The following is an 84,883-nucleotide window of genomic DNA, read 5'->3' on the forward strand; positions in this document are numbered from 1 at the left end:
CCTTGGTCCATTATCTTGGTTTAACCGCGGCGAAACGCCTTTACCTAGCTTGGGTGGGCTTGGCTTACTTCGAGATTTTTCTGTTAACCTTGGTCGGCTGGCTACCTTTGACCTGCTGGGCGATGGTGGCTTTGCTGCCGCTGGTTTGGCAAAAAGCACGGGCCTTCGTCAACCATCCCGTTAAGGAAGAAACCTTTATTTTGGCAATTCAGAATCTGACGCTAACGATGTTAGGGCTGGCCCTGACCATCTTCATTGGCCTATATATCTAAACAAAAAGCACTCCATGCGGAGTGCTTTTTTATTTATCGAGAGCCATGTAGATGAGGGATTCGTATTGTTTGAAGCGACCATCGACTTCGAGAGGCTGGTCGGCAATCTTGTAGTGATTAGCCTTAATGATTTCGATGTCTTGCTTATGCTTGGTTTGGTTATGAATGACAAGTTGATACTGTCCGGCGGGCATTTTAGCTTCGGTTCGGAAAATATCATCGTTCTTGCGAGGAATTAATGGATAGCTCTTCTTCGTGGCTTCATTGTAAAGGGAGGCCTGCAGAGGGGAGTTGTAATAGACTTGGGTGGTGAAATAACCGACGCGGCGGTGGAAGTAAATGCCCTGCTTAATCGTGCTACCGGCTGCAATTGTATCGGGTTTAGCGCCGTACTGGGTCGATAGCTGGCTTCGTTGGGCGGCAATCACAAAGGAACGCGGTTCTCGCTGCGCAATCACTGCTGCAGTAGTGATTATGCCGGCGATTCCGGTTAGACTAAGGGCAACAAAGAGAGTGCGCCTTAGCCAGGTTTGTTCAATCTGCCAAGTCGTTTTTTTCTCTGGTAGAAGGGCCAAGATGAACCAGATTAGGGGCAAAATTAATTGACCATAGCGATTCTCAACTTCCCAAAGCGAGACATGAAAGGCGAGGTAGCCCAAGGCAGTTGTGATGATAAGCAGCGTTAATTGGTCGCGACGACGGTGACGATTGGGTCGCCAAACCAGCAAGCGCAGGCCCAAGAGGACAAAAAGCGCCATGTTGGCAAGGTAGTAAATCATCGACTGTAAGGCGTCATAGAAGCGGCCGTGCTGCTGGTACCAGTGCGGTGCCTGGCGGAAACCACCGTTGTACCAATTCTGGATGTCGCGGACATCGAGCAAAACGGCCAATTTAACCGCCCAGAGATTGGCCAAACGACTGGGACCGTAGCTCTTGATTCGGCGACCGATTTCCTGTAGATCATACCTTTGCCGTTCGGCCCGCGAGCTTAAACTAGCATCCTTATGAACATCCTTGCCGGCATACATGCCAGCTTCTTTTTCGTTGTAGCCCATCAAAATCCAGTGACTGGCCGGAAATTCATAGCTGTCGTGTTTCTGGTAGTGACTGGCTTGATAAATTGCGCTGGTCGTTGGCACCGCCAGGCCAATCCCAAGGATAATGAAGGCTAAGGGCACTGCCAAATTCCGGAAAAAGTGTTTTTGCCGAATGGCGAGGACGGCAAGAACAATCAGAAAAGCCGGTACAATCACAATGATGTTGGCCTTGATTAAGAAGGCTAAGAGCGAAACGACAATTAATCCGATAGCCCGACTGATTTTAAGCGCACGGGAACCGCTACCCCAGAAATAGACCATCCGGAAAATCAATAGTAAAAAGAGCATGCTGGGCAAATCCGTATAAAAGACTTGCAGGTAGTAGCTGTAAGCAAAAGGGGTCAGCATGAAAAAGGCCGCCGCGCCCAGAAGAAAGGTGGGGCGCTTGCTGATTTGCCAAACGGTGCGCAGCATCAAGGCAATAAAGCCATCCAAAATCAACATGGATAGGAGGTGAATGGCCGTGTTATTCGTTAAATGCAGAAAGTTGGTCACTTTCAGCCAGCCAAATAATAGATAGGTAATCGGCACATTGTTAGGGTAGCGCCAAAAATAAGTGGTGTTCCAGGAGAAATCACCCGCCACCATTTGATCAGCTTGGGAAAGCACCCGGTAGGGGTCGTGATAGACCGTCACCTTCATGAAGTGAATAACCAGAATTTGTCCAACCACCATCAGGGCAAAGAGCAGGTAAACCCAGCGTTTAGCCGTGCTTGGCTTGAGATTGCTTAATGTTTTTTTCAATAAAAAAAGCAGCACAAGGCCGACTAAGGCAGCACTGGTCAATAGCGCGCCATTTGGAATCTTGCTGTTGAAAAGGACGCCAGCCAGCAGGCTAATGCCTAAAATTAGCGCTAAAATGGAGTGTTTGTGTGCTTTTTGCATGATTCTGGGTACCCAAATTCTCTAGTAAATAGCTATATTTTAGCATAGTCCGCCAGTGCATAGAAAAAAGCCCTGGCGGGCTTTTACTTAAACTGAGCGAGATTTTCAAGGCTTTGAACGGGGTAACCCTTCTTTTCAAGCTTTGCGACCAGCTTTTTTAGATCAGGGCTGTCGATGGTTAGCGGCAGCGTGAACATAACGGTGATGGGATCCTTGGGCTCGGTCTGCAAAGTTACGACCGACTCGATGTTGGTGAAGCGGGTAATGATTTTAGACATTTTTTCCAAGTCGCCACGGGTCTGCTGAGAGAGCAGAGCAATCGCTACGCCGCCTTCTTCCAGCGACCAGGATTGGGCTAAGACGTCCATCAAGGCATCGTGGGTGAAAATTCCGTAGAAATGGTGGTTTTCATCCAGAACAGCGATAAAGGGCAAGTCCCGAATAGCAAAGAAAACGTCGTAGAACTGACTATTGGTAAAGATGAACTTGGTCGAGTTACGCATGATAGCAGTAACTGGCAAGGACATGTCACCACCTTTGGCCATTTGTTCAAAGATGTGTTGGCGATAAACGTTTCCACGGAAAAGTTGGCCGGATTCGTCCAACACAGGGAAGGAACGCGTGTGGGCGTTTTCGGGTTGGGAAAGAAGGTCGTAGACTTCTTGAATAGTAGTGTTTTCGCTGACCGTTTGGAGTTGGTCCTTTGGAATTGTTAACGACTTTGGAAACATAGAATCCTCTAATTAATTTTTCATAAAAGTTTAAATACACAATTATCATAACATATAAAGGGCCCTTGGGCGCGTGTTATAATAGAGCTTACACAGATGACACGAGGAGTGGAAGAATGAAGTTTATTTTTGGCTTAGGAAATATTGGTGTGAAGTACGATCAGACCCGCCACAACATTGGTTTTATGGCGATTGATCACTATGCAGCCGCCCATGGAGCGACTTTTAGTCCTACCAAACTTTTTGCTTCCGCAGCCAAGTGCCAAATCGAAGGCGAAACCGTTTTCTTGGTCAAGCCAACAACTTACATGAATGATTCAGGCCAGTCAGTACGCGCTTTCTTGGACTTTTATGGCGCTAAAGTGGAAGATGTTTTAATTTTGGTCGATGACATGGACATGCCCTTTGGAAAATTGCGCTTCCGGGCCAAGGGGTCTGCCGGTGGGCACAACGGCTTGAAGAGTATCATCGCCCACACCGGTTCGTCCGAATTTTTGCGCCTCAAATTTGGCGTCGGGCATCCGGAACATGAGCGCCAAGCCGTCATCGATTACGTGCTCGGTAAGTTTTCAAAAGCTGATATGGAAATCTTGAATCCAATTTTGGACCGCACGGTCGATGCCCTCGATGATTGGGTGGCCGGTGCTAGTGCGGGTGATCTTAGCAACAAGTACAACGGGTAAATTCTTTGTCATTTCTCAAATTTATACAAAAAACTCAGGCAATTAACAAACTAGCTGAGGGTCAGTCCGCTGACAGTAAGCAATTACTTTTGGGCGTCAATGGGACGGCCAAGACGGCGGCACTAGCTGCCCTCTACCAAGAGGGTCAAAAGGACATGCTGCTTTTGACCGACACCCAGGCTCACTTGGATGATTTGGTCGCTGATTTAACGCAGTTACTTGGGGACCAGGTCTTGGCCTTTCCTTCCGAAGAATCGCTGGCGACTGAGCTGGCGGTCTCTTCAGCAGATTTTCGTTTGCAACGTTTGCAGACCTTGGCCAACTTGAGTCAACCAGGACGCCACTTGGTCGTCACCAATGTGGCCGGTTTTAGCCGCTTACTACCCGATAAAGCTGATTTTCAAGCGGCTAAATTGGATTTGGCGGTGGGGCAAAGCTACGATTTTGACCGATTGAAGGAAACCCTGCTAACGATGGGCTACCGCCCCAGCAAGCTTGTGCAGGCGCCGGGTGAATTTGCGCAGCGTGGATCGATTTTTGATGTTTATTCACCTCTGCAAGATCAGGCCATCCGCTTGGACTTTTTTGATGATGAATTGGATCAAATCAAATACTTTGATCCTGCTAGCCAAAACTCCCAGGAAAAGGTTGATGCTGTGGAAATTTCGCCGGCCACTGATTTAGTTTTGTCGCCTGAACAGTATGCGGCTGGTCGCTTGGCGGTCGAAACCGCCTTTTCGGATTATCGTAAGGGCCTTGATGGCGTTGATAAGAAGCATGCTACGGAAGGTTTTGCGGCAACCCAGCAGATTTTAAAGGAAGGGCAACGCTCTGCCACCATTCTTCCTTACATTAATTACTTTTATCCACAGACCCAGCGTCTCGTGGATTATTTGGCACCTGATAGCACAATCGTCTTTGACGAATGGGCTCGCCTGGAAGAATTTTATGCCGGTCAAGCGGAACGCAATCAGGATTGGTTGGCCAAGCAGTTGGAAAGTTATCAGTTGCTGCCCAAGATTAATTTGCCGGAAGGCCCAGCGGCGGTGATGGCCAACTACAAGCGGCCGGAACTCTATTTGGCGAACTTCCAGCGTGGCTTGAACAAACTGCGCTTTACGCAAATTGAAGAAGTAACGACCCGGCCGGCCAACCAGTATTTCGGGCAATTACAGGCCTTAAAAAATGATTTGCAATATGCTCAAGAAATCGGCAACACGGTCGTACTATTAATTGGCGAGGCCCAACGAGCTGAGAATTTCCGTGATTCGCTTGCCGAGTTGAACTTACCGATTGTTGCGGGTGATAATTTGCAGCCCAACAAGGTCCAGATTACGGTGGCTTCCTTGTCGGCTGGTTTTGAATGGCCCCAGGAGCATTTGACGGTTTATTCTGAGCAGGAGCTCTTTACCCATGCTCGGAAACCAGTTGCGCGGGCCCACAAGAACATGGCCAACGCCGAACGAATCAAGTCCTACAACGAACTACAGGTCGGCGATTACGTCGTCCACGTGAACCATGGAATTGGCCGTTACGAAGGCTTGCAAACCTTGGAAGTCGATGGGGGCAAGCAGGATTACTTAACGATTGCTTACCAAAAGAACGCTAAGATTTTCTTGCCGGTTACCCAGCTAAACTTAATTCAAAAGTACATCGGCGCCTCCGATGCCGGCAAAGCCCCCAAGCTTAACAAGCTGGGCGGAACCGAATGGCAAAAAACAAAGCGCCAGGTTGCCAGCAAGATTGAAGACATGGCCGATGACCTTTTGGAGCTATATGCCGAACGTGAAGCCCAGCAGGGCTACGCCTTTCCACCCGATGATCGCGAACAGTTAAAGTTTGATACGGCCTTTCCCTATCCTGAAACGCCGGACCAGGTCCGCAGTATCGAAGAAATTAAGGCGGACATGCAAAAAATTCGGCCGATGGACCGACTCTTGGTCGGGGATGTTGGCTTCGGTAAGACCGAAGTTGCCTTACGTGCCGTCTTCAAGGCCGCCCATGCTGGTAAGCAGGTCGCCTTCTTGGCGCCTACCACTATTTTGGTTCAGCAACACTATGAAACGATGATGGCGCGTTTTGCCGATTTCCCTGAAATCCGAATTGGTTTGCTATCGCGTTTCCAAACGGCTGCACAGAATAAAGAAACCATCCGTAAATTGAAAGATCACGAGCTCGACATTGTGGTCGGTACTCACCGTCTCTTGTCTAAGGACGTGGCCTTTGCGGACTTAGGTCTTTTGATTATCGATGAAGAACAGCGCTTTGGGGTCAAGCACAAGGAGCGCTTGAAGCAGTTACGGGCTTCGGTTGATGTCTTGACCCTAACGGCCACCCCAATTCCACGAACCCTGAACATGGCTATGGTGGGGGCCCGGGACCTTTCCGTCATCGAGACACCACCGGCCAACCGTTTCCCTATCCAAACCTACGTGGTGGAGCAGGATTGGACTCTGGTGCGTGATGCCATTGAAAAGGAATTAGCTCGTAACGGACAGGTCTTTTACTTGCACAACCGTGTGGCGGATTTGGACCGAATTGCGGCCCAAATCGAAGACATTGTGCCATCGGCCCGTGTTGCCGTCATTCACGGCCAAATGAGTGAAATCCAGTTGGAAGGCATTTTGTACGATTTCTTGAACCACCAGTACGATGTCCTGGTCACGACGACAATCATTGAAACGGGCGTCGATATTCCCAACGCCAACACTCTAATTGTTGAAAACGCCGACCACATGGGGCTTTCGCAACTGTATCAGCTCCGCGGCCGCGTTGGTCGTTCTGCCCGTTTGGCTTATGCTTACTTCACCTATCCCTTCACGCGCACGCCGAGTGAGGAGGGCCAAAAGCGGTTGGAAGCCATTCGTGACTTCACGGAATTGGGATCTGGTTTCCGAATCGCCATGCGCGACCTATCGATTCGTGGTGCCGGTGACCTACTCGGAAAACAGCAGCACGGCTTTATCGATTCTGTCGGTTATGACATGTATACCCAGATGTTGAAGGAAGCCGTTGCTAAGAAACAGGGGAAGGGGCATACCGAAGAAAAGACGGTTGAAAGCGATGCCGAACTGATCTTAGGTGTCCTAGCCTTTTTGCCGGATGATTATGTTTCCGACAATGCCCAAAAGATTGAACTCTACACGCGGATTCGTCAGGCCCACAGCGATGAAGACTTCGAACAAATCGAAGAAAACATGCTCGACCGCTTTGGCGAAATGCCGGATGAAGTCGCTCGCTTACTCCTGGTTGGCCGAATTAAGTCCTTGGCTGATCAAGCCCAAGTAACACAACTGCGCCGCCAGAAGAACATTTTGACGGTTCGCTTCACTGATTCCGCTACCGAAAAGTTGTCCGGTGTTAAGATTTTTGAGGCGTTAAAGGATGTACCGCTTAAGGCCTCCGTTTCGGGTAAGACCGGCCAGCTAGAAGTCAGTTTGACGATTGATTTGAAGGGCGAGAGTTCCGTTTGGCTGAACATTTTACGTAATTTCCTACTTGCCGTTATTGAAGAAGAAAATAAAGAGGACTAACAATGCGTCTCGATAAATTTTTAAAGATTTCCCGCTTGGTTAGGCGCCGTACGATCGCCAAAGAAATTGCTGACCAAGGACGAATTGAAATTAATAACAAGGTTGCCAAGTCTTCCGCAAATGTTGGAACTGGCGACTTAATTACCATTCATTTTGGTAACAAAACCATTACTGTTAAAGTCTTGAAGCTTGCGGAACTCGTTAAAAAGGATGAAGCAGGCGAAATGTACGAATTGGTTAAGGAAGAATACGAACGTGATTTTCGCTGACAATTCGTATAAATCCGTCTAGAATTTTGTTGCATGCATATTAAAAATGTGACAGAATGATTACAAGAGGAGTTGTCCGGATATGTCAAGCTACGGCCGCATACAATCGAATATTACGCCGTTAAACGCGAAGATTGCGCACCAGATTGAAGCGAGTGCTAATCAGCGCGACCGGGCGGCTGCACATTACCGTAAGGCGCATGCACGCCGTAAAAAGCGGATTATGTGGATTGGCTTGTTGGTGACCATGATCTTCCTGGCCCAGCTCTTGATTGGCCAGGTGAACTTGCACGCCGCCAACAAGTCACTGACGACCAGCGAGCAAAAGTTGGAATCCGCTAAGTCCACGAACAAGGATTTGAAGAAGAACGTGTCTCAGTTAAACGATCCGTCCTATCTCCAACAAATCCTACGTGAAAAGTATGGTTATACTCGTCAGGGTGAGATTATTTACAACCTACCTGATTACTCGAGTGATAAGTAAAACAAACAAAAGCATCCTGATGGATGCTTTTTTGTATAATGAAAACAATGTCAAAGATTCAAGCAGCTTTAGCGGCCATCAACTGGCCCGACAATTTAATTTTGGCCGTTTCCGGCGGCGTTGACTCGACCGTGCTTTTGCATGCTTTTAAGCAATTCCGGCCGCAACAAGCCCTGACAGTTGCTCACGTTAATTACCATTTGCGACCGGAAAGTGACGGCGATGCGGCCTTTGTAGAGGAACTTGCACAGCAGCATGGTTATCCCTTTGTGCAAAAGGATTGTCATTTAACGGGAACTGGGATTGAGGAAAAAGCCCGCGATCTGCGCTATGCTTTTTTTCATGAATTAGCGCAGCAGTACCGTTCTGCTGGCATTGTTTTGGCCCATCAAGCTGATGATCAGGCCGAAACAATTTTGCTAAAGTTGATTCGTGGCGGCGACCTGGCAAGCATGACGGGAATGGCCCAGCAGGATGGCCTTTTATACCGGCCTTTTCTGGGGATAAGTCGTGCAGAAATTGCTACTTATGCCCAGGAGGAGGGGCTTGCTTGGCGAGAAGATTGGACCAATCACGATCCGGAATATACTGCCCGTAACCGTGTACGTCTGCAAATCTTACCCGCTTTAGACGAATTGAATTCCCGGACTAGCCAACATTTAAATCAATTTGGCCAAGAGCTCGATCATAAATTAGATTTGTTAAAGCAACAAGCCGAGCTATACTTGCCACAATTCCAAACCGACTATCAGCAAGTACCCGAAGCCTGGTGGCCAGAAGTAAGCCGCTTATTGATTCAAAAGGCTGGCCTTTACAAGATAAAAAAAGAGCAGTTAAACCAAATTTCTGACCTTCTCCATAACCGCCAAAAAGCACAAGGAGAAATCGATTTGGGCCAAGCTTGGCGCTTTGTTAAAAATTACCACCAAGTTGGCATAAAAAACGCGAAAAACTTTGCAAAAAGGGCAGAGGAAAGACCGTCAATTGTGTTAGAATTAGACCAATGGCAATTTTTTGCTAACAACTGGGTTAAGTGGACGCAAAAGCCACCGGAGCCGGGGTTTGACACCCTTGCTTTGCCCAGCTCCAATGACTTCAAAGGACTGCGCCTCCGTTATGGGCGTCCACAAGATCGGCTGAATTTGAAGCAGGGACATAAGTCCTTAAGACGTCTTTGGATTGACGAGAAGTTTTCCAATGATGCACGACGAAGTACCTGGGTTTTAGCAAATTCTTGCACGGACGACTTGCTAGCGGTGCGCCTTTCTGAGAAGCGTTGGCGTTTTAACCAAAATTTTACGACTGACTCTATTACCAAGCCGAGTTGGTTAGTCTGGCGAATTGAGGAAAAACCAAGTGAATAACGACATCGAAGAAATATTGTTTGATCGCGACAGTATTCATCAAGCAGCTCAACGTTTGGGCAAGCAAATTACCGAAGACTACGCTGGTAAGCGGCCTTTGGTACTCTCTGTTTTGAAGGGGGCTTACCTCTGGACGGGGGATGTAATTCGTGAAATTGAGCTTTACGTTAATCTGGAATTCATTAAGATTTCCAGCTATCACGGCGGTGTTTCCTCTTCCAATGAGATCGAATTGGTGACCGATATCCGTACGGATGTTGCTGGCCGAGACGTTATTATCTTGGAAGACATCGTTGATACGGGGCAGTCATTACGTTTCTTGAAGGATCTCTTGGCTGACCGTGGTGCCAATTCAATTCGCGTTGCAACTCTCCTTGATAAGAAGGGCGGTCGCAAGATTGAAATTGATGCTGATTACGTTGGCTTTGACGTCCGCAACGAGTTTGTGGTTGGTTACGGTCTGGATTACAAGGACCTCTACCGGAACTTGCCATACGTCGGCATTTTGAAAAAGAGTATTTACACGAAAGATTAATTTCTAAGATTTAGAATTGAGGAAGACGGATGAAAAATAATAACAGCGGCTTTTTCCGAAGCAGCTTCTTGTACGTCATTATTTTCCTTGCCATCATTGCTGGGTTGTACACCCTGTTCAACGGTGGTAAAAGCACAACGAAGACTATTTCAACTAGTCAGTTTGTTAAGCAGTTGAATGATAAGGACATCAAGTCCTTTACCATGCAACCGGGAAATGATGTTTACACCATTTCAGGTACTTACAAGTCAAATAGTAAGGCAAGCAAGAGCTCGAACAGTAGCAACCAAAGTTTGTCTTCACTTCTGCAAAGTAGCCAGAACCAGTCAACAGATCGTTTCACGACGACTGTGATGCCAAATGATCCTTTCTTAAACGACATTAACAGTGCCGCTAAGAAGACTAAGACTGATATGACGACTAAGCCAGCTGCCAATTCTGGTTACTGGATTAGCATGATTGTTTCAATCGTGCCCGTTATTTTGATTTTCGGTGTCTTCTACATCATGATGCGTCAGTCATCTGGTCGTGGTGGCCAAGGTGGCGGCATGATGGGAATGGGTCAGTCAAAGGTTAAGCCTTCTGATCCTAAGGATAACAAGACCCGCTTCAACAACGTTGCTGGTGCCGATGAAGAAAAGGAAGAATTGGTCGAAATTGTCGAATTCTTGAAGAACCCGAAGAAGTTCTTATCATTGGGTGCCCGCATTCCAAAGGGTGTCTTGCTCGAGGGACCTCCGGGAACTGGTAAGACTTTGCTTGCCAAGGCCGTTGCCGGTGAAGCTTCCGTACCATTCTTCTCGATGTCAGGTTCTGACTTCGTTGAAATGTTTGTTGGTGTCGGTGCTTCCCGTGTTCGTGATTTGTTCGAACAGGCCAAGAAGACTGCGCCAGCCATCATCTTCATTGATGAAATTGATGCCGTTGGACGTCGTCGTGGTTCTGGTATCGGTGGTGGAAACGATGAACGTGAACAGACTTTGAACCAAATCCTGATTGAAATGGATGGTTTCGAAGGTTCTGAAGGGGTTATTATTTTGGCCTCAACCAACCGTTCTGACGTTTTGGATCCGGCCTTGCTTCGTTCTGGTCGTTTCGACCGTAAGATTATGGTTGGTGCACCGGACGTTAAGGGTCGTGAAGCGATTTTGAAGGTCCACGCTAAGAACAAGCCATTGGCACCGGATGTTGATTTGAAGGCCATTGCCCAGCAAACCCCTGGTTATGTTGGTGCTGACCTTGAAAACCTCTTGAACGAATCAGCCTTGCTGGCCGCTCGTCGTAACAAGAAGCAGATTGATTCTGCTGATTTGGACGAAGCCGAAGATCGTATCTTCCAAGGACCTGCCAAGACGAACCGGACCATGTCAAAGACGGAACGCGAAACAACGGCTTATCACGAAGCTGGTCACGCCCTTGTTGGTTTGGTCCGCTCCGATGCTTCTGTTGTTCGTAAGGTTACGATTGTGCCGCGTGGACGTATCGGTGGTTATGCCCTGATGACGCCAAAGGCGGATCGTTACAACGTCCGCTATTCCGAAGCCAAGGAACAACTGGCTGGTTTGATGGGTGGGCGTGCAGCTGAATTGGCTGTCTTCCACGAAGCGTCATCTGGTGCTGCTAACGATTTCCAGCAAGCAACCGGTTTGGCCCGTCAAATGGTGACGGCTTACGGTATGTCAGACAAGTTGGGTATGGTTCAACTCGAAGGAAATGCTTCGGTTGGCTATAGCGAACAAGCTGGTAACCAAAGCTACTCCGATGAAACGGCTAACTTGATTGATCAAGAAGTTCGTCGCTTCACTAAGGAAGCCTTTGATGATGCTACTGAAATCATCAACGAACATCGTGATAAGTTGCAGGCCATTGCCGAAGCCTTGTTGAAGGTTGAGACTTTGGACGAAAAGCAAATCAAGGATATCTACGAAACAGGTACCTTCACTCCTAAGGGTCAAAATGATGACGATGAGGGAGCTAAGACTTTTGAACAAACCAAGGCGGAATTAGACGCCCGTGAATCAGAAGCAGAGAAACGAGTTAAGGCCGGTGATGCAGATCCCGACAAGCCATTAGACGACGCAAATGACGACGAAGACGAGTCAGTCGATGATGGTTCAAGCTCAAACACTCCAACTGATGATTAAGATATGTAAGTAAAAAGTTGGCTCCGGCCAGCTTTTTATTTTTCAATAAAAGGAGAACTATGTCAGATCAATTAATTAAAACAATTACCAAAGACAAGGCCTTCCGTGCCTTTGCTATTGATGGTACCCACTTAGTTCAGGAAGCAGCCGAAGCGCATGATACGTCACGGATTGCTTCTGTTATTTTGGGACGAGCACTGCTGGCCACTGAACTATTTGCGCAGGCTTCCTTGAAGGGGGAGGAACGCGTCAACATCAAGTTAGCTGGCCGGGGACCCATCGGCAATGTGGTCACGGAAGCTGATACCAAGGGCTCGGTCCGAGGTTACGTCACCAATCCTCAGCTAGAGCCAATTGTGAACGACCAAAATCAGCTAAACATCGCCGGTGCCGTCGGCAGAAACGGCACCATGCAAGTCACCAAGTTCGCACCCTATTCACAGCCTTACATTGGCCAAAGTCAGCTAGTTTCCGGTGAAATCGGTGATGACTTCACCTATTACATGGCCCAGTCGGATCAAATTCCAACGGTGATTGGCGTTGGTGTCGAAATGGATAAGGACGACAAGGTCAAAAACGCCGGTGGTTTCCTAATTCAAGCCTTACCAGGTGTCACGGATGCCCAATTGGATAAACTTGAAGCTGATTTGAAGAAGCGAACACCTCTACCAGAGTTACTGGATCAGTCAGTCGGTGCAGTGGGTATCCTGGCCGATATCTTTGGTGATGATAATTTGGACATGTTGATGACCATGCAAGTTGGTTTGGCAGCCGAACCACCAAAGGAATCCTATGCTAAGATGCTGGCGACCTTGCCTTCCCATGAAGTCAAAGCCATGATTGATGAAGATGGTGGTGCTGAAGTGGTGGGTAAATTCTCAGGCAAGCGGCATTACTTTGACCGAGTTGAACTGTCTTCAATTTTGAAGGATATTCAAGATCGTGAAGCACGAGAAAAAGCCGAAAAAAAGCATGATTAAGGCTTTTTAGCTTTGTTGACCATGTCTGAATTTGTTATGATAGGTATGGTTAAATATGCAGATAAAGGCATCGGAAAGGAATTAATACATGGCTGAAGAACGAGCCCTCAATGATCAGATGGTTGCCCGTCGCCAGAAGCTTAAGGCTTTGGTTGATGACTTGCACCTCGATCCATTCGGTAAGCGCTTTGATCGTACGGCAAAGGCTGCTGATTTACATGAAAAATATGATGGAATGACTGGAGAAGAATTGGCTGCTAAGCCAATCGAAGTCGTCATTGCTGGTCGCATGGTTGCCAAGCGTGGTGCCGGTAAGGTTATTTTCGCGGACATTCGCGATGTTTCCGGTAAGATTCAGGTCTATGCCCGTCGCGATGATTTAGGCGACAATTACCCAATTATTAAGCGTGCTGATCTTGGTGATTTCCTGGGTATTAAGGGAACCATGATGAAGACCGATGCAGGTGAATTGACCATTTTGGTTTCTCACTTGACTCACTTGACTAAGGCTTTGCGCCCAATGCCAGATAAGTTCCACGGTATTTCGGATGTTGAAACTCGCTACCGTAAGCGTTACTTGGACTTGATTGCCAATGAAGACTCATTCCGCAAGTTCCAGCAACGTTCACACATCATCTCAGCCATCCGCCGCTACATGGATGGTCAAGATTTCTTGGAAGTGGAAACGCCAATCTTGCAAACGCAGGCTGGTGGAGCAGCGGCCCGTCCATTCGTTACCCACCACAATGCCTTGGACATCGACATGTACATGCGTATCGCCACTGAGCTTTACTTGAAGCGCTTGGTTGTAGGTGGTATGGAGCGTGTTTATGAAATCGGTCGTATCTTCCGTAACGAAGGAATGGACCCTAAGCACAATCCTGAATTTACTTCTTTGGAATCCTATGCAGCATACTGGGACTTCACTGACGTAATGAAGGAAACTGAAGGAATCTTCCGTGCCGGTGCAAAGGCCGTTTCAGACGACCTTAAGATTACCTATCAAGGGACTGAAATCGATTTGAACAAGCCTTTCAACCGTGCCCACATGGTTGATTTGATTAAGGATCGTACTGGTGTTGATTTCTGGCCTGAAATGTCAGTTGAAGAAGCTCGTAAGTTGGCTGACGAACACCACGTTAAGTATGAAAAGTACTGGAAGGTTGGCCACATCATCAACGCCTTCTTTGAAGAATTCGTTGAAGATACCTTGGAGCAACCAACCTTTGTCTACGGACATCCTGTTGAAGTATCACCATTGGCCAAGAAGAATGCGGATGATCCACGCTTTACGGACCGTTTCGAACTCTTTATCAAGGGTTCTGAATTTGCCAATGCCTTTACTGAATTGAACGATCCAATCGATCAACGTCAACGTTTTGAAGCGCAAGCGGCAGAACGTGACAACGGTAATGACGAAGCGGAAAACATTGATGAAGACTTCGTCGAGGCCCTGGAATACGGTATGCCACCTACGGGTGGATTGGGAATCGGAATCGATCGTTTGATTATGCTTTTGACTGATTCTGCAACCATTCGTGACGTGGTTTTGTTCCCAACAATGCGTCCTGAATAATTCTAATAAAAAGTCGATTTCTATTGACAAAATGCTTGTTTATTCGCTATACTGTTTTAGTTGAGTAAACAACATTATTCCGACTTAGCTCAGTTGGTAGAGCACACGACTGTTAATCGTGTTGTCGTCGGTTCGAGCCCGACAGTCGGAGCTAGTAAGCAGCCAGATGGCTGCTTTTTTCTTGGATTTTTTTCTAATTTATCAGCTTAGTTCGTTGACAGTTCTGAATAGCCATGGCATAATGTAATAGTTGTTTTAAAGCAATGCATTATTCCGACTTAGCTCAGTTGGTAGAGCACACGACTGTTAATCGTGTTGTCGCCGGTTCGAGCCCGGCAGTCGGAGTATTTGCCGACGTAGCTCAGTTGGTAGAGCACGGGTATCGTAAACCTGGGGTCGGAGGTTCGATTCCTCTCGTCGGCACTGAGTAAAAAGCACACCATGTTGGTGTGCTTTTTTGTTATAGTAGACCCAATCAAAAGGAGGTCACGATGACAACAATCTATGATTTCAAAGAAAAAGAAATGAACGGTGGCGACATCGATTTGAAGGATTACCAGGGCAAGGTGCTCTTAATCGTTAATACGGCCTCAAAGTGTGGCCTGGCACCACAACTTGAAGGCTTAGAAGCGCTTTACAAGCAATATAAGGACGATGGGCTCGTGGTTCTAGGTTTGCCTTCTAACCAGTTTAAACAAGAACTGGCGGACGGTCAGGACGCTTCAGAGTATTGCCAGATCCATTATGGTGTTACTTTTCCCATGACGGAGCGTGTGCAGGTCAATGGCGATGATGAAGATCCACTTTTCACCTATCTGAAGGCTGAATCTGGCCATGGCCGCATCAAGTGGAATTACACTAAGTTTTTGATTGGCCGCGACGGACAGCTTATTCACCGTTATGCGCCGACCACAAAGCCTGAAAAAATTGAACCTGCCATTAAAGAAGCTTTGCAGGCATAAGAAAAGCAGCCAACATGGCTGCTTTTTTAATGCCAATTTTTAATGTAGTCAGCGATGATTTGGTACTGGCTTTCCAAGGCAAAATGGCCCGCATCCAGCAAATGAATCTCTGCTTTCGGTAGGTCGCGTTTGAAGGCCTCGGCGCCCGGATAGACGAAGGAAGGATCGTTCTTACCCCAAAGCGCCAATAATTTGGGTTCTTCTTGGCGGAGGTATTTTTGGAAAGTTGGATAGAGCGCCACATTGTTCTGATAATCGAAAATTAAGTCCGACTGCACTTCAGCATAGTTGGCATTCTGCGAATAAAAAATATCGAGGGAATAACCGTCAGGGGCGACGCTTCCAGGCCGTTCGCCATTGAGATACTGATTCTTAATTGTATCGGGAGCAAAAGCGCTTTGAAAAGCTTGCCGCTGTGCTTGGGTCGGATTATGCCAATATTTTGCCCGTTCTTGCCATTTGGCTCCCAAGCCCTCCTGATAGATGTTACCATTTTGACTAATGATTCCCAGGACTGACTCAGGCTGGCGCAGGGCCAAACGAAAGCCGATGGGCGCACCGTAATCAAAGACGTAGAGGTAGTATCGCTTGATTAACAGCTGTTCGATAAGCGCTTCGACAATGTCCGTTAAGTGTTCGAAGCTGTACTTGAATTCCTTATGATTTGGCTTTGCAGACTGACCGAAACCAGGATAGTCGGGGGCAAGCAAATGAAAGTCGTTTTCGAGTAAGGGCATCAAATTGCGGAAGTAAAAGCTGGAAGAAGGAAAGCCATGGAGCAACACTAAGGTTGGTTTTTTAGGGTTTCCAGCCTCACGATAGAAGATTTTTTGTTTTTCAATTTCAGTGTAATGGTAAGTGATCATGAGAAAGTCCTTTCTTTAAGAATAAATCAGACCAAGCAAAAAAGCACTCCGAAGAGTGCTTTCAAGTTGATTTTAGATCTTTGAACGCTTACCGAAGTAGTAGAGGCCACCACCGATAATAACGTAGGCAGCAAGGACTGTGATAGGCATTGCCGTGGCGTGACCATCGAAGAAGACGATGTTACGTAGCAAAGTACCAGTTGCACCAGGTGGAAGGAGTTGTCCGAAGGCACCCCAACCAGAAGGCAACATTTCAGGTGCTGAAGATAGTCCGGAAAGAGGGTTTCCAAGTAGAATCAACATCACTGCGGCGATACCAAGTCCAGCATTACCAATGACTTCCAAAAGTCCGAGAACGAAGAAACCAGTGGCAGCAATACCAAGCATGGCACATAGGGAAGTAATGAAGTAGTTGCCGTCGAAGGTACCTACAACGAACTGGATAACGGCAACCAAGCCAAGTCCACCGATTACGGCGAAGGCAAGGATGGCAGCTAACTTTTCGCGCTTGCCCTTAACCATGTTGGCGATGGCAACTGCACCAATCCAACCACCCAAGGCGATTGGTAGGGCACCGGCTGCAAGACCAGCTCCCTTAGGGTCAGCCTTAGGGAAGGACTTCAAATCAACAATCTTGGCCTGCTTAGCATCGATAGCGTTTAGCTTAGCCTGCATCATCTTAATGGTCTGGACATCCTGTGCCTTTTCCATCATTGGTGCGATTTGAGCCTTAGCAGCGGCCTTTTGTTGCGTAACCATTCCTTGACCGATTTGAGTCAAAGCTTGTGCAACAGCAGTTGAAGCTGCTGAAGCTTCATAAATGGTAACGTCACCAGTCTTTGAAAGGGCAATGGCACCGTATATCTTACGATCAGTGACGTCATCCTTCATGCTGTTGTTGTGCTTGTAATGAGTAACCTTGAAGCCCTTATCTTCAAGAGGCTTAGCCAACTTATCATAAGTGGCTTTGTCTTCGGTTACGACACCGATTGGGACGTTATGAACGCCCGAATTAACGGCTGGAAGTGAGAAGGCAGTCATCATGATTCCCAAGATAACTGTCAAACCAACAACCAGCGTCAAAATGAATTTGTATGATGATTTCATTTCTCTGCTCCTTTATTTTTAACAAGTCTTATTTTAAAGGGCATAGAAAAGTAAACAACCATCAATATCCGATAAGTGTTGGGTATTTACATGTTCAGTAAGTTTTTGAAAATTCCGGGCGCGATTTGACCAACAATTTCTGAAAATTCTTCTGGTGTTTCTTTAAAATTACGTTGCATCCAGGTCACCATGAGATTAATGACGGTACTTCCGGTCATGGCGTTGACGTACTCTGCTGGAATCGTAATTCGTTGATCAAGTTGGTTGTTTTGAAATTCTTTTTGAGCACGATTCGTTAGACGAAAACCGAATTTACCATCTGATTTTGGACCGATAAAGAGTTGAAAGATATCGCGTCGCTGATAAAGTCCTTCGCATAAGCCAATGATTCGTTGTCGAATGACACTGGCATTTTGGAGATTTTCGTAACTGAGCTTGGGCAGGTCGGATAGCACTTCTTCAATCGTCGCCAACTGCATCTTCTCCATCAAATCTTCTTTATCGATGTAATGGGCGTAGAAAGTTGAACGGTTGATTTCTGCTGCTTTAACAATTTGGCTAACGGTAATGTGATCAAAACCAACCGTTTTGACAAGCTTCAAGAATTCATTTTGAATGCGGGCATCACTTTGTTGATATCGGGCGTCTGTTTTCATATTAAGAACGCTTTCTTCAAATTTTTTAATATAGTAATTAAGGCTTTTATTCACTTATACCCTTAGAATGATAAAATCTATTTAAGCTTAGATTACAGAATGTTAACTAATTGTTGCAAAAGTGTGACAAATAAGACAAAGTAATGTATAATACATGTATAAGCGTTACGTAGGAAGGGGATGAACTTATGTTCTTCAAAGGTTTCATGGATTGGTATAATGGTTCAGGTACCCACATCTAAACCGTTTTACGAATGTTTATTTGAGGAGTTGGTTGGGTTTCTAACCAGCTTTTCTTATTATTACAGTAATATTACTTTTGTAAAATAAAGAGCTTGAACGGATAACGTTCAAGCTCTTTTTCATTTCTTAAAGTCATTAGCGAAGAGACCCATCATGTAAGAATCGTGATACTTGCCTTCAGCAAAATAATGTTGTTTGAGGCAGCCTTCCTCTTGGAAGCCAATCTTCTTATAAATATGAACGGCGGCTGCATTGTCCACGTCAACAATCAAGTAAATCTTGTGAAGGTTTAGGACGGAGAAGGCGTATTCTAGGCCAGCCAGCATGCCTTTTTGTGCCAAGCCTTGGCCCTGAAAATCAGGATGAATGATAATTTGAATTTCAGCGTGGCGATGAATCGTGTTAATGTCCATCAATTCGACCACACCGGCAAATTGGTCGTCGACTTCAATCACGAAGCGACGTTCGGCTTGGTCAAGGACGTGGCGGTCGTACAAAATACTGAGTTCGTCAAATGACGTATAGGGTTCTTCGAACCATAGCGCCATCACGGAACGGGAGTTACGTTGCTGATAAATGTGGGGAAGATCCTTTTTCTCCAGTGGTCGGATATTCATAGATACCTGCTTTCGTAGATTGGAACTATGATAACACAAAAGGCGACATCCGCAGATGTCGCCCTTGAGATTGCCCCTGCTGGATTCGAACCAGCGCATAACGGCACCAGAAGCCGTCGCCTTACCGCTTGGCCAAGGGGCAATTACTTGAATTATATTACCGAATTTTGGCCGCTTTTGCAAGGGTAAATTCAACTTTTCTATCCGACGATAACTTGATTTTATTTGATAAAAGGGACTAGGCCAATTATAATAGGCCATAGAGGCCAGTATTAGTAGACCCCATATAATTAGACTTGAATCAATAAGTGGAGGAGGTTGCTATGGGTATACCACGTTACATTGAAATCCATAATGAAATACGTGAACGAATTGCTGCGGGTGAATGGCAGACGAATAACCGTTTGCCGGCAGAACGTGATTTGGCCGAGACCTTTCATGTTTCCCGTATGACCTTGCGTCAGGCCATCCAAACCTTGGTTGATGAAGGAATTTTGGAACGTAAAGTTGGTTCCGGAACCTATGTTGCCGAGAAGAAGGTTTCTGAACGTGCACTGGGCGTGACCAGCTTTACGGAACTGATGAAACAGGCGGGCAGAACACCGCAGTCAATTACCGTTTCTTATAAAATTACGATGCCATCAGCGTCCGAAATGGGTCGGCTAAAGCTTAAGGCAGACGACGAAGTGCTTGTCATGGAGCGTTTGCGGTTAGGTGATGATGAACCCATTTTGCTCGAGCAGACGACTTTGCCCGTAAAGTTAGTCAATAACTTTACCCGTTCGGAGCTAACGGATTCACTCTATGCCACCCTGATTAAGGCGGGCATTCAGCCCGGTCACGCTGAGCAAACGGTGACGGCTTCATTGGCCACCGAACGCCAGGCCGACTTCTTGCAGATTAAGCGTGGGGACGCCATTCTTTCGGTTCGTCAGGTCTCTTATGATCAAAATGACCAGCCTTTTGAATACGTCCGTTCTTACTACGTTGGCGATCGTTTTGAATTTAAATTAATGCGTTAAAAAAGCCGCTCAGCTGAGCGGCTTTTTATTATCCATTGGCGATGGTAAAACGTTCTTGGTGGTATTGAGGCTTCTTTAATTCCTTCAAGATGGCCAAAACCAAGGTACTAGTCGACGTCAAGGCCGGCTTACCATCTTTGGTAATCAATTCATCCTTGCCAATCACAGGCTTTTCACTGGCGGGGCCGGTGTGGTAATCCAATGAAGGGGAGATACCAAGCCAGTTGACGTTTTTAACAGTGCGCAAGAATTCCAATTCTGCCAACTGGTTTTCAGGGATTGCTAACCAAGGCTTGTTGTTTGGATCAGCTGCAATATCATCGACGACCAGGTGTTTGTCCTTGCCAGTCACAAGGGAACCAGCGCCTAAAACAAAGACTAGACGGGGCTTTTCGCTGTCACGTAGTTGGGCAACCAAATGCGTGGCCAAGTCAACGTGCAGATAAGCCTTTTCGGGTGCTGTTGCAAAAGCATCGATAACGGCGTCGTACTGCTGCAATTGTTCACGCGTTAAGGTAAAGGCGTCTTGGGCCAAGGTGTCAATGTCCTTGAAGTACTTCTTCAAGTCGTCCAAATGTTCTTGGGAAGGGCTGTTGGCAGTAATTTCGTCACCTTGAGCTAAGGCTTCGCGAACAAAGGTTGAACCGGTCATACCAGTGGCGCCAATAACTAAAATTTTCATGAATAAATCCTTTCTTCAATAAAAAGCCCCGAAGGGCTTTTTTTACTTATGATTGTAACGCTTTGCCAACCAATCACCAACAACTTGCACAATCAAAACGAAGACAAGTACGAGGAAAGTGGCGACCAAAGTTGTGTCGGTTGCGAAACGATTGTAACCATAGGCGATGGCCATGTTACCAAGACCTCCGGCACCGATGGCACCGGCCATGGCAGTTAATCCAATTAATGAAATCAAAGTAACCGTGGAAACACGGATGATTTCTGAGCGGCCTTCACGGAAGTAAACACCGAAGACGATGTCCCAAAATGAAGCTCCGACTGCTTGGGCAGCTTCAACGATACCACCATCCACTTCAGTCAAAGCCACTTGGATTTGACGAGCGTAGAAGGGGAAAACACCTAGTGAAAGTGGCACGAGGGCGGCAGTGGTACCGATTTGCGTACCCACAATCAGCTTGGTAAAGGGCGCAATGAAGGCCAGCAAGATAATGAAAGGTACGGCACGAAAGATTGAAACAATCTTGTCGGTAATCCAGTACAAAGTACGGTTAGGCGTGATACCGCGGGGGCTAGTCACCACAAGGGCGATTCCAAAGATCAAACCCAGGATACCACCGAAGAAGGCGGACCAGAAGGTCATGAAAATCGTTTGGGTAATGGCTGTCCACCAACCAGTGTCACCAGTCCAACCTTGATAAATAACGTTGGGAAAAGTTTGATTAATCCATGTACTCATAGGGCTTTCGCTCCTTTCAAAATCTCGACGCCGACACCTTGCTGAACAAGGTCAGCAATGGCATCCTGCAAGTTACCAGCAGGACCAGACAAGACAACCAAGAGGGAACCAACTTCGTTTCCTTGAAGGACTTCGATGTTTCCATACAAGATGTTGGCCTGTACTTGATACTCACGGTAAATGCTTGCAATCAAAGCCTTGTTGGTACTCTTACCCGTGTAATCCAAGCGGGCAAAGATTTCGTTTGGCAACAATTGCTGTACGAACGGCTGCTCGGAAATGACCTTGATGGTCTGGTTCAGGTTGGTGGTCGTTTCGATAAATTCCTGGGTCAACGTTTCCTTTGGGTTGGCGAAGATATCGAGCAAAGAACCGCGTTCGATAATCTGACCATCTTGCATAACGGCGACCTTGTTGGCGATGGCCTTCACGGCTTCCATTTCATGGGTAATCAAGAGAATGGTCAAACCGTATTCCTGGTTCAACTTCTTCAAAAGCTCCAAAATCTGGTTGGTTGTTTTAGGATCCAAGGCAGAAGTGGCTTCATCTGAAATCAAAATCTTAGGATCGTTGGCCAAGGCACGGGCGATGGCGACACGCTGCTTTTGTCCACCGGAAAGTTGACTTGGATACTGCTCAGCACGGTCAGATAATTCAACCAAGGCAAGCAATTCCTTAACCTTTGCGTCACGTTCCTTTTCCTTAAGAGGGGAATGTTCCAAAGCAAAGGCAACGTTTTCAGCAACGGTACGTTCGTTCAAAAGATTGAAATGCTGGAAAATCATTCCAATCTTGCGGCGTTCCTGGCGCAATTGACCCTTGCCAATACGCTTTGTGCTGCCTTCACCCTTGTTAAAGAAAGTCTTGCCGTCTACCACAACAGAACCCTTGGTTGGTTCCTGCAACAAATTGATGGTACGAACTAAAGTTGACTTTCCGGCTCCAGAGTATCCTACGATTCCGTAAACATCGCCAGCATTAACATCCAAGGAAACGTCTTGGACGGCATTAATGGTGCGCTGCTTTTGGACGAAGGAAACATCAATATTTTTTAGTGAAATAATTGTTTCGCTCATGACTTTTACCTTTCTATAGAAGAGAGTTTATTTCTTGTAATCCCAAACGGTGATTTCAGCACCCTTGTAGTATTTGTTAACCAGTTCCTTGGTCTTTTCAGTTTGAAGGGCCTTAACCACCTTCTTGTAGTTCTCGTTATCCTTGTCCTTTTTGTTAGCGGCAATGAAGTTAAAGAACTGGGTGGTGTCCTTGTTCAAACCTTCAACGTAGATGGCTGAGTTGAAATCAATCTTGGCTGACTTGGCGAAGTTGGTGTTGATGACCGCACCAGCGAAAGAAGCATCTGACAAGGAAGTTGGGGTCTGGGAAGCATCAACGGGCTTGATAACCAAGTTCTTAGGGTTGTCCGTAATATCCTTAGTCGTGGCCTTGTTGGTGTCCTTCAACTTGATCAAACCAGCTGCGGCAAGCAGGTGAAGGGCACGGTTTTCGTTGGTCACATCGTTTGGAATAGCGATTTGGTCACCGTCCGAGAAGTCGTCCTTGTTTTGGTACTTGTTGGAGTACAGACGTAATGGCGTCGTCCAAGTGTCACCAATCGAAACGATGTCGCCGTGGTTGGCCTTGTTCCAGTTTTCCAAGAATGGGTAGTTTTGGAAGGCGTTCAAATCGATGTCGTGGTTGGCCAGAGCCTTGTTAGGCTGTGAATAATCGTTGAACTTGACCGTCTTAAGGGTAATTCCATACTTTTCCTTAGCGGTTTTGATGGTCTGGGCCCAAATTTGATCTTCATTCTTATCACCGGCCATGACACCGATGGTCACCGTCTTGTTGTTAGACTGTGGGTGATTGAAGAAAGAAAAATAGGCAGCGACAATCATGACGAGGGCGAAGATACCCAAATTAATTTTACTTTTGCGACTCATAAGTCTCTCCTTTGTTTTTTGGCAACAAAAAAAGTCGCTCCCAACCCTAAATTAAGGATACAGAAGCGACAATCGCGTTACCATTCTGAGGTTTTTATCCCTGATTGCTCAGAAACTGCTCACTAACCATCGGGCCACGGGAGATGATCCTAGCCGAATGGTGTGCCGGGTAACGACGGCCAATTCGTCAACTGCTAACGGTAAACCGAATCACAGCTGCCAATCACAGATCATTTTCATCTTCGCCCTCACGAAAGCTTGCACCAACCACTTTCTCTCTCAGCTTTGCTTGAAGATTACTTTTCTGCTCAACTTGTTTAATATTTGACTCTATCCTACAAGGCAAGAAAGCGTCTGTCAAGAGAAATATGATTTTTTAATGAGTAAATGATCGCTTATTGAGGACTTCTTCTGTTAGAATTGGGAAACGTTACTATCTGGGGGAAAGCACTTTGAGAAAAAAAGAATATTTAATTGGAATCTTCGGCATTTTGCTCATCGGAGCGAATTTGCGTCTACCAATTACGATGGTACCGCCATTTTTGCCGGAAATTGACCATCTCTTTGGCTTAGCAACGAGTGTCAATGGCTTGTTGACGACGATTCCTTTGTTGATGTTTGCCTTGCTGTCACCACTAGTGGCTTCCTGGGGTGTTCGCCTTGGCAATGTTAAAGTCTTGTTTTATGCCCTAATCATTTTGGCTCTGGGGAGTTTTCTTCGTTCGATTCCAAATGTCTGGGCCCTCTTTATTGGGACCATCACCGTTGGAATTGGGATTTCGGGCGGCAATGTCCTTTTGCCCAGTATCATTCAAGAATACTTTGCTAATAAAGCAACCCTGATAACGGGCCTATACCTCACAACCATGAGTGTTTTTGCTGCTATCGGGACGGGTGGGATTGTGCCCCTCTTTCAAAAGACCGGTTATAGTGCTGCAATCCTGGTGCTATCTTCTTTTAGTTTGTTCGCTTTACTTTTGTGGACCCGCTTTTCGATCAAACTGCCTGCAAAGGAAGTCGAAAAGACGATTAGTCGGCAGACTGCGCAAAAATATTCGGTTAAGGGCGCCAAGTTGACTTGGTTGGTTACGCTTTATTTTGGGATTCAGTCACTCTTAGCCTATTCCCTAATTGCTTGGTTACCGAGCTACTGGGTACATGTCCGTTTCTCAACTACGCTAGCGGGCTTGCTGATGACCTTCTTCGTCTTGGTGGGCATTCCGATGACGATGTTAATTCCTTTCGTAGCGCGAACGAAGCAGGGGACTCTTGCGCTGACGATTGTGATTGGCTTGGGGATGATGCTTGGAACGCTTAGTCTAATTATTTCATCGCAAAATTTTGGACTCAACCTCTTTTGTGCCATTTTGCTGGGGATGACAACGGTTTCAGCCTTTAGCTTGAGTATTGTCTTTTTTCAGCAGAAAACATCCTCCTATGAACAAACCGCTGAACTGTCTGGAACGGCCCAGTCAATCGGCTATTTGTTGGCGGGGACAGGGCCGTTGCTTTCCGGTATTCTGGTTGACCATTTCCATTCCTGGCCGCTTGTCTTTGCTATATATGTTGGCTTGGCCTGCCTGCTACTTCTCGTGGGAATCGTAATCGCTTTTAGCAAACCCATTAAGGGCTGATTTAAAATATTAATTGTCCGATTTAAAAAAAGCTGATACAATAATTGCAACAAGTTAATTTCTGAGGGAGTAACTGACGAAATGTTCGTGGCCAAATCGTCAAAGCAAAACAGCAATGTTTTATATCGCGCTTGGGCGCCGGTTTGGCATTAAACAGTGAGACTCATATAAGGGCTATTTTCTGCGCTTATATGGGTCTTTTTCTTTTCAGAAATTACTAAAAATAAAGGAGAATATACATTGGAACAACCTTTCTATAAGCAAAGCAGCCAGGAAGTCCTTGCCAATTTGACGACGACGCGTGAAGCTGGTTTGAGTCAGGCCCAAGTCCAAGATCGTCTTGAAACCAACGGTCCCAACCAGTTGCAAGCGGCTAAGACTTCATCAATCTGGCAAAAATTTGTCGACCAGTTTAAGGACTTGATGATTGCCATCTTGTTGGTCGCCGCTGTGGTGGCCGCCTTTACTGGCGAATTGACGGATGCCATCTTTATTTTGGCCATCGTGATTATCAACGCCGTCTTCGGTGTTTTCCAAGAAACTCGTGCAGAGGGTGCCATTCAGGCCCTTCAAGAGATGTCGACGCCCAACGCCAATGTCATGCGTGATGGCCGTGACCAAGAGGTTTCGGCCCCTGACTTAGTGGTCGGTGACATTGTTTATTTGGAAGCCGGTGATGTTGTGCCCGCTGATTTGCGTTTACTCGAATCAGCATCTTTGCAAATTGAAGAATCTTCTTTGACCGGTGAATCGGTACCGGTTCAAAAACAAGATGCCGCCTTGCCTGACGAAGACCTGCCACTTGGCGACCGCTCCAACTTGGCCTTCATGAACACCAACGTGACCTATGGTCGTGGCGTCGGGGTCGTGGTGGCCACCGGAATGGATACAGAGATTGGTCATATCGCCGGCGCTTTGGCGAATACGGCTGAAACCAAGACGCCATTGCAGGAAAACTTGGCACAACTGGGTCGTATTTTGACCTACTTGATTCTTGGCATCGCCGCCTTGACCTTCGTGGTCGGCATGATCCGCCATCAAGAATCCTTCTTGAACATGCTTTTGACTTCGATTTCCTTGGCCGTTGCCGCCATCCCCGAAGGTTTGCCCGCCATCGTTACCATTACCTTGGCCTTGGGAACCACGCGAATGGCTGCCCGCCACGCCTTGGTGCGTAAGTTGCCCGCAGTGGAAACCCTCGGTTCAACGGACATCATTGGTTCCGATAAGACCGGTACTTTGACCCAAAATAAGATGACCGTCGAAAAGATGGTAGTTAATGGGCAAGTCGAAGACGTCGCCAACACCAGTGAATTAACTGGTACAGCCGCTCGTTTGGCCGACATCATGGCCCTAAACAACGATACGAAGCGCACCGATGAAGGTTTGGTTGGCGACCCAACCGAAACGGCTTTGATTGCCTTTAACGAAAATCACGGTCGTAACTTGGATGAACTTTTCGCTAAGATGCCTCGTCAAGACGAAATTCCTTTCGATTCTGAACGTAAGTTGATGGCCACTTTGAACCCGGCACCACAGGGTTATCTTGTGACGGTCAAGGGAGCACCCGACGAATTGTTGAAGCGGGTCACCCAGATTGAAATGAATGGCGAAGTTCGGCCCTTGGACGATGAAATGCGTCAGCGCCTACTCCAAATTAACGGTGATTTGGCGCGCCAAGCACTACGTGTTTTGGCCTTCGCCTACAAGTTGGTTGACAAAAAGCCTGCTGAAATGACCAGTGAAAAGGTCGAAACTGATTTGATCTTTGCCGGTTTTGTCGGCATGATTGACCCAGAACGTCCCGAAGTTGCCCAAGCGGTTGCCGAAGCCAAGTCCGCCGGTATTCGCCCAATCATGATTACGGGTGACCACCGGGATACGGCTGCTGCCATCGCCCAACGTCTAGGAATTTTGGATAAAAATGATTTGGACACGGCCGTTATTTCCGGTTCTGATTTGGATGCCATGTCAGAAGAAGAATTTGCCGACCGGGTTACGCAGTATTCCGTCTATGCCCGTGTGGCACCAGAACACAAGGTTAAAATTGTCAAGGCTTGGCAGGACCGCGGTAAGGTCGTTGCCATGACTGGCGACGGCGTTAATGATGCCCCTGCCTTGAAAACTGCCGATATTGGAATTGCCATGGGAATCACCGGAACAGAAGTTTCCAAGGGAGCTTCTGACATGGTCTTGGCCGATGATAATTTCGCGACGATTGTCCATGCTGTTGAAGAAGGGCGTAAGGTCTTCCGTAACATCCAGAAGTCCTTGCAGTACTTGCTCGCTTCAAACTTGGCCGAAGTGATTTCAATTTTTGTCATGACCTTGCTCGGTTGGAACATTTTGGCACCGGTTATGATTCTTTGGATTAACTTGGTAACGGATACCTTGCCAGCGATTGCGCTGGGTGTTGAACCGGCTGAAAAGGGCATTATGCAACAAAAGCCCCGTGGCCGTACCGCATCCTTCCTTTCTGGTGGTGTTGGGCCTGCTATCATCTGGCAGGGAATCCTGCAGGCTGTGATTGTCCTTTCCGTTTACGGCTTTGCGCTAGCCTTTCCAGATCACCATGGGGAAGAGTTGGTTCACGCGGATGCCTTGACCATGGCCTTTATGACCCTTGGTTTGATGCAGATGTTTAACGCCATTAACGTGAAGTCCGTCTATGGCTCCATGTTGAACCGTCAGGCTTTTGCTAACAAACTCTTTAACTGGGGCTTGCTGGTTTCCTTGATTGCGATGGCCGCCGTTGTAGTAATCAAGCCATTGAACCCAATCTTCCACGTTTCCAACTTGGATCCATATCAGTGGTTCGTGGTTCTGGTAGCTGGAATTTCTGTTATTGTCATCGTGGAACTGGTAAAATTGGTGCAACGAGTAATTTTTCATAAAGGATAATAGCGATGCCTAAATTTAACCCTAAGCAACTACAACACTATGTACAATCACTACAAGCGGTCTTGCAATCAACGCAGGACCAGGCCAACCACGTTTCACCTTACTTCGTGAAGTTGGATGACGCCCGCCAAGAAAAGAAGCTTTCCGAAATGGATTCCGTTGAATTCAAGGAAATTAAGGCTGAATTCGATGACGCAGTGACTTGCTACGAAGACAACGCCAAGAAGTTGGCGGCTTTGCAAGCACCCGTGCGCTGGCTAGGCGCTCACAAGTCATTGGTTAAGAACTATGACGAATACGCTAAGGCCACCAAGATGATGGCCGATGCCTTGGATGCTGATAAGCAAACGATTGATGAAGAACACTTCACTCAGTCAGAAAATGATCAAGAACTCTACATGGGCAAGGTGCAAGCCAACGTAACCAAGATTTTTGGTTCGGCCATGTAAAAAGAAAAGCAACTTTCTTAGGAAAGTTGCTTTTTTATTGCTGTCAAAACTTTTTGGCTATAGCGGCCTGCATTAACTTTGTCGGCCAAGGGCTGTAAATTGGTTTGCCAGTCCTGATATTGCTGGACGGTCACGTCCGCAACGCGCTTTAGCTGGCTTAAATCATCGATGGTTAAACCAATGCCCTGGGATTTAATCACTTGCCCAAGATAGGATTGGGACCAGGCGATTAGGGGCAGGCCAGCTTTGAGGTAGAGCGAAGCCTTGTGAGGTGCATTCCAGCGGGTATAGCTTTGATACTTTTTATCATCAAAGTCGTTATCCCAAAGGAGGCCGAAGCCGCTCTTGAATTCAAAGGCGATTTCGTCCGGAGCATAGTTTCCCCGCCAAGTGATATCGGCTGGAAAATCAAAATCCCGCCACTTCTTGGGTTTGCTACCAAAGAGGGTGATTTCAGGGCCAGCATATTCTTGCAGCCAGGGTGACTTTTGGAAGGTGCCGGCGAAGTTGATCTTCTTACTATACTCAGCTCCCGCTGGGACGGGGCCAAGGTAGTCAAAGAGTCCTTGCACCACGAAGGGCTTGTCGATGCCATGTTCACGGAGTTTATTTGCCATTGCTGGGGAATGAACGACGATTAAGTCGTAGTGCTTAAGTAAGGCGAATTCCCAGGGATTTTCTTTCTTTAAACGTAGTGGTTCTAAATCATGAATGAGGAGGGCCTTTTTCACGCCGACCTGTGAAAGTGACTGACTAAAGCCTTCTTCAAAGGCCTGGCTCATATAGCTGGGAAATTGGTGCAGGACAATGTCACCGGCAGAAAGGTTCTTGGTCCAGGTCCGGATTTTTTCCTGGCGGACTCCTTGGCCAAATCTTTGGTCATTGTAGCGTTCTAATGGTAAAATTTTCCAGTTAGATGCTGCCGCGATTTTTGCATAGTCATCCTTGGCTTTCAAGGCACCGGCGGGCATCCAGGGTTCAATTGTTTGCGTGATATAGGCTGTCATGGGCTTAATTATAGCAAAGCTAACATTTAAAAACGGGGGAGATAGACTGATGGAAAAGGACGCAGATAGTTGGTTAAAACAGGCACAAAGTTACCAACCGGAGCTTTTAACTAATTTAAAAAAATATTTGGCCATTCCTTCCGTATATGATCCAAAAACTGTTACGGAGAAAACCCCATTGGGGAAAGGCATTGACCAGGCCCTGACATTTTTGGAAGATTTGGCGCGCCAAGATGGTTTTCGGGTACGCCGCTGTGCAAAAGGAATGGTTTCGGTCATTTCTTTTGGCCCCGAAGATGCTAAAGAAACGATTGGTGTTCTAGTTCACGCCGACGTTGTTCCTGCCGGTTCTGGTTGGACCGTCACGGGGGCCTTCGAGCCCAAGGAAATCAACGGCCGCTTATACGGTCGCGGTGCCCACGATATGAAGGCGGATGTCATGGCCTCTTATTACGCCATTCGCCAATTAGCGGATGATGGCTTGCAGCCCAACCGCCGAATTGATTTGATTGTTGGTGGGGATGAAGAAAGTCAGTGGCGCGATATGCGGGCCTATTTGGCGGAAAACGAAGCGCCTACAATGGCCTTTTCACCAGACGGCGCTTTTCCGGTTGTTCCCGGTGAGCTGGGCGTTGTCACGATGCAACTCCACGTTCCGGCTGCTAAAAATCAAGGGTCTTGGCGGCTTTTGTCTTTTGATGCAGGTATTCGCGATAACGTTGTTCCAGGTCAGGCACTAGCTAAGCTACAAGTTGCTAATGATGAAGAGGCAACCTTAGAAGCAGCTTACCAGGCCTATCTCAGCCAGTATGTTGCCATCAATGGAACCATGCAAAAAGATGGGAATGTTGTGACCTTGAAGTTGAATGGTATCGCCGCTCACGGCGCCTACCCTGACCAGGGGATGAATGCCGCGACCTTCCTGGCACATTTTCTAATGAACTATGCTTTTGATACGGAGAGCCAAAAGTTTCTACAACTAATCGGCGACCGCCTGCATGAGAATTTTGAAGCGCAAAATCTTGGCATCGATTACCGTGATCCCATCATGGGCGGCCTGGTACTTAATCTTTCTCAAGTGCACTATCAAGAAGAAAAAGGTGGCGACATTAACTTGCGTTTCCGCTTCCCAAAGGGAATTGAAATTAGCAGCGTTGCTAAGGATTTGCAGGATAACTTGGGCGAGTATGATGCCAAGGTAAGTTATGACCCTGATAAGGTTAGCCCGGCGCACTTTGTTCCTCTCGATGATGAAATTGTTAAAACATTGGGACAGGTATATGCCGACCATACCAATAGTGAAAAAACGTACAAAATTGCGTCAGGTGGTTCCTACGCTCGAATCATCAAGCGCGGGGTTGCATTTGGTGGCCAGTTCCCCGATGCACCCATGAATAGCCACCAGCCCAACGAGTTTGTCATTGTTGCTAACATTCCCCGGGCCCAGGCAATCTTTGCCGATGCGCTAGCCCGCTTGGCAATGCTCTAGACCACTCGTGTCATAAAAGCTGACACAATTTCTTCGCTAACTTGACAGACTGCTATATTGAAAGCATGAAGAAGATATTGAAAATGCTAACCCTCGCAGTGGCCGCTTTTTCTTTGGGTACTTTTGCCCAGAAAGCAGATGCCGCTAGCGAACCCCACTACGTGATTACGACCGATGGAACTTATCCACCCTTCGATTTTGCGAATCAAGACAATCAGTACGTGGGAATTGATCAAGACATTTTGAAGGCAATTGCCAAGGCAGAAGGTTTTACTTACACTTTGAAGCCAATGTCCTTTAATGCGGCCACGCAGTCGGTTTCATCCGACCAAGCCGATGGTGTCATTGCCGGAATGTCCATTACGCCAGAACGTAAGGCGGTTTTTGATTTTGGAACGCCTTATTACCGTTCGGGAATTGCCTGGGCAGTTGCCAAGGGCTCCAAGATTAAGTCTTTGGAAGACTTGCGTGGCAAGACCGTGGCGATTAAAACCGGAACTTCTGGTGCAGACTACGCCCTTTCCATTCAAAAGAAGTACGGCTTTAAGGTAACCTACTTCAATGACTCCGAAACGCTTTACCGAGACGTGATTAACGGTAATTCGGTTGCCACTTTCGGTGATCTGCCCGTTTTGCTTTACTCCATTAAAAATGGGACGGAACTGAAAGTCATGAACGCTAAGAACCCATATCAGGCTGGTGAATATGGTTTCGCCGTCAAGAAGGGGTCAAATGCTGCCTTGCTGGCCGCCTTTAACCGTGGTTTCGCTAAAATCAAGGCCGACGGTACTTACCAAAAGATTATCGACAAGTATTTGAATGCTTCTGCAAGCGAATTTACTGGTAACCAGAATTCAACTTGGAACATTTTGAAGGCGAACCGCGCTGCCTTCCTAGATGGCCTAAAGGAAACCATCATCTTGACGGTGATTGGTATTATCTTGGCTGGTCTCTGGGGTTTAATCCTCGGTGTGATGGGCGTTAGCCAGTGGCGTTTGTTCCGCTGGATTTCGTCAACTATTATCTATACTTTCCGTGGTTTGCCAATGATGGTTTTGGCCTTCTTTATCTACATCGGTTTGCCTGGTGTGATTGGAGCAAAGATTCCGGCACTGATTGCTGGAATCGTGACCTTGGTACTTAACGAAGGGGCCTATATCGGGGCCTTCGTCCGCGGTGGCTTTGAAAGCGTTGATTACGGCCAAATGGAAGCAGCCCGTTCACTGGGCTTGAGCCACAATAAGGCCATGCGCAAGGTCATTATGCCGCAGGGAATCAAGCTGGTTATCCCTTCATTTGTTAACCAATTGATTATTACTTTGAAGGATACTTCGATTTTGTCAGCCATCGGAATCGTCGAATTGACTCAGACCGGAACGCTGATTGTTTCACGAAATTCTCAAGGATTCCGCGTGTGGGCACTGGTAGCTATGGTATACTTAATTGTAATTACGGTGCTAACTTGGTTTAGTAACTGGATTGGAAAAAGGACACAGGCATGAGTGAAGAAAAGCAAGTAAAAGTACATGTTGACAAGGTCAACAAGTCATACGGTAGCAACCACGTCCTTCGTGACATTTCCCTTGATGTTGATGCAAATGAAGTGGTCGTCATGATTGGCCCTTCTGGTTCAGGAAAGTCAACTTTCCTTCGAATGCTCAACCAACTGGAAGTTCCTAATAGCGGAACCATCGTGGTGGATGGTCACAATATTTCGGACAAGAAGACCGATATTAATAAGGTTCGTGAAAATATCGGAATGGTTTTCCAGAATTTCAACCTCTTCAATAATTACACAGTACTTGAAAACATTACTTTGGCACCCGTTCAATTGGGCAAGATGACCAAGCAGGAAGCTGAAAAGCGCGGTCGCGAATTGTTGGAGACGGTTGGTTTGGCCGACAAGGCCGACGTTTCCGTCAACTCTTTGTCCGGTGGTCAAAAGCAGCGTATTGCCATCGCCCGTGCTTTGGCAATGGATCCTGACGTGATGCTCTTCGACGAGCCAACTTCAGCCCTCGATCCTGAAATGGTTGGGGATGTCTTGGACGTTATGAAGGACTTGGCTAAGTCAGGAATGACGATGATTATCGTGACGCACGAAATGGGCTTTGCTAAGCAGGTTGCTGACCGAGTTGTCTTCTTCGAATCTGGTAAGATTCAAGAATCAGGTACGCCTGAAGAAATCTTTAATGCCCCTAAGAATGCACGTTTGCAAGAATTCTTGAGCAAGGTGATGCAGGCTTAACAACCAAAAAGGTGGCGGATGCCGCCTTTTTTTATGAGAGGAAGAGAAATGGTTAAGAAGAAAATACTACCCATTATGTTGGCTTTGTTTGCTGCTTTGGGATTGGCCTTGCTGGCCCGTCCTGTCCAAGCTGCAGAGCCTAATTACGTTATTACGACGGATGCAACTTACGCACCTTTTGATTTTCAAGATAAGAATAATGAGTATATTGGAATCGACATGGACATCCTTAAAGAGGTTGCCAAGCGCGAGCATTTCACCTATACCTTAAAGCCAATGAGCTTTAACGCTGCTGCCCAGTTGGTTGCTAATGGTCAGGCCGACGGTATCATCGCCGGAATGATGATTAACGACGAACGTAAGCAGGTTTACGACGTTTCGACGCCTTACTATCAGTCTGGAGTGGCCTGGATTACTAAGAAGGGCTCTTCAATTAAGTCCCTCAAGGAATTGAAGGGCAAGACGGTTGCTTTGAAGACCGGAACAGCGGCTGCCGAATACGGTAAGCAGCAGCAAAAGAAGTACGGCTTTAAGATTAAGTACTTCAACGATACGGATACCATGTACAACGATGTTGCCAATGGCAACTCCGCTGCTACATTCGAAGATTATCCCGTGATTGCCTATGCCATCAAGAACGGCATGAAGCTCCAAGTCATGAATCCACATAACTTGGGTAACGCCGGTGGTGTTGGTTTCTTCGTTCAAAAGGGCCACAACGCCGAATTATTGGCGGCCTTTAACCGTGGTTTCGCTTCCATCAAGAAGGATGGAACATACGATAAAATCATTAACAAGTACTTGAACTCAAAGCAGTCTAAGTTTACTGGTGATGCTGCGGATAACAACTCGATGTGGGGTATTCTCCGTTCGAACAAGTCGGCCTTCATGAAGGGACTTTGGGAAACCATCGTCTTGACGGTTTTGGCCATTATCTTGGCTTCCCTATGGGGAATTTTGCTAGGTGTTATGGGCATTAGCCAGAGCAAATGGATTCGTGGAACGTCGACGACGATTATCTACGCCTTCCGTGGTTTGCCATTGATGGTTTTGGCCTTCTTCATCTACATCGGACTGCCTGGTGTTATCGGCACGAAGATTCCTGCCTTCACGGCCGGTTTGTTGACTTTGATTTTGAATGAAGGGGCTTATACAGGAGCCTTTGTCCGCGGTGGTTTTGAAGCCGTTGATTCAGGACAAATGGAAGCGGCCCGCAGTCTTGGTTTGCCTTATGGGACAGCCATGCGCAAGGTCGTGATTCCACAAGGACTCAAGATTATGATTCCTTCCTTCATCAACCAGTTCATCATTACCTTGAAGGATACGTCAATCTTGTCTGCCATCGGTATCCTTGAATTGACACAGACCGGTACCTTGATTGTTGCTCGTAACTCACAAGGATTCCGCGTTTGGGCGATTGTGGCGGCCATCTACTTGATTGTCATCACTTTGTTGACTTGGTTCAGTAACTGGGTACAGCGTCGCATTAAGTATTAAGTTAAAAGAAAAAACCTCTGGGTCTCGTAAGATGACTTAGAGGTTTTTTATTATGTTTTTAGCAGTGGATGGCGGTAATCACTATGTCAGTGCTCGCCGGGCCGAAGGGATAAAGGAATATTTTTGCCCCGGCTGTCGTGGAAAAGTTATCTTGAAACGGGGACTTATTCACCAGGCCCATTTCGCTCATTTGCAGGGGGCAGATTGTGCTGCTTTTTCAGAAGGTGAATCGGCGGATCATATAGCGGGTAAGATTTTTTTATATAAATTGCTGCGTCAGTATGGGGAAGTTACTTTAGAAGCCTCCCTGGGTGAGATCGGACAGCGGCCAGATTTGTTGTTGCAAAGCAAGCGGGGGAATTGGGCGATTGAATTTCAATGCAGCCCGATTTCAGCTAAACGTTTGGCTGAGCGGAATGCGGGCTATCAAAAACTGGGATTGCCGGTTATTTGGATTTTGGGACCGGCCTATTTGAAGCGAAAGTTACGCGCTCGGACAATTTTGCCCTTTTTGTATGACAGTCAGTTACGTTTTTGGCAGCCTGCTTGGTCAAAAATCTTGCACCGGGGTAATTTTTTGAAGGCTGATTTTCGTGGTCTTCAATTCGAACAAGCTTTTTCAGCCAATCTTTTTTACTGTTTGCGGGCAAAAAAGTCGGGAAAGGTGAATTGGCATTACCAAGCGAGCAAGTTAGAACAGCAGCTGCTGCAGGGCCGTCTTGATGCAAGGCTAGTCGGTCAGCTTTATGAAAAGGGCTGCCGTTTGAATCAGCTTCCCACTTGGGCCTTATCAGGGCAACATTTTGGGTTAACTGTCCCGAATTGGCGTTTTCGTTTGACGGTCTTGGAGTGGCTGGAAGAAAAGGGACTTGGTGCTAGTTTTAGCTGGGAAGAATTTGAAATGCGGTTCCAATCGACTTTTTTGAACTATGAAATTTGGGGAAGTGTTGAACTGCAAGAACTACTTAAAAGTCTGCTAAAGGGGGGTTACTTGAGCTACGAAACATCTGTTTTTCACATTAAAGGGCAACCAAGCTGGCGTAAATAGTCCCGTTTCTTGTGTTAAAATTAAAAATAAATGACAAAAGGGGGTCGGTGTTTTACACCAAGATTCTATGGAACAGATTATTCGTGAAAACGTCCCAGAGGACCTAACCTGGGATCTCAGTACCATTTTCAAAAATGACGAGGCTTGGGAAGCGGCCTACGCTGACACGCAAAAGGCAGCCGACAACCTTGCGGCGTACCAGGGCAAAGTGGGCGAATCCGCAAAAGCGCTCTATGATGCTTTACAAGCGGATTTAGCACTGGAACGTCAGTTTGAAACGGTCTACGTCTATGCCCATCAAAAATTTGACCAAGATACGACTAATGACCGCTATGCCGCTTATAACATGCGCGTCCAGTCCTTGTATGCACAGGTTTCAACGGCAACGGCCTTCTTTGAACCTGAAATTTTGGCCATCCCCGCTGATACCTTAAAGGCTTACTTAGCAGATTCATTATTTAAGGATTATCAGCATTTCTTTGATGATATCTTGGCTAAAAAGAAGCACACCTTACCGGCTGAACAAGAGGCGCTTTTGGCGGGTGCTTCCGATATTTTCAGTGCGTCAGAACAGACTTTTGGTGCCTTGGACAACGCCGACATTGACCTGGGTGACGTGATGAATGAGGAAGGCGACATTGTGCCTTTGACCAATGGTCTCTATTCGATTTTGTTGCAGTCCAAGCAACGTAATTTGCGTCAACAAGCATTTGAAAGCTTGTACGCGGCCTACATGTCCTTGAAGAACACCTTTGCTTCGACGCTTTCTTCCAACGTCAAAGGGCATAACTATACGGCCAAGGTACGCCACTATGATTCAGCTCGTCAGGCGGCAGTCCTACCAAATCAAATTCCTGAAAAGGTCTATGATACCTTGCTAACTTCCGTGCATGACCATATGGATTTATTGCACCGGTATGTCGCCTTACGTAAGCGTATTTTGAAGCTTGATGAATTGCATTCATACGACTTGTACGTGCCTTTGGTTCCGGATTTGGACCAGAAGATTACTTACAAAGAAGCACAAGAAATCGCCTTGAAGGCCTTGGCACCCCTCGGTGAAGACTACTTGGCCATTGTCAAAAAAGCTTTCGCGGAGCGTTGGATTGACGTTGTCGAAAATAAAGGGAAGCGTTCCGGGGCCTATTCAGGTGGGGCCTACGACACGAATCCTTACATTCTCTTGAACTGGCAGGATACGCTGGACAATGTTTACACGCTGGTTCATGAAATGGGGCACACGGTGCATTCCTACTTGACCCGGCACAACCAACCCTATCACTACGGGGACTATCCAATTTTCTTGGCTGAAATTGCCTCGACAACCAACGAGAGTTTGTTGACGGATTATCTCTTGAAGACAAATGATGATCCGAAGTTCCGCGCCTATGTTTTGAACCAATATTTGGATGGTTTCAAGGGCACTGTTTTCCGGCAAAGTCAGTTTGCTGAATTTGAGCAGTGGATTCACGAAGAAGACGCTGCAGGCCGCCCTTTGACCGCCGAAAAGATGAGTGAATTCTATGGTGATTTGAACCAAAAGTATTATGGTCCGGATCTGAGTGCCGACCAACAAATTGCCTACGAATGGAGTCGTATTCCGCACTTCTATTATGATTTCTATGTTTACCAATACGCGACTGGGGAAGCTGCTGCGACGACTTTGTCCGAACGAATTCTTAATCAAAATGGTGCGGAAGCTTACAAGAATTATTTGAAGGCTGGTTCTTCGGCGTCACCATTGGACGTGATTGCTAAGGCCGGGGTCCGCATGGACCAAGGAGGCTACCTGGATCAGGCCTTCCAAGTCTTTGAAGAACGTTTGAATGAATTAGAAGAACTACTAAAGTAAAAAGGAGATTATTATGGCTAAAGTTTTAGTATTCGATGGCATTGATCAAGCTGGAGTTAAGCAACTCGAGGCTGATGGTTATGAAGTGGTTTCTTGCCCACAAGCTTCCAGTGAAGATTTCGATGGTTTTGAAGATGTCGAAGGCATGATTGCCATTATGCATCCAATTACGGGTGAAATTATGGATAAAATGCCTAACTTGAAGGTGATTGCACGTTTCGGTGTTGGTTATGACAATATTGATTTGGAAGCAGCTAAGCAACGTGGCATCGTGGTGACAAACACGCCCGGTGGAAATGCTGAAGCGGTTGCTGAAACGGCAGTGACCTTGGCCTTGATGGCCGGTCGTGAATTTGAAGTTCGCCACGACAGCATTCATGATGCAAAAGATCGCGACTACATGGCCGAACACAAGGGATTCCAACTATCCGGTAAAGTGGTTGGAATCTTGGGCTTCGGCCACATTGCCCAAAAGGTGAATGACCTGTTGACTGGTTTCCAGGTCCAAACTCTGGTTTACGCTCGTCATGACCGTCCAGTTCCTCACGGCAAGATGGCTAGCTTGGATGAAATTTTTAAGAACTCCGATTACATCATTTCGACCTTGCCAGCTACACCGCAGACGACGCACTTGATTAATGCGGATGCCTTTAAGCAGATGAAGAAGACGGCAATTGTGGTCAACGTTGGCCGTGGGGCAGTGATTGACGAAGCTGCTTTGCTTGATGCCCTCAAGTCCGGTGAAATCACTTCTGCTGGTTTGGATGTTGTGGAAAAGGAACCAATTTCTCCTGAAAATCCACTTTTGGTCCTTCCAAATGCCTATGTTTTGCCCCACGTTGCCGGTTTTTCCAGTGAATCAGAAACCAAGGTTTCAACGATGGCCGCCACTCAGGTCGAAAAGGTTTTGTCTGGCCAGGGTGCTGATTACCAAGTTAACTAAGTCGCTGCTGACCTCGCCTTAAAATTCTGTTATACTGACAGTGCGATGAATGACCTAGTAGTGGTGGCGAATCGTTAGCGAGCGGTAGATGGTGTGAGGCCGCCTTTTCCAGCCACGAATTTCAGTCAGGAGTGCTTAACTTAACCGTTAACGTTTGTCCGCGATATGGACCGTCGAGTTGTTGGCTTAGCCAGAATTTGGGTGGTACCGCGGTATTTTATAAAAGATTTCGTCCCTTGTTACTTCTTCACGGAAGTAGCAAGGTTTTTTTGTGCAAAAAAGGAGGAAGTCCTAGTGACACTAGTTGATGATTTAATGAATTTAAAAAAATCTGCGGTGACTGCAATTAAAAATCACCAAGAAGATATGGAAGAATTACGCGTCCATTACTTGGGACGTAAGGGAGAACTAACAGGTCTTCTTAAGCAAATGAAGAACGTTGATCCTGAAGACCGTAAGGCTGTCGGACAGGTTGGAAACGATGTTCGTGAAACAATCACGAGTTTAATTGCTGAACAGCAAGAAGCTCTTAACAAATTGGCCTTGGACCGTAAGATTGCTTCCGAAAAAATCGACGTGACTTTGCCTGGCGCACAGCCGCTACAAGGGCAGCCCCACGTCCTACAACAAATTATGGATGAAATTGAAAACCACTTCCTCGGACTTGGTTTCCAAGTCATTGACGATCCACAAGATTCACCTGAAGTTGAAACCGACGAATACAACTTCGAACGTGAAAACTTGCCGAAGGATCACCCTGCCCGTGATATGCAGGATACCTTCTACATCACACCTGAAATTTTGCTCCGTACGCAGACTTCACCAGTGCAATCGCGTGTCCTTGAAAAGCATGATTTTTCTAAAGGGCCTTTGAAGATGATTGCCCCCGGTAAGGTGTACCGTCGTGATACGGATGATGCCACCCATTCCCACCAGTTCCACCAGGTCGAAGGTTTGGTCGTTGGTAAGAACATTACGATGGCTGATTTGAAGGGGACTTTGCTTTCCATCATGCAAGAACTCTTTGGCGAAAAGCACCAAATTCGTTTGCGTCCATCTTACTTCCCATTTACGGAACCATCGGTTGAAGTCGATGTTTCCTGGGATCCCGTTACGCCAGAGACTAAGCCTGAAGACATTAAGTGGATTGAAGTGCTTGGTGCCGGCATGACTCACCCCAACGTTTTGAAAATGGATGGGGTTGATCCGGACGAATATTCGGCCTTTGCCTTTGGCTTGGGACCCGACCGTTTTGCCATGCTGAAGTATGGGGTTGATGACATTCGTCAATTCTACTTAAACGACGTCCGTTTCCTAGAACAATTTAACAAGAAGGGGGAGTAAGCATGAATACGAATTTAGCATGGTTAAACGAATACCTAAATCAAGATTTAGATCTCAGTCAAGCTGCTGTGATTGCCCTGGGCGAACGCTTGGAACGTACAAGTGTCGAAGTTGATTCAGTTTTCAACTTGGCACAAGGGCAAGATGGCCTTGTTGTCGCCAAGGTGCTTTCGGTTAAAGAACATCCCGACTCAGATCACATGGTCATTACCCAAGTGGATGCTGGCGAAAGTGAACCCATTCAGATTGTGACGGGGGCTCCCAACGTTGCCGAAGGGCAACTCGTGATTTTGGCCAAAGTAGGCGCCCACATCATTGACCGTGAAAGCGGCAAGCTTGTAAAAATTAAGAAGGCGAAACTCCGTGGTGAAGAATCCTACGGTATGCTTTCAGCCTTGCAAGAAATTGGTTTTGATAACAAGATTGCTCCTGATCCAATTGAAAAGGGCATTTACGTCTTTGATCCCAAGTCCGGTGTTCAACCAGGCGATGACGCTCTTGAAGCTTTGGGGATGCTTGACCCAATTATTGACACGGACTTGACCCCTAATCGAACTGACATGCTTTCCATGCGCGGTGTGGCTTACGAATTGGCGGCCATTTTGGACTGCCAGGCAACCATGCCGACCTTCCAGCTCAGCGAAGGATCTCAAAAGTCCGCCGACCTAATCCAAGCAGAAGTTACCGATGAAAAGTTGGCTGACCAATTTGGACTCCGTGTCATCGATAATGTTCAGGTTGGCCCAAGTCCCCTTTGGCTACAACGTCGCCTCTGGAATGCTGGTGTTAAGCCCGTGAACAACCTTGTCGACGTGACGAACTATTTGATGGTTCTCTTTGGACAACCTTTGCACGTTTACGACTACGACCGTTTGCCAGAGAAGAAGTTGACCGTTCGTTTGGCCAAGGATGGTGAAAAGTTCACCGGCCTCGATGAGCAAGAGTACGAATTACGACCAAACCAAGACATCGTGATTTCGTCCGGGGATCAAGTTTTGAACTTGGCCGGCGTTTTGGGTGGTCAAGCGGCCGAAGTTACGGAAAAAACGAAGCGAGTTGTTATTGAATCAGCAAGCTTCAATCCAAGTTTGGTGCGTGCCGCTGCTCGCCGCCACACCTTGCATACGGGTGCTTCTAGCCGTTTCGAACGTGGCATTGACCCAAGTCAGGTTGAATCGGTTTTGGATCAAGCAGCTGCTCTCTTGGCCGACCTTGCCAAGGGCCAAGTGGCTAAGGATGCCGTTTACGGAGCACGCCATGCCTACCAAGCCCGTCAAGTTGAAATTTCAGTTGACCGCATCAATCAAATCTTAGGAACGGACTTGCAGGCCGATGAAATCGCATCTATTTTCAAGCGATTGGCCTTTGAATTTGAAAACAAGGATGGGAACTTCATCGTTGCCATTCCGGGCCGCCGTCCCGATATCTCTATCCCAGCTGATTTGATTGAAGAAGTTGCCCGTTTGCATGGTTATGATAACTTGCCAACGGCCTACATCACCGGCCAAACAACACCGGGTAAGTTGACTAGCCGTCAACGTCAAATCCGTGCAAGTCGCCGCGTCATGGAATCCCTTGGTCTTAACCAGGCGATTTCATATGCCTTGACCACGCCGGAAAAAGCCACTCGCTTTAATGCCAACAAGGCTGCTAAACTCGTGACCTTGGACTACCCAATGAGCTCGGACCGCACAACAGCCCGCCAGAATCTTTTGTCCGGCTTGCTTGACGACGTTGCTTACAACGTCGCTCGTTCCGTGCACGACATTGCTTTGTACGAACAAGGTCGTGTTTTCCTTGCTAAGGGTGAAAAGGAACAACCCGCCGAAATCGAACACCTGGCCGGTGTTTTGACGGGTTCCCTTGTTCGCTCTAGCTGGGAAAATAGCCGCAACGTCAAGGAAGTTGATTTCTACGACTTGAAGGGGATTGTTGAAAAGTACTTAGCCGAAATCGGCATGCCAGCGGTTCGCTTTGAAGCAACTGACCGCCACGAAGCCATGCATCCCGGTCAAACCGCTGACATTTACGGTGGTGACCACTACCTCGGCTTTGTCGGACAAATCCACCCAGCCTTCTTGCAAAAGGAAAAGCTACCGCAGGTCTTTGGTTTCGAACTTGATTTGCAAAGTATTATTGACTACAGCCAGCGCGGGCAAAACTACGAAGTTATCTCACGTTATCCACAGGTTAGCCGTGATTTGGCCATCTTGGTCGATGAAAAGGTAACCAATGCCGACATTCAAAATGCCATTGAAAAGACGGCCGGTCAGCATCTGGTTGAAAGCAAGGTCTTTGATGTCTTTACCGGTGGCAAGTTGCCGGCTGGCAAGAAGTCTTTGGCCTACCAGTTGACTTACCAAGACAAGAACGACACTTTGCTTGAAGCCGATGTTAACGATGATGTTGAAAAAATTGTAACGGTTTTGCAACAAGAATTTAACGCTGAAATTCGTTGATATGGATTGTTTTAGCATTTAAAACAGGATATAATTTTATAAAACTGTAGTGACGGGAATTGTTTGATAAATGGCAAAAATAATCATTAATGGTGGACACCGAATTCATGGCGAAGTAACCATCGGTGGTGCTAAAAATTCAACGGTGGCATTGATCCCCGCAGCGATTTTGGCTGATTCACCCGTGAAATTTGATACGGTACCGCAAATCTTGGACGTGAAGAACTTGCAATTGATTTTGCAGGCCATGAACGTATCCTCAACTTTTGAGAACGGTAATTTGTCAATCGACCCCACTACGATTCGTGAAAGTGACCTACCATCGGGGGCCATTAAGTCTTTGCGTGCTTCCTATTACTTTATGGGCGCTTTGCTTGGTCGCTTTGGTCGGGCCACCGTTACTTTTCCTGGTGGTGACAACTTAGGTCGCCGTCCGATTGACCAGCATATTAAGGGCTTTGAAGCGCTTGGTGCAACTGTTACGGAAAGCAACGACATTATCCACATTGATGCTTCTGATCATGGCTTGATTGGAGCACGAGTGGCCTTGGATACGGTTTCCGTGGGCGCTACCATTAACATCATCTTGGCTGCCGTTAAGGCCAAGGGTCAGACCATCATTGAAAACGCGGCCAAGGAGCCCGAAATCATTGATATCGTGACCTTCTTGAACAACATGGGCGCTAACATTCGTGGCGCTGGTACCGATACCATTCGTATTACCGGTGTCGATACGCTGATTGCCCGCAACACCCATACCGTGATTCCAGATCGTATTGAAGCTGGAACCTACATGAGTATGGCTGCCGCCTTCGGTGACGGCGTGACGGTTCGTAACGTCATTCCTGAGCACTTGGAGTCCTATACTTCTAAGCTGATTGAAATGGGCGTTAACCTCGAAATCGGTGAAGATGCCGTGCACATTTTCCCTTCTGAAAAGTTGCAGCCGGTTTCGATTAAGACTATGCCTTATCCCGGTTTTGCCACGGACTTGCAGCAGCCGGTCACGCCACTGCTTTTGATGGCAGAAGGCGAGTCAACAATCTATGATACGATTTACCCTAAGCGTGTTCGTCACATTGCCGAACTTCGCCGCATGGGTGGGGACATCGCCACGGTTAAGCCTGGTGAAATCAAGATTGGTCATTCCGACCGCTTGATTGGAACAACAGTTGAAGCTGCTGAAATCCGTGCGGGCGCCGCACTGATTATTGCCGGCATTATGGCCGATGGTACAACCGTCATTAACAACGCAGATCACATTTTGCGCGGTTATGATCGGATCCAAGAAAAGTTGACCAATCTCGGTGTTGATATCGCGATTGAGGGGATTGATTTAATTAATTTGATGCCTTGATTTTCTTGCACGGATTTAGCAATCGTGATAGTATTAACTGGTTAATAACTGACTCTGATTTTGACTAATCAGGGCGCTAAGGAGAAACAATTATGAAGCAAGGAATCCATCCAGATTACCACAAGGTTGTCTTCGTTGACGCCGCTACTGGTAAGAAGTTTTTGTCAGCATCAACCATGACTTCTGACACCACGACTGATTTTGAAGGTCAAGAATATCCATCAATCCGTATGGATATCACTTCAGATTCACACCCATTCTACACTGGTAAGCAAAAGTTTACTCAGGCCGATGGTGCCGTGGACAAGTTCAACAAGAAGTTTGCGGACTTTGGTTTCAAGAACAAGTAAGCTGAACTTATATAGGCAAGGCGCTCACGTATTTTCGTGGGCGCTTTTCTTTTGGTAAAGGATTTATGGCAAAAACAATTCCACCTGTAAAACTACATCAAGTCCTAACTGGCAAAGTTGACGCCATCCGTGATAACGGGATGGGGATTATTTATGCCCGTCCTGACTACCCGCTTTACTTGGCGGATGTCATGCCGGACGAGGAAGTCCGCATCGAAATTATCCAGGTCGATAAACACTCGGCCTACGCCAAGGTTCTGGACTGGCTTAAGCCCTCACCACAGCGGCAAAATCAGGACCGCCAGTATTTAATTGAAGCCGGAACAGCGCCTTTGGTGAACTGGTCTTATCCAGCCCAGGAAGAATTTAAAAAGCAACGGGTTGCCCGAGCCTTTGAACAAGCAGGTTTGCAGATTGAACTAGCGCCAATCATTGCTATGACTGAACCAACCTACTACCGCAACAAGACCGTGGTACCCTTGAAATGGGTCGGTGGGAAGCTTTTATCCGGATTCTATCAGCGCGGCACGCACAAGCTCGTTGAAATGAAGGACTACTATGTCAACGATGCCAAGATCGACCAGGCCATTCTTAAAGTCCGCCAGGTACTGGAAGATTTGGAGATTTCAGCCTTTAACCCGGATACCGAGGAGGGCTGCATTCGCTATATCATGGTTCGACGCGGTTATTACAGTCATGAACTCATGGTCGTTTTGGTTAGTAATGAAGCAACCTTGCCACTCCAAGACGAAATCGTGGCAGGTATTCGCAAGGCCCTACCGGAATTAACCTCTTTGATTTTAAACATCAGTCCCAAAAAGGACTACGTTTTGCTCAGCCCACACAACGAATTACTCTGGGGGAAGGACCGGATTACGGACACTTTGCTCGGTTACAAGTTTTTGATTGGCCCGAACTCTTTTTACCAAGTCAATCCAACCATGACGGAAAAACTTTATGCCAAAGCCGCTGAATTAGCCGAATTGAAGCCGACCGACTTGGTCATTGATGCCTATTCTGGGATTGGCACGATTGGTATTTCAGTGGCGAAGCAAGTTAAAAAAGTCATTGGTGTCGAAGTGGTTCCCGGTGCAGTGGCGGATGCCCAGCGGAACTTAGCCCAAAATCAGATTACAAATGCCGATTATCGTTTGGCGGATGCGCCGGCGCAATTCATTGAATGGGCCAAAGAGGGCATTAAGCCTGATGTTGTCTTTGTGGATCCACCTCGTCGTGGTTTAACCGAGGAACTAATTGAAGCCACGGCACAAATGCAGCCCCACCGCGTAGTTTATATTTCCTGTAACCCAGTGACGGCAGCCCGGGATTGTGCTAAATTTAAGGAAAAGGGCTATGAAATTGTGCGACCGGTGCAAGCGGTCGATCAATTCCCACAAACGGCCCATGTTGAGACAATTACGGTTTTAGATCGTATCAAGAAGTAATGAGGGAAAAATGGATTTAACACTCACTGAAATTGGCAATGCTTTAAATGCAAAGATTCAAGGCGGCAATCCCGAAGTGACCGGGGTGGCCTTTGATTCACGCCAGGTCCAAGCTGGGGACCTTTTTGTTGCTCTAGTTGCTGAAAACGACGGCCACGCCTATTTGCAGGCTGCTTTGGACAAGGGTGCCGCTGCAGTCATGGTAGATGACCAGCACGCCATTCCAGCCGATATGCCGGCGGTGATTGTACCCAACACCTTGCAAGGAATGCAGGATTTAGGGAAGTACTGGTTGGATAAGGTGGCGCCGATTACGGTCGCCATCACTGGTTCCAACGGGAAAACCACGACCAAGGACATGGTTGCAGCCATTGCCAGCCAGGCTTTTAAGACCTACAAGACTCCCGAAAATTTCAATAATGAAATCGGCGTGCCCCTGACCTTGCTAGCCATGCCTGCTGATACCGAAGTTTTGGTGGTCGAAATGGGCATGGATCGTCCTGGCCAGCTAACGGCCTTATCCGAACTCGTCCAACCCGACATGGCCGTGATCACCATGATTGGTGAAGCCCACATTGAATTTTTCAAGACGCGGGAAAAGATCGCTCAGGCCAAGCTTGAAATCACAAAGGGCCTACGTGAAGATGGCGTTTTGATTATTCCTGATGATGAACCACTTTTGACGGAAGCTCAGGTAAACCAAAGGGTGCTTGGTTTTGGTGAAGGGGTAAAGGACATCAAGGCCGAGGGCAGCCAGACCGACTTTGTTTACGATGGCGTTTCGTTTGCAATTCCACTGCTAGGTCGTTATAATGTTATGAATGCGCTAGCAGCGATTACAGTTGGTCGATTACTGAGAGTAAAGACCAGTCAAATGGTGGCTGCATTAGCTCATTTTGACCTAACAAAGAACCGAACGGAACAGTTAATGACACCTTCTGGGGTTCATCTGATTTCCGATGTTTACAACGCTAATCCGACCGCAACAAAGGCAGTTTTGGCCACGATGGCCGACTTTCCTGCAGGTCAGCGTTATGCACTTTTGGGTGATATGCTTGAATTAGGCGAGCAGGGTCCCGCTTTGCACGCTTCCCTGGCGACTGCCATTGCAGATGCGCAGCTTAGTGGTCTTTATCTTGTAGGGCCGCTGATGACGGATTATTTAGCACCGTTAATTGCCGAAGAATTGCCTGATTTGCCTTTGCACACTTATCAAGCCGATCAGTTAACTGCAATTGCCAAAGATTTGCAAGCCGATTTGAAGGCGGGCGATTGGCTCTTGTTAAAGGCGAGTCATGGACTTCACTTAGAAGAAGTTGTGAAGGCATTAATGTCGAACTAACTCAACTGAGAAGGATTCTGGGATGCAACGAGTTGATAAATACCCAGCCGTCTTAAAAGGGAAGTGGTTTGGTGAAGATAAAGTCCGAGCAGTCCGGCTTGCCGGCGCCATTATAATTTTCGCGATTATTTGGCCCTGGGCGACTGGTCCCGGCGAACTGAGTCAATCAAGTAAGATTAACGTTCGCCACGATGCAAAGTATTATCAAGCACTCCAGCAAACCGTCACAGCCCAAACGCCCTTAGCTAAGCGAGTTGACCGCATCATTAAGGATGATAATTTTCAGGGAACTGCCCTGGTTGTTCATCACGGTCACATCATTTTGCAGCAGGGTTACGGCGACGCCAATCATCAAAAGAAAATCAAAAACCAGGCACAATCCGTCTACCAAATTGCTTCTGTTCAAAAGGCGATGACGGCGACTTTGATTGCCCGGGAAGTCGAAAAGGGCAAGCTTTCATACGATACGAAGTTGTCCAAGTTTTATCCGAAGGTACCCCATGCCAAGCAGATTACGATTCGCCAATTATTGACGATGACTTCTGGTTTGCGGCAGAAGTATCAACCAAAGACTTTTCAATCCGACTGGCAAAATGTTGAGTATTCTGCTGAACATGCCGACGTGGTTGCGAAGCCAGGGGATGGCAAGGAGTGGTCTTATCAACCGGTAAACTACCGCTTACTAGCCGGCATTTTGATGCAGTTGAACAATGAAAGTTACAGTAAACTTTTCCAGCAGGTTTTTAACGATCAATATCATCTGAAGATGTTGGACTATCAGCAATTCCACCAAAGCAGCCTAGCTTCACTGGGCTACGGGGATGACTATGATGGTCCGCGAGATGTGGATAAGGTTGAATATCAACGCGAAACCGGAACCGGTAACGTCGGCACCTCTACGGGGATGCTATACCGCTTTTTCTATTTGTTGTTTGATAAACAACTAGTTTCCAATCCACAAGCGATGTGGCAAACGATTCAGCCCGAAACTTATGCTGCCGGGGGATACCAGTATCCTGATTACAAAACCGGCCATGGAATTTTCACGGGCTATGAGTCAACGGTGGCCTTGAGCAAGGATGGTTCTGAGGCGGTCATATTGCTGTCAAATCAGTATTATAGGGGTCACACCTATGAAGATTTGTCGCATCATCTTTTTCACGAAGTAACCGGTATCACGATTAAGTAGTGGTACGAAACGATTCTGTCGGGTGGCAGGATAAAAAGGAGAACATTTTGAAATTTAGCGAACTTGGTTTGTCACAAGACATTCTGGATGCCATTGCCGAACACGGCTATGTTGAAGCAACCCCCATTCAGGAAAAAACCATTCCTTTGACCCTTGCGGGTCGTGATGTCATCGGACAGGCTCAGACTGGTACCGGTAAGACGGCAGCCTTTGGCTTGCCTATTTTGGAACACATTGACTTGGATAACCCCAACATCCAAGCAGTTGTCATTTCACCAACGCGTGAATTGGCAATTCAGACGGCCGACGAATTGAAGAAGCTCGGCCACGACAAGCACGTGAACGTGCAAGTTGTCTTCGGTGGATCAGATATCCGCCGTCAGATTCAAGGCTTGAAGTCCCATCCACAAATTTTGGTGGGGACGCCAGGTCGTTTGCTTGATCACATCAAGCGCCACACAGCAAAGTTGGGCCACGTTAAGACTTTGGTCTTGGATGAAGCCGACGAAATGTTGAACATGGGCTTCTTGGATGACATCGAAGCCATCATTGCAGAAGTGCCTGACCAACGCCAGACTTTGCTTTTCTCAGCGACGATGCCTCCTGCCATCAAGCGTATCGGGGTTCAGTTTATGACCAACCCTGAACACATCCAAATCGAAGCCAAGGAATTGACCACTGATTTGGTTGAACAGTTCTTTGTTCGTGTTCGTCCACAGGAAAAGTTTGATGCTTTGACTCGTATTTTGGATGTCCAAGGCCCTAAGCTTGGCATTGTCTTCGGTCGCACGAAGCGCCGTGTCGAAGAATTGGGTCGTGGGTTGGAAGCCCGTGGTTACAAGGCCGCTGGCTTGCACGGTGACTTGACTCAGCAGATGCGTTCGCGTGTCTTGGACCAGTTCAAGTCACACGAAATCAACATCTTGGTTGCCACCGATGTGGCCGCCCGTGGTTTGGATGTTAAGGACGTTACTCACGTTTATAACTATGATATTCCACAGGACCCAGAATCATACGTTCACCGTATTGGCCGTACCGGTCGTGCCGGTGCAACGGGTACTTCTGTAACCTTTGTTTTGCCAAACGAAATGGACTACTTGCGTGCCATTGAAGAATTGACCAAGAAGCGCATGACCCCATTGCAACCAGCTACTTTGGCTGAAGCACGGATGGGTCGTATCAAGAACGCGCTTGGTTCAATCAAGCCTTTGATTGAAAAGGCACCAATTGATGACATGGGCGATGAAGTTTCCAAGTTGGTTAGTCAGTACACGCCAGAACAGTTAGCTGCCGGTCTTTTGGCCCAGGTTGCTGGTTTGGATCAGCAAAACGCACCAGTTGAAATTTCACGCGAACGTCCTTTGCCTCGCCGTAAGGGCGGACACCGTAACGGTGGTGGCGGCTACCGTGGTAACGGTCGTCGTGGTGGCGGAGGCTACCGAGGCAACAACCGTAATGGTGGTGGCTATCGCGGCAATGGTCGCCGTGGTGACCGTGACCGTCGTGGCAATGGCGAACGCCGTGGAAATGGTGATCGTCGTAGCAACGGGGATCACTCAAACCACCGCTCAGGTGGTTCATCACGTCGCGAATTCACTGTTCGCAATAAAGATTAATATTAAAAACCGCCCTGTGAAGGGCGGTTTTCATTAGGTTAAAATCATGCAAACTCTTCAACAAGCACTCAGCTACATCCATGGACGGCCTAAGCGGTCAAAACGGAATTCCTTGGCCGTCATGCGAGCTCTTTTGACTGAATTAAATCATCCGGAAAAGAATTTGCCGCCGTTAATTCACGTGACCGGGACAAACGGTAAGGGTTCGGTCGTTGCGATGACGGCTTCAATTTTAGAAGCAGCTGGTTATCGCACCGGAACTTTTACTTCGCCCTTTATTGAAGACTTTCGGGAACGAATTCAAGTTGACGGCCAATGGATTTCAATTGATGATTTACTGAGCTACACTCAGCGTGTAGCCGAGGCAGTGCAGCGAGTTGAGCAAAAGCAGGCGGATTATCACCCCAGTGAATTTGAAGTCGTAACGGCCATTATGCTAACTTATTTTGCCGAGGCTCACTTAGATGCTGCCGTAATTGAAGTTGGAATTGGGGGACTCTATGATTCGACCAATGTCCTACCCACGAGCCGCGTGGGCGTTATTACTTCAATCGCGTTGGATCATCAGGCCTTGCTGGGCGATACTTTGGTTGAGATTGCTGAGCAAAAGTTTGGCATCTTGCATGACGGAATGACCCTGGTTACGGGTACTTTACCCAGCGAAGTTCAGGATCGGATGCGTGCCAAGGACTACCATTCAGTGCCAAGAAAGTTGAATGAATTTTCTTCCGGTCTAGCCGGACAGTACCAAGTCGAAAACACGGCGACTGCTGTCGCAGCGGTCCGGGCCTTCGACCCTGACATTTCCGATCAAACGATTGCCGCCGGTTTAGCAGCCAGTCGCATCCCCGGTCGCTTTGAAAAAATTGGGCCCAATATTCTCATCGATGGGGCCCACAACGAAGCCGGCATCAAAGCTTTGTATCAAGCTTTGAAGGCATACACGAAAGCGCCAATCCATTTGATCTTGGGAACTTTACAGGATAAGAATCTTGCCGATTTTTTGCCTGTTCTAATTGCAGATCCGCAATTTTCATTAACCTTGACGACTTTTCAAGCGCCGTCGGGCCGTCCCGTTTTAACGGATGACGACCTGCCGTCTGACGAGAAGCTTGCCACAACATCGAATTATCAACAGTTTTTCCAGGCGAAGGGGGACCAGCTGGTCGTTTTTGCCGGATCACTTTATTTTATTGCTGAAGTAAGGAGTCAATATGCAAATCGAAAAGCGCCTTTCACCACGCTTGATTCTTAGTATTTTGTCCATCGCTCTTTTGGGCTTTACCGACATCATGCTTGAAACCGCCCTCAATGTGTCCTTCCCGACCTTGATGACGGAGTTAAAAGTTAATTCGGCCACGGTCCAGTGGTTGACCTCCGGGGTTATTTTGCTAACTTCATTGGTTATCATTTTGTCACCCTGGTTAAAGAAGAACTTTTCCAACCGTAAACAGTTTATGGTTGCGGGGATTATCTCCGTGATTGGAATCTTGATTGATGCCATTTCGGGCAACTTTTGGTTGATTCTATTCGGCCGCTTGCTACAGGGAATTGGCGGCGGTGTTGGACTGCCTCTGATGAACAACGTTGTCTTTGAGCAAGTGCCTGAGCGGAAGCGTGGAACCATGATTGGTTTGGCAGCCTTGATTGTTTCCATCGCACCGGCCTTGGGACCGGCCTTTGGTGGCTTCTTGACCCAAAATTATGGTTGGCGCATGGTCTTTTGGGTGGTCTTACCTGTCCAAGTGCTTTCCTTGATTCTTGGTTGGTTCACGATTTGCCAGGTTGACCCTTTGGTGAAAACGCCTTTGGATTACAAGGGCTGGCTCTTGCTTTCAACCTGCTTTGTTGGCGGTTTGCTCTTCATCGAACGCATCAGTGCCCATCCTGTGACTGATCCCGTCACAGGAATCTCTCTTTTGGCCATGGTGCTGGGTGGGATTGCTTATTACCTCTTTTCCCGTCGCGAAAAAGAACCACTTTTGGACCTTCATATCTTTAAGTTTTCCATCTTTGCCCAGTCTGTTGGCGCCGCCTTTATTATTTCGGTGGTCAACTTGACCTTTAACTACTCAATTCCAATGGGCTTGCAATTGGTTTTGCATCAAAATTCGCAGGTGGCTGGTTTTGCCCTCTTCCCTGGCGCAATTGCTTCGGCCTTGATGGCCATTATTGCCGGTAATCTCTACGACCGTTTTGGTGCCAAGTTGCCGATTATCATTGGTCTTAGCATTTATGCGGCTGGCCTAGCTTGGATGATATTGACGCCATTCACAACTGCTCATGTTACGATTGGTTACGCTCTGCTACAAATTGGTTCGGGTTGCTGGTTTGGAAACAATATGACCAACGCCATTTCTCAGTTGGATCGTTCAGAATACAGTGCGGCTAATTCAATTTTCTCCGCAAGTAACAACTATTCGGCAGCCGTCGGAATTGCTGTGGCAGCCGCCATTATTTCTATTTTCCAAAACGGAAACTTGGCGCAAGGACCAGCAACGAAGGTGGCCATTCACTGGACTTACTGGTTGGATTTGTTGCTCTTTGCTAGTGCCGTTGTACTGGCTATCTTGGCTTTGCGCAAAAGTTATGCCTTGGCTGCTGCAAAAAAGGAGAACTGAACTCGTACCATTGGGTAGGAGGGCAGTTAAATGCAGGAACAAGTTGAAGCTTTTTACCGGGCTTTGGATGAAGATGAGACCGCCAATTGGCAGTCCTTTCACCGTTATTTTCCACAACCGTGTGATTTAAATGAAATTACTGTTGAGACTGGAGAAGACTTCATTTCGCACAATCCACAAGCGAATCGGGCCCTTTTGATTGGCATCGAATTGGGTCGGCGGGCTGCCTTTGCTAAGCGTCCAAGCTTGGTATCGGCGCGACACTCGGCTGACTTTGGTCGTTTTGCCCAGCGTGAGTTGGGCCGCCATCATCAAGAGGTGCTCTATTTAGCGCTGGTTAACACCCAGTTAGAGGTTATGGCCTTTGAAGTGGTTTTCGTCGGTACTTTGACCCACGTTGTGGTTTCGCCTCGCGAAATTTTTCAGCGAGCATTGCAGCTGAATGCTTACGGAATGCTCCTCGTTCACAATCACCCTTCGGGGAATGTCCATCCTTCGCAGTATGATTTAGACTTTTCACAAAAGCTTTATCAACTGGGACAAAAAATGGATTTACCCCTGATCGATTCCTTTGTCGTGACTGGCCAGGAATACTGGAGTATGCAGGAAAATCAACAGCTTAAAAAGCAGGACGACTAGTCCTGCTTTTTTTATATTTTTGAGGCAAACAATGCTAAACTGGGAGTAGCTAAATTGTTTATTTATAGAAGGGCAGCGCTATGAAACCAAAAATCGTCATCATTGGTGGTGGTTCTGGGATTCCAGTCATCATCAAGCCCCTCGTGAAACAAGACGTCGACTTGTCGGCGATTGTGACGGTGGCCGATGATGGGGGCTCCAGTGGCCTCCTACGCAATTACATCAATATCGTGCCACCTGGAGATATTCGCAATATTCTCGTTGCTATGGCCGACACCGACCCCGATATTTTAAAGACCTTCCAATACCGCTTTAAGTCCGAAGATGATTTCTTCGCCAAGCATGCGGTGGGAAATCTGATCATTGCCGCTATGACGGAACGTTACGGCAACATCTTTGAAGCCGTTCAAAAGCTTTCGGAATTGATGCATGTCCGGGGCCACATCTATCCGGTTTCCAACCAACCCTTGGTACTCAACGCCCTCTTTGATGATGGGACGGAAATGGAGGGAGAGTCGGAAATTACGGCTGCTCACCGGACCATTAAGCGGGTTTGGGTGACGGAAGAGGACGGTAAGGTCGATGTGCAGCCCGTTCCCGAAGTTTTGGATGCCATCCGAGACGCCGACCTAATTGTTTACGGACCCGGATCGCTGTACACGTCAATTTTGCCCAATGTCACCATTCCGGCCGTCCAGGAAGCCTTGCAAAAGACTTCGGCCAAGCAGGTTTACATTGCCAACATCATGACTCAAAAGGGTGAAACCGACACCTACACTGATGCCCAGCACTTGGCAGCTTTGAACCACCACATTGGTAAGGATGTCATTGATTACTTGATTACCAATTCAACGCAGGTGCCTGAGCATTTCGTTGATTTCCAAAAATGGGGCGAGATTTCCCAGCAGGTGATTCAAGATCCTGAAGGTGTTCGCGCCCAGGGAGCAACGCCTTTGTCTGGCGATTTCCTACGCTTACATGATGCCGGAGCCTTTCATGATGGGCAAAAGGTTTCAACGGAATTAATGAAGATTTTGGAGTAAGCCATGTCTTATGCCGCTGAAGTAAAAAAAGAATTAACTGGTTTGATTGTGGATAACCCCAACGCAAAGGCGGAGTTATCCGCTCTTTTGCGAATGAACGGGGTGAATACCCTCGGCTCACAGCATTCCATCAAAATTGAAACAGAAAACGCGGCTATTGCCCGGCGAATCTATTCCTTACTCAAGCAGGCCTATACCGACATTGAAGTGGAAGTCAAAGTCGGTTCTCTTCGACAGTTATCCCAGCGCAAGTCCTTTGCCGTGCTCTTGAAGAACAAGGTTGACTTGGTTTTGGATGATCTAGGAGTTGATCCCTTTGGTTTGAATCAAACGATTCCTAGTCGTCTGATTAACGAGGCCAAGAAGCAACGCTCCTTTTTGCGCGGAGCCTTTTTGGCCGCTGGTTCGGTTAATTCACCAGAAAAAGCCAATTATCATTTAGAAATTGACACTTCCCATGAAGAGTTGGCCGAAGAGCTGTTAAGACTGATGAATAACTTTGCTCTTCCTGCCAAGATTACCCAGCGGCAGGGCGCCTACATGCTCTACATTAAGCGAGCGGAAAAGATTGTTGATTTTCTTGCGACGATTGGGGCGACCCAGTCCATGCTGCATTTTGAAGATATCCGCATGATGCGCGATATGCGTAATTCGGTCAACCGCTTGGTTAATGCAGAAACAGCCAACATCCAAAAAACGGCGGTGGCCGCTAATCGCCAAATTGACAACATTCAAGTCATTCAAAAAGAACTTGGCGATTTAGACCGTTTACCCGCTAAGTTAGCGACTTTGGCTAAACTGCGGTTGGAGCATCCCGATGAATCCCTAGCCGAGCTAGGCGACTTACTCGAAATTTCCAAGTCCGGTGCCAACCACCGAATGCGCAAGCTCAGTCAATTAGCGGATAAAATCAAAAAAGAGGAACCCTACGACCTTGAGAAACTGTAATGATTTTGTTTCCTTGGTGATTGCGTTACAATAGATACTTAAAATAAGATTGTTTTTGAAAAGGAGTACAGTATGTGGCCAGGTGTTATTGAACAAACAGCAAACGGACGCGAAAGTTACGATTTGCCTTCACGTTTGTTAAAGGACCGAATTATTTTGGTTCAAGGACCAGTCGAAGATGGGATGGCAACGTCAATTGTTGCCCAACTACTCTTCTTGGAAGCGCAGGATCCCGATAAAGAAATTTCAATGTACATCAACTCACCCGGTGGTTCGGTTACCGCAGGTTTGTCGATTACGGACACCATGAACTTTATCAAGGCCCCTGTAACGACCATCGTTATGGGCTTGGCAGCCTCAATGGGAACCATCATCGCCTCATCAGGTGAAAAGGGTCACCGTTTCATGTTGCCGAATGCCGAATACCTGATTCACCAACCAATGGGTGGTGCTGCTGGTGGTACTCAGCAAACGGATATGGCCATCATCGCCGAACAGTTGACCAAGACTCGCGACAAGTTGAACAAGATTTTGGCCGATGCATCTGGCAAGGACTTGGCTACCATTGCTCGTGATACGGAACGTGATTACTGGATGTCAGCTCAGGAAACCTTGGATTATGGTTTGATCGACGGTATCTTGGAACACTCTGGTGAAAAGCCTGTAACAAAAAAGTAATATTTCCGTGATTTATATCACTTGCTAAGGTATAATTTATTGAGATAAAAAGGTAATGAAGGAGTAATTATGAAGATTTTTGCTTATGGAATTCGTGATGACGAAAAGCCTTCTTTGAAGGACTGGGAATCAAAGAATCCTGATATCGAAGTTGAATATACGCAAGACTTGTTGACGCCTGAAACGGCTAAGTTGGCTAAGGGTGCTGATTCAGCTGTTGTTTACCAGCAATTGGATTACACACGCGACACTTTGGCTGCTTTGGCTGAAGTGGGTGTCAAGAACCTTTGCTTGCGTAACGTTGGTACGGATAACATTGATTTTGATGCAGCCAAGGAATTTGGTTTCAACATTTCAAACGTACCCGTTTACTCACCAAACGCTATCGCTGAACACTCAATGATTCAGTTGTCACGTTTGTTACGTCGTACGAAGCCAATGGACGAAAAGGTTGCCCGCCACGATTTGCGTTGGGCCCCAACTATTGGCCGTGAAATGCGTATGCAAACTGTTGGTATCATCGGAACTGGCCACATTGGTCGCGTTGCCATCAACATTTTGAAGGGCTTCGGTGCTAAGGTTATCGCCTACGATAAGTACCCTAACGCTGAATTGCAAAAGGAAGGTCTTTACGTCGACTCATTGGATGAATTGTTTGCCCAAGCCGATGCAATTTCTCTTTACGTACCTGGTGTTCCTGAAAACCACCACTTGATTAACAAGGACTCTATCGCCAAGATGAAGGACGGGGTTGTTTTGGTCAACGTTGCCCGTGGTAACTTGATGGATATCGATGCCGTTATTGATGGTTTGAACTCTGGTAAGATTTCAGACTTCGCCATGGATGTTTACGAAAAAGAAGTTGGTTTGTTCAACGAAGATTGGGAAGGTAAGCAATTCCCAGATCCTAAGATTGCTGACTTGATTGCTCGTGACAACGTTTTGGTTACGCCACACATCGCGTTCTATACGACTAAGGCCGTTTCTGAAATGGTTCACCAATCATTTGACGCAGCGGTTAGCTTCGCTAAGGGCGAAACCCCAGCGATTGCTGTAAAGTATTAATTTAAAGTAATTTTCCCCATTGATGCGTCGATGGGGGTTTTTACTGTCTAAAATTCGGGAGAGATAAGAGTAAGTATCATGGAAGAGATGTTTAGTGGGGAAACGCGTTTTGGCGCGAAGGAATTTTTCTTTAAGGTGTTGTCAGGATCAGCCTCAGGTATTTTGATTGGGGTTTTGCCGGCCGCTGTGATGAAGTATATTATTCAATTTTCAGGAATGGGGAACACGGAATGGGGCGCTAATTTTTCAGCGATTTTGACCCTTTTCACTTCAATGATTCCATTTTTGATTGGTATGGCGGTTGCCATGCAGTTTAAGATGAAGCCCTTGGATACGGGAGTAGTTGCCATTGCAACGATGGCGGCTTCAAACTCAATCCAGTGGGGCATGGTTGCCAAGGGCACACAACATCCTTTGACGCACGTGGCTTTAGCAGCGCCAACGCGCTGGTACATGGTATCCGGTGCGGGGGATGTCATCAACGCCATGTTGGTGGCCGGCATTGCCGTTCTCGTGACCTGGCTGATTGCGCGTTATCTTGATGGTTTTGGCTCAATTGCCATCATCTTAAGCCCCATCCTTGTTGGTGGCGGCGTCGGCTTGTTTGGTAAGGAAATTGCTCCTTACGTTGGTCGTGTGACGACTTGGATTGGTGATTTGGTTGAAATGGCCACGAAGTTGGCCCCTGTGCCAATGGCCATCTTGATTGCCATGATTTTTGCCATTATCATCATTACACCGGTTTCAACGGTTGGTATCGCCCTTGCGGTCGGTTTGCACGGGATTGCTTCTGGTGCCGCAGCCATGGGTGTTGTGGCCACGACCGTTGTCCTAGTTATTAACTCATGGCAGGTCAACCGGAAGGGAACGACCCTTGCCATCTTCTTGGGTGCCATGAAGGGGATGATGCCTTCCGTCTTTGCTAAACCGGTTACTATGCTACCCTTCGTTTTTGCCGCTGCCTTGTCAGGTATTCCGGTTGCCTTGATGAACATCCAGGGAACGCCAATTACCGCTGGTTTTGGTTACATTGGAATGGTGTCACCCATCCAGTCCATGCTAAAGGATTCAACGATTCCTTCCACGGTGATGAACCACTTCATTAATCCTCTTTCGGCTTTGATTGCCTGGTTTATCGTGCCAATCATTGCTGGAATTTTGGCTCAGTTTATCTTTGCTAAGCTCTTAAAACTATATTCTGCTGAAGACTTTAAGCAGGAACTCTAAGCTTAAAAATACCCGCAAGGGTATTTTTTATTTGGATTGGTTCGACCAATTTCAAGCATGGTAAAATATTATAACGACTTTTTCAAAATCTTGCGGAATTGACTTATTCCGCCATAAATAAAAGAAGGGAGTTGACCACGACATGCAAAATGCCACTTTTTCAGGCCAAACAAAGATCCCTCTAGGCGAATTTTTTTACAAATTACTGAATGGGTCGGCGCAGGGAATCCTGATTGGGGTGCTGCCCGCTGCCGTTATGAAGTACATCATTCACTTTTCCGGCATCGAAAATACTGTTATTGGGGCGGACTTCAGTTCGATTCTGACCTTTTTCACGTCCTTGACCCCTTTTTTGATTGGGATGTCAGTTGCCCTGCAGTTTAAAATGAAGAATCTCGACATTGGTGTCGTCGGGATTGCCACCATGGTATCGTCGAGTGCCGTGCGTTGGCGTATTCTTGAACCAGGTGGAAATCATCCGCTAACGGATGAAAAATTGACGGAACCGACACGGATTTTTATGACCGATGGTAGTGGCGATATTATTAATGCCATTTTGGTTGCTGGGATTGCCGTTGCCGTTATCTGGTTAGTTGCCCGGTACTTGAACGGCTTTGGATCGGTTGCTATTATTCTCAGCCCAATTTTGATTGGTGGTGGCGTGGGCCTTCTGGGCGAAATCATGGCCCCTTGGGTAGCCATGTTGACGACTGCCACGGGTAAGGGGGTTGAGTGGTTAACGAACTTGGCACCTTTGCCCATGGCCATTTTGATTGCCATGGCTTTTGCCATCATTATCATTACGCCGATTTCAACGGTTGGAATTGGGCTGGCCATTGGTCTGCACGGTCTTGCGGCTGGGGCAGCCGGAATGGGTGTTGTCGCGACGACCATCGTGCTTCTAATCAACTCATGGCGTGTTAATAACAAGGGGACGACCATTGCGATTGGCTTGGGCGCCATGAACTTGATGATGCCAGCCGTCTTCAAAAAGCCCATTACCATGGTCGCTAGTCTCTTTACCGCGGCGCTCGCCGCTCTGCCGGTTGTCTTTTTCAATATCCAGGGAACGCCTACGTCGGCAGGTTTTGGTTACATCGGACTCGTTTCGCCAATTCAATCAGTCACTTCCGATTCTGCGGCAGGATCCGCCTTGATTAGTCACTACATCAGCCCGGCTATTGCGCTTTTGGCCTGGGTTGTTATCCCGCTCTTGGCTGGCTTTTTAGCCCAGTTTATTTTTTCAAAGCTATTGCAACTCTATACGCCAGAAGATTTTAAACATGAACTCTAAGAATTATACGAAGATGCCGGCCCGGCATCTTTTTTTCTTAGACATTTTTTGAGAAATGGTTTATTTAGGCGCTGAGCATGCTAGAATAATATTAATTTTTGGGAGGCGACGACATGGAAAGAAATCACGAATCAGAATTGAACCGCGGCTTTGGAATTTGGTCATCCTTAGCCCTTGTTGTGGGAACTATTATCGGTTCCGGGCTCTTTTTCAAGCAGGGCTCTGTTTTGGCCACTGCTGGTAATACTACGGTTGCGCTTTGGGCCTGGATTGCCGGTGGAATTTTGACTTTGACATCTGGTATGAGTGTTGCTGAAGTGGGTTCACAGATGCCTAAAACGGGCGGAATCTACTATTATATTGAGAAATTATATGGCCGAACGGCCGGCTATTTAGCGGGTTGGATGCAGGTCATTTTTTATGGTCCGGCCATGATGGGGGCGATTTCAGCCTACTTCGGCGTTTTATTTGTTTCCCTCTTCGGTTTGCCGGCCAGCACTTCAATTTGGTACGGAATTGCAGCGCTGCTCTGCGTGACTGTGATTAATTCCATTCCAAACCATTTTTCAGCAGGTTTTCAAGTCATTACCACCACGATTAAGTTGTTGCCGATTGCGGCCTTGATTATCTTTGGCCTCTTCTTCGGCCACCACGATGCGCTGGGACAGTCAGTTACAGTGATGGCCAAGGGCGTCAGTGCCGGCGGCGGATTCGGCGTTGCGGTTCTGTCAACCCTCTTCGCCTACGATGGTTGGGTGACTTTGGCCAATATTTCGGGTGAAATTAAGAACCCACAAAAGACCTTGCCCCGCGCGATTGTCTTCGGTATTTTGATTGTCATTGTGGCCTATGTCGGCGTTTCTTACGGGGCTTATCGTAGTTTGGATGCCAATCAGATTGTCGACTTGGGTGAAAACACAACCTTAACCATGGCCACCAATGCCTTTGGCTACTGGGGCGGTCGCTTGCTTAGTGTTGCCATTTTGATTTCGATACTTGGTACCTTGAACGGTAAGGTCGTTTCCTTCCCCCGCGTACTCTTTGCCATGGCGGAAAACGGTGATTTTCCCTTTGCTAACACATTTAGCAAGCTTAGCAAGCGTTCTAAGACGCCTAATGCTGCCATTTGGTTGATGGTTGCCATCGGCATTTTGATGATGTTCTTTACCAATCCGGATGAATTGACCAACTACGCCGTCTTTATCACTTTCCTCTTTTACATGTTGGTACTTTTCGGTACCTTCATCATGCGCCGTCGTGATCCAGAAGGAAGTAATCGTACATTTTCAATGCCTTTGTATCCTTGGATACCGATTATCGCCATTTTGGGTTCCCTTTACGTCGAAATTTCTGAAGTTTTGAACGACTTCAAGGGCGTTGTGATTTCACTTTTCATCGTCTTGCTAGGTTATCCAGTTCTTAAGTATTTACAATGGTCACGGCATAAAAAGTAATTCGAGCGTCAAAATACCTCTATTTATAGATACATTTGTATAAATAAAGTATATTAAGAAATTTAATGTAATACTTCTGTAACGTCATGTAACATTGCTGTAATAAAAACAAGGCAGAATGATAGCCATGATGTTAAATAAAGTGTTACTTACAAGCGCAGCAATTGCCGGTTTGGCATTGACCACTGCAACTCAACAATTAAATAACAACAAATCAAAGGTTTCAGCAGATAAGACTGCTAAGGTTTCAACGGCCGCTGCCGTTAATACTAAGGACGTTAACTCAGCTGTTTCATCAATGAACTCTGTGAAGTCATTGCAGCTCTCCGCTACAAATGCAGACTCAGATGCTACTGTTCAAAACTTGAGCAACGATCAATCATCATCTTCAAACGATGATTCACAAGCATCTTCAAGCTCAGCACAGGTTCAACCCGTTTCAACTCAGACGACAACAGCTTCTGGTGATATCCAATGGTTGATCTCTCGTGAGTCTGGCGGAAACGTCAACGCACGTAACGGTTCTATGTACGGTCTTGGACAATTGTCAGAAGCAGCATACGCTACATACGCACCAGGTCAGAACTATGAAGGTAACTACGATGTTCAATTGCAAGCTATGCAAGGCTACATCGCTGACCGTTATGGTTCAGTATCAAACGCCATCGCTCATTTCCAGAGCAACGGTTGGTACTAAAATAAAAAGCCCGCTAGGGCTTTTTTTGTGCCTAAAATTAAGACCGGCTTTCGTGTATAATGGTAGTAAAGAAAAACTAGGAAAAGATGCTATGCCCCTTAAATTTTTAACCCCAACCTACATGGTTGAATCTATCTTTGACCTTTCCGTTGAGGAACTTAAGAGTCATGGAATTACGACGGTTTTGACCGATTTGGATAACACGCTTTTGGCCTGGAATAATCCCGAAGGGACCGCAGAGATGCACCAGTGGTTACAGGATTTGAGGGCTGGCGGAATTGAGCTGGTCGTGGTTTCCAACAACACCAACAAGCGGGTGGCTAAGGCTTTGGAGTCCCTACACATTGATTTCGTTGCTTGGTCGCTTAAGCCTTTACCACGTGGGATTTTGCACGTGCTCCACAAGCAACACCTTAAGCGCGAAGAAGTCATCATGGTTGGCGATCAGATGTTAACGGATGTTTGGGCAGCTCACCTGGCCGGTGTTCGTTCCGTCCTCGTCAAGCGTTTGATTGAATCCGACATGTGGCAAACTTGGTTGAATCGCAGCATCGAAAACCAAGCTAAGAAGATTATTTTTAAAGCCAACCCGAATATGAAGTGGGAGACACATTTAATTGACCAACGAAGTTTCAAATGAAGAAGTACAAGCTGAACTAGAAGCCGGACTGAACTGTATCGGCTGTGGCGCTCGTTTGCAGGATCAAGACGATCAAGCAGCGGGCTATTTGCCGCTGTCAGCACTTAAAAAACTAATTAACACTGACAACCTATTGTGCCAGCGCTGTTTTCGTTTGCGCCACTACAATGAAATCCAGCCGGTGGAATTGACGGATGATGACTTCGTTAAGTTGTTGAGTCAGATTTCTGAGAGCAAAGCCCTAGTGGTTTATGTGATTGATGTCTTTGATTTCTCGGGATCATTGATTAATGGCTTGCCACGTTTTGTAGGATCGAACAATCCTATTTTGGTAGTCGGAAACAAGGTTGATTTGCTGCCTAAGCTCTTGAACAAACGGCATTTGCACGACTGGCTCGCTCGTCAGTTAAAGGAAAATGGCTTGCATCCGGAAGAGATTTTACTAACTTCGGCTGCCCACCCCCAGAACTTGGATGATATTTTGGCGGCCATTGACGAGCACCGTCATGGGCAGGACGTCTACATTGTTGGTACGACTAATGTCGGCAAGTCGACCTTGATTAATCAGATCATTAAGTCCCGGACTGGCATCCAGGAGTTGATTACCACCTCTCGTTTTCCAGGAACAACTTTGGATCGTATCGAGATTCCACTCGAAGATGGCCAAAATTTGATTGATACGCCCGGTATCATCAAAAAGGACCAAATGGCCCATGTATTGAGCAGTGCCGATTTGAAGTATGCGCTGCCTAAGAACGAGATTAAGCCGCGGACTTACCAATTGAATGCGGAGCAAACGATTTTTATCGGGGCTTTGGCCCGCTTTGATTTCCAAATTGGTGATCGCAGTGCCGTGACGGCATATTTTGAGAATAATTTGATGCTACACCGTACAAAGATGGGTGGGGCTGATGAATTTTATACGAAGCATGCTGGTGAATTACTGAAGCCGGTTCCTGAAAAGGTGACCCGTTTGGTAAGGCATGAATTCAAAACAACAAAAAAGAGTGATCTGGTTTTCGCTGGTTTGGGCTGGATTAGCCTACCTGCTGGAATTCAAGTCGCTGGTTGGGCGCCCGAAGGGGTGGCCGTTACCATCAGAGAGGCAATGATTTAATGCAAAATTTAACAGGTAAACAAAAGCGTTTCTTACGTTCAAACGCGCAGACGATGTCACCCATTTTTTCCGTCGGGAAGAACGGCTTGACCCAGACTTGGGTTGACGAGGTGGCCGCTGCCATTGCTAAGCGCGAATTGATGAAGGTCAATTTGCAGCAAAGCGCCGAAGAAAGTACCAAGGATTTGGCGGACTTCATTCAAAGCCATTCCGAAATGACGGTTGTGCAAACCATTGGTCGTACGGTGGTTCTTTACCAACCGGCTAAGGAAGAAAAGTACGCTAAGATTTCACCACTCGTTGTAAAGCTTTGATTTTAGGAGGCTGACATGGCTTACTATAAGGGGACATTGGAAGAGTTGAAGCACAAGGTTGCGCAACAGCTATCGGAGCACCGCTACCAGCACTGTTTGCGGGTTGCTGCTTATGCCAAGAAGTTGGCTGAGCAAAACGGTGTTGATCCAGAAAAAGCTGAAGTTGCCGGTCTGGTGCACGACTATGCCAAGGAACGTTCCAACGAAGATTTCATCAAGACCATCAAGGAAGACAAGCTTGACCCAGAACTTTTGAATTGGGGCAATGCCGTCTGGCACGGTGTGGTTGGTGCCGAAATGATCCGTAAGGAACTTGGAATTACCGACCCCGAAATTTTGGATGCGGTTCGCCAACACACCACGGGGGCTGGAGCCAACATGTCGACTTTGGCCAAGATTGTCTTTATGGCGGACTACCTTGAAACAGGACGTGATTTCCCTGGCGTAGAAAAAGCCCGTGAAATCACAGACCGTGACCTCGATGATGGGGTTCGTTATCAGATTCAGCACACCATGAACTATTTGACCAGCAAGGGTGCGCCAATTTATCCCAAGTCATTGGATACTTACAACTACTGGATGACACATTAATTAAAGGATTTTTATGACAACATTATCTGCAAAAGAAGAATTAGAAATTGCCGTTAAGGCGATTGATGGTAAGAAGGCCAACCACGTGGTCGCTTTGGACATGGAACCAGTGTCTTTGATGGCCGATTACTTTGTGATTGCTGACGCTGCGTCTAACCGTCAGGTCCAAGCGGTCGTCAACGAAGTCAAAGATAAGATTGAAGAAGCTGGTGGCCAGGTCCGCTACATGGAAGGCTATCAGCAGGCCCAGTGGGTTGTTTTGGACCTTGGGGATGTTATCGTACACATTTTTGATACGGAACACCGTGACTTTTACCATTTGGAAAAGCTTTGGTATGATGCACCCGAAGTTGATATTAGCGACCTATTAGAAGAAGATTGAGGGGCCGAAGCTTAAGGCTTCGGCTTTTTTACATAAAATGACTGAACCCATCAATGATGATTACACAACCTTTGCTGCGCAATACGATGCGCTTTTTGACCCAGAACTATATCAGGACTGGGCAGCCTACGTTGAAAGGCTGAGCCAACCCAGCAAGATGTTAGATTTGGCTGGTGGCGCAGGCCGCCTTGCCGTTTTACTTGCGCAGCAGGGCTACCAAGTCGACCTTTTGGACCTCTCGCCGGATATGTTGGCACTGGCACAAAAGCATGCCCAGGCTGCTGATGTTGATTTGCGGCTACTGGAAGGCGATATGCGCGACTTTTCCGATTGGACGGAACGTTATCCGCTAATCGTTTCCTTTGCGGATAGCTTGAATTATTTACCCAGCAAGCCGGATTTGATGGCTGCTTTGGAGCAAGTCTATGAGCACCTGGAAGAGGGTGGGCGTTTCCTCTTTGACGTTATTACCCCTTACCAGGTAGAGGTTGGCTACGATAATTACTACTACAACAACGATGATGATCCGGAAAACATTTTCATGTGGACCTCTTTTCCTGGGGAAAACAAGAACAGTGTCGATCATGATTTGAAGTTCTTTGTCTATGATGAAGAGCTTGATGCTTTTAAACTGTTACGCGAAGTTCATCACGAACAAACATATACTTTGAAGGATTACTTGAAGTGCTTGAAGAAGGTTGGTTTCAAGGACGTTAAAGTCAGTGCTGATTTTGGCCGAGCGGCAGCCGATGACGAAGCCGACCGTTGGTTTTTTGAAGCTAGAAAGGGTTAAACAATGACAACTGTAGGAATTGTGGCAGAATACAATCCTTTTCATAATGGTCATGCTTACCAAATTAAACAGGCTAAGGAAATGACTGGGGCCGACACGGTGGTTGTCGTAATGTCTGGAAACTTCGTGCAACGAGGAGAACCAGCTTTGCTGGACAAATGGACGCGCGCTAAGCTAGCCGTTGAAGGTGGCGCTGATTTGGTTGTTGAATTACCGGTTTTTTATGCCGTCCAGCCCAGCCATCTCTTTGCCCAAGGAGCGGTCCGTCTCCTCGGTGCCATGGGCGTGGAAAATCTCGTCTTTGGTAGTGAACATCCGGATGTGGATTTCTTGAAGCTCGCCGACGAAGCACCGGCTTTGGAAGGCCAGCAAGGTTTCGCCGATAAGAAGCAGACATTTGCGGCAAACTACGCCGATCAACTCGAAGAAGCGACCGGTTTCAAGCTAGAAGATCCCAACGATATTTTAGCCTTCGGTTATGCCAAGGCGGTCCGGGAGTTGAAGCTCGATATGAAGCTCTGGCCGATGGCGCGTTTGGAAGCCGGCTACCACGATCAAACTTTCGAAGAGGGCCAGACCATTGCCTCGGCATCCTCGATTCGCTTGGCCCTACATAAGGGCAAGTTTGAAAAAATTGACAAGGTCGTGCCGGAAGAAACGAAAAAGGCTTTGGCAGAGGAAAATACCACGATCAATTTTGAAGAGAAATTCTTCCCCTTGATTCAATACCGTGCTTTAACAGATACCGTTGGCCAGCTCGGCCAGGTTTATCAGATGGCTGAAGGGCTTGAATACCGAGTGGCGGCTGTTGCTAGCCAGGCAAACGGGCCACAGAATTATCAGTCCTTCGTTCGGGCCATTAAGTCAAAACGCTATACTTTCGCGCGCATGCAGCGGACTTTGCTCTACACCTTGCTTAACATCAAGGTTGATCAGATGCAGGCGGCCATGCAGGATCCTTATCTTAGAATTTTGGCTTTTGACCAAAAGGGGCAGACCTTCTTAAACGAAATTAAGAAAACGGTCGAATTACCTTTGATTAGCCGGGTGGACATGTCTTTGGCTAAGGCTAACTTGCGCTTGGATTACAAGGCCGGTGAAGTTTGGAAGCTGTTGGCCCGGGAAGGTGGCCCTGCCCAAGACGTTGGTCGCCGCCCCATTCAGATTGAAAAATAGGAGTTTAACAATGAAATTTTCAAAGCAACAACTCATTAAGTACCGTCAAGAACCACTCGTGATTGATGAAAGTATTGACCTTGCTCCTGCTGTTGCGGAACGCTTTTCGGATTTGATTTTGTCGGTGTCGCCCTTGCAGGTCAAAGCACAAATTCAGTCTTTGGATAATGATGATATTATCCTTTCGGCTAAGGTGACGGGGGATGCCAAGGTGCCATCTTCACGCTCCTTGGAACCCGTGGACTTTCCCATCGACATGGATATTCAGGAACGCTACTTGGCCGACCCAAGTCGCTTAGATGACTACGAAGACGATGAAATGGTCTTTGCCATCGAAAAAGATACCATCGACTTAGATAAGATTATCCTGGATAACCTGGTCGCTTCTTTGCCTAGCCAGATTTTGACCAAAGAAGAAGCGGCTTCGGATGCCTTACCAAAGGGTCAAGATTGGCAAGTTATCAGCGAAAAAGAATTCCAACAAGAGGAAAATAAGAAGGAAGAGGAGAAACCTTTGGATCCTCGCCTTGCTAAGCTGGATGATTTCTTTAAATAATGAGAAAATTCTTGCTTTTGCTTTAGGAAAACTATAAAATAAATTAGATATATCACTTGTTTTTGCTCCTAAGTATAGTCAGAGCGGAACGATAGAGGTTACTATGAGTAAAGTATTAGTTATTGAAGACGAAGAGAACTTGGCAAAGTTTGTCAGTCTTGAATTAAAGCATGAAGGTTACGAAGTGGACACGGTTGGCAACGGTCGTGACGGCTTGGATGATGCCATTAAGAATGACTACGACGTCATCTTGTTGGACTTGATGCTCCCAGAATTGAATGGTTTGGAAGTGGCCCGCCGCTTGCGTGAAGTCAAGAAGACGCCGATTATCATGATGACGGCCCGTGACTCAGTCATCGACCGTGTTTCTGGTTTGGATTACGGTGCCGACGACTACGTGGTCAAGCCCTTTGCAATTGAAGAATTGTTGGCGCGTGTGCGTTCACTTTTGCGTCGAATCGCCATTGAGACGGAATCTTCAGACCAGCACCGTTCCATCATTAATTTCAAGGATCTTCGCATTGAAAAGGAAAATCGGATTGCCCGTCGTGGCGACCACATTATCAATTTGACGAAGCGCGAATACGACTTGCTTTTGATTTTGGTCGAAAACATTAACGTGGTTCAGTCCCGTGAAAAGCTTCTGAAGGAAGTTTGGGGCTTTGACTCTGAAGTCGAAACCAACGTCGTCGATGTTTACATTCGTTACTTGCGTAATAAGATTGATGATCCTGACAGTAAGGCTTCATATATCCAAACTGTCCGCGGTACTGGATACGTTATGCGTAGCTAAGGAATTGCATGTCTCAAAAAGATCAACAAATGAATTCAAAACCACATCGCTTCTCCCTGCGTTGGCAACTGTCCCTGGGTCTTGCTGTGGTTTTTTTTGTCATCAGTATTACATTTACCGTCGTGGTGACAAGCATCCTTCAGTCCCGCTACGGTAAGATGCCGACTGGACTTGCCCACTGGCTTTGGGCCATCACAATTATTGGCGCTTTATTAACGATAGGCATTACTTATCTGCTGACGAACTTGATTATTCGCCCGGTTAAAAACATCGAAAAGACGATTCGCGCCTTTGAAGAAGAACCGATGACGGATGAACGTGTGCTGGATCGCGGTCCGCGCGATGAATTATCGGATTTGGGTGATATTCTCAACCAAATGATTGATCGTTTGCAGGCTTTGATTTCGGCTCAGCAGCAGTTTGTTTCGGATGTTTCCCACGAGTTACGCACGCCTGTGGCCATCGTGAAAGGCCACATGGAAATGCTGAACCGTTGGGGTAAAGATGACCCTGAAGTCTTGGATGATTCCATCCATTCATCGCTAGCTGAAATTCAACGAATGGAAACGCTGATTAACGAAATGTTGAATTTGACCCGTGCCGAACAGGTGCCGGTTGAAAACATGAACCAGATGACTGATGTCGATGGCGTCGTTCACCGTATTTTCGATGATTTCAAGATGCTCCATCCTGATTTCCAATTAACTTTCGATGATGATTTGCATAAGGAAGCCCAAGTCAAAATCCGCCAGGATCACTTGGAGCAGATTATTATCATTTTGGCCGATAATGCCATTAAGTATTCAACGGACCGAAAGGAAATTCACTTTGCCTTGTCGAGCACGGCTACTCAAGTTGAAATTGGCGTGCAGGACTTCGGTGAAGGAATTGATTCCGAGAATCTCGATAAGGTTTTCGACCGCTTTTATCGGGTCGATAAAGCGCGTTCCCGTGCTAAGGGTGGTAACGGGCTTGGTCTGGCAATTGCCCAGCGTCTGGTCGAGGCCTACGGCGGAACCATTTCGGTAGAATCTGCGCTTGGTTCTGGATCGGTCTTTACGATTCGCTTGCCTTTGGCTCAAAAGTATCAAAAGCAGGACCATGGCGCCCTAGATGATGTTTATGATGATTAAGCTCGGTATCGAGCTTTTTTATTTGGAATGGCATAATCGGCAGAGAAGTTCAGGGCTAAAACCGTTTTTTAAGCCTTGGATTTGCTATAATGTTCTTTGTTAACTTACGTTTATTTTGAGGAGTTTCAATGAAAAGTTTAAAGCGTTTGATTACGACAGTCGTAGTCGTTTTCGATATTATTTTGTTGACTGGTGGCTACAGCGCCCACAGTCGGATGTACCTTTGGATTGGTAAGCCAATTGCTGATTTAATTAAGGGAATCGCCGATTCAATCGGTGGTGTCAATGCTGTCGGTTGGGCCGTCATTATTATCACGGCCGTTGTGCGTTTGTTGATTTTGCCACTTTTTGTTAATCAACAACGTAACACGACAATTAACCAATTAAAGATGCAGGTCTTGAAGCCGGAAATGGAAAAGATTCAAGAGGCCACTCGCAAGGCTGTAACTCCTGAGGAAAAGCAAGCAGCGGCAACGGCATCAATGGGACTATATCGTGAAAATAAAGTTTCTTTGACCGGCGGGATTTCCATGTTGACCATGGCCATTCAGTTGCCAATTTTTTCTGGTGTTTATTCGGCCATCATGCATGCCCCTTCACTTAAGGGAGCAAGCTTTATGGGCTTTGACCTTGGAGCCAAGCAAATTACTTTTGCTTTGATTGCCTTTGCCATCTACTTGCTTCAAGCCTGGTTATCATCTCGACGTATGCCGGCAGGGCCACAACAGCAATCAACTAAGTACATGTTATTGTTGAGTCCAGTTATGATTCTCTTCTTTACGATGGCAGTTAACGGTGGTGTCGGTCTGTACTTCATCGTTGGTGGAATCTTCGCCGTTATCCAGACTTTGATCATGTACTTCCAGTACCCACGCCTTCAAGCGCGTGTTGACGACGAATTCGAAGTCTTGAAGACTGCTGAAGAACTTTTGGAAGACAACAAGGCTAACCCTGCAGTTGCTGGAATGGCCGGGCAACAAACTGCACCTCGTGATGTGACGCCGAAGTCTTCAAATACTGGCAATCGAAACGCCGGTAAGCAAAACCGCAAGCCTTAATTAAGGGAAAAGAGAATTTAATGGAACGGATTTTATCAAATCAGAATAATCGGGTGAAAGCCTGGGCGAAGTTGGCTACCCGTAAGGGCCGCTTAGAACAACGCACATACTTGCTGGACGGCTGGCACCTTGTTCAAGATGCTATTTCTGCTAAGGCTAAGTTTCACGCTATCATGGCAACCGCGGAACAAATGGAAGTTCATTTGCCCGACGTGCCTCACGGTGTCCCGGCCTTTGAAATTAGTGAAGAGGTTGCTCGCCACATTGCTGGCACGAACAATCCGCAAGGAATTTTCGCCGAAATTTCATTGCCACAAAAGACTTTTGATCCAAGCTATGTTTTTGATGGTCAATGGCTCTTGCTTGACAAGATTCAAGATCCTGGAAACGTTGGTACTTTGATTCGTACAGCCGACGCCGCTGGTTTCAAGGGTGTTATCTTGGGCGAAGGCACTGCTGATGCATTTGCACCTAAGGTTGTGCGCGCCATGCAAGGTTCACAATTCCACTTGGAAGTTTTGCAGGGTGACTTAAACGTCTGGGTTGATGCGCTTATCAAGAACGGCTTGGAAGTCTACGGTTCTCAGTTGAACGAAAATGCCAAGTCTTACTTGGAAGTTCCTGCTCAAAGCCAGTTCGGTTTGATTCTTGGAAACGAAGGGCAGGGGATGTCCGACGAGTTAGCCGCTAAGACCTCTGCTAACCTCTACATTCCTTTGCTTGGCCAAGCAGAAAGTTTGAATGTAGCCGTCGCTGGTGGAATTTTGATGTTCCACCTCGCGCTTGGAAAATAACGGCAAGGTATGTTATACTCTGTGAGTATGTTTTAATGGAGGTTGTTACTGTGACAAATATTCTTACCGTTGCCCTCTTGGTGGTTGGATTTCTGCTCATTGTTGCAGTTATGATGCAACCAAGTAAGCAACAAGATGCCTTATCTGCTTTATCAGGTGGAGCCGCCGATTTATTTACTGAAAGAAAGTCACGTGGATTCGAAGCCATTATGCGTCGAATCACAGTCGTACTCGGAGCAGTTTGGTTCCTACTCGGCTTTATCTTGATGTACATGTCAGCACATTAATTGAAAAGGTCAGTTTACTTTTTTGTAGACTGATTTTTTATTTACCTTTTTTTAGAATTTTAGGAGAAAATAATGGAAATGAAAGAACTTAAAAGCCAGTTAAATGGCTTTTTGAAGGCCAATGCCAGCCAGGGCTTTACTGCCCAAAATTTGGCAGACGGCCTTCGCATGAATGATGGCTCTGGCTATCGCCAGGTTGTCAACGCCCTCAACGGTTTGGTCCGTGATGGCGATGCAATTTTAGAAGATGAACGCTATCAGCACAATGCCCACGCCGGGCAAGTTGAAGGTGAATTTAAAGCTAACGATAAGGGCTTTGGCTTTGTCCGTTACGATGAAAACTTGCCGGATTACTTTATTGCACCAGATAACACTTTACAGGCCATGCAGGGGGATAAGGTCTTGGTTTCGACTTTGCGTCCGGCTAAATCTGCTGACCGTGGACCGGAAGGTAAGGTCGATGAAATTATCGAACGCGCCTACACTCGGATGGTCGGTATTTTCACCCTTGGTTCACAATCCAAGGGCATGCAGGGCCAAATTCAGGTCAATGATAAGAAGGTCGGGAACTATCAGGTACTGGTCGAAAAGAGCAGTGAAGAACTCCACGATGGCGAAGTCGTCGTCGCTGAAGTCACTCGTTTTCCTGATAAAACTCATCCCCGCCAACTGATTACTAACGTCGTTCAAACTCTGGGCTACAAGGATGAACCGGGCATGGATATCTTGCAGATTGTGGAAAGCAAGAAGGTGCCCAACGAATTTCCTGAGGAAGTTTTGGCTGAAGCAGACAAAATTCCAAATGAAGTTTTGCCAGAAGAATGGAAGAACCGTGAAGATATCACGGACCAACCTTTGGTGACGATTGATGGTGCCGATACCAAGGATATTGATGATGCCGTTGTTGCCTGGAAGATGGACAATGGCCATTACCACCTCGGGGTGCACATTGCCGACGTTTCCCACTACGTTAAGGAAGGTTCGCCGATTGATAAGGAGGCCTACAAACGTGGTACTTCGGTTTATTTGACGGACCGCGTTATTCCAATGTTGCCTCGCAAGCTTTCCAATGGGATTTGTTCTTTGAACCCTGAAGTGATTCGCTTGTGTATGTCAGTTGAAATGGAAATCAACCAGCAGGGTGAAGTGGTCAAGCATCGCATCCATCGCTCCGTGATGAAGTCACATGCTCGGATGACCTATGTGGCGGTTAACAAGATTTGGGAAGATGATTCCGATACGGTTAAGCAGTACCGCGAACTAGTGCCAATGTTCCAAGACATGAAGGAACTGCACGAAATCTTGTACAAGATGCGTTCTAAGCGTGGCGCTATTGAATTTGATGCCCCTGAAGCGCAGATTATCGTTGATGATCAAGGAAAAGCTGTTGACGTTGTCGTCCGCGAACGTGGTACCGCTGAACGAATGATTGAATCCTTTATGTTGGCTGCCAACGAAACGGTTGCCGAACATTACGACAAGAAGAAAGTCCCATTTTTGTACCGTATTCACGAAACGCCTGATGAAGAACGTGCACAAAACTTCTTTGAATTTGCCAAGGCCTTGGGTCACCCGGTTAAGGGTGACCCGGCTAAGGTAACGCCAATGATGCTACAAAGCTTGATGGCCGAAGTTGCCGATGATCCAGCAGAGCAAATGATTTCAACCATGATGTTGCGTGCCATGAAGCAGGCTAAGTATTCGCCAGATCCAGTTGGGCACTTTGGTTTGGGAGCAAAGTACTACACGCACTTTACTTCGCCAATCCGTCGTTATCCTGATTTGACGGTTCACCGTTTGATTAAGTGGTACGAGGATAACGGTTATGGTGTTGAAGCCCAAGAAAAGTATGCTAGCCATCTCGGTCAAATCGGTTTGGATACTTCTACTCGTGAACGCCGTGCAATCGACACGGAACGTACTGTTGACGCCATGAAGAAGGCCGAGTATATGGAAGACAAGGTCGGCATGGAGTTCAAGGGTGTGGTCAACTCCGCCTTGAAGTTTGGACTCTTTGTCAGCTTGGATAACACGGTTGAAGGTTTGGTTCACATTTCAAACCTAACCGATGATCATTATGAGTACGATGAAAAGCACGCCGCCTTAATCGGTCGTTCAAAGCACCATATTTTCCAAATTGGCCAGCGCGTCAAGATCAAGGTCTTGCGGGTTAACAAGGATGAAAGTAAGGTCGACTTCATCTTGACCAATCCAGAAGAAGCGCCAACCACGACGATTCGCGTGGCTTCATCCGATAACGGTAAGTTTGGTCGTGGACGCGGCCGTCACGGCAAGGGTGGCGACCAAAAGCGTCACGGCGATAAGAACCGTCGTAATGGAAATCGCAATCATGATCACAAAAATGGTGGTCAACATGGTCAACATAAGCCCGGACAAAGCCGTTCAAACGGTTCAAAAGCAGGCCGCAGTCACTAATATTTAAGAAGGAATTGCTATGGCAAAAGGCAAAGACAATCACGACAACCTTTTAGCTCAAAACCGAAAAGCACGCTTTAATTACGCGATTTCAGAAACCTTTGAAGCCGGAATTTCGCTAACGGGAACCGAAATTAAGTCCGTTCGTGCGGGTCAAATTACAATTGGGGATGGTTTCGTAACCATTCATGATGGGCAAGCAATTTTGACCAATGTCCACATTGCTCCATATGAAAACGGGAACCAATTTAATGTTGACCCGCTGCGGAATCGGCCACTTCTGTTGCACAAACGCCAGATTCGCACACTAGCCCAAGCAGCTAGTGAAAGTGGTGTAACCATCGTTCCTTTGAAGGTTTATTTAAAGCATGGCTTTGCAAAAGTGCTAATTGGTATAGGCCGTGGTAAAAAGCAATACGACAAGCGTCAAGACATCAAAAAGCGGGATCAGGAGCGGGAACTCCAACGTCGTTTCAAAAATTAATTTTGCGATTGACCCATACCCGTATTACCGCTATACTTGTACTTGTGAATAGAAAATTTATCACATGCTGAAAGGAAGTGGCAAGTATGACACTTACACTAATTTCAGCGTTCTTCGCAGCAGCAATTGGTTTAGTTGCTGGATTTTCATGGCATCGTTATCAGGATGCTAAGAAGATTGACAATGCTAACCAAGTTGCTACAAACATTTTAGAGCAAGCTAATAGCGAGGCGAAGAGTATTCAACGAGCTGCAGAAGTTGATGCTAAGGACCTTGCGCAAAAGTACCGGACTGAAGTTGAGAATTCTTTGTCGGACCGCCAAAAGCAGGTTCAGCAACAAGAAGGTCGTCTGCAAGACCGGATTGATACTTTGGATCAAAAGGATGCCACCTTGAATCAACGAGATGCATCCTTGATTCAAAAAGAAAATCAAGTTCAAGCCCAGTTGGATGATGCCAAGCAAAAGCAGGCACATTCTGATGAAATCTTAAAACGCCAGCAATCTAAGCTGGAAGAAATTGCCCAGTTAACTCATGAAGATGCCCAAAAGATTGTCTTAAGTGACGCTAAGGACGAATTGATGAGTGAACGTGCAGCCTTGATTAAAGAATCAGAGGTTGATGCAAAGAGTGAGGCGGAACGCCGCGCTCGTGACATTATTGTCGATGCTATTCAGCGTTCAGCTGCCGATTCTGTTACTGACGTAACGGTTTCAGTAGTGAACTTACCTAGTGAAGAGATGAAGGGCCGGATTATCGGACGTGAAGGCCGTAATATCCGTGCATTGGAATCCCTCACTGGAATTGATTTAATTATTGATGATACCCCTGAATCAGTGGTCCTAAGTGGTTTTGATCCACTTCGTCGTCAAATTGCTAAGCAGGCTTTGGAGGCTTTGATTTCCGATGGTCGGATTAACCCCGCCCGGATTGAAGAAGCCGTTGAAAAGTCTCGCCGCCAAGTTGATGAGATGGTTCGTGAGAAGGGTGAAGAAGCAGTCTTTGAATTGGGATTGCGCGGTATGCATCCTGACTTAATCAAGTTGATTGGTCGTTTGAACTACCGTACTTCTTACGGACAAAATGTCCTACAACACTCAATCGAGGTTGCCAAAATTGCTGGTGTAATGGCCGCAGAACTTAAAATGGATGTCGCGCTTGCGAAGCGCGCTGGTTTGATACACGATATTGGAAAGGCAGTTGATGCCGAAGTAGAAGGTTCCCACGTAGAGTTGGGTGTTCGTTTAGCTGAAAAGTTCAACGAAAAGCCGGCCGTGGTTAACGCCATTGCTTCCCATCACGGCGATACGGAGCCTACGACTCCGATTGCTGAACTGGTTGCAGCTGCAGATGCAATTAGTGCTGCCCGCCCAGGAGCTCGTAGCGAATCCCTTGAAAATTATGTTCAACGACTCAAGGAACTTGAAAAGATTGCCGATAGCTATAAGGGTGTCAAGGATGCCTTTGCTATTCAGGCCGGTCGTGAAGTTCGAGTGATTGTTGAACCTAAGAAGGTTACGGACATTGAAGCAACTGTCTTGGCTCATGACATTAAGTCACAGGTCGAAGAGCAGCTTGAATATCCTGGCCACGTTAAGGTGACCGTTGTACGAGAAACTCGTGCTGTTGATTACGCTCATTAAAAAAACGCCTTGCGAGGCGTTTTTATTTTGCCTAAAAGGCTGTAACAAATCTGTAATATATATCGGAATTGCAGCTTCATTTCTGTTACAATGTAAGAGTTGAATTAATTTTAAGAAAAAAGATATGGAGGAATGTAATGTCTATTGGAGCACTTGCACTATTGATTTTTGCCATTGCCTTTTTGCTCTTGGTACTTTTCATCGGAATCTTCTTGTTGCGCTTGACGCGTTCAGTTTCTGTTTTGACGATGGATGTTGATACCATGGCTCGTTCAGGAAATGAAATTCTTGGTAATGCGAACATCTTGTTGGAGGATGTGAACGGTAAAATGCAGACTTTGGACGTAACGGTTGATACTGTTGCTGAATTGTCTGAAACTGTTTCTGACATGAACAATTCCTTGCACCGCGTTTCAGATCGCTTCTCGAACTTTAGCAACTTGACGAAGGCTGGCGCAAGCTATGCCGCAAGTAAGGCTACTGGAAAGTTCCGTCGTAACAAGGCCGAAAAGCCTGCTAAGAAGCACAAGGGATAAGATACTATGTCAAAGAAGATTGGTTTATGGGCTGGAGTCGTTGCCGGTCTTGGTGCTGTAGCAGCCTACGCCGCTAGCACTGAAAAGCAGCGTCAACAGCTAAAGGATAAGGGTTTGGACCTATACCAGGGTGCTCAGAAGCACGGTAAGGCCTACGCTCAAAAGGCCAGCGACAAGTTGAACACTTTGGCTGACAAGAGCAAGGACCAAATGTCCGCTCAAGAAGGTAAGGTTTCATCAAAGTGGCAGGAAGTCTCAGCTAAGGTTTCACCTTATCTTGGTAAGGCCAAGGACAAGGTGTCACCATACTTGCACCGTGCCCACCACAAGATTGATGACTTACACAATGACTTGCATGATAAGTTGGACAACGACGATATCGAGTTATCATCAAAGGATTTGCACTTGGATGATAAGCAAGACGATAAAAAATAAAAAACAACCGTTAGGTTGTTTTTTTGTTAGAGTAATTTTTCTGCTTTTTGCGTATTGGCGAAGTGTAATTTGGCAAAATCCCCCAAGTTCACGCCTTGCGATAACAAGCGTGCAGCCACACGGTCGACTTCTTTACCCGCTCCAATGGGAAGGGTGCAGCCGGCCTTTTCACTCAGATCCTTCATCGAATCTAATTCAATAACGCGGGCCAGCACGGATGCGGCCGCCACACTGAGATGGTGCTGTTCGCCCTTGGTTGAGAAATAGACGTTTTGCCGAATGATCGGATTCTGACGCGCTTTTTCAAGGTAGCGGAAGTAGGTCGAGGCTTGGGCGAATTGATCAATCAAGATGCCATCGGGCTTTACCGGTGCTATTTTTTGCAAAACGGCGTTGAGTACAAAATTATGGGACAGTGCCTTTAAGGCCACAACGTTGTATTTCTTCTGCAGTTCGTTGTATTTCGGTGGCATCAGATTGACGACGTGGTGGGGTAATTTGGTAATGATTTCTGGTGCGATTGCCCGCATTTTCTCATCCGTTAAGGTCTTGGAATCAGCAATGCCCAAGGAGCGCACCCAGTCGAGATTTTCTTTGGCAACGTAAACAGCGGCAGTGGTCAGAGGACCAAAGTAGGCGCCCGCTCCAACTTCGTCTGATCCAATGGCCGACCAGGAGGCGAAGCCGGCGGGTAATGTACCGGATTTTCCAGTGCTTTTCTTATGGGTACCGCTATGGCTGGCTGTTCCCCAACGAGCAGCTTCCTTTTCACTATATTGGCCTTGGAACATTACTTTACCGGAGCGGTAGCCGGTGATGGTAAGGCCCTTACTTTTACACGAAAAAAGTGTCCCAGGAGCGGTGGCGGAACCGAGCTGGGCACCGTAATGTTGGGCAAGCTTTTGCATGGTATCGGAACTGACTTTAATGACTGTTTGCATGCCCTAATTATAGCAGTTTTAATGTTATAATTATCTTCAGATTACGCTGTCAATGCAGATGAGGAGGGGCTTTCATGGTCTTGATGATTCTTGGTTTGATTTTGGTCCTGTTGATGATTTATTCGGGCTACCAAGCGGGGCTAGTTCATGTTTTAGCTCGCTTAATTCTTTTTGTGCTCATCTTCTTTGTTGCGACTCAGTTAAGTAAGCCCCTCGGCCAAGTTGGCGTCCACTTTTTGACGGGCCACTTTATCCGTCCGCAAGTACCCGACAACGTTAGTCAGGATGGCAGCCAGTTTTTGGCTTCGGGTCTGGCCTTTTCACTCATTATGTTTTTGGGCAGCATGCTATCGCGTTACCTATTAAGGTCCGTTCACTTTGTGCGCCGTATTCCGATTTTAGGGCGTTTGGACGGTTTGCTGGGTGGCCTTTTCTACGGAGCCGTTGGGCTGGTGATTTGCTTCTTTATTTTGCAGGTCCTTTCAGTGATTCCCAACTTCTGGATTCAAAATCAATTGGTTAATTCACCGGTTTTGAATTACTTCTTGGACCGTTTCCCAGTCTTTTCACAAAATATCTACCAGTGGTGGTTATGAGGTTGATTTTTCATGAATAAGAAAGTATTAGAAACACTTGAATATGACAAGGTTAAGGGTCAGTTACGTGACTACTTGGCCACTGAATTGGGGGAGGCTGAGTATAAAAATCTCCAACCTAGTTCTGACCGTGCCACCATTCAAAAATGGTTGGATGAAACGGCTGAAGGGGTGATGATTGACCGCCTTCAGGGCGGCATTCCACTTTCAAAATTAAATCAAATTGACGTTCAGTTGAAGCGCCTGCGCATTCAGGCTGCTTTGTCAGGAACAGAAATTGCCAACCTGGCCAAGATTTTACAAAACACAGCGGGAATTGCACACTTCTTTGAAGTGATGGCTGATGAAAGCATCGGTGAATCTGTTCATATTCTTCCTGAACAAGCAGCCGAACTAGCCATTTTGCCAGCCTTGACCCGTCGCATTACGACCGCTTTGGATGATCAGGGCCATCTTAATGACGAAGCCTCTTCAACCTTGGCCTCCCTGCGCGGAAAAATCGTGGGGCACGAAAATGCCATTAAGGCTAAAATGCAAAACCATTTGAAGGGCAAGAATGCACAGTACTTGTCGGACCCAATTATGACGATGCGTGGCGACCGTTATGTTTTGCCGGTTAAGGCGGAATATCGTCACCGTTTTTCCGGTGTGGTTCATGACCAGAGTCAATCCGGTTTGACTTACTATATTGAACCGCAAGATGTCGTTGAAATTAGTAACCAGCTTAGCGAACTTCAAGTCCAAGCTGCTGCCGAAGAGCAGAAGATTCTGGGTGAACTATCGCAAGAACTAGGCGAGCACGTTGATGAACTTCATCAAAACGCTCAGATTTTAGGGCACTTTGACTTTGTCAACGCCAAGGCACGCTTGGCTGCCAAGTTAGATGCCATGCAGCCAGTTTTGTCGGATGATGAGGTTGTCGATTTGAAGCAGGCTTGGCATCCCTTGCTTGCCGAAAACATTGCTGTTAAAAACGATATTGCCTTGGGCCAAGATTACGACACCCTAATCATTACGGGACCCAACACGGGTGGAAAAACCATCACCATTAAAACCTTGGGCATTTTGCAGTTGATGGCGCAGTCGGGTCTTTTCATTACGACACGTCAACCTTCCAAGGTAGCGGTTTTCGATCAGGTTTTTGCCGATATTGGTGATGAGCAGTCAATCGAACAAAATCTTTCAACCTTCTCATCCCATATGAAAAATATTCGTTCCATGCTGCCGGAGATTACGGATAAGACTTTGGTTATCTTCGATGAATTGGGTGCTGGAACCGATCCCGCCGAAGGAGCCGCTCTGGCCATGGCCATCTTGGACAAGGTCGCGTCTTTGGGAGCAAAGACGATTGCCACGACTCACTATCCAGAATTGAAGCTCTACGCCTTCGACCGTGACCGGACCAGTAATGCTTCCATGATCTTTGATGTGCAGAGCTTGAAGCCAACTTATAAGTTGTTGACGGGTGTTCCAGGACAGTCAAACGCTATCGCCATTGCGAAACGTTTAGGATTTGGGGATGACATTTTGGGAGCGGCCAAGTCAATGACTTCCAAGGAAGACCAGTCTCTTAACCAAATGATTACGGATTTGGTTAAGCAACGGGATGCCGTCCGGGATCAGTCCGCGGCTTTGACCAAGGAGCGTGCCGCCCTATCTGAAAAGAACGATGAGCTCGATGAAGAAAAGCGTCGTTTGGATAAGGAACAGGCTAAGTTGGTCTTGGATGCCAAGAAGGAAGCCAACCACATTGTGGCTTCTACTAAGAAGGAAGCCGAACAACTCATTTCTGAAATCCGTAAAGAACGTTTGCGCGCTGGACAGTCCGGCGGTTTGTCCGAACAGGACTTACAGAAAAAGCGTAAGGCGATTTCGGGCATAACGCAAAACGAACAGCTTGAACGCAACCGGGTTTTGCAAAAGGCCAAGAAGGTCAAGCAGCTGGCACCGGGGGATGAAGTTACGATTCAGTCCTACGGTCAGCAAGCCACGCTGGTTAAAAAGCACAATAATAACCAATGGGAAGTCGAGATGGGTATCTTAAAGATGCTCGTAGACGAAGATGACATTGTTAAAAGCCAAGGAACTGTCAAAGCCCAGGCAACGAAGAAGAAACAGCGCAAGAAGATTGTGAAGACAACGACCGGAAATCATTCCAAAGCCAACGTTCAATCGCGTTTGGACTTGCGTGGTGTCCGCTACGACGACGCTTTGCGTGAGCTAGACCGTTACCTGGATACAGCCGTCATGTCAAACCTCAGTCCCGTTGAAATCATTCACGGTAAGGGGACCGGTGCCCTTCGTAAAGGGGTAACGCAGTTCCTGCGTTCCGACCGCCGCGTTGCCGACTATCATTTTGCTTCAGCCAATGCAGGTGGCGATGGCGCTACCATCGTCAATTTGAAATAAAGGATAAGAAATGTCAGAAAATAAAATTGATCCGAAAGAATTTTTATCAGCGCTCTTTTTGTACGCCCACGACTTCAACTTCAACCACATTGTCTTTGAAGTTAACCGCTTCAAGGTATCCGTCAACTTAGTACGCCGATCAGCCACTTACGGCGCTGCTGACCTTTTTTACACTTCTGAGGGACCTAAAACGATGGCCAAGGTGATGTCAACCATCAACAAGGCCATCGAAATGGCCGAATTAGAAGGCAGCCAGCAGGCAAAAATTGAAACTCCGGAATTGACGCGTGGCGAACAAATTTTTCAGTTCAAGATGCGTGAATTCGGCGGCGGAAAGTACCAACTCGATTTGTCACTCTAAGTTTAGGAGGTCAACATGAAACAAGGAAAATCAGCACAAATTAAGAGCTTTAAAAAGCAAAAGGCACAGCAAAAGTTTTCGGAAAAGAAAAAATTGAAGCCTTTTGACTATGATGAATTTGCAGGCTTTCTCCGAGCCCGTTATTATTTGACGCACCAAGACAAATACAGTCAGCCCGTTTTTGAAGCAGCTTCCTTCTTTTTGGATGATGTGATTACAACCATGGTCCAACAGTACTTTAGCAAGTTCACGAGTAATGAACGCGCTATTGTGAATATCAATGAAGTGATGCAAGCAGCTTTGGTTAATTCATCTGACCGTGATTGGCGTTACTTTATCCTTTTGATGCCGGTCTTATACGACATGCAAAAGTTTTTGGCTAGGGAAGGTTCCGTGAATGATCGCTACGGTATCGCCTCTAGCAATTACGACCCTAATTTCTGGAAAATGATCATGCGAACGGTCATGGCGCTGAACTATTTCCGCTTTCAAGGCAAGGATGTCGCTGATTTGATGAAGAATTCGTCGGCCATTGATGACTTGCAGTTCCGCTTCCTAAAGGAAGAGGGCGATGATGATGAATTCAATTTGGAAATTATCGAAGAAGTTTATCGTGGCATTCATCCGAAATTAGCCGAATTGAAGGACGCTGATGCTAAACCTGCTGACGAATTTTTGTCGGAAAAGGAAATCCAGGACGAAATGGATTACGCTGCAAAGCGGGTTGAACAATTCCGGGATGCCTCGATTAAGGGTGTAGTTAGTCCCAACGTTGTGAACTTACTTTTGGCCTTGCATAAGGGCATGGCCGAAAAGTGGCATCTGGGTCATGAGAATTGGCAAGCAGCGGATATCAAAGCCTTTGTTTCCGAATCTTTGTTCGAATACTGGCAGCCTGAATGGGAAAACCTGGACGGAATTGGCTCTGAAATCAAAGCCTATATCCAATTCTTGGGCAAGAAAAAGGCCATCCTACAAAGCAAAAAAATTGTGGACGGCCTCGATGGCTTGGATCATTATGTGGATGTTTCTGCAATCAATCATCTTTTGGCCGATATGCCGCTTGATCAATTGCAAGAAAATGAGTAATAAAAAAGCTTCCTTTTCAGGAAGCTTTTTTTGCAAATGAAATGTGACGTAGGTTTTCAGGTTGAATAGCAGTAGTCTGGCGCTTACTACGTGAATAGACGTAAAGGCGACCATCTGCAGTTTGGAAAAGATTGCCGCGATATTCTTCAATCGCTTCACTGTCGAAGGAAGGATTGACCTGAATGGCAACTTCGCTATCTAAATTAATGGCAATTTCCAAACGTTGAATCATTTCCTGACTCGAAAGTTGACGTTCGAGGGGAACGGTCTTAAAACGATTATGTAGTTTTGAAACACCGGCCTTTACAATCCCACTGAATGGAAAGCGTTGAGCGGGCTTAACCATGTAATTCTGCATGAGTAATTCCTCCTCTTAACTGATGACTTAATTATACGAACAAACGTTCTTTTTGGCAAGCGTTTTATTGGATGTCTTTAAGCCTGTTTGCCAAAAACGCCTATAAATAGGCGTTTGTAAAAATGTTAATAATTCATTAAGGCGAACATCTATTCCAAAAGAGGGGAACAAACCGTTCGCTTGATAGTCTTAGATTGAAATAAGGCCTAATTCTTGGTAGAATGCACTATAAGTAAAGTTACATTAAAGAGGAAACTAATGGTACAACGCGGTTTGTTAATTGTTCTTTCTGGACCTTCTGGTGTCGGCAAAGGAACTGTTCGGAAAGCTATTTTTAAGGAAGATGGCGTTGATTTTCGCTATTCAATTTCGGCAACGACTCGTAAGCCTCGTCCCGGCGAAGTAAACGGGCAGGACTACTTCTTTGTGACGCGTGAAGAGTTCGAAGACAAGATTCAAAATGGTGACATGCTCGAATATGCCGAGTACGTCAATAACTATTACGGAACCCCACGTTCTTTCATTGAAGAAACTCTGGCAAGTGGTCACGATGTTTTCCTTGAAATCGATGTTCAAGGAGCTTTGCAGGTAAAGACGAAGATGCCCGAAGGGGTTTACATCTTCTTGACCCCGCCCGACTTGAAGAACTTGCGTTCGCGTTTGGTTGGTCGAGGAACCGATTCAGCTGAAGTCATTGAAAAGCGCGTTGCTGCTGCCAAAGATGAATTGAAGATGATGATTAACTACAATTACGCTGTTGAAAACGATGTTGTTTCAAAAGCGGTTGACCGTATTAAAGCCATCATTACTGCCGAACGCTTGCGCGTTACTCGTGTTTTGGGCGAACTTGATAATTAAGGTAAGGAGAATACCAAATGTTACTATATCCATCCGTTGATAAGTTGTTGGAACGAGTTGATTCTCGTTATAAGTTGATTGCATTGGCCTCAAAGCGCGCTCGTGAACTTGATGCCGGCATGCCTGCTACCCAGGTTAAGTTTAATTCCCACAAGTCAGTTGGCGAAGCCCTTGAAGAAATCGAAGCTGGCGATGTCGTCATTGACCCAGTTTTCCAAGAAGAAGACGTATAAGAGGCGAACATGACAAGCTATCCACAACTTGATTTGAGTGCTGTCCAAGGACCAACTGCGGTTATTAAGACGACGGTCGGTGAAATTACAGTTAAACTTTTCCCAGAACAAGCGCCTAAGGCGGTTGAGAATTTTGTAACCCATGCGCGTGACGGCTATTACGATGGGGTGATTTTCCATCGTGTTATTAAAGACTTCATGCTACAAACTGGCGATCCAGAAGGAACTGGAATGGGCGGCCAAAGTATTTGGAATAAGCCCTTTGAAGATGAATTTAGCTCTGAATTGTTTAACTTCCGTGGTGCCCTTTCAATGGCGAATGCTGGACCCAACACCAATGGTTCGCAGTTCTTTATTGTCCAAGCTAAGTCTGTCCCTGGACAGATGGCTAGCATGATGAAGCACCTGCCAGACGAAATCGTGGAACATTATCGTGAAGTCGGTGGGACTCCTTGGCTCGATGGTAAGCACACTGTCTTCGGCCAGGTGGTTACTGGCATGGATGTCGTTGATAAAATTGCTTCAAGTAAGACCGATATGTATGACCGTCCTAATCCGGACGTCACGATTGAGAAGATTGAAATTGCGGGCTAAGCCCGTTTTTTTGTTATAATGACTTTTGGGATGGTGACAAAATGACATACAACATTGGTGATAAGGTTCGTGGTGTCGTTACCGGCATTCAGCCTTACGGAGCCTTCGTGAAATTAGACGAACAAACGCAGGGACTGGTGCACATTTCAGAATTTAAATCTGGCGTGGTTAAAGACTTGAAGAGTGAATTAAAAGTTGGTGACCAAGTTGATGTGATTGTTTTGGATATTGATCAGTACAACCAAAAGATTTCATTATCAATTCGCCAGGTTCAGATGGAAAAGTTGAAAGATTTTCCCATCATTAAGAACATGAATATGAAGCGTCGCTTTTGGACAAATTATCACCTTGATTATGGCTTCGCACCAATTGCGAAGTTACGACCTGAATGGATTCATGAAGCATTAAATCGGATTAAGTGAGGAAAGCCTAATGACAATGGTAGCTGCAACGGTAATTGCCTTTGAAGACAAGATGCCTTATTTCCTAGTTAAACAAGCAAAGGGAGAAGATGCCGAATTCTTTGCGGTTAAAGTGCACCGACATGAAGAGACTACTTCCCTTGGGACGATTTTAAATGCCTTCAAGCATGCGGGTGTTAAGAATTTTGACCAATGGCGGATTGGGGAACTGTCGGCTGTTAAGAACCAAAGCGGCGAACTGATGCCGCTTTACTCCTTTGAAGTATCCGACCGAAAGGCAGTCCAGAAGGAATTAGAAGGGGATTTGGTTTTTGAATCAGCTGATAAAATCAAGGATTTGCTGATGACTCTGAATCCATCCGCCTTTACCTCTTTTGAGGACTTGAAAGATTAAGTAATTAATTCACGAAAAGTGCTTGACCGAGTCTGATAAAACTGCTATATTGTTCATTGTTGTTTCAGCAGCGAAATCGCATCGCTCATCAGTAAGTAAATTTATTGTTGACATTGCATTTTTCATCTGCTAGAATAATTAAGTCGCACCGAGCGACGAACGCACATTGAAAACTGAACAAAACTTTGAACAAACGAATTTGTAACGCCGTTGTCGAACAGTCGATAACGGAACA

81 protein-coding genes and 4 tRNA genes (1 of these 85 running past the window's edge) are annotated in these 84,883 nt (G+C 46.7%); 71 read left to right on the top strand and 14 right to left on the bottom strand.

Features of this window, described 5'->3' with window-relative positions; translation table 11 throughout:
* A protein-coding gene (locus tag ABSY64_RS05775; protein ID WP_349642135.1) for a UbiA family prenyltransferase crosses the window boundary here: on the top strand, positions 1–272 show its 3' portion. 625 nt of this gene lie to the left of the window's left edge; only the last 272 of its 897 coding nucleotides appear in the window; the start codon falls outside the window, past its left edge; it ends in the stop codon at positions 270–272.
* A gap of 29 nt (positions 273–301) precedes the next feature.
* On the opposite strand, the gene ABSY64_RS05780 is transcribed toward ABSY64_RS05775, so the two are convergent.
* Both ABSY64_RS05780 and cbpA read right to left on the bottom strand, forming a co-directional pair.
* A complete protein-coding gene (locus ABSY64_RS05780) occupies positions 302–2,254 on the bottom strand; it encodes an ArnT family glycosyltransferase (RefSeq protein WP_349642136.1) in 1,953 nt (650 codons plus the stop codon).
* An 83-nt stretch (positions 2,255–2,337) separates the two neighbouring features.
* Positions 2,338–2,985 carry a cyclic di-AMP binding protein CbpA gene (cbpA, locus tag ABSY64_RS05785; protein ID WP_349642137.1) on the bottom strand — a complete coding sequence of 216 codons (648 nt, stop codon included), beginning with the start codon at positions 2,983–2,985 and terminating at the stop codon, positions 2,338–2,340.
* Between the two features lie 116 nt (positions 2,986–3,101).
* Here cbpA and pth point away from each other — a divergent pair, with 116 nt between their 5' ends.
* The 13 genes from pth (at position 3,102) to ABSY64_RS05850 (ending at position 15,515) form a co-directional block, all read left to right on the top strand.
* The gene (gene pth / locus ABSY64_RS05790; RefSeq protein WP_349642138.1) at positions 3,102–3,668 is read left to right on the top strand and encodes an aminoacyl-tRNA hydrolase; all 567 of its coding nucleotides are present in this window, start codon (positions 3,102–3,104) and stop codon (positions 3,666–3,668) included.
* 5 nt (positions 3,669–3,673) lie between these two features.
* On the top strand, positions 3,674–7,201 hold the full coding sequence (mfd, locus tag ABSY64_RS05795; RefSeq protein ID WP_434063057.1) for a transcription-repair coupling factor: 3,528 nt from the start codon (positions 3,674–3,676) through the stop codon (positions 7,199–7,201).
* A gap of 2 nt (positions 7,202–7,203) precedes the next feature.
* A complete protein-coding gene (locus tag ABSY64_RS05800; RefSeq protein ID WP_349642139.1) occupies positions 7,204–7,470 on the top strand; it encodes an RNA-binding S4 domain-containing protein in 267 nt (88 codons plus the stop codon).
* Between the two features lie 82 nt (positions 7,471–7,552).
* On the top strand, positions 7,553–7,954 hold the full coding sequence (locus tag ABSY64_RS05805) for an FtsB family cell division protein (protein ID WP_349642140.1): 402 nt from the start codon (positions 7,553–7,555) through the stop codon (positions 7,952–7,954).
* Between the two features lie 38 nt (positions 7,955–7,992).
* Positions 7,993–9,318: a tRNA lysidine(34) synthetase TilS gene (gene tilS / locus ABSY64_RS05810; protein WP_349642141.1), complete on the top strand. Its 1,326-nt coding sequence runs from the start codon at positions 7,993–7,995 to the stop codon at positions 9,316–9,318.
* Positions 9,311–9,853, top strand: coding sequence for a hypoxanthine phosphoribosyltransferase (gene hpt / locus ABSY64_RS05815; RefSeq protein ID WP_349642142.1), 543 nt, complete (start codon positions 9,311–9,313; stop codon positions 9,851–9,853). Before tilS ends, hpt begins: the two co-directional genes overlap by 8 nt.
* Positions 9,854–9,882: 29 nt before the next feature.
* A complete protein-coding gene (gene ftsH / locus ABSY64_RS05820) occupies positions 9,883–11,997 on the top strand; it encodes an ATP-dependent zinc metalloprotease FtsH (RefSeq protein WP_349642143.1) in 2,115 nt (704 codons plus the stop codon).
* 59 nt (positions 11,998–12,056) lie between these two features.
* The gene (gene hslO / locus ABSY64_RS05825; protein WP_349642144.1) at positions 12,057–12,977 is read left to right on the top strand and encodes an Hsp33 family molecular chaperone HslO; all 921 of its coding nucleotides are present in this window, start codon (positions 12,057–12,059) and stop codon (positions 12,975–12,977) included.
* An 88-nt stretch (positions 12,978–13,065) separates the two neighbouring features.
* Positions 13,066–14,553, top strand: coding sequence for a lysine--tRNA ligase (gene lysS, locus ABSY64_RS05830; RefSeq protein ID WP_349642145.1), 1,488 nt, complete (start codon positions 13,066–13,068; stop codon positions 14,551–14,553).
* 78 nt (positions 14,554–14,631) lie between these two features.
* Positions 14,632–14,704, top strand: a tRNA-Asn gene (locus ABSY64_RS05835).
* 121 nt (positions 14,705–14,825) lie between these two features.
* Positions 14,826–14,898, top strand: a tRNA-Asn gene (locus tag ABSY64_RS05840).
* Between the two features lie 5 nt (positions 14,899–14,903).
* A tRNA-Thr gene (locus ABSY64_RS05845) sits at positions 14,904–14,976 on the top strand.
* Between the two features lie 68 nt (positions 14,977–15,044).
* The gene (locus ABSY64_RS05850) at positions 15,045–15,515 is read left to right on the top strand and encodes a glutathione peroxidase (RefSeq protein ID WP_349642146.1); all 471 of its coding nucleotides are present in this window, start codon (positions 15,045–15,047) and stop codon (positions 15,513–15,515) included.
* A 26-nt stretch (positions 15,516–15,541) separates the two neighbouring features.
* On the opposite strand, the gene ABSY64_RS05855 is transcribed toward ABSY64_RS05850, so the two are convergent.
* From ABSY64_RS05855 to ABSY64_RS05875, 5 genes are all read right to left on the bottom strand, one after another.
* Positions 15,542–16,381 carry an alpha/beta fold hydrolase gene (locus ABSY64_RS05855; RefSeq protein ID WP_349642147.1) on the bottom strand — a complete coding sequence of 280 codons (840 nt, stop codon included), beginning with the start codon at positions 16,379–16,381 and terminating at the stop codon, positions 15,542–15,544.
* Positions 16,382–16,453: 72 nt separating this feature from the next.
* Positions 16,454–17,488 (bottom strand): ABC transporter permease, encoded by a 1,035-nt coding sequence (locus ABSY64_RS05860; RefSeq protein ID WP_349642148.1) that lies wholly within the window; start codon positions 17,486–17,488, stop codon positions 16,454–16,456.
* Between the two features lie 86 nt (positions 17,489–17,574).
* Complete coding sequence (locus tag ABSY64_RS05865; RefSeq protein ID WP_349642149.1) at positions 17,575–18,144, bottom strand: TetR/AcrR family transcriptional regulator; 570 nt, start codon at positions 18,142–18,144, stop codon at positions 17,575–17,577.
* A 362-nt stretch (positions 18,145–18,506) separates the two neighbouring features.
* The gene (locus tag ABSY64_RS05870) at positions 18,507–19,004 is read right to left on the bottom strand and encodes a GNAT family N-acetyltransferase (protein WP_349642150.1); all 498 of its coding nucleotides are present in this window, start codon (positions 19,002–19,004) and stop codon (positions 18,507–18,509) included.
* A gap of 70 nt (positions 19,005–19,074) precedes the next feature.
* Positions 19,075–19,146: transfer RNA gene (locus ABSY64_RS05875), tRNA-Gln, on the bottom strand.
* Positions 19,147–19,327: 181 nt separating this feature from the next.
* On the opposite strand from ABSY64_RS05875, the gene ABSY64_RS05880 reads away from it, so the two are divergent.
* Positions 19,328–20,026 carry a GntR family transcriptional regulator gene (locus ABSY64_RS05880; protein ID WP_349642151.1) on the top strand — a complete coding sequence of 233 codons (699 nt, stop codon included), beginning with the start codon at positions 19,328–19,330 and terminating at the stop codon, positions 20,024–20,026.
* A 28-nt stretch (positions 20,027–20,054) separates the two neighbouring features.
* On the opposite strand, the gene ABSY64_RS05885 is transcribed toward ABSY64_RS05880, so the two are convergent.
* The 4 genes from ABSY64_RS05885 to ABSY64_RS05900 are packed head-to-tail and all read right to left on the bottom strand — an operon-like array spanning position 20,055 to position 23,389.
* Positions 20,055–20,708, bottom strand: a complete 654-nt coding sequence (locus ABSY64_RS05885) for an NAD(P)-dependent oxidoreductase (protein ID WP_349642152.1) — start codon at positions 20,706–20,708, stop codon at positions 20,055–20,057.
* A gap of 42 nt (positions 20,709–20,750) precedes the next feature.
* Positions 20,751–21,446 (bottom strand): methionine ABC transporter permease, encoded by a 696-nt coding sequence (locus ABSY64_RS05890; RefSeq protein ID WP_349642153.1) that lies wholly within the window; start codon positions 21,444–21,446, stop codon positions 20,751–20,753.
* Positions 21,443–22,522: a methionine ABC transporter ATP-binding protein gene (locus ABSY64_RS05895; RefSeq protein WP_349642154.1), complete on the bottom strand. Its 1,080-nt coding sequence runs from the start codon at positions 22,520–22,522 to the stop codon at positions 21,443–21,445. Before ABSY64_RS05895 ends, ABSY64_RS05890 begins: the two co-directional genes overlap by 4 nt.
* A 27-nt stretch (positions 22,523–22,549) precedes the next feature.
* On the bottom strand, positions 22,550–23,389 hold the full coding sequence (locus tag ABSY64_RS05900; RefSeq protein ID WP_349642155.1) for a MetQ/NlpA family ABC transporter substrate-binding protein: 840 nt from the start codon (positions 23,387–23,389) through the stop codon (positions 22,550–22,552).
* 452 nt (positions 23,390–23,841) lie between these two features.
* Here ABSY64_RS05900 and ABSY64_RS05905 point away from each other — a divergent pair, with 452 nt between their 5' ends.
* From ABSY64_RS05905 to ABSY64_RS05915, 3 genes are all read left to right on the top strand, one after another.
* Complete coding sequence (locus tag ABSY64_RS05905; RefSeq protein WP_349642156.1) at positions 23,842–25,023, top strand: MFS transporter; 1,182 nt, start codon at positions 23,842–23,844, stop codon at positions 25,021–25,023.
* A 240-nt stretch (positions 25,024–25,263) separates the two neighbouring features.
* The gene (locus ABSY64_RS05910; protein WP_349642157.1) at positions 25,264–27,924 is read left to right on the top strand and encodes a calcium-translocating P-type ATPase, PMCA-type; all 2,661 of its coding nucleotides are present in this window, start codon (positions 25,264–25,266) and stop codon (positions 27,922–27,924) included.
* Between the two features lie 5 nt (positions 27,925–27,929).
* A complete protein-coding gene (locus ABSY64_RS05915; RefSeq protein WP_349642158.1) occupies positions 27,930–28,373 on the top strand; it encodes a chemotaxis protein in 444 nt (147 codons plus the stop codon).
* Positions 28,374–28,390: 17 nt separating this feature from the next.
* Here ABSY64_RS05915 and ABSY64_RS05920 read toward each other — a convergent pair whose 3' ends face one another.
* Positions 28,391–29,380, bottom strand: a complete 990-nt coding sequence (locus ABSY64_RS05920; RefSeq protein WP_349642159.1) for a sugar transferase — start codon at positions 29,378–29,380, stop codon at positions 28,391–28,393.
* Between the two features lie 49 nt (positions 29,381–29,429).
* On the opposite strand from ABSY64_RS05920, the gene pepV reads away from it, so the two are divergent.
* From pepV to ABSY64_RS06140, 44 genes are all read left to right on the top strand, one after another.
* Positions 29,430–30,869 carry a dipeptidase PepV gene (gene pepV / locus ABSY64_RS05925; RefSeq protein WP_349642160.1) on the top strand — a complete coding sequence of 480 codons (1,440 nt, stop codon included), beginning with the start codon at positions 29,430–29,432 and terminating at the stop codon, positions 30,867–30,869.
* Positions 30,870–30,934: 65 nt separating this feature from the next.
* Complete coding sequence (locus ABSY64_RS05930; RefSeq protein ID WP_349642161.1) at positions 30,935–32,371, top strand: ABC transporter substrate-binding protein/permease; 1,437 nt, start codon at positions 30,935–30,937, stop codon at positions 32,369–32,371.
* Positions 32,368–33,117, top strand: a complete 750-nt coding sequence (locus ABSY64_RS05935) for an amino acid ABC transporter ATP-binding protein (protein ID WP_349642162.1) — start codon at positions 32,368–32,370, stop codon at positions 33,115–33,117. Before ABSY64_RS05930 ends, ABSY64_RS05935 begins: the two co-directional genes overlap by 4 nt.
* Before the next feature lie 75 nt (positions 33,118–33,192).
* Positions 33,193–34,614 (top strand): ABC transporter substrate-binding protein/permease, encoded by a 1,422-nt coding sequence (locus tag ABSY64_RS05940; RefSeq protein WP_349642221.1) that lies wholly within the window; start codon positions 33,193–33,195, stop codon positions 34,612–34,614.
* A 52-nt stretch (positions 34,615–34,666) separates the two neighbouring features.
* On the top strand, positions 34,667–35,662 hold the full coding sequence (locus ABSY64_RS05945) for a competence protein CoiA (protein ID WP_349642163.1): 996 nt from the start codon (positions 34,667–34,669) through the stop codon (positions 35,660–35,662).
* Positions 35,663–35,729: 67 nt separating this feature from the next.
* On the top strand, positions 35,730–37,514 hold the full coding sequence (pepF, locus tag ABSY64_RS05950; RefSeq protein WP_349642164.1) for an oligoendopeptidase F: 1,785 nt from the start codon (positions 35,730–35,732) through the stop codon (positions 37,512–37,514).
* 13 nt (positions 37,515–37,527) lie between these two features.
* A complete protein-coding gene (locus ABSY64_RS05955; RefSeq protein WP_349642165.1) occupies positions 37,528–38,457 on the top strand; it encodes a phosphoglycerate dehydrogenase in 930 nt (309 codons plus the stop codon).
* Positions 38,458–38,751: 294 nt separating this feature from the next.
* Positions 38,752–39,801, top strand: a complete 1,050-nt coding sequence (locus ABSY64_RS05960; protein ID WP_349642166.1) for a phenylalanine--tRNA ligase subunit alpha — start codon at positions 38,752–38,754, stop codon at positions 39,799–39,801.
* Between the two features lie 2 nt (positions 39,802–39,803).
* Positions 39,804–42,260, top strand: coding sequence for a phenylalanine--tRNA ligase subunit beta (gene pheT / locus ABSY64_RS05965; RefSeq protein WP_349642167.1), 2,457 nt, complete (start codon positions 39,804–39,806; stop codon positions 42,258–42,260).
* Between the two features lie 70 nt (positions 42,261–42,330).
* Entirely contained in the window at positions 42,331–43,617 is a 1,287-nt protein-coding gene (gene murA / locus ABSY64_RS05970) for a UDP-N-acetylglucosamine 1-carboxyvinyltransferase (protein WP_349642168.1), read from the top strand.
* Between the two features lie 92 nt (positions 43,618–43,709).
* Positions 43,710–43,967 carry a type B 50S ribosomal protein L31 gene (locus ABSY64_RS05975; protein ID WP_349642169.1) on the top strand — a complete coding sequence of 86 codons (258 nt, stop codon included), beginning with the start codon at positions 43,710–43,712 and terminating at the stop codon, positions 43,965–43,967.
* Positions 43,968–44,032: 65 nt separating this feature from the next.
* Positions 44,033–45,412: a 23S rRNA (uracil(1939)-C(5))-methyltransferase RlmD gene (gene rlmD, locus ABSY64_RS05980; RefSeq protein WP_349642170.1), complete on the top strand. Its 1,380-nt coding sequence runs from the start codon at positions 44,033–44,035 to the stop codon at positions 45,410–45,412.
* Between the two features lie 10 nt (positions 45,413–45,422).
* On the top strand, positions 45,423–46,754 hold the full coding sequence (locus ABSY64_RS05985; RefSeq protein ID WP_349642171.1) for a UDP-N-acetylmuramoyl-tripeptide--D-alanyl-D-alanine ligase: 1,332 nt from the start codon (positions 45,423–45,425) through the stop codon (positions 46,752–46,754).
* A 22-nt stretch (positions 46,755–46,776) separates the two neighbouring features.
* Positions 46,777–47,943 carry a serine hydrolase domain-containing protein gene (locus ABSY64_RS05990; RefSeq protein ID WP_349642172.1) on the top strand — a complete coding sequence of 389 codons (1,167 nt, stop codon included), beginning with the start codon at positions 46,777–46,779 and terminating at the stop codon, positions 47,941–47,943.
* A 47-nt stretch (positions 47,944–47,990) separates the two neighbouring features.
* On the top strand, positions 47,991–49,559 hold the full coding sequence (gene cshA, locus ABSY64_RS05995) for a degradosome RNA helicase CshA (protein WP_349642173.1): 1,569 nt from the start codon (positions 47,991–47,993) through the stop codon (positions 49,557–49,559).
* A gap of 46 nt (positions 49,560–49,605) precedes the next feature.
* Positions 49,606–50,814: a bifunctional folylpolyglutamate synthase/dihydrofolate synthase gene (locus ABSY64_RS06000; protein WP_349642174.1), complete on the top strand. Its 1,209-nt coding sequence runs from the start codon at positions 49,606–49,608 to the stop codon at positions 50,812–50,814.
* Positions 50,774–52,180: an MFS transporter gene (locus ABSY64_RS06005; RefSeq protein WP_349642175.1), complete on the top strand. Its 1,407-nt coding sequence runs from the start codon at positions 50,774–50,776 to the stop codon at positions 52,178–52,180. The genes ABSY64_RS06000 and ABSY64_RS06005 overlap by 41 nt, the downstream gene beginning before the upstream one ends.
* Positions 52,181–52,210: 30 nt before the next feature.
* On the top strand, positions 52,211–52,819 hold the full coding sequence (locus ABSY64_RS06010) for a JAB domain-containing protein (protein ID WP_349642176.1): 609 nt from the start codon (positions 52,211–52,213) through the stop codon (positions 52,817–52,819).
* Positions 52,820–52,899: 80 nt separating this feature from the next.
* A complete protein-coding gene (locus tag ABSY64_RS06015; RefSeq protein ID WP_349642177.1) occupies positions 52,900–53,862 on the top strand; it encodes a gluconeogenesis factor YvcK family protein in 963 nt (320 codons plus the stop codon).
* Between the two features lie 3 nt (positions 53,863–53,865).
* Positions 53,866–54,810 carry a DNA-binding protein WhiA gene (gene whiA, locus ABSY64_RS06020; protein WP_349642178.1) on the top strand — a complete coding sequence of 315 codons (945 nt, stop codon included), beginning with the start codon at positions 53,866–53,868 and terminating at the stop codon, positions 54,808–54,810.
* Between the two features lie 72 nt (positions 54,811–54,882).
* Positions 54,883–55,488 (top strand): ATP-dependent Clp protease proteolytic subunit, encoded by a 606-nt coding sequence (locus ABSY64_RS06025; RefSeq protein ID WP_349642179.1) that lies wholly within the window; start codon positions 54,883–54,885, stop codon positions 55,486–55,488.
* 69 nt (positions 55,489–55,557) lie between these two features.
* Positions 55,558–56,553, top strand: a complete 996-nt coding sequence (locus tag ABSY64_RS06030; RefSeq protein ID WP_349642180.1) for a D-2-hydroxyacid dehydrogenase — start codon at positions 55,558–55,560, stop codon at positions 56,551–56,553.
* 78 nt (positions 56,554–56,631) lie between these two features.
* Positions 56,632–57,780 carry a PTS sugar transporter subunit IIC gene (locus tag ABSY64_RS06035; RefSeq protein ID WP_349642181.1) on the top strand — a complete coding sequence of 383 codons (1,149 nt, stop codon included), beginning with the start codon at positions 56,632–56,634 and terminating at the stop codon, positions 57,778–57,780.
* Positions 57,781–57,922: 142 nt separating this feature from the next.
* Positions 57,923–59,074 (top strand): PTS sugar transporter subunit IIC, encoded by a 1,152-nt coding sequence (locus ABSY64_RS06040; protein WP_349642182.1) that lies wholly within the window; start codon positions 57,923–57,925, stop codon positions 59,072–59,074.
* Positions 59,075–59,187: 113 nt separating this feature from the next.
* Positions 59,188–60,528: an APC family permease gene (locus ABSY64_RS06045; protein ID WP_349642183.1), complete on the top strand. Its 1,341-nt coding sequence runs from the start codon at positions 59,188–59,190 to the stop codon at positions 60,526–60,528.
* A gap of 127 nt (positions 60,529–60,655) precedes the next feature.
* Positions 60,656–61,225 (top strand): aggregation-promoting factor C-terminal-like domain-containing protein, encoded by a 570-nt coding sequence (locus ABSY64_RS06050; RefSeq protein ID WP_349642184.1) that lies wholly within the window; start codon positions 60,656–60,658, stop codon positions 61,223–61,225.
* 91 nt (positions 61,226–61,316) lie between these two features.
* Positions 61,317–61,865, top strand: a complete 549-nt coding sequence (locus tag ABSY64_RS06055) for a YqeG family HAD IIIA-type phosphatase (RefSeq protein WP_349642185.1) — start codon at positions 61,317–61,319, stop codon at positions 61,863–61,865.
* The gene (gene yqeH, locus ABSY64_RS06060) at positions 61,843–62,982 is read left to right on the top strand and encodes a ribosome biogenesis GTPase YqeH (RefSeq protein ID WP_349642186.1); all 1,140 of its coding nucleotides are present in this window, start codon (positions 61,843–61,845) and stop codon (positions 62,980–62,982) included. The genes ABSY64_RS06055 and yqeH overlap by 23 nt, the downstream gene beginning before the upstream one ends.
* The gene (gene yhbY / locus ABSY64_RS06065; RefSeq protein WP_349642187.1) at positions 62,982–63,296 is read left to right on the top strand and encodes a ribosome assembly RNA-binding protein YhbY; all 315 of its coding nucleotides are present in this window, start codon (positions 62,982–62,984) and stop codon (positions 63,294–63,296) included. The genes yqeH and yhbY overlap by 1 nt, the downstream gene beginning before the upstream one ends.
* 15 nt (positions 63,297–63,311) lie before the next feature.
* Positions 63,312–63,887, top strand: coding sequence for a bis(5'-nucleosyl)-tetraphosphatase (symmetrical) YqeK (gene yqeK, locus ABSY64_RS06070; RefSeq protein ID WP_349642188.1), 576 nt, complete (start codon positions 63,312–63,314; stop codon positions 63,885–63,887).
* Between the two features lie 13 nt (positions 63,888–63,900).
* Positions 63,901–64,269 carry a ribosome silencing factor gene (gene rsfS, locus ABSY64_RS06075; protein WP_349642189.1) on the top strand — a complete coding sequence of 123 codons (369 nt, stop codon included), beginning with the start codon at positions 63,901–63,903 and terminating at the stop codon, positions 64,267–64,269.
* A gap of 37 nt (positions 64,270–64,306) precedes the next feature.
* Positions 64,307–65,062, top strand: a complete 756-nt coding sequence (locus ABSY64_RS06080) for a class I SAM-dependent DNA methyltransferase (protein WP_349642190.1) — start codon at positions 64,307–64,309, stop codon at positions 65,060–65,062.
* A gap of 3 nt (positions 65,063–65,065) precedes the next feature.
* The gene (locus tag ABSY64_RS06085; protein ID WP_349642191.1) at positions 65,066–66,238 is read left to right on the top strand and encodes a nucleotidyltransferase; all 1,173 of its coding nucleotides are present in this window, start codon (positions 65,066–65,068) and stop codon (positions 66,236–66,238) included.
* A 10-nt stretch (positions 66,239–66,248) separates the two neighbouring features.
* Complete coding sequence (locus ABSY64_RS06090) at positions 66,249–66,794, top strand: YceD family protein (RefSeq protein ID WP_349642192.1); 546 nt, start codon at positions 66,249–66,251, stop codon at positions 66,792–66,794.
* A gap of 103 nt (positions 66,795–66,897) precedes the next feature.
* Entirely contained in the window at positions 66,898–67,587 is a 690-nt protein-coding gene (locus tag ABSY64_RS06095; RefSeq protein WP_349642193.1) for a response regulator transcription factor, read from the top strand.
* Between the two features lie 8 nt (positions 67,588–67,595).
* Positions 67,596–68,720 carry a sensor histidine kinase gene (locus tag ABSY64_RS06100; RefSeq protein ID WP_349642194.1) on the top strand — a complete coding sequence of 375 codons (1,125 nt, stop codon included), beginning with the start codon at positions 67,596–67,598 and terminating at the stop codon, positions 68,718–68,720.
* 128 nt (positions 68,721–68,848) lie between these two features.
* Positions 68,849–69,778, top strand: coding sequence for a membrane protein insertase YidC (gene yidC, locus ABSY64_RS06105; protein ID WP_349642195.1), 930 nt, complete (start codon positions 68,849–68,851; stop codon positions 69,776–69,778).
* Between the two features lie 20 nt (positions 69,779–69,798).
* A complete protein-coding gene (locus tag ABSY64_RS06110) occupies positions 69,799–70,572 on the top strand; it encodes a TrmH family RNA methyltransferase (RefSeq protein WP_349642196.1) in 774 nt (257 codons plus the stop codon).
* A gap of 50 nt (positions 70,573–70,622) precedes the next feature.
* Entirely contained in the window at positions 70,623–70,859 is a 237-nt protein-coding gene (gene secG, locus ABSY64_RS06115; protein WP_349642197.1) for a preprotein translocase subunit SecG, read from the top strand.
* A gap of 72 nt (positions 70,860–70,931) precedes the next feature.
* The gene (gene rnr / locus ABSY64_RS06120) at positions 70,932–73,295 is read left to right on the top strand and encodes a ribonuclease R (protein WP_349642198.1); all 2,364 of its coding nucleotides are present in this window, start codon (positions 70,932–70,934) and stop codon (positions 73,293–73,295) included.
* Between the two features lie 19 nt (positions 73,296–73,314).
* Positions 73,315–73,779, top strand: coding sequence for an SsrA-binding protein SmpB (gene smpB / locus ABSY64_RS06125; protein ID WP_349642199.1), 465 nt, complete (start codon positions 73,315–73,317; stop codon positions 73,777–73,779).
* 86 nt (positions 73,780–73,865) lie between these two features.
* A complete protein-coding gene (rny, locus tag ABSY64_RS06130; RefSeq protein ID WP_349642200.1) occupies positions 73,866–75,422 on the top strand; it encodes a ribonuclease Y in 1,557 nt (518 codons plus the stop codon).
* A gap of 137 nt (positions 75,423–75,559) precedes the next feature.
* On the top strand, positions 75,560–75,958 hold the full coding sequence (locus ABSY64_RS06135) for a DUF948 domain-containing protein (RefSeq protein WP_349642201.1): 399 nt from the start codon (positions 75,560–75,562) through the stop codon (positions 75,956–75,958).
* Positions 75,959–75,964: 6 nt separating this feature from the next.
* Positions 75,965–76,393, top strand: coding sequence for a hypothetical protein (locus tag ABSY64_RS06140; protein WP_349642202.1), 429 nt, complete (start codon positions 75,965–75,967; stop codon positions 76,391–76,393).
* A gap of 26 nt (positions 76,394–76,419) precedes the next feature.
* Here the strand turns inward: ABSY64_RS06140 and rnhC are convergent, their stop codons facing one another.
* Positions 76,420–77,334 carry a ribonuclease HIII gene (rnhC, locus tag ABSY64_RS06145; RefSeq protein ID WP_349642203.1) on the bottom strand — a complete coding sequence of 305 codons (915 nt, stop codon included), beginning with the start codon at positions 77,332–77,334 and terminating at the stop codon, positions 76,420–76,422.
* Positions 77,335–77,408: 74 nt separating this feature from the next.
* Here rnhC and ABSY64_RS06150 point away from each other — a divergent pair, with 74 nt between their 5' ends.
* From ABSY64_RS06150 to ABSY64_RS06165, 4 genes are read left to right on the top strand one after another with little or no spacing between them, the layout of a single operon-like run.
* Positions 77,409–77,930, top strand: coding sequence for a CvpA family protein (locus ABSY64_RS06150; RefSeq protein WP_349642204.1), 522 nt, complete (start codon positions 77,409–77,411; stop codon positions 77,928–77,930).
* A 12-nt stretch (positions 77,931–77,942) separates the two neighbouring features.
* Positions 77,943–80,339, top strand: coding sequence for an endonuclease MutS2 (locus ABSY64_RS06155; RefSeq protein WP_349642205.1), 2,397 nt, complete (start codon positions 77,943–77,945; stop codon positions 80,337–80,339).
* A 10-nt stretch (positions 80,340–80,349) separates the two neighbouring features.
* Positions 80,350–80,700, top strand: a complete 351-nt coding sequence (locus tag ABSY64_RS06160; RefSeq protein ID WP_349642206.1) for a hypothetical protein — start codon at positions 80,350–80,352, stop codon at positions 80,698–80,700.
* 15 nt (positions 80,701–80,715) lie between these two features.
* A complete protein-coding gene (locus ABSY64_RS06165; RefSeq protein ID WP_349642207.1) occupies positions 80,716–81,789 on the top strand; it encodes a metaphase chromosome protein 1 in 1,074 nt (357 codons plus the stop codon).
* A 16-nt stretch (positions 81,790–81,805) separates the two neighbouring features.
* On the opposite strand, the gene ABSY64_RS06170 is transcribed toward ABSY64_RS06165, so the two are convergent.
* Complete coding sequence (locus ABSY64_RS06170) at positions 81,806–82,147, bottom strand: hypothetical protein (protein ID WP_349642208.1); 342 nt, start codon at positions 82,145–82,147, stop codon at positions 81,806–81,808.
* A 258-nt stretch (positions 82,148–82,405) separates the two neighbouring features.
* Between ABSY64_RS06170 and gmk the strand changes: the two genes are divergently transcribed.
* The 5 genes from gmk to ABSY64_RS06195 are packed head-to-tail and all read left to right on the top strand — an operon-like array spanning position 82,406 to position 84,648.
* Positions 82,406–83,005 (top strand): guanylate kinase, encoded by a 600-nt coding sequence (gene gmk / locus ABSY64_RS06175; protein ID WP_349642209.1) that lies wholly within the window; start codon positions 82,406–82,408, stop codon positions 83,003–83,005.
* 17 nt (positions 83,006–83,022) lie between these two features.
* A complete protein-coding gene (rpoZ, locus tag ABSY64_RS06180) occupies positions 83,023–83,238 on the top strand; it encodes a DNA-directed RNA polymerase subunit omega (protein WP_349642210.1) in 216 nt (71 codons plus the stop codon).
* Positions 83,239–83,247: 9 nt separating this feature from the next.
* On the top strand, positions 83,248–83,832 hold the full coding sequence (locus ABSY64_RS06185; protein WP_349642211.1) for a peptidylprolyl isomerase: 585 nt from the start codon (positions 83,248–83,250) through the stop codon (positions 83,830–83,832).
* Between the two features lie 41 nt (positions 83,833–83,873).
* Positions 83,874–84,254, top strand: coding sequence for a CvfD/Ygs/GSP13 family RNA-binding post-transcriptional regulator (locus ABSY64_RS06190; RefSeq protein WP_349642212.1), 381 nt, complete (start codon positions 83,874–83,876; stop codon positions 84,252–84,254).
* Between the two features lie 10 nt (positions 84,255–84,264).
* On the top strand, positions 84,265–84,648 hold the full coding sequence (locus ABSY64_RS06195; protein WP_349642213.1) for a hypothetical protein: 384 nt from the start codon (positions 84,265–84,267) through the stop codon (positions 84,646–84,648).
* Positions 84,649–84,883: the final 235 nt, after the last annotated feature.

The organism is Eupransor demetentiae, from assembly GCF_963930865.1.
GTDB lineage: Bacteria > Bacillota > Bacilli > Lactobacillales > Lactobacillaceae > Eupransor > Eupransor demetentiae.

Excerpts from the sequence above, each read along its gene's own strand:
- ABSY64_RS05920 (WP_349642159.1), bottom strand. The coding sequence starts at position 29,380 with ATGACAGCCTATATCACGCAAACAATTGAACCCTGGATGCCCGCCGGT.
- ABSY64_RS06195 (WP_349642213.1), top strand. The coding sequence starts at position 84,265 with ATGACAATGGTAGCTGCAACGGTAATTGCCTTTGAAGACAAGATGCCT.
- tilS (WP_349642141.1), top strand. The coding sequence starts at position 7,993 with ATGAAAACAATGTCAAAGATTCAAGCAGCTTTAGCGGCCATCAACTGG.
- rnhC (WP_349642203.1), bottom strand. The coding sequence starts at position 77,334 with ATGCAAACAGTCATTAAAGTCAGTTCCGATACCATGCAAAAGCTTGCC.
- rlmD (WP_349642170.1), top strand. The coding sequence starts at position 44,033 with ATGGCAAAAACAATTCCACCTGTAAAACTACATCAAGTCCTAACTGGC.
- ABSY64_RS05930 (WP_349642161.1), top strand. The coding sequence starts at position 30,935 with ATGAAGAAGATATTGAAAATGCTAACCCTCGCAGTGGCCGCTTTTTCT.
- ABSY64_RS06135 (WP_349642201.1), top strand. The coding sequence starts at position 75,560 with ATGTCTATTGGAGCACTTGCACTATTGATTTTTGCCATTGCCTTTTTG.
- ABSY64_RS06015 (WP_349642177.1), top strand. The coding sequence starts at position 52,900 with ATGAAACCAAAAATCGTCATCATTGGTGGTGGTTCTGGGATTCCAGTC.
- murA (WP_349642168.1), top strand. The coding sequence starts at position 42,331 with ATGGCAAAAATAATCATTAATGGTGGACACCGAATTCATGGCGAAGTA.
- ABSY64_RS06100 (WP_349642194.1), top strand. The coding sequence starts at position 67,596 with ATGTCTCAAAAAGATCAACAAATGAATTCAAAACCACATCGCTTCTCC.
- ABSY64_RS06010 (WP_349642176.1), top strand. The coding sequence starts at position 52,211 with ATGCAGGAACAAGTTGAAGCTTTTTACCGGGCTTTGGATGAAGATGAG.
- ABSY64_RS06045 (WP_349642183.1), top strand. The coding sequence starts at position 59,188 with ATGGAAAGAAATCACGAATCAGAATTGAACCGCGGCTTTGGAATTTGG.
- pheT (WP_349642167.1), top strand. The coding sequence starts at position 39,804 with ATGAATACGAATTTAGCATGGTTAAACGAATACCTAAATCAAGATTTA.
- ABSY64_RS05935 (WP_349642162.1), top strand. The coding sequence starts at position 32,368 with ATGAGTGAAGAAAAGCAAGTAAAAGTACATGTTGACAAGGTCAACAAG.
- ABSY64_RS05885 (WP_349642152.1), bottom strand. The coding sequence starts at position 20,708 with ATGAAAATTTTAGTTATTGGCGCCACTGGTATGACCGGTTCAACCTTT.
- yidC (WP_349642195.1), top strand. The coding sequence starts at position 68,849 with ATGAAAAGTTTAAAGCGTTTGATTACGACAGTCGTAGTCGTTTTCGAT.
- ABSY64_RS06155 (WP_349642205.1), top strand. The coding sequence starts at position 77,943 with ATGAATAAGAAAGTATTAGAAACACTTGAATATGACAAGGTTAAGGGT.
- ABSY64_RS06110 (WP_349642196.1), top strand. The coding sequence starts at position 69,799 with ATGGAACGGATTTTATCAAATCAGAATAATCGGGTGAAAGCCTGGGCG.
- ABSY64_RS06185 (WP_349642211.1), top strand. The coding sequence starts at position 83,248 with ATGACAAGCTATCCACAACTTGATTTGAGTGCTGTCCAAGGACCAACT.
- ABSY64_RS06085 (WP_349642191.1), top strand. The coding sequence starts at position 65,066 with ATGACAACTGTAGGAATTGTGGCAGAATACAATCCTTTTCATAATGGT.
- ABSY64_RS05975 (WP_349642169.1), top strand. The coding sequence starts at position 43,710 with ATGAAGCAAGGAATCCATCCAGATTACCACAAGGTTGTCTTCGTTGAC.
- ABSY64_RS05955 (WP_349642165.1), top strand. The coding sequence starts at position 37,528 with ATGGCTAAAGTTTTAGTATTCGATGGCATTGATCAAGCTGGAGTTAAG.
- ABSY64_RS05880 (WP_349642151.1), top strand. The coding sequence starts at position 19,328 with ATGGGTATACCACGTTACATTGAAATCCATAATGAAATACGTGAACGA.
- ABSY64_RS05855 (WP_349642147.1), bottom strand. The coding sequence starts at position 16,381 with ATGATCACTTACCATTACACTGAAATTGAAAAACAAAAAATCTTCTAT.
- ABSY64_RS06170 (WP_349642208.1), bottom strand. The coding sequence starts at position 82,147 with ATGCAGAATTACATGGTTAAGCCCGCTCAACGCTTTCCATTCAGTGGG.
- ABSY64_RS05780 (WP_349642136.1), bottom strand. The coding sequence starts at position 2,254 with ATGCAAAAAGCACACAAACACTCCATTTTAGCGCTAATTTTAGGCATT.
- rny (WP_349642200.1), top strand. The coding sequence starts at position 73,866 with ATGACACTTACACTAATTTCAGCGTTCTTCGCAGCAGCAATTGGTTTA.
- ABSY64_RS06080 (WP_349642190.1), top strand. The coding sequence starts at position 64,307 with ATGACTGAACCCATCAATGATGATTACACAACCTTTGCTGCGCAATAC.
- ABSY64_RS06055 (WP_349642185.1), top strand. The coding sequence starts at position 61,317 with ATGCCCCTTAAATTTTTAACCCCAACCTACATGGTTGAATCTATCTTT.
- ABSY64_RS05985 (WP_349642171.1), top strand. The coding sequence starts at position 45,423 with ATGGATTTAACACTCACTGAAATTGGCAATGCTTTAAATGCAAAGATT.
- yhbY (WP_349642187.1), top strand. The coding sequence starts at position 62,982 with ATGCAAAATTTAACAGGTAAACAAAAGCGTTTCTTACGTTCAAACGCG.
- ABSY64_RS05800 (WP_349642139.1), top strand. The coding sequence starts at position 7,204 with ATGCGTCTCGATAAATTTTTAAAGATTTCCCGCTTGGTTAGGCGCCGT.
- ABSY64_RS06090 (WP_349642192.1), top strand. The coding sequence starts at position 66,249 with ATGAAATTTTCAAAGCAACAACTCATTAAGTACCGTCAAGAACCACTC.
- ABSY64_RS06000 (WP_349642174.1), top strand. The coding sequence starts at position 49,606 with ATGCAAACTCTTCAACAAGCACTCAGCTACATCCATGGACGGCCTAAG.
- ABSY64_RS05870 (WP_349642150.1), bottom strand. The coding sequence starts at position 19,004 with ATGAATATCCGACCACTGGAGAAAAAGGATCTTCCCCACATTTATCAG.
- ABSY64_RS06165 (WP_349642207.1), top strand. The coding sequence starts at position 80,716 with ATGAAACAAGGAAAATCAGCACAAATTAAGAGCTTTAAAAAGCAAAAG.
- ABSY64_RS05895 (WP_349642154.1), bottom strand. The coding sequence starts at position 22,522 with ATGAGCGAAACAATTATTTCACTAAAAAATATTGATGTTTCCTTCGTC.
- gmk (WP_349642209.1), top strand. The coding sequence starts at position 82,406 with ATGGTACAACGCGGTTTGTTAATTGTTCTTTCTGGACCTTCTGGTGTC.
- ABSY64_RS06040 (WP_349642182.1), top strand. The coding sequence starts at position 57,923 with ATGCAAAATGCCACTTTTTCAGGCCAAACAAAGATCCCTCTAGGCGAA.
- lysS (WP_349642145.1), top strand. The coding sequence starts at position 13,066 with ATGGCTGAAGAACGAGCCCTCAATGATCAGATGGTTGCCCGTCGCCAG.
- hslO (WP_349642144.1), top strand. The coding sequence starts at position 12,057 with ATGTCAGATCAATTAATTAAAACAATTACCAAAGACAAGGCCTTCCGT.
- ABSY64_RS06140 (WP_349642202.1), top strand. The coding sequence starts at position 75,965 with ATGTCAAAGAAGATTGGTTTATGGGCTGGAGTCGTTGCCGGTCTTGGT.
- rpoZ (WP_349642210.1), top strand. The coding sequence starts at position 83,023 with ATGTTACTATATCCATCCGTTGATAAGTTGTTGGAACGAGTTGATTCT.
- cbpA (WP_349642137.1), bottom strand. The coding sequence starts at position 2,985 with ATGTTTCCAAAGTCGTTAACAATTCCAAAGGACCAACTCCAAACGGTC.
- pepV (WP_349642160.1), top strand. The coding sequence starts at position 29,430 with ATGGAAAAGGACGCAGATAGTTGGTTAAAACAGGCACAAAGTTACCAA.
- ABSY64_RS06150 (WP_349642204.1), top strand. The coding sequence starts at position 77,409 with ATGGTCTTGATGATTCTTGGTTTGATTTTGGTCCTGTTGATGATTTAT.
- ABSY64_RS05915 (WP_349642158.1), top strand. The coding sequence starts at position 27,930 with ATGCCTAAATTTAACCCTAAGCAACTACAACACTATGTACAATCACTA.
- ABSY64_RS05900 (WP_349642155.1), bottom strand. The coding sequence starts at position 23,389 with ATGAGTCGCAAAAGTAAAATTAATTTGGGTATCTTCGCCCTCGTCATG.
- ABSY64_RS06030 (WP_349642180.1), top strand. The coding sequence starts at position 55,558 with ATGAAGATTTTTGCTTATGGAATTCGTGATGACGAAAAGCCTTCTTTG.
- yqeK (WP_349642188.1), top strand. The coding sequence starts at position 63,312 with ATGGCTTACTATAAGGGGACATTGGAAGAGTTGAAGCACAAGGTTGCG.
- ABSY64_RS06005 (WP_349642175.1), top strand. The coding sequence starts at position 50,774 with ATGCAAATCGAAAAGCGCCTTTCACCACGCTTGATTCTTAGTATTTTG.
- whiA (WP_349642178.1), top strand. The coding sequence starts at position 53,866 with ATGTCTTATGCCGCTGAAGTAAAAAAAGAATTAACTGGTTTGATTGTG.
- ABSY64_RS06025 (WP_349642179.1), top strand. The coding sequence starts at position 54,883 with ATGTGGCCAGGTGTTATTGAACAAACAGCAAACGGACGCGAAAGTTAC.
- ABSY64_RS06035 (WP_349642181.1), top strand. The coding sequence starts at position 56,632 with ATGGAAGAGATGTTTAGTGGGGAAACGCGTTTTGGCGCGAAGGAATTT.
- ABSY64_RS05865 (WP_349642149.1), bottom strand. The coding sequence starts at position 18,144 with ATGAAAACAGACGCCCGATATCAACAAAGTGATGCCCGCATTCAAAAT.
- ABSY64_RS05940 (WP_349642221.1), top strand. The coding sequence starts at position 33,193 with ATGTTGGCTTTGTTTGCTGCTTTGGGATTGGCCTTGCTGGCCCGTCCT.
- ABSY64_RS06050 (WP_349642184.1), top strand. The coding sequence starts at position 60,656 with ATGATGTTAAATAAAGTGTTACTTACAAGCGCAGCAATTGCCGGTTTG.
- rnr (WP_349642198.1), top strand. The coding sequence starts at position 70,932 with ATGGAAATGAAAGAACTTAAAAGCCAGTTAAATGGCTTTTTGAAGGCC.
- pth (WP_349642138.1), top strand. The coding sequence starts at position 3,102 with ATGAAGTTTATTTTTGGCTTAGGAAATATTGGTGTGAAGTACGATCAG.
- ABSY64_RS06160 (WP_349642206.1), top strand. The coding sequence starts at position 80,350 with ATGTCAGAAAATAAAATTGATCCGAAAGAATTTTTATCAGCGCTCTTT.
- smpB (WP_349642199.1), top strand. The coding sequence starts at position 73,315 with ATGGCAAAAGGCAAAGACAATCACGACAACCTTTTAGCTCAAAACCGA.
- rsfS (WP_349642189.1), top strand. The coding sequence starts at position 63,901 with ATGACAACATTATCTGCAAAAGAAGAATTAGAAATTGCCGTTAAGGCG.
- pepF (WP_349642164.1), top strand. The coding sequence starts at position 35,730 with ATGGAACAGATTATTCGTGAAAACGTCCCAGAGGACCTAACCTGGGAT.
- ABSY64_RS05805 (WP_349642140.1), top strand. The coding sequence starts at position 7,553 with ATGTCAAGCTACGGCCGCATACAATCGAATATTACGCCGTTAAACGCG.
- ABSY64_RS06190 (WP_349642212.1), top strand. The coding sequence starts at position 83,874 with ATGACATACAACATTGGTGATAAGGTTCGTGGTGTCGTTACCGGCATT.
- ABSY64_RS05945 (WP_349642163.1), top strand. The coding sequence starts at position 34,667 with ATGTTTTTAGCAGTGGATGGCGGTAATCACTATGTCAGTGCTCGCCGG.
- ABSY64_RS06095 (WP_349642193.1), top strand. The coding sequence starts at position 66,898 with ATGAGTAAAGTATTAGTTATTGAAGACGAAGAGAACTTGGCAAAGTTT.
- ABSY64_RS05850 (WP_349642146.1), top strand. The coding sequence starts at position 15,045 with ATGACAACAATCTATGATTTCAAAGAAAAAGAAATGAACGGTGGCGAC.
- ABSY64_RS05890 (WP_349642153.1), bottom strand. The coding sequence starts at position 21,446 with ATGAGTACATGGATTAATCAAACTTTTCCCAACGTTATTTATCAAGGT.
- ABSY64_RS05860 (WP_349642148.1), bottom strand. The coding sequence starts at position 17,488 with ATGAAATCATCATACAAATTCATTTTGACGCTGGTTGTTGGTTTGACA.
- ABSY64_RS05990 (WP_349642172.1), top strand. The coding sequence starts at position 46,777 with ATGCAACGAGTTGATAAATACCCAGCCGTCTTAAAAGGGAAGTGGTTT.
- ftsH (WP_349642143.1), top strand. The coding sequence starts at position 9,883 with ATGAAAAATAATAACAGCGGCTTTTTCCGAAGCAGCTTCTTGTACGTC.